Genomic DNA, 115,343 nt, shown 5'->3' with positions numbered 1-115,343 from the left:
GTTAGAGATATGCAATTGCCCTTTAAAACTCCTTGTCATTTTACGGCATCGATTTCAGCAGCTTTTATTCCTGACTCATTAGAATTGTTTAGCATTTACTCCTTAAAAATAGTATTTCTAAAAATTTATATTTCTAATGATATAGTACTCAAATCTAATTACCTTTCCCGCATCTGGCAACCGCCAAAATTCAGCTAGCATTTTTTAAGCTTTTATTAATGATTTGTGTTTAATAACCTCAGATAGGTTAGTGTTAAGCACATTTCGATCCGTTAATTTATTTCATAATTTTTATTATGCTGAATAGAATTATAGCTTTTTCTGTTAAGAACAAGCTGATTATAGGACTTTTTATGTTGGCCTTAGTTGGCTATGGCAGCTATGAGCTCAAGCGTTTGCCTATTGATGCAGTACCTGATATTACTGATAATCAGGTTCAGGTGATAACTGTTGCCCCTTCATTCGGGGCAACCGACATAGAACGATTGGTAACTTACCCCATTGAACAGGTCAATAGTAACATATCCGGATTAAAAGAGATCCGAAGTTTTTCCAGGTTTGGGCTGTCCCTGGTGACCATGGTTTTTGACGATGCTACCGACGTTTATTGGGCAAGACAACAGGTTGCTGAGCGGCTGCAAAAGGTTCAGTCACAAATCCCTCCTGGGATTGGTGTTCCGGAGCTGGGGCCTGTTAGTACTGGTTTAGGCGAGATTTATCAATATGTTCTGAAACCAAAACCAGGTTATGCCGGCAAATTTGATGAAACAGAATTACGTACAATTCAGGATTGGATCGTACGTAGACAGTTGTTAGGTGTTAAAGGAATTGCTGAAGTGAGTAGTTTTGGCGGTAAGCTAAAGCAATATTCCATTGAAGTAGAGCCCGGTAAATTATTGTCACATCATTTGACGATTAATGATGTATTTACTGCACTTGAAAAGAACAATCAAAATACCGGAGGTGCCTATATTGAAAAAGGTCCCACGGTTTTATACATACGTAGTCAGGGTTTATTTGGTAGTGTGGAAGATATAAAGAACACACTGGTAAGGACCCTTGCTGATGGCACCCCATTGTATATTAAAGATGTAGCGGAAGTCAAAACCGGATATGCTACCCGTTATGGTGCAATGTGCTACAATGATGAGGGAGAAGTGGCTGGGGCGGTGGTGATGATGCTTAAAGGAGCGAATAGCAGCGAGGTAATCAAGAATGTGAAAGAACGCATCGCCCAAATTCAAAAAACTTTACCTGAAGGGGTTATGATTGAACCCTTTTTGGACCGGACAAAAATGGTGGATCATGCGATTGGTACGGTGACACGCAACCTAATGGAAGGTGCCTTAATCGTAATCTTCGTCCTGGTTTTATTCTTAGGGAATCTCCGGGCAGGTCTTTTAGTCGCCTCTGTTATCCCTTTGGCTATGTTGTTTGCCATCATTTTGATGAATTTTTTTGGTGTCAGTGGTAATCTGATGAGTCTGGGGGCGCTTGACTTTGGTTTGATTGTAGACGGAGCTGTAATTATAGTGGAGGCGGTGATGCATCGCTTGAGTCACAGCAAGCATTTTCAGCAGGTGAATGAACTCAGCCAGCAGGAGATGGATACTGAGGTGAAGAGCTCGGCAAGTAAGATGATGAACAGTGCGGTATTCGGCCAAATCATCATTTTGGTTGTCTATCTGCCCATTTTTACTTTAGAAGGTATTGAAGGTAAGATGTTCAAACCTATGGCGCAGGTGGTCGCTTTTGCTTTGTTAGGCGCCTTTATTCTTTCTTTAACCTATATTCCAATGATGAGTGCGCTGTTTTTGAGTAAAAAGGTAAAGCACAAACCTAACTTGTCGGATCGGGTAATGGCCAGCTTGGAACGTGTTTACCAATCTGCTTTAACCGCAGTTTTAGGGTTCCCTAAAATGGTGATTGCTATGGTGGTTTGCTTGTTTATTACGGCTTTATTTGTGTTGACTACGCTAGGCGGGGAGTTTATTCCCGCACTAGAGGAAGGGGATTTTGCCGTAGATACGCGTGTACTTCCGGGAAGTAGCATTAGTACAACGATTGCACACACCCAAAAGGCCGCCCATATCCTGAAGTCTCAGTTTCCTGAAGTGGAAAAGGTAGTGACTAAAATTGGCAGCGGTGAGGTGCCTACAGATCCTATGCCGATGGAAGCTAGTGATATGATGGTAATTTTAAAGCCAAAAGAGGAGTGGACCTCAGCTAAAACTTTTAATGAGCTCTCTGAAAAGATGGGGAAAGCTCTTCAAGATGTACCCGGTATCACTGCGGGTTTTCAATTTCCTGTGCAAATGCGGTTTAATGAGTTGATGACCGGTGCCCGGCAGGATGTGGTTTGTAAAATATTTGGGGAAGATTTAGATACTTTGGCAAGCTATGCTGAAAAATTGGGAAAAATCGTAAATACAGTTGAAGGAGCAAAGAATCTTTATGTGGAAACGGTTTCAGGTATGCCACAGATCATCATTGAGTACAATCGTAGTGCCATTGCTCAATACAGCTTAACTATTGAGGATATTAATAGAACGATCAATACAGCGCTGGCAGGACAAAGTACCGGTATGCTGTTTGAAGGCGAAAAAAGATTTGAAGTAGTGGTTCGTGTGGCCGGAGCTCAAAAAAAAGACCTTAAGGACATAAAAAACCTGTTAATAGCGACCCCTAAAGGGACTCAAATTCCATTATACCAATTGGCAAATGTAGAAATAAAGGATGGCCCTAATCAGATTCAGCGTGAGGATGCCAAAAGAAGAATCGTTGTTGGTTTCAATGTTCGGGGACGGGATGTGCAGAGTATCGTTCATGAACTTCAGCAAAAGGTAAATGAAAAGTTGAAATTTCCACCCGGATATTATGTCAGTTATGGAGGGGCTTTTGAAAATTTAAATGCAGCTAAGCAACGGCTGATGATTGCTGTCCCGGTATCTCTGTTATTGATTTTCCTATTGCTTTATTTTGCTTTCAATTCTGTAAAACAAGGATTATTGATTTATTCGGCAATACCCTTATCTGCCATTGGTGGAATTTTATTCCTTGCGCTGCGGGGAATGCCTTTTAGTATCAGTGCAGGAATAGGCTTTATCGCATTGTTTGGCGTTGCGGTCTTAAATGGAATTGTACTGATCTCTGAATTTAATCAATTAAAACAGGAAGGAATAACAGACCTGAAGCGTATTGTACTGATGGGAACAAAAGTTAGGCTTAGACCGGTACTGATGACGGCATTCGTTGCTTCTTTGGGATTTCTCCCTATGGCAATTAGTAATGGGGCTGGAGCGGAGGTTCAAAGGCCGCTGGCTACGGTAGTGATAGGTGGTTTATTGATTGCTACATTTCTAACCTTATTCGTTCTGCCTGTTCTCTATATCATGTTCGAAACCGGTTTTAAAAAGACAATGAATAAATCAATAATCACAGCTGCTTCCTGTTTGCTCTTATTACTCAGTAGCCAGGTTTGTGTGGCTCAGGCACCAATTAGTCTAAAAGCGGCCTTAGATACGGCTCTGAAAAACAACCTGAAAATCAAGAACGAGGAATTAAAAGTTCAATATCAGCAAATGTTAATGAAAACGGGGGTAAATATTCCATTAACAAATGTATTTGCGGAATATGGACAAATCAATAGTAGTTATACAGACACCAAATTTGGACTAACTCAATCTTTTAGCTTTCCCAGGGTTTATGCCAGACAAAAAGCATTATTGCAACAAGATTGGAAAAGCAGTATGATGAACGTGGCATTAAAGGAGGCCATCCTAAAAAGGGAAGTAGCACAACTGTTTTACCTGATCCAGTATATGGTGCAAAAAAGAAAGCTGTTGATTCAGTCGGATAGTTTATACAGAAATTTTTATGAAAAGTCTACACTCAGACTAGCTAAAGGTGAAAGTAATATCCTGGAGAAAACAAGTGCTGAAACCTTACTGTCTCAGATAGAGCTACAAATGAACCAGTTGAAAGATGATCAGGCGGTACTTCAACTACGATTTCAGCTGTTGTTGAATTCAAAAGAGGTATTTGTTCCTGATGATGAAAAATGTTTGCTCATTACCAGTGATCATCTTGCAATATTAAATTTGGAGCATCCTGAATTAAAGTTGATGCAGCAACAGGAAAATATTGCAGCTGCAGGTCTGGCATTAGAGAAAAGCAAATTGCTACCGGAGCTGACCATCGGATATAACAATGGAAGTATCCGGGGTATGGGGGCGGATGAAAAGTTTTATAATAGTGCCCAACGCTTTCATTCTGTGCAGCTGGGTTTGGGGATTCCGATATTTGCTTCATCCATCAAGGCTAAAATTAATAGTGCTGTGATCAGCAGAAAAGTAGCCGAAAATGAGTATAAAATCGCTGTTCAGCAACTTTCTTCAAGCTATCAGTCTGCAGTATTGACCTATCAGAAGTGTCTTCAAACAGTCGCTTATTTTGAAAGTAAGTCATTGAAAAATGCAGCGCTAATTACCAGTACTGCAAATTTACAACTCGCAGCTGGGTATATCAATTATTTGGAATGGGTTCAGTTGATTAATCAGTCAACAGTAGTGAAAAATGACTATCTGGAGGCGGTTAAAAATCTAAATGAAGCAATCATTCAACTTTATTACCTCAGCAATAAATAGGACAAAATCATGAAAAACATTATATATTTTGCTACGATACTTTTGGTATTCAGTGGCTGTCAAAACAAAGAAAGTAATTCAGTAGTCACATTGCCAGCCCAGGATGGCAATGTACTCAAGCTCAATGACGCCCAAATGAAAAATGCAGAAATTGTAACCGGGGAAATTGAGCAGAAGGAAATTTCTTCGGTGCTAAAGCTCAATGGTAAAATTGATGTGCCACCTCAAAATATGATATCCGTAAGTTTACCTATGGGTGGGTACTTGAAATCGACTAAACTGCTCCCAGGGATGCATGTGGTTAAGGGTCAGGTGATCGCCACGGTAGAAGACCAGCAGTATATTCAGCTACAGCAGGATTACCTAACTGCAAAAGCAAAAATTGGTTTTTTTGAAAATGAATATAAAAGACAAAAGGACCTTAACCAAAGTAAAGCCAGCAGCGATAAGAATTATCAACAGGCAGAGGCAGATTACAGAAGCTTGCTGGTATTGATGACCGCCTTGAAAGAGAAGTTAAAATTGGTAGGGATAAACGTGCAGCACATCAATGAAAATAAAATACAAACCAACATCAATATATATGCACCCATAAACGGTTATGTTTCTAAGGTTAATGTGAATGTAGGGAAGTATGTTAACCCTACAGAAGTGCTCTTTGAGTTGGTTAATCCATCAGATATTCACCTTGCTCTGAAAGTATTTGAAAGAGATTTGCATCAGCTTTACATAGGTCAGCAACTACTTGCCTATACCAATAATGAGGTTGGAAAAAAACGGAAATGTACTATTTTACTGATTGGTAAAGACCTTTCTACTGATGGAAATGCTGACGTTCATTGTCATTTTGAAACTTATGACAAATCCTTAGTGCCAGGCACTTTTATGAATGCCGAGGTACAAGTGAAAAATGTGAGTTCAGCTGCTGTTCCTACCGAAGCTTTAGTTCAGTTTGAAGGAAAACAGTTTTTATTCCTGGTAAAAGATAAAAATACTTTTGAACTCAAGGAGGTTAAGTTAGGAGAGAATGAGGGGGGCTTTACTGCTGTTGGATTACCCGATGGTTTAGACTTTAAAACCGCTAAGATTGTGGTTAAAGGCGCTTATTCTTTGCTAATGATGATGAAAAATAAGGAGGAATAATTGAAATTTAATGAGTTTAGCCATCAACGAATTATAAAGTGGTGATGGTTAAACTTTTTTTGTAGTTTTTGTGACCAACGATCAGGGATATCAATGGTATATCTTTACTATTTCCTATGCTTTTCCTCCATTAATCATGTCGGATACAATCTCCTTACTTTCTTTTCTTTCGGTATAAACACTTTGACCATATGTAAATTTAATTAATAAGCTATCTTTTCTATGTATTTTTGAGCTATGAATAGTATACAACATTTTCAAGCAATTAAGGAACTTTTAGGTGATTCAAGAACATATTATCTTATAGCAGTAGATATGGATTCTAAATACAGTTATCTGAACATGCATTACACTGAAGTTTTTAACCCTATTCATGCTGACCTTGTAGGCAAGCACTATGCTATAACTGTGCACGAAGATGATCAACAAATTTGTCAAGTTGTTTCTGAAAAAGCGTTTATGTATAGAGAATCAGCTTTTCCTGCGACCTTACGCAAGCATGATGGTAATGGGGGATTTATTATTACCAAATGGGAATACAAGGCAATGTTCAATGACCATGATTTACCCATAGGGATCTTTTGTGTCGGTCATGATATCACGGAATTTATGCAAGTTAGTGGAAAGCTCCAGGAGATTAAGATCAGTCATTCTCACTCAATTCGCCGATATGTCGCAAATCTGTTGGGACTTGGAAAATTAATACAAGAAGCTACAGACTTAAAAGATGTGCAGGACACTGCAAAAATGATTGTTCAAAGTGCTACAGATCTTGACAAAGTTGTTAGAGAAGTTAATAGGTAATGATCATTCATATAATGAAAACTCTCAGTTAAAAAAGCTGGTTGCGGAACTAAGTTTAGATAAACATCCCGTGTGCTCCTTACAGAAAATAGACGGTTTGGAGAGGAAATTTAATAGCCTAGCGAGGTGTTTTGCTGACAAGGTAACCTTGCCAATGTTTGCCGGTTGTTGTGGAATGGTAGGAGACCGTGGTTTTCTTTTTCCTGAATTAACGCAATCAGCAACCTTTCTAGAGAAGACAGAAGTATGTTCCTCCAGTGTGTTCGATGGCTATTATTCATCTTCTAAAACTTGTGAGATGGCATTATCTGATGCGGTGAGTAAGAATTATTATTCTATTTTGAAGTTGGTTGATGAATGCACTATACCATAGTTTAGTACTGGAAGGTTGCATTAGTTAGTTTGTCAATCTGTTATTATTGAAATTAGCCAGCTCTATCAAGCCCCATGGATTAATCAGTTATTTTTTCTTCGAGTAATACAGAGCTCATTGGAGCTATTAGCAAGTTGACAAAAAATGGCCCCGAGGTAATCCTTTGAATGATTCTTTTTAGCCATTAGTACTTACATTTTTATAAATGAAAACGGTTGCAAATATAGCTGACATTTTTCCAAAGCATTTATTTTGGGATGTGGATTATAAAAAACTTGATGTAAACGCAGACAAGGATTTTATAATTCCAAGGCCTCTTTTTGCAACAACTGCACAGACATTTGATCAAGATATCGTTCGTTTGGAAAAACTGTACTCTCATAATCAAATTGTACTTGAACTTAAGCAAACTAAAGAACGAATTAACAATAAGGTACGTTTATGGGTAGCAAGAGGTTATCATATTAAGCAATTTGCACGTTTTAAATAATGACAGCCATTTCTCCTCAACTTCTTGATACAATTCATGAATTGCAAAAATTTCCAAGTTTTGAAAACTCTGCTTTAGGCGGGGGATCTAATTTGGCAATAAGATGATCCTTTACTACTTTTAAAATTTGATGAAGGTAGAAGTAGTGTTAGTGGTCCTAATTTTATTTTTACACTTATGTTCACTATATTTGAATGTTCACGTTACGTGAACATAGTATTATGGTGAACGAAACAGAAATTGCAGATCGAGCATTAGTACAATTGACAGATCATACCGGTTTGACGGGTACCTGGAATTTAAGAAGTGACCAGTTAGATAAGGGTATTGATGGATCTATTGATTTGGATTTGGGAAGTACTCAAGTTCATTTTTATGTGGAAGTAAAAACGGAACTTAGAGAGTATCATTTACCGAGATTAATTGAGCAGGCTTCAAAAAATCAACCATTAATGGTAGTTGCTGAACGAATTTTTCCAAAACTAAAGGAGAAACTTAGAGAGCATAAGATTGGATACTTAGATGGAGCTGGGAATATTTATGTACATACTCAGGGTAATTACATCTGGTTGGACGGGAGAAAAAATATAGAACCGGAGGCCCCTGTGACTAATAGAGCATTTACAAAGACAGGATTAAGGACTGTTTTTTACCTACTATGGCATAATGATGCAATCAATATGCCATATCGGGCTCTTGCCAGGGCTACAGGAGTAGCACTTGGTAATATTAAGAATATCATTTTAGGGTTGGAACAGGCTGGTTTTATATTGCAGATCAATGAGAAGGAAATGGTATTGCAGAACAAAAGAGCTTTATTAGAAAGATGGATAGCGGGTTATAAAGAGACATTGAAACCGCTGTTATTGATAGGGAAATATAGATTGAATAAACCTGAGGACTTAATGAACCTAGATACTTTTCCTGTAAGGGCTGGCGAAACGGTGTGGGGTGGTGAACCAGGGGCAGAGCTAATCACAAATTATTTAAACGCGAAAGAATTTACTGTTTATACGACAGAGGCTAAGCATGTATTGATGCAAAAATGGAGGTTATTACCTGATGCTAAAGGTAATATTCAATTTTATGAAAAGTTCTGGCAAGATGATGCAGACCAAACGCTACCTATTGCACCGACTTTGCTTATTTATGCAGATTTAATGATTACTGATGATCCCAGAAATAGAGAAACAGCTGAAAGAATTTACAATGAACATTTAAAACAAGAATATGAATAATATTAGACTTGGTGAGTTAAAGACGGTGTTTGATGATTTGGAAGAAATCTTTTATCAGATGCAGATCGATTTTTACCTGATCGGAGCTTTAGCTAAAGAGGTTTGGTATACAGGTTCCGGGCAATTACAAAGAACAACAAAGGATGTAGATTTTGCAGTTTTTATTGCTTCTAAAAAAGATTATGAGGATGTAAAAACATATTTGATTGAAACAAAGAACTATTCGGAATCAAAAAACAATGCCTTTATAATGATTTCCCCCGATGGTATGGAGATTGATATGTTACCTTTTGGCGGAATGGAAATAGATGATGATGTCAATTTTGAAGGAACAGGGCTGACAAACATTAAGGTTAACGGATTCATGGAAGTTCATCAGTCAGGTACAGCAATAGTTGATTTGGATACCGGACATAGCTTTAGAATCGCTACGCTACCAGCTATAGTTTTGCTGAAATTCATTTCCTATGATGATCGCCCAGAAAATAGGGGGAAGGACCCAAGAGATATTATCAATATTGTGCTCCACTTTTTTAATCTTCAGTCGGATTTAATATATGATCATCACTCTGATTTATTTGGTGGGGAAGAGGATGTGGAGCTGGAGCAAATTGCAGCAAAAGTGATAGGTAGAGAGATCCGAAAAATAATTGCTGGTAATGATGAGTTGCTACAACGCATAATCAGTATTTTGCAGGTGCAGCTAAAACAAAAAGAAAAAAGTGGATTGATCAGAAATATGGTCAACGAATCGGAAAGGAACGTCGACTATGTCTTACAGCTGTTAGTATATTTATTAAAAGGAGTAACCGAAGCATAGGTTATGCTAAAATACATTGACATAAAATATGATGAACTTTTATTTTTTTATCCGTTTAACAAATAGAATATCAGTATTATATTTTGGGTTGAAAAAGTGATGAAAAAATATTGTAGTTTCCCAGACCTGCAGCTACTAGACCTACCGTTTAGGTCCGGTAGTATTCCAGCGCTTCCCTGGAGCTAGTTATCTGTTTCTGGCCAGTTCCAATAACTGCAAAAAAATAGACATCTATACTTATTTGTAGAACATTACAGAATAGTCAAATATACCGAAACACTGGCCGAATTACTAGTTCGCCAGTCGTTTGATATCTTTAAGGGTATTTTCCAGATGTGTAGTCAATTTTCCGCTTGCAATCTGTGAAAAGCTAACAAAATTTAGATTTATCACGTCGACTACAATGCAACAATCTTTACAGACCTCGAAATCCTGATCCTTATTTTTCGTTAAATAGCGATATAAAGCATCATTAAACATAGCCAAATCCTCTAGGTTATATTCTTTAAGTTTACCCACAAACATTGTTGAACCAATTTTCTTTACCCCATTGTCCTCAAAAGCAAAAATCACGTCAGGGGTAACTTTGATAGGCAATCCCTGAATGATCAATGGGATTTTTTCATCCAACCCTTTCAAAATCCTAAATTTAGACTTTGGCTGTAGTCGAGAAAAATCATAATCTTCAAAGCGATGAAGCATGTCGATGTTCCTCTGCCACCGAACTTTGTTGATATGCTTCTGTTCAGTTTCCAATGTATCTTCAAGTATGCTTATTTTATCTGCAATAGGTTGATGGTTATCAAGTTTAACCGCATTTTTTATTGCGCTTAATGCACTGACCCAATAGTGTCCACCAGATTTTTCTTCGGGATTCTTTGGACGATTCAGTTGATTTATTAATGATATTTGTGAGGCGGACGATCTGTTTCTAAAGTCCACAATATTCCCAATTGTGATTTTTTCCATATCGGATTGTTTTTAACGCTTAGCTGTAATTCTTCAACGTTTTTTGTTGGATTGACTTAATACTGAGCCAGCTATTTTTTTGTCTGTTCAATGTATTTTTCACTAGAAAGCACCTTAGAAGCCAAGTCCTCCATCGAGCTTCCTGTTTGATTTCCAGTTGAATATTGCGATAAGGCCGACCCAGCAAGTTTTTTTGCCGTCGTTGAAGCATTTGGATTTCTTAAGATTTCCGAAGCCTCACTTGCAATTGGTTTCGAGGTTTTTTTGTTATTAGTAGGCATGATATTATTTTAGAGTTAAGTGATGATCTATACCTTGCATCTTTTGTTCCACACTTATTGTTTGATAATTTTATTTTATCAACAACTTCGTAGTATGTTTTTTGGATTGATGCTAAAATATTTAGTTTTTGGCTGGAAATCACTATTATTATGATGGATGTGTTTGTGCAAGTTGTTGATAAACAAACTAATTGTAATCATGCATGCCAAAAGTAAATAAATTGTGATGTAGAGATTTTTACTAGAAATTCAACAATCAGGGGTGGGATTTGCCGGTGATTTTACATGCAGTTTCAGAGATTACTAAAGTTAATTGCAAATACGAAGTCGTAGATCAATTTATCTTCCAGTCACTTCCAAAGCCAGCGCATATTCCAACCGTAAAACCTTTCTTGAACTTAATTAGACTAAATGTCATATAATCAGGGTGGTATGTATTACTAGCAAAAATGTTGCTATTTGGAGTAGTTTGTGAGCTTTATAAGTATGGTGATCACTTTTCTTAAATATTAAGCTATTTTATATAGATAACTAGTTTGATTACAGTATATTTACATTAGTTGTCAACATTATGGGGTAGATTACCACGGATGATAAATCAGTTATTCTTTTGTCGCTTTATTTTTGTAATTAACTGATTTTCATGTAGTTATGTTATGTGTATCGGGAAATAACCGATGATAATTACCACATAATTATGACAAGTAATGATAACTAAATAGCTTATTGTTAATGAGTTATGTCGATTTATTTTGTCCATATCTTTGGATTTATGCTTTTGTTTTTCTGACTTTTGTAACGCATTTGTAACTCGAATGCGTTTTTTTATGCCCTAAAAATTTGAGGGTAAATCATTGCGCTTAATGTATCTTAATTCCTCTTAAATCACCTTAATTACCCTAAATGGGGCTAAAATTGGGGGTAAATTACTACCGATGATTTAAAGGCAAAAGAGGGATTCGCAGAATAATATTTCTGTTAGTGTTTTAATAGCAGTTTGTAAAGCGCTTGAACTACAACTTACTGAATTGTTCAATTTCAAAATCGATATACCTAAATATCACGCAACAAGGAGAAATTATTGATTGCTTTCAGCAATTTTTTTTAGTTGTAGGAGCTAAAGAAGTCATCAAAAAATGCAATGACAATAGGCTTAAAAATATACGTTTTGGCTAATATTAAGACGAGAACCATTTAAGGAAATTTCATCCTCAATCTTTCCACGAACGTCTCTTTTCCAATGATACCTGTTGGTACTTGTAGTTCTAACGACTCTTTTAATGCTATGCATTTTACCAATTTGCCCAAATCAGTAATTTTTGTGCTAGATCCTACACCATCTCCGGGGTCTGAATGATTTTTAACTAGGCCATAGCTAGTTTTGACAAGTCCTAAAGCTTCCAAATCAGCAACAAAATGCAAGGAATCTATCCTCGATTTATTTTCAGCAAACGTATATATGTCGGATACATATAACCTGCTAAGAATAAAACTTATTCTCTTGTAAAGAGGGAAAGTGATTTCACCCATTGAAAGATATCTTGCAGCTTGACCCAGGAGTTTAGATTTCTCTACATCATCAAAACGTTCAATAGCAACCAGTGATACTTTGCCAAACTTCTCCTTGTAAGAATCATCATCTTGAATCTTTTTTATCATATTGCGTCTTTCCTGGGTTGGTTGTTCCCCAATTGTTCTTAAGAACTCCACTACCTTTTCCATAAATAGAAAATCTCTAATAGCTAGTGACGCTTTTAACCCTTTTGTGATGTAGGATATTATTGGAATACCATCACCGAAATCTAAAAACTTTTCTAGGGAGTAATCACTGATGCCTCCTAAAATATCAAGCAAATTATCTTTGGCTGTTGAAAATTCTAGTGCATTTTCGATTTTGGTTATTTCATTCATTTGATAATCATAATAAGTATTTCAAAGTTGAGTGTTTCGGTTCAAAACTGCTTCTTCGCCCTTGAATCTATCCCAGTCATTACTATTTTACAATCACAGCTAGTTCGTTAATACTCCTTGAAGGCTATTTCTTTTGTAGTTGCGAAGTGTGTTATTTTGATAACCTGCGATATTGATTGGCTCTGGATTCATTAAATCTTCTACTGCCGAGCGATTAATCGAATGGATGCATGAATTGTCGCTAGGTAATAATAAAACATCCAACTATACCAGATTGCTTTGTCGTATTTGACTTTCTGATTGGTATTGTGGTGTCTAATTCCAAAATTGTTGGCAAGGTTATAGATATCTTTTTCATCGTTGAGCATCAAGGACTCCTTAATACTTGGACGTAGATATTCTAGAACATCAGCTAAGTCCCTTAATGCACTACGTCGATCGTCTAATGTTGCCTTATGTCGTCGAAACTTCGCTACAGCGTTTTCAACCTTCAAGTTAATGTTTTCTTTGTCTGTTGAAGGAATAACAGCATCAAATAATGGTTGTAAGTTGTCATCTGCTAGATTCAATATTTCACCGTTGATATTCAGTTCAAAACCAGTTTGATAGTCCGCCAACAAACCGTTAATTTTGAGACGGTACTCTGCTTGACCGTTTTCATCATCAAATGTAGAATAATGCCATCCGCAATCATTCCAACTATGATAACTCCCCTCTAGTGGTTTCGAACAATAATCATGTAGATATTCGATGATATCAAATAGATCATCTTCAGTATAATTATCTATGCTATTATGAATTGGCCATAATGTATCTTTTCTAAGATCAATGAAAATTCTAGATGGGATATCACTTCCTAATTCTCCAGGGGTTTCACCTGCGTCAACACAATACATTCCGAAATACTTTTGAAAGTAACCATCATTATGCATTTGATTATAGGTAACTAGAAACAATTTTTTCAATAATTTCAGCGTAAATTCTGCTGTATCATTAAGTTTACCTGTTCTTCGTGAATAATATACTTTTTTTTCCTTCACTGTGCTATTGGATAATTTATTGTTAATTGCTAAAATTATCAAACCTAAGTTATTTAGGTGATAATTATACTATTATGATTTTTGGAGTTAAGAAAGATCATACTCTCCAAGATATTTCTTTGCTTTTATATTGCTATAGTCGTAAAAAGAAAGAATGAAGGCAACTGGCTTTTTATTGGTTTTCTCTCTGAAATTGTTATTCTCGATGAGGAAACGTAAAGAGTTCCTTAATTTGGTTTGATAAAAGTTATATAGTTTATAATAAAACACGTCATTGTAATCAGTACTTAGGCGACTCAGTTCAATTCGTTTCTCTATCATTTTGAATGATTTAATCAGCAGTATAACTTTATGTCCGTGTACAGTCTCAAAGAACTTTTCTTCTGTCTCATGAAAATTAAATTGGGTGCCTTTTAGCATTTTAAGAAAAGCATAATATCCAGTACTAAGTTGTGTTGCACCACCATCACGCTTGTTTTCGTATGAATAGCTCTCTAGTTCTAAATCCAGCTGGTTTAACAATAAGAATATCATGTCACCATCTGATTTAATTCGTTGATCCTTGTTAGATTCAATCTGTTTCATCAACGCAAAGAATATTAAAATCGAAGAGATGGCTGTGAAAAATGGCGATACAATACCACTAAGGGAAGTTCCAATGTTTGCAGTCTTTGGCATTGTAAGGTCATATCCTTTTATAAATGCAGGTTGAAGTACAATTGATACCGCGGCTAAGGAAATGGCGAAAAGAACAATTAAGATAAAGGTTAAAATGAGTAGTTGTTTTTTCATATAATTCTTGAATGATAAATTCAAGATACTAATTATAAAATAGCAGGAATAAATATTATATTTTAATAACCCCGTGGATTAAGAGAATGACTAGGCATCTTGTGATTTATAAAACAAAGATATTTTGCTAAAAAATTAGCTATTTTGATTGAATAGTTGGGTGCTGAATTCTCACATACATGTGAAAGCCCTGCGGATGGGCTTGTAATCTAGTTCCTAGTTGCTTGGGTAAGAGTCTGTTTGTTGTTCAATATTTTGTAATTCTATTGATTATACTAAAAATATTAGCATAACTTTGTGGTCAATAATATTACAATCATGGAAGAGATAAAGCTGTTCAGAAGAGGAATTGCGCATACGCTCATACCACTTTTCGCTGAAAAAATACATGCCGGCTTTGAAAGCCCTGCAGCCGATTATGAGGAAGCCCGGATAGATCTTAATGATTATGTCTCCAAATATCCGGCAGCAACATTCTTTGCGAAAGTCACAGGAGAATGTATGGTTGGCTCAGGTATTTATCCGGAAGATTTGCTTGTGGTTGATAAATCGTTGACGCCACAATCAGGAGACATCGTCGTAGGGATCATTGACAATGAGTTTATTCTTAGGTCATATTTTACCAATAATGGCAAAGAATATCTAATGCCAGACAATACCTATTTTAAACCCATAGAGAGAACTACCACTACTCATTTTGAAATATGGGGAGTAGTGCCACACAGTGTATTAGATCAAAGAAGGAGGAACAGTGCTCGCATTAATAGATTCGAACAACTTTTACGTTAGTGCCGAAAGGGTGTTCCAGCCCGAATTAAGGGGTAAAGCAGGCTGTGTATTGAGTAATAACGATGGTTGTGCCATTAGTCGAAGTAATGAAGCAAAAGAAGAGTTGGGTATTAAGATGGGTACACCATTCTTTCTGATGCGTGAAAAACAGCAGTTGGGACAGTTGTGGTGGCGTTCATCCAATTATCCCCTCTATCAGGACATGATGCGAAGGATTACAAAAATCGTTCAGGATACCTTTCCCGATCAGGAGATATATTCTATCGATGAGTGTTATTGTGATCTTGCTTCTTTCAAGCATCATAACCTTGAAGATATTGCCTTGAAACTACGAGCCCGCATTCTTAAATATACTGGGGTTCCGGTTTGTATTGGTATTGGGGCAACAAAGACCCTAGCTAAAATTGCCAATAAGATTGCAAAGAAGCATTGTAAGCAGACTGGTGTATTTTATATGGATACTCCAGGAAAAGTTGAGGAATCATTGGAAATGACTGAGGTTGGAGATGTCTGGAGGTAATGTGAAGTATGAGTATTTTATTCGTGATCATCTGAATAATGTAAGAGTCAGTTTTGAAGAAGGTGCTAATGGACAGGCAGAGGTTCGCCAGGAAAGTAGTTATTATGCATTTGGAATGCAGTATGCCCCGATATCTAAGACAGGCAATCCTAATACTTCACTATTTAACGGAGGAAGTGAATGGGTTTCTGATTTTGATAATGATCCAGATTTGTATAATACTTTCTTTCGAGATTATGACCCAGTTCTTGGTCGGTTTAATGGAATCGATCCAATGTCAGTGAAGTATAGCGATTTTTCTGTATATCAATTTGTTTTTAATAACCCTGTTTCATTTTCTGACCCGACTGGTGCAGATGCACTTGCGGATATAGAAAAATTTTTACGACAATTTTTTGGAGATTCTGGAGGTGGCGGGAAAGTTCCAAATGGTGGAAACTGGTCCGCATCGAATGGTGGGCACAACTTTTCTAGTCAAAATGAAGCTTTCGCTGCTGGAGCTGAATATAACGATATCTTCAGCTCCTGGCAGAATACGATTTATGGAGTCAGACCAAGCGAATCAAGTGTTATGAATTCGAGTGGATTCATAATGCCGGGTATTACGCTTAGACAGGTGAATATTGTAGCGGATAGAAGAAAAACTTCAAAAAGTGTCAGTAACAAGCCTTTTTATGGCAATTTTCTAGGCCCTGGACCAGACGGGCCAGATGCCAATCCATATAAATTGCTTTTGAAAGATGGAAAGTTAATGAAGCCAATTAATCTGATAGATGCAATGGCACAATTTCACGATCTAGGATATTGGAAGAAGGGAGCGTCTGGAATAAAAGGAGCTTTCACAGATCGAAGGGTCGCTATAGATGATTTAGTTTTGGGAGTGGGTGCTGCAAATGTGTTTTCTGTAGGACTAGCACTTATGAATGATCCAACTACAGGAAAACCAATTATAGCGGATCCGAACCAAATGGTTTGGTCTTTTTTAGTCGCTAATTTATTTATTCCGATTGGTATTGGTAAGACTTTGGGTAATGAGTTCTCACAATAGCTTTTATTCCCTTCCTTTTAATTGTTTTTAATAAATTACACCACTATTTAAAAGTTCTAATTGATATGAAGACTATACTGATTTATATATTTATTATTCTCTTTTTTAACTCTTGTCAATATACTAATGAACCTATTGTAGAAATAGGATTGTTTGATGTATCAAAGGATGATAGTCGAATTCTTTTCTCATTGTATGACAAAAGAGGAGGGGCAATTTATGAGATAAATATAAATGGAACTCAATTTAAAGAAGTTATAGGTGCAACTCAGGATAGTAGTTTTTTTAATCCAAAATATAGTAATGACGGAAAGAAGATGGTATTTATTGGAAGCGCCAATTCTAATCCGGCCTATCATGATATCTACATTGCTGATTCAGATGGCACACATCGAAAGAAATTAACTCGAAATCAGAAAAATATAAGTGAGGCCGTTCTTTCTAAATGTTCTAATGAGATCTATTTTATTCAATCAGCTGAATTTGGTAAGGGATCACCATTAGGGAGAAATCAGCTCCATGGTACTGATGTTTATTCTTTAAAGATAGACGATGGGTCTATAAAAAAGATTACTGATTTGTACTCCTATGGTATATTCCGGGTATCAGAAATTGATTGTGATCATTTACTGATGGATGTAGCCGACGCACCTAAGGGAGAAATGATTATAATCTCAAAATCAAATCCTAAACATCTGGTTAGTATTAATCCTGTGAATGATCCTAGAAAAAATATTTCATTTTATGTCTCTCCATTGTATTCAGAAAAATATGATATGTTAGCGTTTGAAGCTCCATATGAGATTTACATCATGCCCTTGAAAACTAAAATTGCTAAATTGATAGCTAAATCTAATGATCAAATTTCATCAGTTAATTTTTTTAATAAAAAAAAATCGGTTGTTTATACTAAAGAGAATAATAATGGCTTTTATATTGTTGACTTTGAGGGAAATAATTTGGGAAAGATTGAAATTCCACTTTAACTTTTTAAATTGCTGGTAGGATTTTTTATATTTTAAATAAGCGATATAAGAAATCTAGTTTTATATGCCTTTTGGTCTTGTTTTTTTCCTAAACCAGAAATGTTGAGTTATTAAATAATTATAAGAACCCATGAATTCTTTGGATCTGGAAAATCTGCTGGTCATGGGATTTTATTAATTAATGAAGTTATGAAAGAGATGATAAAACTGAAAATAGCAGTGAAGCATCAATTTATTCCTAGCTGAGTACGGTCTGAATAAAATATATTGAAAAAAAGCAAGCAAAAATAGAGAATCGTTAGCGGGAGTAGGTATAGTTGTATAAATTGTTAATGTTGACTTAACTTATGGTATATCAATTGCAGGATATCCCATATAGAGACAATTCATTTCTTTTAGAAGTTATAGGGGACACTTGGAGTTCCAGTGATTGTAGACTCCCTTTTCAAAAGGCAGTATCCAAGAAACTGTGTAAATGGGGGGAATGTCCAATGCTGACATTGAAGAAGAGCTACGTGAGTTGTATGACTTTCGTTTACCACCCTCTACCATTTCCACCATAACAGCAAGAGTAACTGATGATATTATAGCCTGGCAGAATCGTCCACTTGATCCGGTATATATGATTGTGTGGATGGATGGTGTTGTTTTTAAAGTAAGGGAAAGTAAGTAAGATTTCCTATCTTTCCGATCCTTCTAAATACATAGAGTTTAGTTACACCTCAGGAGGTGAAAAGATTAAAAAAATGGTTTATCAGAATGGAAATCTATTGAAACAGCAAGATTACATAGATGGATTTTTATATGAAAATAGTGTCTTAAATGCGGTTACACATGCTGAGGGACGAGTTAGGATTTCTGGAGGTAATGTGAAGTAAGAGTATTTTATTCGTGATCATCTGAATAATGTTAGAGTCAGTTTTGAAGAAGGTTTTAATGGACAGGCAGAGGTTCGCCAGGAAAGTAGTTATTATGCATTTGGAATGCAGCATGCCCCGATATCTAAGCCAGGCAATCCTAATACTTCACTATTTAATGGAGGAAGTGAATGGATTGCTGATTTTGATCCAGATTTGTATAATACTTTCTTTCGAGATTATGACCCAGTTCTTGGCCGGTTTAATGGAATCGATCCAATGTCAGTGAAGTATAGCGATTTTTCTGTATATCAATTTGTGTTTAATAACCCTGTTTCATTTTCTGACCCGACTGGTGCAGATGCACTTGCGGATATAGAAAAATTTTTACGACAATTTTTTGAAGATTCTGGAGGTGGCGGGAAAGTTCCAAATGGTGGAAGCTGGTCTGCATCGAGTGGTGGGTATAACTTTTCTAGTCAAAATGAAGCTTTCGCTGCTGGAGCTGGTTATAACGATATCTTCAGCTCCTGGCAGAATACTATTTATGGAGTCAGACCAAGTGAATCAAGTGTTATGAATTCGAGTGGATTCATAATGCCGGGTATTACGCTTAGACAGGTGAATATTGTAGCGGATAGAAAAAGGGTTATCGGTGATTTTAATAAGGGGGGAGTAGTACAAGCTGGATTTGGTAATGAACTTGGTCAAGTAATGAATTTGGGAGGCGTGGTTTGGGGAGCAGCTGAATTGGGTCTACAAGCGATTCGCCAAAACAACGGACCTCAAGCAATAGGTAGATTTTTAGGATTTGGTACTCAAAGAACAGCTAAAGCTTTAAGAAGTACTCTAGGTCATGTAACTAAATTAGGCAAGAAACTCGGTACTTTAGGATATGTATTGTCGGTTGGTTCCTACCTGGCTGATTTAGGCGATAAAGAAAAAGTATCTACTGCTACTCATGTAAATTTCGGAATTTCCACTGTATTGTATGGCGCAGCTTTTTTTACAGCAGGAACAGCAGCAGCACCTTTTGTTGCAGGAGGAGCTCTGATTTATGGTGCTGGTCAAGTAGGATCGTGGCTTTATAATGGCAAAACATTGGAGGAAAACTTTTTAAAATGATAATTCTAAATTTTTTATATTACATAGTGTATAGAGTCTTTAAGCTTGTACCAAGAAGGCAGCAAATCGACCATTTTTTAGCAAGTTCCTTTTTGGCGGGATTAATAATGACTAATATTATCACTGGATTATCTTTATTGAAGTTTTTCACATATCTAAACTCCAAGTTTGCAATACACAAATTGCATTGGATTGTAATTCTAATTTTTATAGGATGCTATTTCTTCAATAAATGGTATTTCATAAAAACAGAAAATTATAAAATAATTATTAACGTCTACGATGAGAAATTTAAAAATCAACAGTCATTAATCATAACACTGGGTATATTTTACATCATAAGTACATTCATCGGATTTTGGGCTTTGGCTTTTTATTTCGATAAAATGTAAGTCGCCAATCAGTGGAAGCGTAACAATTAGGGGTATTTAGACTCCAATGTTTCGTTCTGTGAAACAAGGAGGAATAGTATAAAATGATATAAAAATTAAGTTTTCCCACGCCTATAAACAGCAATGCGCTCTTGTCTGTAACTTATAATGATATTATCAACAATAACTGTTCAGATAATTATGGTTATGAATCTTAGTGACTAGCTGTTGAAGAAGGGATTCTGGGGAGTGCACAGGGGAAATTAGTTTATCATGAATCCCAATCATTGGATCGGCCAATTGATGATCTAATTCAGTAAAAAAGGAATGATTCTATTAATTTGGAATTGAATGATGCGTTAATCTACGTGTATAGTTGTGATTGAACGAAAAAGAAAAGTATTGAAAAAAAAATCTACATAAACTGAACTGAAGGTAATTGAGTCTATTATTTATAATAAGGCGTGAGACTGGCTAAAATTAGTACTCAGGTAAATGCGCCCCGTAGTTACATTGGTGGAGCTTACAGTTACAATGAAATGGGGGCAACTTAGATATACGAATTTACCTAAATTGGCGAATAATTCATTCCTTCATTCAGTCGCGCAGGGCCAAGCTTATATAGATATGGTTACGGAGCGTTTGTCGCTTTTATTCGTGAAAGCCTGAAAGGCTTCTCCGGGTCAGTTGCGGCTGGAAATAGTTCCGTAGAATGATGAATTGGAATAATTTACACTTTATGCCGAGTTTGATTCTATCATTCCTGTGGGTGTCATTGTTCATTATATGGTACAAAGGCTGCTGGTTACCTGTGGTGTTCAGGGTTATATGAAAGGGTACCGATGGTGATTTTAACAAAGCAGCTGAGGTTGCAAGAGAAGTTTTCTAATGATAATGGTTTTCAACCTGAGCTGATAATAAATAAAGGAGCAGGCTTATCTAAGCCGTTGAAAAATTCATCATTTGACATAAAAACTTACCAAATTGCACCGGCTGCAAAAAGCGATAATACAAAAGTAGTTAATCCGATGCTTATACCCCCAGGAGCTAAACCTGTGCAACGAACACATACAAAAGAAGATTTCTTATGAGAAAATATAGTATTGAAGACCTAATAAGTTTAATAAAAGAACAAGTGCAGACATTCTTATTAGATGGTGGAGAATTTTATCCATTTGGAACCTGCATTGATAAAAATGATCAACTTGTCCCTGTGTCTGCATATTTGGATGGCGAATTTCCTTCTTCATTAGAGTTAATCTCGATGTTAGAGAAACGCTTTAGGGAGAAAGTGGAAAAAGGAGAGTATAAAGTAGCTGCGATAATAATTGACGTAACTGTTAAAGAAGATGGTGTTGGTTATGATGCGATAGAAATACGTTTTTTTGAGCCCAATAGTCATGAGCGTAAAGAATACATAAAATATACTAAGCATAGTAATTATATCGAATTCATTTAAGTGTAAGGTATTATTGGTACTTCCATTACCTTGAAGGACAACAAGGGTAACCTGAAAACAGTGACATTGAATGTAGAAGGCCCGTTTTGTGTGAGTGGTTGCACCACCAGAGAAGCTTATATGAAGATAATGCCAACCGGTGTAAGTTAAGACTATCTTACAAATAAGTTGCATCTAATGCCCTTTATGATGGTTTACGGGTTAGTGTTTATTTTATTTTAGACCCACAAACGAGCCATGGTAATAGTTAACGATTATCCAAAAGATTATAAAGTGATAACCATAAAAAATGTTTTGTTGGTGTTACTGGTAATTATAGTGCCCTGCCTGGTAGGTGTACTATTTTTACAGCATAGACATTAAAGCAAAAGCCTTTTCTGGTGTTTTAGGTAAAATGAGGTGTTTAGCTCTCTTGATCACAGTATATTTGGACAATTTGTCAACATTACCGTATAGATAACAACGGATGATAATGAAGAATCTATTCTGTTGCTTTGTTGTTGTAATCATTAGATTTTTAATGTGTTGTGTTTTGTGTATCGGCAAATAATCGATGATAGATAAAGATTGAACCCCATGTCCGATAGCTACGCTTCCACTTCAATTTAGTGTGTTTGGGGAAAGGGTATTTAAGTCGGTATGTAATGGAGATGCTATTTCTCTGGAGAGTTTTGAATTGCCAAGAATGAAGCTTTTCAGCGGGAAGCCGGTTGTGCTGGTGCAGTCTACTAAAAATGCGGGAGCAATCGAGCTTAGTGTAAGTGGCAGTTAGTCAAAACGGAAAAGGTTAAGTTTCAGTCCAGTACAGTTGGGAAACAAGAAAGATCAAAATTTAACCATAAATACAACGCTCCATCATTTTTAATAACTCAAGGGGTCGATCTTTTAAGAGCGACCCCTTGTTGTTGATCATCAGAAGTTTATTAATGACATTGCAAAGCTCTCCTGGAATGATCCAGTGTGAATTAAAGCATAAACCAACTTAAAGACGTTTCTGCTCAGTGGTTTTTTCCTTAACAGGTTTGCTTTTTAGCGTACTGTTGCCCAGGTTATATTTAAAGCTTAAACGAATATTCTGGGTATCGCCATAATAGGTGAATGAATTGTTTTGGTCAGCATAATTAGAACTAACAGTCAAGGTCTCACCACGATAAACATCGGACAACATTAAGCTAATCTCAGCTTTGTTATTAAATAGTTTTTTACGGGCATTGAAATTCAGGCTACTCATTGAACTTATTTTGGCAGGCCCCTGCACACCACCTGTAATAAAGCTAAAATTTACACCCGCGCTAAAACCTCTTTTTTCACTAATGGTATATTGCTGGTCTATATTGGCATTTAAAGCATTAATACGGTTGTACAGGGTGGATCCGTCGCTTAATTTGAAGCTACTTTCAACATGATTAGGTCCGGCCTGTATTTCAAGTGCCAACCAGGGGGCCGGCTGGAAACTCGCACTGAAATCAATGCCGTAATACTGGTTCCCAGGGACATTTGTTACCTTTTGAATCAAGATATTCGCTGCATTATCCTGGTAAGGCAGCTGAATTGTTGGATGTTTTTCATTCATGTAATAAGCCTCCATTCGGTAATTACCTTTATACGCATAGCTGATGCTAATCTGGTCAGTGAGTGCTGGCTTTAACTTCGGATCTCCAATTAGGTATGAATTTGGGCTAAAATAAAATTTTGATGGATTAAGGTAACTGTATGGGGGACGTGTAATCCTTCTGCCATAAGATAAACCTAAGGTGTTATTGTTGTTTATCTTATTTTGGATAAAAATGGTTGGAAAGAGATTAAAATAGTTTTGCTTATTGATCTCCTTTGGATTAACCGAGTTTCCAAGTGTAGCCGTATATTCACCACGCAATCCTGCCTTCAGGCTCAAGTTCTTGATTTCTTTACTTAAACTGAGGTAACCTGCAATTACCGACTCGGTATAATCATAGGCATTACTAAGTTCAGGATCAGTGCCAAAACCATCCGGAAGGTTATGTTGAAAATCTTGTGTGTTGTTTGCTTGCACCTTACTGTATTTGAGACCGCTTTCCAGTTGAAAAAGAGGCATGTCATTACGGTAATCCAGTTGTGAGCTGAACAGTTTGATTTTCTGGTTGTTATTGTTTTTAAATTGGTTGATGTATAAATCTGGCTCGTAATAAACGGTGCTGATATTTTGGTCCGTCTGGTTATGGTCATTTGTTAAATCTGCTGCAAAATTCAGTGTTTCTTTGGCCGAGAAACGGTGTTCAAATGATAGATTATAAGCTAGATTACTACGGGGCGTGAACCTTTCGTTCTGGGTGTCAAACCTTGATAAATATTGGCCGTTCTGGTAAATTTCGGTGGGTATCAGATAAAGGGCATGATTTTTTTTAGCGATATTGCCATTTGTACCCATGGTAATTGTATTGAGACTGTCAGGAGCGTATTCCAGGTTTAAACGGTAGGTGTGTTCGGCATCACGATAATTTTTTCGACTCAATACATCATACCAGGTTTGCTGCTGGGCGGTGTAATTAGCAATTTCACTAATCTTGTTATAAAAAATCCCCTTTCCAAAAGTATAATTGCCGGAAGCGGCAAATTTTTCAGCTTTAAAATACTGGCTCGTACCTAAATCTCCTTTGGCATAAATTCCTTGAGTATAGCTGCTATTTACTGAACCTTTATAACCACTTTGAAGATTTTTCATCAATTTGATATTGATGACCGCAGTACCTGATGCTTCGTATTTGGCGGGTGGGTTGGTAATGATTTCAACAGATTTGACCACATTCCCATTAGTGCTTTCTAGAAAGGCCTTGAGCTCATCACCAGACAGATAGACTTTTTTGTCATTGATGGTTACCAATATGGATTTACTCCCGCGTAGGGAGAGTTCGCCTCCTGCAGACTGGATTCCAGGTGCGCGTTTTACGATTTCCCAGGCATTGGAGGATGACAAAGCCGTGTTTTCTACACTGAATTCTACCCGGTCGATTTTGCGGGTAATCGTTGGTTTAACCGCCACAACCTGCAGCTCCGCAAGCTGAGATACTTCATCTATTAAACTGATACTCGATAAATTTAGGTCATTTTCTATGGAAAAGGCTTGTTCAAAAGGCAGAAAACCTACCGTGTTGACCAATATTTTATAGCTTCCTTTAGTCAGTTCGGCAAACTTATAGCCTCCATCTAAAGCCGCAATAGTGAGACGCTTAAAGCTGGTGTCCCGTATGCTTTTCAGTGTGATACTGGCATAAGGAACAGCAAGACCTTTTGTGTCCTGAATTCGGCCGGACAAAGTGAATTTTTGGGTGTATCCTGCCAGTGGCAGTAATAACAGTAGAGAAAGAAATATACGCATGATATGATTGATTTGCTTGCCACAAACTTCTGGAGCGCTAGACCTGCTTTTGGTTAATGCTTGGTTAACGGAATGTTAAAACTGGATAGTTATGTGTGATTATGGTGGCAGTAGAATATATTTGAAATATGAAACGTAAGATAAAATATCTGATCTGGTGCTGCAGTGTAGCTATATTGGCCTTAACTGCCATACAGACTTATTTTATTTACAATACCTATGTGCTGAAAGAACAGCAGGCACAAATCGCAGTTCGGACAGAACTCATCCATATGGAAAGGACCATCAATATTGATTCGATCAGAAATAAGTGGTTTTTGGAAACGGAAAACCTTGTACGTTCAAAAGGTGTTGAAGCCGCTGCGGCGTTTTTAAACAATGGTTCAGCCGCGATTAGCAAACAGGTCAGTACTTATATTCAGGAGAATAAAATTTTAGAAAAATACAATACAGTTTATGCTGTAATTTTCCGACAGGTTTCCCTTCAAGGAAAAGGTGTTCAGCTTCAGATCAGGAATAAACACTGGTTTGGGAATGGCAAAATCAATGGCCAGGACCTGATTCTTCACGACTTGATTCTTCATGACCTGACCACAAGTAATGATGTTGGTGGAGCTTTGGTGCGGAACTTTAATTCACGGTCTAGCTTTACTATTAATGGTAGCAGGAATAATATTCTTTCTGAAATGCTTGGTCTGCTTATCTTTTCAGTGTTCCTACTCACTGTGGTCATCCTGCTTTTTTATTTTTCCATCAGAAGTCTGATTACTCAGAAAAAGATATCGGACATACAGACCGATTTTATCAATAACATAACGCATGAATTCAATACCCCTTTAGCGACAATAGGTGTTGCGGTGAGTACTGTTAGATCACAATTATTAGCAAAGGAAGAGAACAGTATCAGCTTAAATGGATTAAATGTTATCGATCGCCAGTACCGTCGGTTAAAGAAATTGATTGATCAGGTGATGACACATACAGAAGTCTCGGGGGACCTGATCATTCATAAAGTGAAAATACCATTAATGGATTTCCTTGAAAAATTGCTCGAGGACTTCCAGTCCGCACATCCCGAAATCAAACTTCTTCTTAAACTGGAAGAGGTGCCCAAGGAAATTCTCGCGGATCCTTTTTACCTTACCACAGCGATGACAAATCTATTGGAAAACGCTGTGAAATATGGTGGTACCCAACTTACATTTACCGTTGTAGAAAATAAGAACAACTGCAATTTTATAATATCTGACAATGGAATCGGCATTGCACAGAGAGAAATTAGTAATATCTTTCAGAAGTTCTACCGTGTAGAAAAAGGCGATCTTCATAACACGAAGGGCCTGGGTCTAGGTTTGTACTACACTCGCCAGATAGCGATCGCACATGCTGGAACGCTTAGCATACATAGCATCCCAGGTAAAGGATCTACATTTACAATGACTATACCCATCGTATGAAACATATTTTAATGACTGAAGATGATTTGGATTTTGGTGGCATCCTGAAGCAGTATCTTGAACTTGCTGGTTTTCAGGTGACCTGGAAGTTCCATGGTCAGGATGCATTGGCATATCTAAAGCAGGATACCGCTGATATTTGTGTACTGGATGTAATGATGCCGATTATGGACGGTTTTACACTAGCAGACCAGGTGCTGGCTATTTATCCCGCTATGCCCTTTGTTTTTTTGACAGCAAGAAACCAAAAAGAAGATAGACTTAAAGGTTTGAGACTAGGTGCTGATGATTATATTGTTAAACCTTTTGAAGCAGAGGAACTCGTTCTGCGGATAAAAAATATCTTAGCACGCAGTAAACAGGCTGAAGCACTTCTGCCAGATATTCTATTACTAGGCCAATATAAGTTCGATTATCAGAGCCTTTTGCTCATACACAAATCTGGTAATATCCGCCTGACTGAAAAGGAAGCCCTGCTGCTTCGTTATTTCTATCTGAACAAAAACCGGCTGATCAAACGGGAAGAGGTACTATTACAGATCTGGAAAAGTGACGATTACTTTTCTGGACGCAGCTTGGATGTATTTGTAAGTAAGTTGCGTAAATACCTCCTCGAAGATGATCGGATCGTAATTGAAACAGTACGTGGAGTCGGATTTGAGTTTAAGTTCAATGAACTTTAATACCATTGTTGCTTTTCCACATAACAAGTTAGATAACCATTGATGATACATAATAAGGAAGCTCTTAAACGGAAATTTTTACGAGATCATCGTGTTGCCACTGCTGCATTCGTGTTAAAAAACAAAAAAAATATTTGGGAGGTAATTTACTACCTGGAACAGGTTGATCATGGAAATTTACCATAAGTTTTAATGCGAATCCTGGATCTTTATAAAAACAAATAGATATGATCAAGAAAAAACAATTAGTACGTTTAATGAAGTTGAATTATAATTCGTCGTAATTGGAAAGTATTAGATTTCTCTAAGCTTTTTTTGAAAAATCAAAAAGCAAGCCTGCTAAATTAATAGCGGCTTGCTTAAAATATTTTAAACTTAATTTTTTGAAACGATATCAATGATAACAGTCCTGTTATAAAAACGTTCTTCAGGGAGGTTATTATTAAACGGTGCACTTGCACTGTCTTCTCCTGACCCCAGGGTTTCAAAGCTTACATTACTTCTTCCAGCTTTGGCTGATGCCTGCTCAAGTATCTGTTGTGCCTGTTGTGCACGTTTTTGAGAAAGCTTATTGTTATAATCTTCACTGCCGATGATATCAGTATAGCCACGAATAGTAATAGTAGAACCATTACTGATCAAAGGTGCGACCACTTCAGTTAGAAACTGTTCGTAAGCAGCTGCAGTATTGGCTTTGTTAAAATTAAACAATACACTATACCTATTCCCGGTTTGAAGTATTTCCTGCTGGCTTTGTAACTGAACTGTACTTTCCTTTTGTGTTTTGGTTCCTTCTTTTGTTTCACCCAGCATCACTACTTTGTAAACACCTTTTTCGTTGGTGCCAAGTATGCTTTTTGCAGCTATGCTTTCCTGGTTTTTAGTAAACGGTCCGAAACGCTGAACCTGTCCCTGCTGGTCCGTTAAATCTATTGTATAAGATTTGAGCAGTTCAGTTGCCCTGTTTACGTTAAATACAACATGACTGTCCATAGAGTCTGTCTGCATTGTATTGATCTGCACCGGCTTCATCATTCCACCACCCACTTCCATCATCAATTTATCAGATGTACTTTGAATGTCCACCCTGCGGTCGCCGGCTCTTAACAATTCCAGTTCCTTTGTGCCTCCGGGTTGTTCAGAAGGATCAACTGGCTTGGTACGGCCATTTATTGCAATTTTTGATGCGGGTATTTCAAATATTGTAGTCAGGTAGTTTTTTACAGCAGCCGCAAATTTCCTACCTTCCTCAGGACCAGCTTTTGAAGCCCCACTTAAAGTAATACTGATCTCAGGATTCGCTTTCATACGGGCACCGACAATGTTCAAGATATTATAATAAACAGATAACTGCCTTCCTGAACGTCCTGCCTTATCTGCTACAACTTCATTTTGAAGCTGGACTTCTTTAAAATCAACTGCCTGATTTTTTGAAAGAAGCGTATAACGGTCTGGTAAGGCCGCACTGCCTTCATCAAAAAAAACATAGTTAAGCAATGGTAACGTTTCACTAACTGCACGCTTTACCAGGATTTCTTTTGGCGCACGTACAGAGAAGCTCACTTCTTGCAAAGGAGCAACCGGGGCAGGTTGACTTGCGCGTACAGCTTTTCTGGCTTTCCCGAATTTTAATGCCACACCGGCACGTATTGTTGTTATCGACCAACTTTCAATCTCTCTTACATCTTGTCCGAAGTAAGGATGATAGGAAACAAAGGGCGAAATCACAAACCTGGTATTGCTTTCCGGAGCAGAAACGGGGATATCATATCCTATTCCTACCTGACCGGAAATTAAGGTTTTACGCACTTCCGAAAATTCGGCATCGGTATTGGGTTGTTTAAGCTGGGTGTAATTAAAATCTTTCTGTAAGTTCATGGCCACACGCGGACCGGCAAAAAGGTAGAAATTACCACCGCCAGGACTAAACTTAAGTGAAGGTTCTACCGTTAAGTAACTTACATTGGTTTTAAGGTCTGCCGGACAGTTACATGGGGCAGTTACGCCATCAAACTTACCACCGCGCCCGTCATACCCGAAATTAAGGGCAATACCCCATTTGTTGCTAGGCTGGTATTCGGCCAATATAGACCCAAAGGGACGGATTCCTTTTCCTTTATGAAACGCTGTTGGAACAATGCGGGAATTACTGAGCCTTTGGGTTGTCCCATCAAAGAAATTGCCATTGGCTGCTCCTGACACGCCGAATGACCATTTAGGTTTTTCGGTTTGTGCACTTGCATTTGCGGTAATCAAAACGATTGCCAGTGAAAAAATAAGGACTTTATTTAGGTTTTTATATATGGATAACATAACTGATTTTTTAGGTTGTTTGTATGACTAGGGTTGAATAACAGTACTGGCGTTTAAGGTAACAGCGGTCTGTGCCAGTAACCTGCCTGTAACTTTTGCGCCTGTGTTTAAAGAGATCAGCGTTTTGCTCAGAATAATCCCACTAAAATCAGTATTAGATCCAAGCGTAGCTTGTCCGGTAACCACCCAGAATATATTCTTGGCCTGTGCACCACCTAACAAAGTAATTTTAGCACCATTGTTAACGGTAAGGTCCTGCGCAATCTGGAATACCCAGGTATCATTAGGTCCGCCTGTTAATGTTACGCCTGCATTTGATATCAATACACCGGTAGACCATTTGTAAAGCCCCGCAGTTAATATCCTGCCACTGATATCTCCGGCGTATAAGCCTACAATAGGTGCTGGGGTAACTAAGCCATTAGCTGTCGTAAATGCTGTTTCCATATTGCTTACCGCTGTTGTCATATTAGCGGGAGTCGGAGCGGCATAATCAGATGCATATACTTTTCCGGTTACAATTGGCGTATGAGCTGATTGACCATTGGTATCCATGATTAACCCAAAGCCTGTAATGGCAGTTGCAGCTGCCGGGCTCACGCCTATGTCACCAGTAACAGAAGTAACACCAGTGGTTGAAATACCTGATTTTGTCAATATTGATAAATCTCCTGCACCACCCAGATTTATAGCACCTGGCCCTATTCCTACTGCCGGGATTGCGGCAAAACTAGCGGTGATATTTTTATTTGAAGTCATGCTTATCGTTAATGGATTCGTAGAGCCTGTAGCATCTACACTCCAACCCGTAAACAAATAGCCTGCATTTGGTACAGCTGTAAGCGTAACCAGTGCTCCAGGGTTATAACTTGCCAGTGCAGGTGTTTTGGTTACTGTTCCATTAATCGCGGTAACAGTTAAAGTATAATTATTTAGTGCAAAGTTTGCGACAAACGCCCTGTTGCCTGCTAAAGCAAATGTATAGCTTGGACTCGTAGACACGGGCAGCCCGGTGGTTTTATCCGTCCAATTCGTAAAGGTATAACCTGGATTTGCAGCAGATGTAATGGTAACCGAAGTGGCTGAAGGATACGAACCTTCTCCGTTAGTTGTACCGCCTGCAACAGGGCTGGAGGTTAAAGTTACTGCAAATTGAGTAGCCGGGATCGCCTTGTAATTGGCAACCAAGGTCCTATTGGCAATAATTGTGAACTGATAACTTGAACTTGCAGATACGGCGCTACCATTTTCTGTCCAGTTTACAAAAGTATATCCTGCATTGGCCGCCGCAACAACTGTAACAGAAGTACCGATGAGATAAGCACCCGAGCCAGTGGTTGTACCACCTGCAGTAGGACTGGATGATAAGTTAACCGCAAAGTTGCCTGGAGGGATCAACGTAAAGTTTGCAATTAAATTTCTGTTGTTTGTAAGGGTAAACTGGTAACTCGAACTGTTAGAAACTACGGTGCCATTTTCTGTCCAGCTGGTAAAAGTATGACCTGCATTAGGTACTGCAGTAACCGCAACGGATGAGTTCAAGGCAAATGCCCCCGCGCCTGAAAGCACACCGCCAATAGCCGGACTTGCCGTTAGACTTACTAATGGAATCGTTGTAAAGCTCCATAAATAGTCAGCCTCCATAGCGGTATGAAATACATCCCTGGCTCCTGTAGTAACGGTGCCTGAGTATAATACAAACGGATTAAGCGGTACATTGGGCGTAAAAGTGAATACTTTCAAATTCGCTGTGGGCGAAATCTTACCTACAACGGCCGTTGTGCCCTGCTTTATGGTAAGTGTTTGGTTATTTATAGTTGTTGAATCCATATCCGTATTAAAGGTTATAGAAATCACTTTATTCAAAGGTACATCAACAGCCTTGTCCATGGGGTCAGTTGAAACAACAACCGGACAAAGTCCAACGATTTCATCTTTGAAATCATCTTTTTTACAGGCACCAATAGAAGTGAGCACCGTTAAAATACCAAAAAACAGCATTTGATAGATTTTTGAGTAGCGCGGGAGTTTGCGCACGGAATTGCTCCCCTGGATTTGAGTAAAGTTGTTTTTCATCAGTATATAATTTGTTTTTCTTATTCGTTTTGTTTGTAAGAGATTAGCTTATTTAAGAATCCTTCCAACGGGGTAGTGGTGATTTGAAAATAGGAGGAGATGATTAGTCTTCAAGTACTGCGGCACTTGCAAAGGAAGTGCCTGTAATTTTATTAAAAGAGCTAATTCAGCTTACTTTCAGTAAACCCGCTAACAATAAGAAATAACGTTATGTAGCCAGCGTACTATTCCAATTAATGGTCTTACAGGAAGATTAAATTAATCAATTTAATAATTAATCAACTAAAAATAATAATGATAAATTTATAATAAAACAATTTAATGATCTGTTTATAGGACTATGGTGTGGAAAAGTGATAGACTTCTTTAAAAATGGAGCATGGAAGAAGAAATGTTTTAACTATTGAGGCTGGGAAACGGCTTACCGGTATTTTCAGGATTATGTAGGAGCTAACTTTCGCTTTCTTGATCTTACCGAAAAGTTAAGGCTCAATTAATAGATGAAAATCTTTATGTGATGGTTAAGCGGATAAAAGAACAAGAAACCAATCCTGAGTTCTTAATGATAGAGGAGTTTCATCAGTTGGTTCACCCCCCCTGTAATGATGATTTACACAGAAGGGCCTGTATTTATGCTGTGTTGATACTTAAAACTGCTTCCTTTTTGAAATGAAGGCAGTTTTTTGATATTTGCCATGCGTATGGTTTTGCTTCGGGTAGTCGTAGTTATACTCAATTATATACTACTTTTTAAACTATCATTCCATTCTTTCAGGAACGGTCTGGCATTTTTGATACGTCATAATTTTAGTCATTTAGGGTGCAGAAATTTATAATTTTGCATTATTCATGTACTTGCGTATCTTTCCATCCATAACCAAATAACATTGAATACAGGGGTAAAGACGGGGCCACTTGCCTCCAGAGAGATGAGCAATGAGCGGAAGGATATCGCTTTTAAGGAGCAGTTTAAGCTGTACGCGCCTAAAATTTATCATTTTGGGATGTCTTATTTAAAGTCTGTTCATGACTCGGAAGAACTGGTTCAGGATGTGTTCATGAAGGTTTGGAACCAGTATGAATCCCTGGATGAAAGTAGAAATATAAAAGCCTACATTTTTAAGATTGCCGTGAACCTGATCTACGACCAGTTGAGAAAACGCAAACTCGACAAGCTTGCCGCAGAGCTAAGCGCACTGCAGGCGGTGGAACTGGAGGATACCACCTGGAATACCCTCAGTTTTAATGAGCTCCAATCCCAGATTGATACGCTGATTTCGCAAATGCCGGATCAACGCCGACTAGTGTTTACCCTGAGCAGGGTAGAAGGGATGAGTTATGAAGAAATTTCAAAAAAACTAAATATTTCAATCAGAACCGTAGAGAACCAGGTATACCGGGCATTGGCCTTTTTAAAGCTCCACATCCACACCAAATACCTCCTTTATTTCATCTTCTATTATTTATATTAATTTTTTTTAATTGGAGTGAGTACCTGAGCTTTCCCATCCGTATTAGCATGGTATGCACAGAGAAGATCCCCAGGATAAAATAAGCCGTTCCTTCCTTGAACCCGAGTTAGAATTCGAGGTAAAGAAAGATTTGTATCAGTTTTTAGAACTTCAGCAGGAATCGCAGGAAGACAATCCTGACTTTGATCCTTTATACGATAGGCTCTGCCATAAAATCGCTGAAGAAGCAAAGCAAAAACAAAGGAAGAAGGTCATAAAACTCATCAGGTACGTACTGACCAGAGCCGCCATCTTTGTACTGGGCATTCTCAGTTATGCTATGATCTTACACCCTTATCTCTATCCGAAAGCCGCAACAGAATTGACTTTAATTGCCTCGGAGCATGCCCTAAGCCAAGCGATTTTACCGGATGGCTCTAAGGTTTTTCTAAATGCAAAATCCAGCATTCGCTACCATCAGGACGAAAAGAAAGAACTCCGCGAAGTATTCTTAACAGGGGAAGCCTGGTTTGATGTGAAAAAAGACAAGGAACATCCTTTCGTGGTGAATACCTCAGGCTATAAAATCAAAGTTCATGGAACCAGATTTAATGTTCGTGCCTTCCCTGGCGATCAGCAGATGACCACCACTTTACAACATGGATCCGTAGAGATTCTCCCCCGCGATGAAAAGCAACAACTGACTCCAGTGATGTTAAAACCTGGGCAGCAATTTGTCTTTTATCCCGCAACAGGAAAGGGTATCGTAGCAGGAGTAGATGCAGGCTTCGCTTCGCTTTGGAAAGAAAAGGAAATCCGTTTTGAGAATAAGCGTTTCAAAGATTTACTGGAAATGCTGGAAGGTAGGTACAACGTCCGCTTTGTGGTTAAAGATCGGGAACTGTTTAATTATCACTACGATGGTACCATCCGGGATGAGAACCTAAGTACCGTGTTGGATATCCTCAAACAAACCTTTCCATTCCATTACCATACCCTGGCAGATGGAAGCATCCAGATAGAAAAATAAAAAAACAGATCGCTGACTTAAAAACAGGCCTATGTAACAGATAAACGTATACCTCAAAAAAGTGCCGAAAGAGCTTCGACCCTTCTTTCGGCACAAAGACCAACCCAAAAGGATTTTAGAATTAATCTTTATTTAAAACTATGCAAAAAATAAATAAAAACTACTTATTAGTTTTGATGTGTTCGTTTTGCCTGATGTTTATTGCCGAGCAAACCAATGCGCAGAGCAAGAGTTCAATCAGTCTGGATTATGATCAGGTTAAAATTACAGACGTACTAAAAGCAATTGAACAAAAGACATCCTACCGCTTTTTTTACCAGCGGGAGCAATTGGATGGGAACCGTAAGGTAAACATCCATGTGAAAAACAAATCAGTACAGGAAGTAATGGGAATTTTGTTCCCAGATAAATCCATCAGTTACAACATTCAAAAAGACAACCTGATTGTCTTAAAACCGAATCAGCCTGCCGCAAAAGGAGTAGCCGAAGGACAAAGAAGAAAAGTGACCGGTCAAGTGACCGATGCTGCTGGAATTTCGCTCCCTGGAGTTTCAGTGAAAGTGAAGGACTTTAATGTGGGCGCTACTACAGATGGGAATGGTCGCTATGAGATCGTGATGCCGGAAGGCGCGGTTTCACTGACCTTCTCTTATATGGGAATGGAAAGCAAGACCTTAAGTCCGGGGACAAAGGGAACGCTCAATGTGAAATTAGAAAGCAGCGCCCTGGGGTTAAATGAAGTGGTAGTTTCTGTAGGTTATGGATCTGTAAGTAAAAAGGACCTGACCGGAGCAGTATCGACTTTAAAAACAAAAGACTTTAACAAAGGGCTGGTTGCCAATCCTGTGGAGTTGATGCAAGGCCGTGTATCTGGAGTCAACATCATCACCAATGGTGGAGAGCCTGGAGCCGGAGCATTGGTAAGGGTGAGGGGCTCAAACTCCATCCGTTCAGGACAAGATCCCTTGTACGTAGTAGATGGTGTACCATTGGACATTACTGATGTACAGCCTTCCGGGGCTACTATTTCCGGTGCAGGAAGTAATGCCACCAAAAACCCACTGAATTTCCTGAATCCGGATGATATCGCCTCTATGGATATCCTTAAAGATGCATCGGCGACCGCAATTTATGGTTCCAGAGGTGCCAACGGGGTGATCATCATTACCACCAAAAAAGGAAAATCAGGAAAAGGAGTGCTCAGTTATTCGGCAACAGGCTCTGTTTCCAGCCTGCCTAAGCAACTGGATATGATGGACGCGGAGGCTTTTAAAACTTACCGCGCTTCAAAAGGAATTACCGAAGGCGATTATGGGGCAAATACCAATTGGCAGGATGAAATTTTTAGAAATGCCTATGCTCAAAATCACAACCTTTCTTATGGTGGTGGAAACGACAATGGAAATTACCGTGGTTCAGTAAGCTATCTGGATCAGCAGGGTATTGTAAGAAAAACAGGTCTGGAGAAATTAACTTCCAGATTTAATGTTACTCAAAATCTGATCAACAACAGGTTGAAGATTGAAGCCAACCTAACCGCTGCCAGAACCAAAGACCAAAGGGTACCTATCGGAGAAACTGGTGGCTTTGAGGGAGATGTGATTCTTTCCGCACTGAAAATCAACCCAACCCTGCCGATTTACAACCCTGATGGTAGCTATTATCAGATGAGTAAAGATGTAAGAAATCCATTGGCGATGATCAACCTCACCAATGATATGAATCAGAACGACCGTATTCTGGGAAATATTACGGCTTCTCTTGACCTGATCAAAGGCTTGAAATATAAAATCAATCTGGCCACAGATCATTCCAATGCATCCAGAAAGGTAATGCAGCACCATAGCCTGATCTACCTGAGCAATAAAGGAACGGTAGACATCAGTAATGTGGAGCAAAACAGTAACCTGATGGAAAATTTCCTGACCTATGATTTTAATCTGGGTGATCAGCATAAATTCAATGCGCTTGCCGGACACTCTTACCAGCAGTTTAAGGCGCAATCCTATAAATTGAGCGAAGAAGGATTCACGATTGATGATTTTGATTACATCAATGATCTGAGCTTGGGTAACTCCAAGCAAGTATCTGCAAGTTCTTCTATCATTAAGAATGCGCTACAATCGTTTTTTGGTAGGTTAAACTATAACTTTAAGGACAAATATCTCCTTACCGCAACCATGAGGGCGGATGGTTCAACCAAGTTTGGAGCCAACAACAAGTATGGCTATTTCCCATCTGCTTCTGCAGCATGGAGAATGAATGAAGAGACTTTCTTTAAGAACCTTCAGGTATTCAGTAATTTGAAGCTGCGTGCAGGTTGGGGAATCACCGGAAATCAGGAAATTCCAAATAAAATTTCTCAGATTCTTTTAGGCTCATCAGGTGGGGCAATTCTGGATGGTTCCAGCAAAAATGTGGTTCAGGGAATCACACTTACCCGTACACCAAATCCAGATATCAAATGGGAAAAAACAAGTCAGATCAACCTGGGCTTAGACTTTGGTGTGCTGAATGGCAGGATAAACGGTACCATCGACTATTTCGACAAACAAACCAGAGATGTATTGCTGGAAGTATTTTCGATTGCACCTGCACCAACTACAAAGGTATGGACCAATGTTCCGGATATGAGCATCAGAAACAGAGGATTGGAGCTTTCTTTGAACGGTTTGCTTGTAGAGAAAGAAGGATTGAGCTGGGATTTAGGACTGAATTTTACCACCATCAAAAACCGCGTTTCTGGATTGCCAATGAGCCAGATTACTACAGGATCTCCTAGTGGACCTGGAATCACCGGATATTCTTCTCAGATCATTAAAAATGGTGCTTCTATCGGCACCTTCTGGGGCAGGAAATTCCTGGGCTTTGATGATCAAGGCAACAGCATGTTTGAAACGGATGAAAATGGCGTAGAGATTCAACAGAATCTGGGTTCGGCATTGCCACGTTTTAACTACGGAATCAGTACCAGCGTGGTGTATAAGAATTTTGACCTGAGTCTGGCGTTAAACGGGGTTTGTGGCAATAAAGTATACAACAACCTGGCAAACATCATTAATCAGAATACTTTGGTAGCTAAAGAATGGAATGCCACCAACGAGGCCATAAAAACCAATGAAAACCCTAATGGTACGCTGACCTACAGCAGTCGCTTTATCGAAAATGGTTCCTACTTGCGTTTGTCTAATGCCACTTTGGGTTATACCCTTAAACTGAAAAATGTAGACTGGATCAACAAAGTTCGTTTTAACCTGACTGGAAATAACCTTTTTGTGATCACCAAATACACTGGGTATGACCCTGAAGTAAATGCCGATCATTCTTCTGGTGGTGTTCCTTCCATTGGTATAGACTGGACCACTTATCCAAAAGCCAGAACTGTTGTTTTTGGCGTAAATGTAGAATTCTAATGAACCATAAATAAAAAATATACTGATGAAAAAATTATATATCATGATCAGTGCTGCCATTTTATCGCTTAGCGCATGTACCGTGGAGGAAGAGATTCTGGATGAGGTGAATGGTGGTAAAGTGATCCATAACCCGGAAAATGTGGAAATGATTGTGGCTCCGGCATATGCTTACCTCAGGGATTTACAGAACCGTTCTGGAGTTTGGGGAACGATTCAATCTGTGACCGACGAGCTGGCTTGGCCGGCAAGAGGATCGGATTGGGTAACACCGGATTTGCAGGCTTTATTTACCCATGATTATGCACCTACCAACTCTTATGTAAGAAATACATGGAACAGCTTTATGCTGGGCATCACCCGTTGCAATGTGGCCTTGAAATACCTATCGGAATTTCCTAAATCTCCAAAAGTAGATGGGTATATCGCTGAGGTGAAGTTTATCCGTGCCCTATGCATGTTCAGATTGACCGATAACTTTGGTAAATTCCCCTTCAGAGAGTTTACGGAAACCGATTATTCAAAAGTACCAGTGATTCTTGACCGTCAGATGGCGGTAGACCGGATGATCAAAGAATTGAATGAGGTAATTCCTCAATTGAAAAGTAAATCAGAAATCCCTTATGGCAGGGTGTCTAAAGCTGCAGCTCAGATGTTATTGGCTAATGTTTATTTAAACCATGAAGTGTTTACAGGAACAGCAAAATGGACGGAAGCGGTACAACAATGCGATGCGATCATTAACTCCGGACAGTATACGGTGGCAGATGATTACTGGGGAATGTTCCAGTACGATAATGCGAAGTACCTGCAAAATACAGAGTCTATTCTTTCTGTGATTTATGATGAAACCATCGGACTTACGGGCTCGGTATGGGTCCCAATTACCTTACACTACAACCAAAAGTTTGGCAGTTTTACCAGCCTTTGGAATGGTTGCTGTACCACACCAACATTCGTGAACACCTGGGACACTTCAGACAAAAGGTTTAGCGACAAAAGGCTGATCAGCCAGTTAGGCTTTAATCAAGGTTTTTTGATCGGTCAGCAGTATTCTCCTACCGGTGTAGCTTTGAAAACACGTACCGGTGCGCCATTGGTATTTACCAAGGAATTCAGTATCAAAAATTCTAAGGAAGAAGAGGGCGTAAGGGTCGTTAAATTTGCACCAAACCCATCTACCACCAATACCAGTAATGCAGGTAATGATTTTCCTTTATATCGCCTTTCTGATACCTACCTGATGCGCGGGGAAGCGAAATTCAGGTCAGGTAACCTTAGTGGTGCTTTAGAAGACATCAATTACATCAGAAATACCAAACGTGGCATGCCAGCCTACACAAGTCTTGATCTGGATAAAATCCTGAAAGAACGAGGTTTTGAATTGTATTGGGAAGGTAACAGACGTACGGATCTGGTACGTTTCAATAAATACCGTGATGCGAGAGAAGAGAAGAACTATGTAACTCCAGCTTACAAAGTACTCCTGCCAATTCCGCTTAGTGCGATTGAAGCGAATGCCAGCCTTACTCAAAATCCAGGTTATTAATTAACAGGTTTACACCTAATATGCTACCTGTGGTCTGCGGTATTTTTAAGCCCCGGACCACAGGTTTTTTTTCGAAATCTATATGAAAAATATGTTTTATTCGCTGTTCGCTGCATTGCTTTGCACTGCGCTGACCGGTGATGCACAAATCCATCCATGGCTGATCAAGGCTGAAAAGATTGATCCCCAAAACTATTATGGCATCAGTATCGCCAATGGGGTCATCGGTGTCACTTCTGCGCCAGAACCATTTAAAGTAAAGAGTACGGTACTTGCCGGAGCTTATGATGCCTACGGAAGAGGCCGGGTCAGTAATTTTATCAATACCATCAGCCTTTTAAATCTTTCCTTTTCCGTAAATGGGCAAAATGTTTCAGAGAAGAATATTCAGAAATTTACCCAGGAGCTGAACATGAAAAAAGGAAGCTTTAGTTCTTCCTTCGATTTTGGAAGTAAAGCCAATGTGAGCTATACTTATTATGCCCTTCGTCATCTCCCATATTGTGTGATGCTGGATGTTACAGTAACTGCTCATGAAGATCTTGAAATCAGTGCTGCGGGCATCATGGAAAGTCCGGACGCTTTGCGGGAGGTACAAAACTACTACAGTGAAATCAATCGATCGCATGTGAAGGCCGGATTGTTGAGCAGTACCGCTAAAAGTCCTACTGGAAAAATCAATATTGCGGCCTCCAGCACTTTTATTTTTGAGGAGCCTAAAGCTTCGCAGCCTGAGATGAGCCATGCAACTTACGACCATAACCGTCACAGCATGCGTTATAATAAAAAAATAAAAGCAGGAAGTACCTACCGTTTTAGTTTGGTGGGGACTGTGCTCTCCAGTTCTCATCATCCTGATCCATTGAATGAAGCAGAGCGACTAACATTGTTTGCTAAACTGGAAGGCAGGGAGCGTTTGCTGATGAAGCACCATCAGGCCTGGGATAAATTATGGGAGAGTGACATTATTCTGGAAGGAGATGATCAGGCGCAACAGGATATCCATAGTATGATGTACCATTTGTATGCTTTTTCAAGAGAAGGATCAGAATATTCTTTATCTCCGATGGGGCTTTCAGGACTCGGCTATAATGGACATGTGTTCTGGGATACCGATATCTGGATGATGCCGGCATTGTTGCTTTTGCATCCGGAACTGGCTAAACCTATGTTGAATTATCGTTTTAATCGGTTGGAAGCTGCAAAAAAGAATGCTTTTGAACATGGCTATAAAGGGGCGATGTACCCTTGGGAAAGTGCCGATTCGGGGATGGAGGAAACTCCGGTATGGGCTTTAAGTGGGCCTTTTGAACACCATATTACGGGCTGTGTTGCCTTTGCTGCATGGAACTATTATTGTGTCACCCGTGATCAGGAATGGCTGAAAGAAAAAGGCTGGCCGATGATTTCAGCTACTGCTGATTTCTGGACCAGTAGGGTTGAACGTAATGGTCCTGGAAAGTACGACATTAACAATGTAGTAGCTGCCGATGAATGGGCAGAAAATGTAGATAATAATGCATTTACCAATGCAGTAGCAAAAAGCAATCTGGAGATTGCGCTTAAGGCCGCTGCCGTGCTTAATTTAAAACCGAACCAAGATTGGGCTTTGGTGGCCGGGAATATTCCGATTCTCCAATTTCCGGACGGAGTAACCAAAGAACATGCAACTTATGCCGGAGAGCCCATAAAACAGGCAGATGTGAATCTGCTGGCCTATCCACTAAAGGTAGTTACTGCTCCTGATCATATTCGTCGCGACTTGAATTACTATCAGGGGCGTGTTCCTGTTACGAATACACCGGCAATGACGCAAGCTATTTTTGCGTTGTTACATGCCAGAACTGGCGATGCCAGGCAGGCAGCGCATTACTTTAATGATGCTTATGTACCTAACCTGAATCCTCCTTTTAGGGTGATTGCAGAAACCAAAGGTGGTACAAACCCTTATTTTGCTACAGGGGCAGGGGGCGTGTTGCAGGCTGTAATGATGGGTTTCGGTGGACTGGATATTACTGACGAGGGGATAAAGAAGCTAAAGAGTGTAATGCCAGCTCATTGGAAAAAGTTAACCTTGAAAGGTATCGGGCCTGAGAAAAAACAATACATCACCACTTTAAAAGGAAGGTAGAGCTGGGATTTTAGTGCTGTAAGGTATGCTCTCGATCGTTTGTGCAACCTACCTTACAGGTGATTACTGTTGGTCTATATTAAGAGCACTTGTTAAGTACTTGAAATTTAATTCTATATGTTTTTAGTATTAAGAATTATTGAAAAGCATTTAAAAGGATGAAAGGAAATAATGCTACGCTGATAATTAATTCTAACTAGACAAAAAAAAGGTGTAAATAAACTGTGTCAGCTAGTTAATTATGAACTTAGAGACACAGTTTATTACATTAGAAAAGATGAAGCAGCAACCTGCTGTGGTCAGATTTATACCATAGATTGCAACTGATGATTTCCCGCCTTGGAAGCGTTCTTAATTACCTGCCTTTAATGTTTCAAGCAGCAATTTGGCCGTTGCTTCAGATGAACCTGGATTTTGTCCGGTAATCAGTAAGCCGTCTTTCTTTACATGAGCACTCCAATCGGCGCCTTTACTATAAATTGCTCCTAAGTTTTTCAGTTCATCTTCTAAAAGGAAAGGAACAACTTTAGTCAGTTGTACAGCTTCTTCTTCTGTATTTGAGAAACCCGTCACTTGTTTTCCTTTAACTAGTGGCTCACCATTCGATGTTTTTACCTGTACTAGCGCCGCAGGGGCATGACACACAAAAGCAATAGGTTTGTTGTGTTGGTAAAAGCGCTCAATTAAAGAAATCGAACTTTTATCATTGGCCAAATCCCAGAGTGGACCATGACCACCCGGATAGAAAACAGCATCATAATCACCTTCATTTACTTCAGTTAACTTTAAAGTCTTAGCTAGCGCTGCTTTCAAGGCCTCATCTGAATGGAAGCGTTTGGTGGCAGAAGTCTGATTTTCCGGACTGTCACTTTTAGGGTCTATTGGTGGCTGCCCTCCTTTAGGTGAGGCGATACTGAGCTCTAATCCGGCATCAGCCATCACATAGTAAGGTGCCGCAAATTCTTCTATCCAGAAACCAGTTTTTTGTCCAGTGTCACCTAAATCACTGTGGGATGTCAATACGATTAATACTTTCATAACTATTGTTTTTAAGATTAATAACTCATTTTTACTATTTTCTATGCATCTGCCGGTATAAGTGATTATTTTAACGCTAGCTAAGCTAACTATGAAATTTTCCTTCAAACCGCCGCATCGATGATGCTTAAGGGGCTCAAGGCATATATTCTCTTATACGTTAAGTAAGGAATTATAAAATCCACCTCCGTCCTGGGTCTACTAGTCCACTCATTTTAAGAAACAATTCTGTAGGATAGCTGACAATTTTTATGCCTACATCTTCAGGTAAAATGTAAAACTGAAATCTGTGAATCTTCACTGAGTAGTTTTTAGAGGAGTTTTTGAATTTTCTCGATCAGTACATTAATTTCAAAAGGTTTGGGCAGATAATCATCTGCCCCTGTTCTTTTTGCAATTGCCGCTCCATCAGTGCTGGCTGAGTACATAATAACCGGTAGTTTTTGGAATTTTGGATCTGCTCGAAGGTTTTTTAGCACCTGATCACCTGAAAGTAAGGGCATCCAAATGTCCAGTAATAGAATGTCAGGCTTTTCCCGCTCCATGGCTTTGATCAACTTCATGCTGTTTGCTTCTGTGCAAACACGGTAACCAAAATCTTCTACAATTAGCTCCATCATTTCAAGGATGCCTTTATCGTCATCACAAATCATTACTTTCTTATCCATCTGTTTAGGGCTTTGCATGGTTTAACGGTAGGGTGAAGCTAAATAGGGCGCCTATTCCAGGTTTGCTCTCTGCCCATAGGGTTCCTTGGTGATTTTTGATGATCTGCTCGCAGATGTATAATCCTATGCCCATTCCGGGATAGTTTTTTTGTGTTTCACCTACTCGGTAAAATCGCTGGAAGATTTTCTTCAACTCTTCTTCCTTAATTCCCATTCCATGGTCTTTTACGGAAACTTTAATAAAGTTGCTGACTCTGGAAATATGGACTTCAACCATATTTGATTCTGGTGAGTATTTAATTGCATTGCTGATCAGATTGGTTAACACCTGGATGAGATGAGATTCATCGCCATGATAGCAAATACCTGTTTTACCTTTAATTGTAATTTGATGGCTTGGACTTGCGGATTGTATACCCTCTATAGTATCCAGGATCATTTTGTCAAAATCAAATGGTTCCTTATGCAATTCTATATTACCGCTCTGTATTCTGGAAACGTCCAGCAGCTCAGATAATAGTTGGTTCAGGCGATCTACATAACTGCCTGTTTTGTTGACAACCGTTCTGAATTTGTCTGAAGCATTTTCAGGCATAAGCCTTTGGATCATCTGCATATAGCCTACTACGGTAGTTAATGGTGTTTTAAGTTCGTGACTTGCAATGGACAGAAAATCATCTTTGCGCTGCTCGATGGCTTTTCGCTCGGTAATGTCCTCTATGGCAAGTAAGATCCGGTCTTTGAATTGTCCCTCAAGCTCCACCCGGTGGGCATTGAGCAGCATCAATTTCCTACCTATGTGCGGAAATTCGTATTCTACTTCATAATCTAATACCGGATTGTTGTTGGGAAGGATTTCTTCCATCATGGTTTTGAGTTCCGGTATGTTCCATTGACCATTACCCAGCTGATATAACAGTTTTCCTTTTGTGTCATTTATGGAGACTTTGAAGGTACTTAGAAAATGCTGATTGGCGCTCAGAACGTGATAATTTTTATCCATTACAATGAGGCTTTCGCGAATGGTCTCGACGATGCTGGATAGATATTCTTCACTTTGCTGGAGCATCTGGGTTCGTTCGGCTACTTTCTGTTCGATTTCTTTAAAATTCATCTCCAGCGCATGTTCTGCTTTTTTCCTTTTGCTGATGTCGTTTTGAATTCCTATGAAATGGGTGATTTGACCGGAAGCATCTTTTACTGCGGAGATATGCAACTCATTGTAGAATAGCTTTCCTTGTTTATTGTAGTTTCGAATTTCTACTACACAGTTTTCTCCTGCAGCTAAGGCCTGTTTTATCGTGATACGTGCCTGTTGATCTCTGTCTTGATCTTGGAGGAAACGACAATTATGTCCTATGATCTCTTCGCGGCTGTAACCTGAAATTTGTTCAAAAGCTGGGTTACAGAAAATGATGGGGTTATCCGGTAATAGATTATCGGTAATTACAATTCCTGTATTGGCCGCCTCTAGTACCTTGACTAGAATTAGCGACTCGGGTATCATATGATCTAAATTCAAATGGCTTCAAAATTTTACAATTAATAACTCAATAAATGCTGATTTTGTTTAGGCCTATTAAAAATTGGAGTCATATTTTTCTTAATTATACCTTGCAGGGATTGTGAATTTTGGTAATATTTGGCTTTCGTATATCGAAAATGTAAGGTTACTTAACCTGTATCTATTCCCCAATCTAATCTTAAATCTAGTTTAGTCCAAAATACTGAGATCTTACTGCTCAGAGATAAAAGGATTTTTTTTATCCTGTTTCACCCATATTAATTTGGAGGTGTCATATCCTAAGTCTTTAGCCATCTTAATGTAGTTACTCTTCACTTCATCAGGAATGCTTTTTTTTCGGGATAAGATCCATAGGTAGTCTAAACTTTTCCCAGCAATTAGTGCATATTCATAATTACTGCCAATCGCTATTACATTGTACCCTGAATAAAATGGCCCGAAAAAACTTACTTTTAAAGCAGCGATGTTTTCATCTCCTCTGAATTTAGCAATTCCAATTGCTGACTTCCATTCTTTTGTTTTATAATTATAACCACTGTTAAGCACTTTTACATTTCCGTTTTCCGCTAAACTGTATTGTGCCGTTGTATTATCCAGATTTTTTTCAAAACGAAAGTCAAACCGGGCGATCTCATACCAGGTGCCTAAATAGCGTTGTACGTGAAAATCGGCAACTGGTTTTGCGTTTTTAGGTATGGATGCACAGGAACTTAAAGTTAAAATTGCTGCAATTGTAAGTAGTGTAGGAATGGGGATTTTATTTTTCATAATTATATAGGGCTTTTGAAATATTTTAAATAAATATTGAGTAAAGACTGCGAGTAACCGTATGGGGCATCTTCTATTGGTTTAGTAAGGATCCGAATATTTAAAAAACTCTTCGGATTGTAATTTACGATGGGATTTTATACATTAATTGGTGTACAAATGTACTATTATATTAAAATATAGTATTATTTAAAACTAAATAATACTTTTGTTCACTAATTTTAAGTCTATTAAAGTTTGAATTATCAGGTTTTAATAGTGCTCAGTGTGTAAAAATTGAATTTTTAAGGCATATAGGATGATGAATTTTGAAGGTAAAAACATATTAGTTGTAGGTGGAAGTTCGGGTATTGGCCTTTCGTTGGTAAGGTCGCTGGCACTAAATGGTGCAACTGTCTACAATATATCAAGAACTGAGCATTCGGATTGGCCGGAGGGTATCAGGCATTTATGTCTGGATGTTCTTGATGATCTAAGTGCTATGGCAGACTTCCTTCCTGAACAATTACATGGTTTGGTGTATTCAGTAGGTAGCATTACGCTTAAGCCTTTTAATAGGCTTGCTGAAGAAGATTTCCTAAACGACTATAGAATTAACGTCTTGGGTGCTGCACGCACGATTCAGCAATCTGTTAAACATTTAAAAAATGCAGCTTCATCATCTATAGTTTTGATTAGTTCTGTTGCGGCTAGAACCGGAATGCCTTACCATGCCAGTGTCGCTGCAGCAAAAGCGGCTATAGAAGGTATGGGATTATCGTTGGCAGCGGAATTTGCTGCCCAGCAGATACGGGTAAATGTGGTAGCTCCATCGCTTACTGATACGCCATTGGCTAAAAATCTATTGAATTCTGCTGAAAAACGTGAAGCCGCTGCGAAAAGACATCCTTTATCCAAGGTTGGGCAACCAGAAGATATCAGTAGTTTGATTGCTTTTTTACTTTCGGATCAAAGCAACTGGATAACCGGGCAAGTCATTGGTGTGGATGGCGGATTGGGAAAATTAAAAACAAGTTAATATGGTGAATATTAAGAGTGAGCAGATCTACCAGTTAGAAAAACAGTACAGGATTAGCCTGATTAATAGTTTAGTTGGCTATAAGTCCCTGAATCTTTTAGGAACTGCCAGCCCTGAAGGGATTACTAATTTATGCGTGATTAGTTCGGCCTTTCATCTGGGCGCTAATCCACCGCTTTTAGGTATGGTGATAAGACCAGAACGTGAACAGAATAGCACGCTTTCAAATATTAAATCCACAGGGCAGTACACTTTAAATAATGTATTGCCAGAATGGTATATGCAGGCACACCAAACCAGCGCCTATTACCCATCTAATGTATCCGAATTTGATACCTGTGGATTTCAAAAATTATATGTTGATCGTTTTAAAGCACCTTTTGTTAAGCAATCCTCTATTTGTATCGGATTAGAGCTAAGGGAAATTATTGATGTAGAAATTAATGGAACCACTATTCTAATCGGAGAAATCGTTCAAATCCTAGCTGATGATGATCTGATCGCAGCGGATGGTACTGTTGATCATGTGAAAGCAAAGACGATGACTGTTGCCGGTTTGGATGCTTATTTTTTGCCGCAGGCTATTGGACGTTTGGCTTATGCTAAGCCAGGGGTTGAGCCTCATGAAATAAATAATCCTGTTAATTCTTGATATCAAATATGGAAAAAGATGTGATTATCATTGGTGCGGGGGTAGCTGGTTTAACTGCTGCTAAAGTTTTAAAGGAAGCGGGTAAATCCGTGCTCGTTATTGAATCTTCTAACGCGGTAGGTGGCAGAATACAGACTGATGAAGTAAATGGTTTTCTTCTTGATCGTGGCTTTCAGGTTTTATTGACTGCCTATCCAGAAGCAAAACGCTTTTTAAATTATGAAGCATTAGCACTTTGCAGGTTTGACCCGGGTGCTTTGATTTTGAATAAAAAAGGAATCTCCAGGATTGGCGATCCGCTGCGGCAACCGGGCGTATTGATGAGCACTCTTTTTTCTTCTGCAGGTACATTAGCTGATAAATTTAAGATGCTGAGGCTAAAACTGAAACTTAGCCGCAAGACCATACAACATATATTTTCAGAAAAGGAGATCAGCACCATTGACTATTTGAAAAAAGAGGGGTTTAGCGAAAAGATGATCAGCCAGTTCTTTAAGCCTTTTTTGACGGGTATTTTTCTTGAAGACCAGTTGAGCACTTCCAGCCGCATGTTTGAATTTGTTTTTAAAATGTTTAGTGAAGGAGATGCCGCTATTCCAGCTAAAGGAATGGGAATGATTCCTTTACAACTGGCACAGAGTCTTTCTGCTGATGAATTGGTTTTTAATGAAAAAGTAGAAACTATTGATGGCGGTAATGTAATCACGTCTTCAAAATCAGTTTACAAGGCTAAATATATCCTTATTGCCACAAATCCTATTCAAATGCCAGCTCCATTTCAGCAACACGTGGTAAAATCTTACCACTCAGTTACTAATATGTATTTTACAGCTGATAAAAAGCCGTTTAACGTGCCGCTGATTGCTTTGAACACTTTATCCGGAAAATTGGTTAATAATATTGCTGTGATGGATCAGATATCCCCAGCGTATTCCAGTAACGGCAAGGCTTTAATCTCAGTATCTCTTATTGGTAATCATTTACAGGCGAATCAAACCCAACTTCAGGATAGAGTAATATCGGAAATGAAATTTTGGTATCCTGATGCCCTCAACTGGAAGCATCTTAAAACGTATCATATAAATTATGCGCTGCCTAATGATGATCAGGTTACTAATCAGGTAGGGTTTAACCTTATGAGATTAAATGATCAGTGCTTTGTTTGTGGAGATTATTTAATGAATGGCTCAGTCAATGCAGCTATGAAAAGTGGCAGACTCGCGGCCGAAGCTATAATTAAGGCGCAAGGCACGGTTAATTGAATATTGTACCAATTTATTGAGCTTTTTTATTGTAGCAGACAAAGAGCCATCAGCTCTAATAAAATTTCTAAAAGAAATGTGATCTAATTGTTGGTTGGGCCAATAATTATTTTAGGATCTTTTAGATAAAATCAGATCTATTCAAGACAAGAACGAACACAAAGAGCTTTATTCCGGACTTATATTGTGTACACTTTAACCAATATTTATCTAACCAAAAAATTATGAAAGTTCTAACTCTATTAAACTGCTCGCTATTATTCTTATTATGCTCCTGCTCCAAACCAGTGTACAAAGTAGAAAAAATGTCACCCGAGCTGTCTATTCAGGAATCATCAATGGTCAATAGCCTTACTATTTTACCTCCCGTGTGGAGGTTGGTATTTTCAGATGAGTTTAATTCAACTGGAAATTTTGATACCAGTAAGTGGATGTATTGTCAGCGCCAAACATCGGCCTGGAACAAGTATTTAACTTCAACATCAGATTATGTTTATCAGGATGGGAGTGATCTGGTCTTGAAAATGGACAATGCGGTTATCGCAGGAGATAATGTTCCTTACCATTCAGGAGGTATCCAAACCTCTACCAAATTCAACATCCGTTATGGAAAGATTGAAGTAAGGGCAAAGTTCAAAAAAGGGCAGGGCTCCTGGCCTGCAATATGGATGATGCCAGAAACCCCAACATCTTATGGCGGCTGGCCAAATAGTGGTGAAATTGACATAATGGAACATGTTAATTACGAAAATACAATTCACCAAACCATACATAATGGCTCGGTAACCAATGCGAATGGAGTAAGTACGGCCACACATTCTGCGAGCTATAATGCCGCTGATTATAATGTATATAGTGTGGTTTGGAATCCTTCAGCTATTGAATTTTATGTAAATGATGTGCTTCAGTATACCTATTCTAAAGCGGTAAATGCGACTTCACTGCAATGGCCGTTTGACAGAGCTTTTTACCTGATTTTAAATCAGGCCGGTGGTGCTGGCTGGCCAGGTGCAATTACAAGTGCAGATCTACCATTTAATATGAATGTTGATTGGGTGAAAATTTATAAACAGGAAGAATTGGGAAATCCCGGATTAGAATTGGCAACACTTTCGCCATGGGTTGCAGGGCCTACTACAGCAGTTGTAACCACTAATGTGGCAACAGGCAGCAAAGCCATTCGTGAACAGGGTGGTGCTACTACCTTGGAACAAACTGTAACAGGGTTGCTTCCTAATACCACCTATGTTTTTGGAGGGTATGGAAAAGTAAGTACCACTGGAGAATCTGTAATTATTGGGGTAAAAAATTATGGCGGTAGCTCGATGGGCAGCCAGATAACAAGCACAAATTATCAGCATGCTAGTGTCATGTTTACCACCGGGGCCACCAATACATCAGCTACTGTATACTTTTACAAGCCAAATGCGGGTACTGTTTACGGTGATGATTTCTATTTAAACAAACAATAAGATTAAACACCGATATTGAGTAGGGGCGGAATTTCAGCCCCTTTTTAAAACTTGCTTATGATAACTTTATGTTGTGTTTTTGACGGTAAAGCGTAGGGGTGGTATGATAAAATTGTTTAAAAACAGTACTGAAATATCTTTGGTTGGCAAACCCTACTGCATCAGCAATTTCCATAACACTTTTATCTGTATGGCTAAGCAAATACACCGCTTTTTCTAAGCGGAATTTATTGATGTAATCATTAACGCCAACATCAGCAATGCTTTTAAGTTTGCTGTATAGGGTGGCACGGCTCATCGCCATTTTATCTGTCAGAAAATCTACATGCAGGTTCTCGCTATCCAGGTTGTTTGTAATCAGGTCATTTAGCTTGCGTATAAACAGCTCATCGGCACTGCTAAAAGTTTCTTCTTTATCTGCCACAAATAACGCAGAATTTTTATACTTCGACTTAATTGCTTCCCTGTTTTTTAATAAATTACCTAAGAGAGTTTGTAAAAAGTCAAGTTCAAAAGGCTTGGCAATGTAGGCATCTGCACCAAGTTTATAGCCTAGGTTTCTACTTTCGGCATCTCCCTGTGTGGTTAGTAAAACAATAGGTATATGACTGATGCTAATGTTTTCTTTAATGCGTTTACAAAGCTCAAATCCATCCAACCCAGGCATCATTACATCGCTTATGATAATGTTTGGATGGTGTTTCCCTACAATTTCCAGAGCTTGCAAGCCATCTCCTGCTTCTAGCACTTCTTTAAAGTAAGGTTTTAAATTATCCACTAAGAATAAACGCAGTTCAGGTTCATCTTCTACTATCATTAATGAATAATCTATGGTAGAGAAATCCTTGCTTAACGGAAAGACTGCGGGTTCGGAAATGGCAACCGGTACTACCTTGCCAATCCCCAATGCATTGTCTGCACTTTCATCACTCAATTCCAAGTCGGCAGGTAGTTCGAAATAGAAAGTCGCTCCACTTTTACTGTTTCTTTCTGCACCAATTTGCCCATTATGCATCTCTATCAATATTTTTGAAAAAGATAGGCCGATTCCACTTCCGTGTTGTTGATGTGCTCCCTGGTAAAATGGTTCAAACAACTGGCTGGTATCTACATGGTCAAGTCCAATGCCTTCGTCGGTTATAGCAACACGGACGTATTTTCCCTTGCGGCTGCTAGTTATAGTTAAACTGGTATCAGGGCGACTGAACTTAAGTGCATTGACCAGTAGATTGGATAAAACGAGTTCGCATTTTTTCTCATCAAAGGCAATTTCTCCAATTTCATCATCCAGCTGATAGATCATTTTTATCCCTTTGGCTTCAAATTCACTGGAAAAATTATCGGCTATTCTACTGATCCAGCTATTTAGATTTTGACGCGTCAATTTAAGTGTCTCCTGTCCCAGTTCTATCTTTCGCACGTCCAGAACCATATCAATGATCTCTTTCATCTGATTGGCCTGCTTGTAAACCCCTTTTAGTTTCTTGGTAAGATCTTCATCCAGATTCTTGTTGCTTAGCATTCTTTGAAGTGGTGAGTAAATAAGTGTAAGTGGAGTTCTTAACTCGTGGCTGATGTGTATCAGGAACCTAATCTTGGCCTCGTAGGTTTTCTGTTCATGCTCCTTCATATCCCATTGCAGCTTGCGTTCGCGTTTTGCAATGGCCATGCGGTAAAATAGTATAATGGTAGCTGCAGCAGCAATCAAAACCAATCCGATAAACCAGAAGCTCCTAAACCATGGCGGGTTTACACGGATATCCAATACTTCCGCAAATTCACTCCAGCCTCCATTTTTAAGGCTACAGGATACCATAATTTTATAACTTCCAACAGGGAATGATCCAATAGCGAGCGAATGGTCGTAAGTTTCAATCACCTGCGCATCCAGTCCGCTTATTTTATACCGGAATATTTTTTTTCGGAAAACATCTTTTTCCCTGGCCATTATTTTGATAACCAAGGAGGTGCGGTTCCATGGGATACTAACTTGATTGACTTTAGAACTCTGATCAATGGGCAAAGGAATGCCATTTAATTCTAGATCCATTAGTTCTATTACCGGGGCATCGGCTGCTATAGAAGGGATGTTTTTCTTGATGTGAAGTAGCCCTTTTACACCACCCAGGTAAATGTCTCCGGTGGCTGCAACCAAGGATGGCTTGTAAAGAAACTCGTTTGGGACTACACCGTCTGATTCACCAAAGGCTAGAAATTTGTTTTCCTCAATGAGGTATAAGAATACCATATTCTGTGCACCAATCCACAATCGGCCGGCGCTGTCTGCAACCAAGGTCGAAACTTCACTGAATAAACTGGTCTTTATCTCTTTTAGGACCCGTTGTTTAGGGTCGTAGCGCATCAATCCCTCGCGGTTTCCTACCCAAAAAATGCCATGTTTGTCGCGGCCTACAGCAGTAATAGGATTCCCATCAGGCTGAAGCTGAAAAACACTTTTGATCTGATTCTGGGCATGATTAAGTTCAAATACGCCATATGGGCTAAAAAGATAAGTCCGCTCTGCGTCAGAAAATATTTTAAGCAAAGGGCTATGGGCATTTGGAACTGAGCTGTATTTAACCAGAGTGAATTTCTGAGTTGGGATGTGGTATTGAAAAATCTGGTTTGCAAATAGGTACACGTAATCGGGAGATACTTTGTGCACATTTACCGCTATACCAGATGACTTAATGATTTCGCCCTGTGAATTAATTTTGTTGCTGTGAAAGGGGCGAATGGCCCCGGTTACCTTGTTAAAAACGTATAAGCCTTTACTAAATGCCGAAATAAGCAACTCTTGCTCGCTAAAAGCTGTAATGGAAGCAATTTTAAAACCGTAGGTCGATAAATAGTGCGTAAAAACCATTTTCTTTGGATCAAAACGATTTATTCCGCCCCCGTCGGTACCAAGCCATAAAATGCCCGTTTTTTCTTCATAAATACTGAGCACTGTCTTTTCGCTCAGCCCATATATGCTGTTTAGTGGTGCATCCTTGTAAGTATTGATAAAAGCCTTCCTGATCGCAATGAGACCGCCCCTGATACTTCCCGCCCAAAGGTTGTCCTCCTGATCATGGTATAATGTTAAAATGGAATTTTCCGGAAGGGATGCAGAATTGCCTGGAACATGTTTCAGCGCGGAAAATGTTTTGGATTGCAGGTCCAGAATATTGATTCCGCCACCATCAGTAGCAATCCAGAGCTTATTGTTACTTTCAAGGACATCCAGTACAACATCGTTATTGAGTCCCGAATTTTGACTGTTGTAATGGAAAAGCTGCATCCCATTTTTATCGTAAGCCTTGATTCCCTGTCCGTAGGAAGCAATCCAAACTTTCTGTTGCTTATCTACATATAGGGCCATTATTTCCCGTTCTTTTATAAAATGCACAGGATTTAAGGATTTATCTCTCGGATTAAATACCCAAACACCATTTCTTCGGGTATATAAAAGTACTTTATGATCTTGCCACAGCCTCATCCCTGTAAACATATCGGTGCTTTTTTCTTTACCTGTGGTAGGGATAACCTGTACACGTTTTTTCGAGAAGTTAAATTCATAAATGATTCCCTCACCGCCAAATGCTACACCTTCCGGCAGCTCAACCGCTGAACGTACCAGTAAAGGTTTATTTTGATATTTTATGACCTCAAAATTATCTTTACCTGGGTTATACAAGGCAAGGCCATTTTCTGTACCTACCCAAATATTACCAGTCTTATCTTCCAGTATAAAGTTAATCTGGTTGCCAGGAATTGATTTCAGATCGTTTTTTTTATATACATAGCTTTTAAGGCTATATCGGTCAAAACGGTTCAAGCCAGATTTTGTTCCAATCCAGATAAATCCATTATGATCATTTAGTATACAACGGACGGTGGATTGGCTTAAGCCTTCGCTTAAGGATATTTGCTTAAAATAATAGCCCTGATCTCCCCGGGTATCTTTACTGCAGATCAAAGAAAAAAGGAGAAGCAATAGGAATATTGCCTTTGAGTATCTGTATGCCAAACTGCCTGTGAATTACTTTGACCTAAATATAAGCAACAAGAACCGCAACAAGGAAGTAATAGCTGTTATTTAATGCTTTTTTATGGTGATAATGGACAATTTTGGAGTAAATCCAGACAGGAACAAACATGTTGAATAGCCTTGCACCGCTAAATTTGATGAAGCAATTAAAGTCTCGAGAGCTTTCATACTTTATTCAACCAACCAAAAAAAGTATTAACCAAATTTAATCATTATGCAAGGTAGTTTTACAACAAGGTCATCCCGGCTATTTTTTATTGGTGCATTTTTTGTCTCTTTCTTCTTACATGTAGCGGCTTTTGCACAAAACCGCAACATAACAGGAAATGTTACAGATGTATCTCAAAAGGGGATTGCTGGAGCCACCCTTCAGATAGAAGGTACAAAACGGTACACCACAACCGACGCTAAAGGAAATTTCAGTATTCAGTCGGCAGCAACCAATGAGGTTTTGCTAATTTCCTATACCGGATTTCTGACTCAAAAAATTATAGTAGGAAACAGAAGTGTCATTCATATCACACTTGTCGAGGATACCAAACTTTTAAATGATGTGGTCGTTATCGGCTATGGAACAGTAAAAAGGAGTGATGTAACGGGTGCAATTACTTCCATACAACCAGATCCTAATGATGCTTCTAAATCACTCTCCGTTGAAAATTTATTACAAGGAAAAGTTGCAGGTGTTTCTGTTTCTGGATCTGTTGCTGCTCCAGGAGCAGCAATGTCGGTAACCATCAGGGGTGCAAATTCTTTAAGAGGGGACAATCAACCTTTATACATTATCGACAATATACCACAAGCATCTACAGGAGCTTTTCCGGCAAGTGCATTGGGTGGGGGTGACTTTCAGATCCCTCAAAATCCACTTACCAATTTAAATCCTTCAGATATTGAAGACATACAGGTATTGAAGGATGCTTCGGCAACAGCTATTTACGGCTCCAGAGGTGCCAATGGAGTAATTATTGTGACCACGAAAAAAGGGAGACAAGGTAAGGCGAAGGTAAACGCAAGTGCGAATTTCACAACCGTAGAGGCCACAAACCTCAGAAATATGTTGAACCTTTCTGAATACGCTAATTATCGTAATGAAAGATTAGGTGCTGCTGGAGCTCAGTTCTACCCGGTAGGTGATGAAATGAGATATGTTTTTTCCGGACAAGTTTATGATGCAAATAATCCTGCTACATATAGGTTGGTTACCGAAAGAAACTGGCAAAAGGAAATTTATAGAAAAGCATTTTCTCAAAATTATGATCTTTCAGTAAGTGGCGGCGAGAATAGAATTAAATACTACCTATCTGCGGATTATAAAAATATCAATGGATTGGTAAAAGAAACTGACTTACAACAAGGCGGTCTAAGGTTAAATCTAGGTGGTGATATTTCGAAAAGTCTGACGTTTAATGCGTCCATGAGCGGAGCTATCAAAAAAAACAACATGATGTCGGGAGGGAATACAAAAGGCGGGGTAACGGGGTCCATCACCCGTACTGCGATCGATTCAGCTCCGTTTGCAATTCCTTCAGACGATCCGATGTTGATTAGCAATGATGAAGCAAAAACTACCACGCTGTCCTGGTTAAATGATTATGATGATATTGCTAACGAAAAATCTGTTCGGGCCTCTGCAGACCTGACCTGGAAAATTTCAAAGAACTTTTCTTATAATGTGCGGACAGGTGGGAATGTTGTAGTTCAGGACCGTTCCAGATGGTATGGCTTGCAGTTGTTCCAGGGGCAAAATAGCAATGGTCTCCTGGCATTAGGCGATTTAAATAGTAATAATTATACCTTTGAGAACCTGCTGAACTATAATGGGCACATTGGTAAAATAGTGAACATCACCGCAACTGCGGGAGTAACTTACGATGATTACAATTGGTTGAGCAAATCAACTACCGCCAGTAATTTTCAGTTCAAAGATTTAAGAACTAATGGATTACATATGGCATCTGTCATAAATTCACTTCAGCCTTTTCAAAAGGATTATCAACTCTTGTCTTATCTGAGCCGTTTAAATCTTTCTTTTTTTAATGGTAAATACCTGGCAACGGCTACTTTAAGGGCTGATGGAAGTAGTAAATTCAAAGTTGGTAACCGATGGGCCACTTTCCCTTCTTTTGCCCTGGCATGGAGAGCTGATCAGGAAAAATGGATAAAATCCTTAGCATGGATTGATCAGTTGAAGCTACGTGCTGGTTATGGTAAAACCGGAAGCCAATCTATTTCTCCGTACAACAGTTTTTATGATTATGGACAGATTGTAGATTATGCAACGGCAGCAGGCGTAAAGGCAATTGCAATAGGTGTAAGTAACCTGCAAAATAGTGACCTGAAATGGGAAACTACTTCTGCTTACAATCTCGGACTAGACTTTAATTTCTGGAAAGGAAAGCTTAGTGGAACAATCGATGCTTACTACAAAGAAACTAATGATTTGCTGATAGAAAAAAATCTGCCGGCATCTACATCTTTCGGGTCGATTACCATGAATCAGGGTTCACTAAGTAACAAAGGTATCGAACTATCATTAAGTAGTGAACTGATAAAAAATGAAAGCTTTAGCTGGAGTTTATCGGGGAATATCGGTATCAATAGGGCTAAGATTATTGATCTTGGGCTCCCTGAAACTCGTTTCGGAAATGAAATGTATAAAGCATATCTGGGGAACTCTATAGGTGATCACTTTGGAACAGCCAATATCTTTATTGTAGGTAAAGCACCTGGATTGTTTTGGGGCTACAAAACGGATGGGATCATCCAAACCGGTGAGGTAAGCCCAACATCAGTAATTTTTAATCAAACACCAGGTAACATTAAGGTCGTAGATGTAACAGGAGATGGAGTGATTGATGTAAATGATAAAACTATAATTGGTAATCCTAATCCTGACTTTAGCTATGGTTTCCAAACGGCAGTTAGCTATAAACAATTTAAGTTTTCAGCAGCATTCTACGGTGTACAAGGTGGTGATGTGGTGAATGGTAACATTCGCTATGAGCAAATGCCATCGCAACAAACGTCGAATATGATTGGTAAGGCCTATGCCGGAGCATGGCGTGCTAATGCACAATCCAATCTTTATCCAAGTGTAAACAGTGTTTTGCAAAATGTAGTTTATGATCGTTATGTAGAGGACGCAAGCTTTTTAAGGTGCAGCGACATTACTCTGGCTTATACGGTTCCTAAAACCTGGACAAATAATCAAATAGGAAATATAAACTTATTCGCTTCTGTTAAGAATGCGTTTTTAATCACGGATTATTCAGGTTATGATCCCGAGATGAGAACTTTTTCTTTTGATGGGCTAAGACCAGGAATAGATTTGAATTCCTTCTCTAATCCACGTCAGTTTATCCTTGGACTTAATGTTACATTTTAAAAAAGACGGTCATGAAAACATCAACATATATTAAATTCCTGAGTTTGCTGGTTATGGCATTGAGTACAGTATCCTGCAAAAAATTATTGGATGAAGATCCAAAATATTCTATCAACAGTAAAACCGCTTTTGAGAGTGAAACTACTGCAAATCTGGCGCTGAATGGCTGTTATGGATACATGACAAACTACAATGCTTATGGGCAGGGAGTTCCTGAGATTATGGTCGGCGCATCGGGTTTGGGCTGGGCTCAGACAAATGGCAGCGATCAGGATACTTATACCTCTATGAATATACCTACTACCAATGTACTGGTTGGAATGGTATGGAGCGGTTGGTACAAAGTAATTGGTGAGTGTAATTACTTTATCAATAGTATACAGGAAAGTGACTTAAGTGATGCTTACAAAAAGCAATCTGTAGCTGAAGCCAGATTTTTGCGGGGATTGTGTTATTATAACCTGGCAAATGTCTTTGGTGGTGTTCCCTTAAGAATTGAGCCGACAACTTCAGTAACAGTTGCTAAAGGTCGTGCATCAAGGGAAGAGGTGTACAACCAGGTCGCGGAAGACTGGCTTTTCGCAGCAGAAAACTTAGCTACAAAAGAACAGTTGGGGGCTGCTGCAAATGGTAAAGCAACCAAATATGCAGCTTATGCATATCTGGCTAAGTTGTATTGGATGTTGGGGAGTCATGATAATACCCCTTCTTCAGCCAACTGGGCGAAGGCTAAACAATACGGCGATAAAGTATTTGAACTGGGTAATTACAGTCTGATGCCTAAGTTTGCATCTTTATTTGTAAATACAGTTAACAATTCTTCAGAATCAATTTTTCAATTGAATTTTTCTACAACCTCAGCTTATGTAGGTAACAGGGCAAACTGGATATTTTCACCGGCTAACTCAACAGCTGGAATTTCGTTTGCGAGAATAAAGGTTTCTAAAGCTTTTTATGATCAGTTTAGAGGGACTTACCCCGACGACCCACGTCTAAAAGTGACCTTTGCATCGAGCTTCTCGCAAATAAAAACTAATAATTTCCGGGTATTTTCCTATCCGTACCTGGGAGGAACTGCAGGCGTAAATACTATTGCAACAGATTCAATCAGATATGCTACACTGGCAGATCCGACCAATCCTAAAGTCGAAGAGCTTTCAACGGCGTTAAAAACCTTATTTACAACCCGCGTGGGAGATCATCAAGGCTGGCCATATTTTGTAAAGCAAATGGACGTAGCTGCTACAGCACAAAACAGCAATAAAAACTTAATGATTTACAGGTATGCCGACTTTCTTTTGTTGATGGCTGATGTTGAAAATGAACTTGGTAATCCCGGTAAAGCACAAGAATATCTGAATGCCGTATTAACCAGGGCTCGTACTTCAGCAAATACTCCTTCGGTTTATCCTAAAAGCCTGCTCGCACAACTGGCCCCCGATGAGATGAGGTTAAAGATCTTTAATGAACGTTTATTTGAGTTAGGAGGTGAATATGAAATGTATGTGGATGCACGCAGACGAGGCGTAGACTTTTTTAAGTTAATTGTTGATAGAAATAACAATCACAATATCACAAAAGCATTTGTAGCTAATGCGATAGCATCCAATAACAATACTGCTTTCAGAGATCGGATATTGCCATCTACACCAGATCAGCTTAGGAAAAACCTCTTGTTGCCTATTCCACAGTCGGAAATGAATTCCAATGAAGGGATCCCTGCTAATCAACAAAATTATGGATATTAATAAACCCAGCTAAACACTTCTTATGAATACCATGCATAAAATGAAACTACTGCTGTTCATCTGTTTATCCTTTTGGATAAACAGCAGTTTTGCGACTAAAATAAATATCATACCCGAGCCGGTAAAAATGGAAGTCTACGAAGGTACATTTACCATTGGCAAGGGTACAAGGATATATTTTGATGCCAAAAATCCTCTGCTTGCCAGACATTCCAGCTATTTTACTGACGTTGTAGCTTCAGTTTCGGGTTTTAAATTAATAAACAATAAAAACAAGGCGCAAAGTCAGGTTCGTTTGCTGATAGAACCAGATAAGCTGATCGGAGATGAAGGTTACCATCTGACAATCGATGTAAAAGGAATCACCATTTCGGCCAATACCGATAAAGGGGTTTTCTACGGCTTGCAAAGCCTGCTTCAATTGCTCCCAGTTTATCGTACAAATGCCGAGCTGCAACTGCCATTTTTAAAGATCACCGATTATCCACGTTTTAAATGGCGTGGGATGATGCTCGATGTCAGCAGGCATTTCTTTTCAACTGAAGCCGTAAAGAGTTATATCGATTTGATGGCTATGTATAAAATGAATGTCTTTCATTGGCATTTAACTGATTCTGAAGGCTGGCGCCTGGAAATTAAAAAATACCCTAAGCTAACCTCAGTTGGGGCCTGGCGTAAAGAGATTCCGGGTAGTGTTTTTTATAAGAAGAACCAAGTTTTACCCCTGGATACTTTTAGTTACGGCGGATTTTATACCCAGACGGAGGCCAGGGAAATTGTCAGGTACGCAGGTGAAAAAAATATTATGGTAGTGCCAGAAATTGAAATGCCGGGGCATTCTGATGCAGCCATTACTGCTTACCCTGAACTTTCCTGTACTGGACAGGCACAAGAGGTTAGAAGTTCTTTTGGTGGTGACCCAAATGCCTTAGCCAATTATTGCGCAGGTAAAGACAATAGCTTTGAATTTCTGGAAAACGTATTGAAAGAAGTGATGGCCATTTTCCCTTCTGAATACATTCATGTAGGGGGAGATGAAGTGAATAAAACCAGCTGGAAAAAATGCCTTGCCTGTCAGCAAAGGATCAAAAATGAAGGATTAAAGGATGAACATGAACTCCAAAGCTATTTCATCAAACGCATAGGTTCATTTTTACACAAAAATAAGAAGAAACTAATTGGCTGGGATGAAATTCTGGAAGGTGGATTGGCTCCTGAAGCTACTGTAATGAGCTGGAGAGGTGAGGAAGGTGGAATTCAAGCGGCCAGAATGCACCATCCTGTGGTGATGACTCCTGTAAAGCCCCTTTATTTTAACCGCTATCAGGCTGATACCTTAAGCATTCCACAACCTCTTGCCGCCAGATACTCTATCAATACTTTGAAGAATGTGTATGATTATGAACCGATCCCTGCTGCGCTTAGTACCGTTGAGTCTTCTTTTGTTTTAGGTGCACAGGCTTGTCTCTGGACTGAGTTTATCGACTCGGTTTCGGATATGGAGGAAATGGCTTTGCCCAGGATGCTCGCTTTGTCTGAAGTACTTTGGTCTCCAAAAAAAGTAAAAGACTGGATCAGATTTAACAATAAGTTATACTTTCACTCTAAAAGGTTAAGTGGGACCGGTAGAAGTGTGTTTACTTCAGCCCCTTTTTTATACAATAATATGGAAGTCCGATGAAACTAGTTAAAATCTTAATCTCCCTTGTATTGATCGGTAGTAGCGCAGTTCTTTTCGCACAAACCAGGCAAACAGGAGTTGGTGCGAAAAGGCCAAATATTGTCATTATCATTTCGGATGATCATGCCTATCAGACGATAAGTGCTTATGGCAGTAAGATGATGCAGACTCCCAATATAGACAGGATTGCAAAAGAAGGTGTGCGCTTTGATAAGGCATACGTAACCAATTCCATTTGTGGTCCCAGTAGAGCGGTTATCCTGACTGGAAAATACAGCCATAAAAACGGATTCAAGGATAATGAAAGCTCAGTTTTTAATGGTGATCAGGACTCTTTTGTGAAGCAATTGCAGCACGGTGGCTATCAAACTGCATGGATTGGCAAATGGCATCTGGAAAGCAAGCCTCAGGGTTTTGATTTCTGGCAGGTTCTGCCAGATCAGGGACAGTATTATAATCCGGATTTTGACATGATGGACGGCAGTAAAAAGAGGATTGATGGCTATGTGACTAATGTCATTACCGATGAAACCGAAAAGTGGCTGGATAAAACGGACCCGTCTAAACCATTTTGTCTGGTGATCGGACATAAGGCCACGCATCGGGTCTGGTTGCCGGATACTGCCGACCTTGGCAGGTTTGATCAGGTCAACTTTCCGTTACCAGCTAATTTTTATGATAAGTATCAGAATCGAACTGCTGCCAGCAAACAGGACATGTCTATCGAAAAAACTATGCTGATGGGCTATGATTTAAAGATGTTTGGCTCTGACGATAAAGAAAACAAAGATGGTAACTTTAGCAGGATGAATGCGGCACAGCGCGCAAAGGTTGATGCCTATTATAAACCTATTGAAGCACAGTTCAACACCTTGAAACTGCGGGGGAAAGCACTTACAGAATGGAAATTCCAACGTTATATGCGCGATTATCTGAGTACAGCCACTTCTCTGGACCGAAATATCGGGCGGACACTGGATTATCTGGACAAACATGGCCTCAGCCAGAATACCATTGTAATTTATATGTCTGACCAAGGGTTCTATATGGGTGAGCACGGTTGGTTTGATAAGCGTTGGATTTATGAAGAGTCCTTTCGCACGCCTATGGTCATGCGATACCCCGGTCAGGTTAAAGCCGGAACCATTTCTGATCGTTTTGTGATGAACCTGGATATTGCCCCAACTTTGCTTGATGCAGCCGGGATTCCCATTCCTACAGCTATACAAGGGGTTTCTATGTTACCCGCCTTAAAAAATAAAGCAGATAAGGGAAGACAGGTTTTGTATTATCATTATTATGAAAATGGAGAACATTCTGTTTCTCCGCACTTTGGGATCCGTACTAAAAGATATAAATTGATCAGGTTTTATAAACGTGTTTCAGGTTGGGAATTGTACGATCTGAAAACCGACCCACATGAAATGGATAACAAATACGGCAAAAAAGGTTATGAAGCCGTAACGGCCAACTTATATAAAGTGCTAAATAAACAAATTGAGAAGTTTGAGGACAAGGATGCCAAGGTGATTTTGGAACAAAAATCATTTAAAAAGAAATAACATGCTGATAAAAACCTGTTTTATATTGGGCTCTCTGCTGACATTTAGTTGTCTGGTTAATGCACAAACCAATTATGCTATAATTGATCCAAATGAAAGCTCCGCCGAAATTATTAAAAAGGCTGCTGGTATTACACCTACATCCAGACAATTGCGCTGGCAACAACTGGAGCTGACCGCTTTTTTTCATTTCGGTATCAATACCTACACCAATAGAGAATGGGGAACCGGAAAAGAAAGCCCTGAAATATTTAACCCCAGAAGACTTGATGCAGAACAATGGGTAAAAACAGCTAAGGATGCTGGTTTTAAACAAGTAATATTAACCGCCAAACATCATGATGGCTTTTGCCTCTGGCCAACAAAAACGACTACCCATTCTGTAAAAAGCAGTCCATGGAAAAAAGGGAATGGTGATGTGGTAAAAGAAGTGGCAGATGCCTGTAAGAAATTTAAAATTGGTTTCGGAATTTACCTTTCTCCATGGGATATGAATGCCGCGGTTTATGGTACGGAGGCTTATAATGATTTTTTTATAAATCAGTTGACTGAACTATTAACTCAATACGGAAGAATTGATGAAGTATGGTTTGATGGCGCAAACGGGGAAGGGCCTAATGGTAAAAAACAAGCGTATGATTTTAACCGCTGGTATGCACATATCCGTGAATTACAGCCTAAAGCAACTATTGCCATTATGGGGCCGGATGTACGCTGGGTAGGCACCGAAACCGGCTATGGTAGAGAAACTGAGTGGAGTGTACTTCCGGCTAATAACCTCGATCAATCCGAGATATCAGCAACTTCGCAAAAAGAGATCAATATAAAACCCTCAGGTTTTATAAAAGGACAGGATATCGGTGGTAGAGATCAGCTGAAAAATGCAAAAGGGCTAGTGTGGTATCCAGCAGAAACGGATGTGTCTATCAGGCCGGGATGGTTTTATCATCCTGCTGAAGACAGCAAAGTTAAATCTCCGGATAAACTGCTCGACATCTATTACCATTCAGTAGGTAAAAACAGTGTATTACTACTAAACATTCCGCCAAATACTGATGGACTGATCAGCGAAAGTGATATCAATAGTCTAAAAGGATGGACTAAACTTAGAACAGAAACATTTAAGGTGAACCTTGCTAAAGGTGCTGTAATTGCATCTGCTAATGGAGTAAACCCAAAAGCTTTACTAGATGGTCGATATAAAACGAATTGGACTACAAAAGGAAAAGACAGCACTGCTATAATTGAACTGACATTCAAAACAGCACAAACCTTTGATGTACTATCCCTTCAGGAAAATATTACTATCGGTCAGCGGGTAGAGAAATTTGTACTCGAATATTGGGCGGGTACCGATTGGAAAAAGGTTACCGAGGGTACCACAATTGGATATAAACGTTTAGTTAAATTTAAGCCTGTTACGGCTTTAAAAGTCAGGTTAAGAATTGAACAATCACGTTTAAACCCTACTATTTCGGAATTGGGCTTGTTTAAACAAATTTAACCTTGTAAAGCCCCTCTGAGCGGTAATTCAGAGGGGTTTTTGCTTGATGTTGCTTTGCGATGCTAAGGGATTGTTTTGCATAGTTTCATGTTTCCTTTGTATCTTGGATAAAGTTTTGTACCTCATCATAGTTCAAAGCAATTAACTGGATGCTTTAAACATATTGAACACCCTTAATTATTAAGCTACCTTTTCTATGTACTTTTGAGCTATGAATAGTATAGAACATTTTCATGCAATTAAAGAATTGTTAGGTGAGTCAAGAACATATTATCTTATAGCAGTAGATATGGATTCTAAATACAGTTATCTTAACAGGCATTACACTGAAGCTTTTCAAACTATTCATGGTGATCTTGTAGGTAAGCATTATGGGATAACTATGCACGAAGAAGATCAACAAATTTGTCAAGCTGTTGCCGAAAAAGCATTTATGCATAGAGCATCAGTTTTTCCTGCAACTTTACGTAAGCATGATGGTAACGGTGGGTTTATTATTACAAAATGGGAATATAAGGCAATGTTCAATGACCATGATTTACCCATTGGGATCTTTTGTATTGGTCATGATATCACTGAATTTATGCAAGTTAGTGGAAAGCTCCACGAGATTAAGATCAGTCATTCTCACTCAATTCGCCGATATGTTGCAAATCTGTTGGGGCTTGGGAAATTAATACAAGAGGCTACTGACCTGGTAGATGTTAAAGATGCTGCAAAAATGATTGTTCAAAGTGTTACAGATCTCGACAAAGTTGTTAAAGAAGTTCATAGGAATGAATCTTCTGATACCTAAAGAAAACGCTTAGTTAAAATGCAACGATCTTGTTCTGGCAACTTCTATTTGCTCCTTACTCCCCTATAGGATAAATAAGTTCAATTATATTCCCTTCGAGTACCAAGGGCAGCAAAGTAAGCAGAGGCCACTCTGCCGTGTCAGTTAAAAACTTCAACATTTCTCAGCCTGCTACCATATACTGGAAAACACTTAACCCTGGTAAACATGCCGTTTTAAAGACTGTACTGTTTGTGCATTACAATTGTTTTTGTATTGCAGGAGTAGAAGAGCCTATCAGGTGGATTAATTTGTTTGTAAAATATAATCTACAGGAGATATGTTAATTACTTTTGTGTGTATTTATTAATGATTTTTCTGAAGTCTAAAAATAATTAAAAATTATTTTCTGGTATAATTTTGATGACGAAGGCATAGTAACATTAGCCTGTGGGGCTATATCCTTATCATTGGCCAGGTAAAGTCATGCGCATGACCAATCCATATCCGGTTAACATAAGTGCCCCATCTTTAACCACTTTTTCGATCAATTCTTCAAATGATTTAAAGTGTAAATGCTTGAAAATAAATAAATTATTACGTTTGAATATCTTTATCTTTAAAGAATGTTTTTCCATTCTTTAATCACTAAACTATCGTTAGCTTATGACTGAAATTGTCGATCAACAATATATTATAGCTATCGGAGCATCGGCCGGAGGCTTGGAAGCCATATCCGTGTTTTTTGATCATACCCCACTGGATTCCGTATCCTATATCCTGATACAGCATCTTTCTGCTGATTTTAAAAGTCAGATGGTGCAGATCCTGGCCCAGCATAGTAAACTGCAAGTCGTTGAAGCTACTGATAATGTAGATATTAAGTCTAATACGGTTTATATCATTCCCAGTGCGAAGTTTATGTCAATAAAAAAAGGAAGGCTGATTCTTTTGGACAAAAAACATCATGCCCGCCCGCACATGACAATTGATTACTTTTTAAGTGCTCTGGCAAAGGAGCGCGGAAACAGAGCCATTGGTGTGATTTTATCCGGTACTGGAGATGATGGTTCAAAAGGAATAGAAGCCATTAAAAACGCTGGTGGGATGACAATAGTTCAGGATCCGGTTACTGCAAGCTTCAGTGCTATGCCGCTGGCAGCCATTGCGACGGGTTTTGCGGACAGAATTATTTCACCCAAATCCATGCCACAACTCATTGAGAAATATGTCGTGGATGGCGTCCTGGATCAGTTAACTGAGGAACCTTCGGCGCAAATCGATGAAGAGGTAATCGGACAAATATTAACGCTAATTAAGGACAGCCAAGCATTGGATTTTTTCGACTATAAGCGTCCTACGATTATCAGGCGGATTAAAAGACGGATGAAGCATCATCATTTGAACGAAATAGGTCAGTATTATAAATTACTAACAGGCAATGCCTCAGAGGTCACTTTACTCGCCAATGAGTTCCTGATTAGCGTAACCTCTTTTTTTCGTGACCAGGAAGCGTTTAAAATCATTGAAGAAACCGTTATCCCCGGCATTATCAAAAATAACAATACCGAAGTATTGAAGATATGGGTGGCTGGCTGTGCCACTGGAGAGGAAGCTTATTCTATAGCGATATTGATCAAAGAATATTTAAATAAATATCCCAAAAATATCGAGGTCAAAATCTTCGCTTCGGATATTAGTAAAGCGGCGCTGGATATCGCCTCGAAAGGTATTTACCCCGAAAGTATTATTAAAACCGTATCCAAGGATAGGCTTCAGCAATTTTTCACTAAAGAAGGTACAAGTTATAAAATCAAACACGAAGTACGAAAGATGCTGATATTTGCTCAGCATAACCTGACCAATAATACGCCGTATTGTAATATGGATCTGATCAGTTGCCGTAACCTGCTGATATATTTGAATGTGACTTTACAGCAAAAGGTATTTTCCCTACTGCATTTTGGATTAAAAGAGGGTGGTTATCTCTTTTTGGGGCCAAGTGAGAGCGGTTCTCTGATCATGAATGGCTTCCAAGAGGTTAGCGGCAAATGGAACATCCTGAAAAGTTATAAAACAGGGCGAGTTATGAGCTCTGATACCTTTTTATCCCATAGGATCCGGGAATTTCAGGTGAAGACAGCAGTCACCAAAAAGCAAGTTACTCTGGTGTCAAAAAGCGAACTCGCCTACCAGGTCAATTCAGCCTTGTTAAGTGAAAGAGCTTTTAACGGTGTTTGTACGGATGAAACCCTGCATGTTGTTCAGTCATTTGGAGATACCGCATCTTACTTGAAACCTATTAATTTTAACTATAACCTGATTGATCTTTTACCGGATCATATTTGTACACTTTTCAAGGCTACTGCATGGAAATCGCTAAAGTTGAATGAAAGGTTCGTGCTTAATGGGCTTAGCATGGGCGGTACCGGCAAGGATAAAAGCAAACTGATTGATATTGTCATCAGCCCCTTTTATATTGGCGAGTCGGAAGAAAGATTGCTGTTGGTCTTGTTTACAGAAAGTCAAGTGGGTAACAAACAGGGGAATGTAATTCACATTAAGGATATCAATGAAGTGATGCGCGAGCATGTCATCAGCCTTGAACAGGAGGTGGCTCAGCTTAGACATACTATAACTATAGCACATGAGCTTATTGGCTCTTCCAACGAAAATATGCAGTCTTTTAATGAAGAACTGCAGTCTGCCAACGAGGAAATGCAATCGGCTAATGAAGAAATGCAAAGCACTAATGAAGAACTTCAATCGGTAAACGAGGAACTGAAAACGGTCAATAAGAAACATGAGCTGACCATTGATCAGTTGACGGACCTGAATGACGATCTGAATAATTATTTCAGGAGTAATGTAAATGGTCAGTTATTTGTTGACAAGGACTTGCTGCTGAAAAGATATTCGCCGGGAGCAGTGGAGCACATTAACATCCGAGAAAGTGATATTGGTAGGCCACTTAGCAATATAACCACCAATATCAAATTTGAAACTTTGATCGATGATATAAAAAAAGTCATACAGAATGAGGAACACATTACGCGTGAAGCAGAAGCGCCGAATGGAAAGGTCTATCAGGTGATGACCATGCCTTACCTGAAGAAGAACAGCAAAAAAGCCGATGGAGCTGTGATCAGTTTTTACGACATCAGCGAACTGAAGAAACTATTGCGGGAGCTGGATATGAGCAACCACAGCCTTGATGAAAGTAATCAAAGCTTACTGAGAATTAACGCTGATCTTAACAACTTTGTTTTTGGTGCTTCGCATGACCTCAATGCGCCAATTGTAAACATTGAAATGTTGCTACAGATACTGAATGAAAAGCTCAATACTCAAGACCCTGAGGTCATGGAATTATCAGGGATGATGAATAAAGCGGTTACCAATTTTAAATCCATAATTAGCGATCTGGCCAGGATTGGTCATTTGGAGTCAGAAGATGATGAGGGAGCCCTGGAAAGTTTTCCGGAATTATTTGACGAGATAAAGGAGCTCATGTCGGAACATATTAAGGTTTCTAAAGTCATTTTTCATACCGATTTTCGTGAAAATAGGGTTCGGTTTGCCAAAAAGAACTTGAGAAGCGTGATGCTGAATCTTCTCACGAATGCGATCAAGTTCAGCCATCCAGAACGTCTGCCAGAGATTAGTATCAAAACTGAAAAAAAAGGCCAGTTTATCCTATTGACGATAACCGATAATGGTATAGGTATCACCAAGGATGAGGTTGATCATATCTTCAAAAAATATAAGCGGTTAAGCTTGGTCACACATGGTACCGGTATCGGATTGTACCTTATCCGTAAGATCGTCAATGCTTCTGGCGGCAAAATCGAAGTAGAATGCGCTATAGATAAAGGCTGTGCTTTTAAGATTTTTTTTAAAATATAAAACAGCGAATTTTAGGCTTTACCTTCAAGCCTTTCGCGTGCAGGTTTTTCCTTTAGATACCTTGTTCTGATAATCCAGGCTTGTTTAAAAAAACTATAATAAAAAAATAAAATATTTGATGATTTATGAAAACCATTCTTTGATTAAAGAGTCTGTGTTGTTTTCAGAAAATTAGTGTTATGCCTCATTTTTGGATCAGTTGGATGTATACCAATAGGATGATAATGGGTGTAACTTATTAGGCAATCAATTTACAGATTTTTTTAGCACCCAAAATGTATGTCAATCCCAATAGATAATTTTGATCTTTCTACTTTTTTTAAGGAAATACCTTGTGTTGTATTTAGAATTCATGAATATGAAGGTCGTTATTCATTTTTATTTGTCAGTGCTGCAATTGAAAAGGAATTGGAATTGAATCCAAGTTTATTGATTAACGATATGGAAGTACTGCTGAATCTCTTATCAAAACAGCATAGGGAATCATTTCTAAGTTCATTAGAAGTCTCAATAAGTCTGTCAATCCCCTGGAAATGGGAAGGCTATTTTAATTTGCCTTCTGGTAAGAAAAAATGGATACAAGGTTTAGGCGAAATAAGCAGTTCAAGTAAAACTACCATTGATGGGTTTTTTAAGGATGTCACGAAAGAAAAGCACACGTTTGATATGTTTACTGAAACGGGTAAACTCACACAAACGGGATCCTGGGAGCTGGATTTACCTACGAATCACCTTTTCTGGTCTGATGAGGTATACGTAATCCATGAAGTTGAACCGGAAATAGTGCCGGATCTAGATCATGCACTTAGTTTCTATTCTGCCGAAGGCAGGGTCCTGATCATCAATTTAATCGAAAAGGCGGTAAAAAGTGGAGAGTCCTGGGATGCTGAAGTCTCCGTTGTTACAGACAGAGGTAATGAAAAGTGGATCAGGACATCAGGAAAAGCTGTTTTTGAAAATGGAATCGCAGTTAAACTCTATGGGATAATTCAGGATGTTACAGAAAAGCGTTTGTCTGAAGAAATCCTTAGCGTGATCTTTAAATATTCAGCTGATGCTCATTTTTTGTTCGGAACAAAAGGCGTAATTGACTGTAATGATATGGCCATTGTTATGTTGAACTGTAATAATAAAGCGGAGGTGCTTGCTTGCCATCCGGCAGACTTTTCGCCTAAATATCAGCCAGATGGTCGGCTTTCAAGTGAAAAGTCTCTTGAAATGGACAACTTGGCCTATAAAAATGGCTATCATCAATTTGAGTGGCTACATAAGCGGATTAATGGAGAGACTTTTACAGTATTGGTAACATTAAAACCAGTTAATATAAATAGTAAGACTGTATTGTTAGCTGTATGGAACGATATTACAGAACAGAAACATGCGACCGAATTAATCAAGATCAACCAGGCATTACTTTCAGACACTCAGGAGTTGACACATAGCGGCAGTTGGGAGGCTGATTTGGTTACGGGTAAGAACTATTGGTCCGATGAAGCGTTCCGTATTTTTGGATTAATTCCAGAAAAGGAAGGGCCAAATACCCAAAGTTTTGGAAGAATGATCCATCCTGATGATAAGGAAACTTATAAGAGGATAGTTCAACATACAATTGATGAACGAATTACATCTGAATTTAATTTGCGTATTATTTTATCTGATGGTCAAATCAGGTATATCCATGCCATAGGTAAGCCTTTTATTAATGAATATGGAAAAGTGACCAAACTTTACGGTGCCATAATGGATATAACAGCTCAAAAAAACGCTGAAAATGAGTTGATTATGGCAAAAGATTTTGCTGAACAAGCTGCTAATGCGAAATCCCAATTCTTGGCTACCATGAGCCATGAAGTCAGAACCCCTATGAATGCGGTAATTGGTTTTACAAATTTACTTTTGCTGAAAGATCCCAATCCTGAGCAATTGGAATACCTGAAATTACTAAAATTTTCAGGCGATAATTTATTGGTATTAATCAACGATATTCTTGATTTCAGCAAAATGGAAGAAGGGGTAATCACCTTCGAACTGATTGATTTCAGTATACCTGAATTGCTGAAAAATATCCGCTTCTCATTATTGGCAAAAGCGAGGGAGAAAGGACTGGAGTTAGAGCTGTCCATAGACGAGCAGTTATCAGAGGCCGTTATGGGTGACCCTGTTCGTCTGGGGCAAATCTTAACCAATCTGATCAACAATGCTATTAAATTTACATCTAAAGGCAAGGTTAGCATTTCTGCTTTTTTTGTGAGCAGAAACGAGGTTCAAACCATCATTGATTTTGAGGTGACTGATACTGGTATCGGTATACCGAAGGATAAAATGGAATTCATTTTTGAAAGGTTTACCCAGGCAAATGCAGATACCAACAGGAAGTATGGTGGAACTGGCCTTGGACTGGCTATCACAAAGAGACTTATTGAACTAATGGGAGGGAGTATAGAGGTAGAGAGTACGCCTGAGGTCGGTTCCAGTTTTAAATTCGGTTTGAGCTTTAACAATGGCAGTGATGAGCCAATTATAGAACGGAAAATAGTTCCGGTAAAAGCTTTGAAAAATTTAAAGGGAATTAAAGTACTTATGGCCGAGGACAATGAAATTAACGCAATCCTGGTAAAACAATTCATGAAGCTCTGGCAGGTAGAATGTGATGTTGTAGGAAATGGCTTGCTTGCCTTACAACAGGTACAACTAAAGGACTATGATATGGTCTTTATGGATCTACAGATGCCGGTTTTGGATGGATACCAAAGTGCAACAGCCATCAGAGCCTTGTCGGGTGATAAATTTAAGAAACTACCTATAATAGCGCTGACTGCTTCCGCTATGTTGGATGTTCAATACAAAGCATTTGATTCTGGTATGAATGATTACATCAGCAAGCCATTCAAGCCAGATGAACTTTACCACAAAATTGAAATTTACGGCCGCTTATAGAATGGCTGGTGTCTTATTCTGGTCAGCCATTTGGCGGTTGGCGACATTGGTCTCCATAATCGTGGCTATCTAAACAAGAATGGAATTAAATTGTTTTATGACTATAAACCTTAACTTATTCTAAATTTAATGTAGAATTAGCGTTTTATTAGATTTCCTGAATTTTTAGTTCCTATTTTCATTCCATCATCCCACCTAAATCTAAATAAATGCAGGGTACAATTGACCAAAACAGCCTTTATAATTTATTCGAAAAGTCACCTTTGCCAATGTGGGTTTTTGACACTCAGAGCTTGTTCTTTCTAGAGGTAAATCTTGCTGCGGAACTGAAATACGGGTACAGCAAACAGGAATTTTTAAAGCTGAAAATTACCGATATAAGACCCTCGGAAGATGTGGCCGTTGTCAATACTATTGTCAAGGAAAATATTAAAAATGGCAAATATTATAATAATTTTTTTAGGCATGTCAAAAAGAACGGCGAAATGATTTTTGTCGAAATTGAAAGTAACTTAATTGATTTCAATGGAATACGGGCAAGGCTGGTGCTGGCTCAAGACATTACCAGTAGGATTACCGCTGAGCAGCAATTGGCTTTAAGTGAGCAGCGATTCAAAGCCCTGGTTCAGGAAGGATCCGATCTGATCGCAATTGTTGATTTGGAATTGAACTACAAATATGTAAGCCCAACCTCATTAAGGGTTCTGGGAATAGAGTCTAACGCTTTTATTGGTCAAAGCGCTTTGAGTTTCATTCATCCCGATGATGTGAAGCAGGTAGTCAAAGATGCTGAAAAATTAAAAACCAATTATCAGGTGCAGTTCTCCCCATTCAGATTTAAAAACATAAATGAAGAATGGAGGTGGATTGAGACTCGTGCCACAAATCTAAGCGAAGACAGTTCCATTTTAGGAATTGTGTGTAATTCCAGGGACATTACTGAAAGAGTGGAGCAGGAAAAGCAGATTTTTGAGAGCGTTGAACGCTATAAGATTGTGGCCAGAGCCACCAGGGATGTCATCTGGGATTATAACCTTAAAACGAAGAAAATCAGCTGGAACCTTGGAATAAGTGGGGTTTTAAAATATAAGGCCCCCGGGCTGTTAACAGATGCTTCCTGGTGGGAGAATAATATCCATCCTGAAGATCGCCCGAGGGTAGTGGGAAAGATCGGGTCATACATTGAACAGGGCATAGAATTTTGGAAGGATGAATACCGTTTTTTGTGTGGTGATGGTATTTATCGCCATATCATGGACAGAGGATATATTGGATTTGACTCGAATCAAAATCCATATAGAATGATCGGGGCAATGCAGGACATCTCTGAAAGTAAAAAGCAAATGAGCGCCATTAAAGAACAAAACAATAGACTTAAGGAAATTGCTTGGTTACAGTCTCATGCAGTACGGGCACCTTTAACAAAAATCATGGCCTTGGCGGATTTATTGCAATACAATTGTATTGATGAGCATAGTAAGGAACTTATAGAATACCTCAGCCAATCCTCAGTTGAGCTGGATCAGGTGATTACCTCCATCACCAATAAAACAGATAAAACCTCAGGAGGAAATGAGAATTAGGATAGGTTACAAAAGCATTCAAAGAGCGCGCGCTTTTTTGAATGCTTTTGTATTTAGATAACCATAAACTATGGACAAGTAGCGTTTCCTTCTGCAATGCAGAAATTAGCAAAACGAACCTCTTCATCCCTCAATTGCGAAGAATTATTCAGACTGCGATAAATTCCCCATTTTGGCCGGCAAAAAGTGGTGCCTGTTCTCCACAAATCCATATTGGAATTGCTATAAGACATCAAACTTGTGCCATCACTTACTTTATTGATGGTGATGTTATAGGTTCCGGAAGAACCAAATTTAATGGTTTCTACAACTTCCACCCAATTGCCTTTGAACGGGGCCAGGTTAACTGTCTTAACTTTAGTAGTTGTACCTGAGGAGTTGATGTGAATCAGCTCCATTTTGTCTGTATTATTTGCGCCATATCGCGGTGTAATGGTGATTAGGGGAGATCCATCATCACCGTCGCCAGCTTTAATCTGGTGAAGGTGGGTAAAGCTGGAAGAAGCCTTGAAACCTGCATCCATCTTAAATTTCCAGCGATAGGTAACGGTTTCACCATTCGTAGCTTTAAGGTTTGCCGGCGAAGGACCATAAGTTTTAATTTCCGTACGCTGACGATCGCTGGCTTCGCACCTGTCATCGTCTAATGCAACATGTGCGGAAAACACAAATACATTTGTATTGAGCCCGGAATCAAATACTTCACTAATGTGGTCCTGCAGATGTCCGCAATCTGGTACTTCGTAGGCGGTTCCGCCCAGTACGCTATTGAGTAAACTGTAGGTATTTCCCGGGCCATCGGCATTTAAAGTGACACTAACTGCTAAGGTGGAAAGATCAGCGTTGGTTTTATTGGATGACAGCAGGGATTCTGGGTTTTCGGAATCTTGAATGCCATTTTTACAAGAACTAAAAATAAGTCCTGTCAGCAATAAGCTTAAATATTTAATTTTCATTGGGAATGAGTTTAAAATTTTGGTTTACAAATGGTTAGTTTGTGAATCGGCCAATTGCACACTATAAATTTTATGATTTAATTTAAACTATTGGCCGATATTGAAATTTATTTAATTAACCGTATGAGTATTTTACTAAACATAAATAGCATTATTCCTATTTAATCGCTTTCTTGTTTTACATTGATCTCGATTCTTGCGCCTTCCCTGCTGAATTTTATAGCAGCGGCATTTTGTCTTCATGTTTATGCGCTGGTCAAGTGCTAACTATGAAACATATATTTCGTGTACTTGTTATGTATCATAATTGTTCCGGGTGTTGCAGTACAAAGACACTTGGTGTTTAGAAAATCTTTTTAAGAACATTTATGAGTACAGAGAATTTAGATCGCCCTGAGGCAATAGAGAAGTTAAAAACCCTGGTTGATAAGATTGATATTGGAATGATGTGTACCAATACTGCTGATGTTGCTCAGCTTCATGCTGTGCCCATGAGTAGGCAGGAAGTAGATGAGGAAGGTAATTTATGGTTCCTGTTTTCTTCTGAAAGTGAAACTTATCAAAACCTGCAAAAAAGTAATCAGATCAGTGTTTTATACTCGGATATTAGTAATTACAATTTTCTTAGTATTAATGGAATTGCAGTAGTATCTCAGGATAAATCCAGGATAGATAAATACTGGAATAAGATGATCGAGGGCTGGTTTGAAAAAGGAAAAGAAGATCCACGCATTAGAATTTTAAAAGTTAGCCCTTCGGAAGGGCATTATTGGGATAATAAATCAAATAAATTGGTGACCTTTTTAAAAGTTGCAGCAAGTGCAGTTTCGGGCCAAAAACTTGATATAGGCCGTGAGGGAGACCTAAATATATAAGATATAGAAAGCTCCTCTTCAATATTTTAAGAGGAGCTTTTGTTTCCTCATCTACCAACCTGTCTTAACTTACAGTAAGTTGAGGATGGTTTCTATTTCTAAATTCGTTTTGGCTAATAGGACTTCCATGTCAAAAACCAGGAAAGTATCCATATTCTTTAGCTCCATTGCAAGCAATGCTAAAAGATCAAAACCCGCCGCCATTGCAGTACCATAAAGCTTATGGCCAAGGCTGTTTATTGATGGTAGATCCTGTTGTTTTACATACAGTTCAAGACTTAATAGGGAATCCAGCAATTGCTGCTTGATCATTGCTAATAGTTTAGTCAGTCTTTCCTCATCGTGATCACAATACATGTTTAATCGTTCAAGATTAAAGTGCATGGGCTGATTTGTGTTGGGTTGTTCGCTGTTTAAGGTATTCAGAAGCCATTTTTCCAGGAGGAGAAGGATAGTTTCTTCAACAATAGGCTTTAGAACAAAATCATTCATTCCCACTTCAATACACTTTTCTTTTTCACCTTTAACATTGCCGGCAGTTAAAGCAATGATAGGAACATGAGAGGAGTTATCCATCTTTCTTATTCTACTTACTGCTTGATAACCATTGATTTCTGGCATTTGCACATCCATGAAAATGAGATCTACGACTTCGTTTTCTAAATGATTCAGGCATGAAGACCCGTTACCTGCTTCAATAATAATAGATCGGGGCATGATTTTTAAAATGATAGTTTTGAGAAGAAACATGTTGATTTCATTATCTTCAACAATCATGATCTTAAAACAGCAATCTAAATATTGATTTAATGTGGGAGGTGCTGTTGCATAAGGCGATTGTTTTTTGTGAATTAAAGCAGCTTCACCCAGTTCAGTCTTTAAATTAAGGTCAAAATAAAACAAACTCCCTACTCCAATTTCACTAATCAATTCAAGCCTGCTGTCCATTATTTTTAGCAACTTATTTGAAATCGTAAGGCCTAGTCCTGTTCCCCCATATTTTTTAGTAGTAGAGGTGTCTTCCTGTGAAAAAGCCTCGAAAATTTTATCGTATTTGTCTTGTTTAATGCCTATACCAGTATCTCTCACACCGAATCGGATCGTACTTTCTCCTGCTAAATTTTTTAAAGATTCCACTTTGAGTTCGATTTCACCTTTGTCAGTGAATTTTGTCGCATTACTCAGTAAGTTAACTAAAACTTGTTTCAGCCGGACAGCATCGGCCCATATAAAGTTTGGGACATTAGCTGCAATATTTAGTATGACATTTAACTGCTTCTTGTGTGTTTGGAAATGAATGATCTCGGTGGCATGAGAACAGATTTCATAAAGGTCACATTTTTCAATTTCTAATTCCAATTTCCCGGCTTCGATTTTGGAAAAATCAAGAATATCATTAATGATTTCTAAGAGAGTTGTTGCTGATTGATTAACTATGCTGAGATGCTGATGCTGGGTTTTGTTAAGTTTTGTTTTTAAAACCAAGTCTGTAAAGCCAATTATCCCATTTAACGGGGTTCTTATTTCGTGACTCATATTAGCGAGAAACTCGGATTTTGCCATACTTGCTTTTTCAGCATGTATTTTTGCAGTTTTCAGATCTTGTTCCAGGTAATACTGTTCTGTAATGTCCACAGCATTACCTATGATATACGGTTCATCATTTAGCCCATTTTCTAAAACGTTACTAAAAAACCATATCTTTTTATTCCCGGTTTTATCTCTGGTTAGCATCCTTCCACCTGCACTTCCGGTATTTTTAATCGTTTCCAGATATTCCTTTAAGGGAGTGTGGTTGCTTTCAGGAACCACATCAAATAAACTCATAAGTTCAATCTCTTTTCTGGAATAACCTAAAATAGATGCACCGGCATCATTAACGGAAAGGAACTTTCCATTCAGATCATGGGTACACATTAAACCCTGTGAGTTTTCAAAAAAGCGCTTTAATTTTTCTTCACTAATTTTTAGCTGCTGTTGATTTTCAATAGCATCAGTAATATTTCTGCCAATGGCAAAGATCTGACCACTGGATAAGTCGGGTGCTGCGGTCCATTGCAGTGTTTTATAGTCTCCTGCCTTCGTTTTAAACCGATGCGTAAAATTTATAGTATGCTTCCCCTTTTTTAATTCTGCCATCTCTGCTATGGTAATCTGCACATCCTCAGGATGTATGAAGTCAAACAAAGAAATGCTCAACAATACAGCTGTATCCCAGCCAAGTAGGGTCTGGAAGGCAGGGTTAACTTTTTTAAAATATCCATCAGTTCCTGCAATACAAATTAGATCCTGTGATAAATTGAAAAAATGTTTCAACGTAACAGTTTCCTCCATTTCCAGGTCTACTACCTTTTCAATAGATGGTACTGCTTTGATATTGATTTTCCTGCTCATCTTAAATTATAGTTATAATTTAGAGATTACCTCTGTAATTGTGTCTTCCAAGGTCTGTATGAGCGCGTCCAGTCTTCCTGACTCTCCTTCAGCCCCAGAAGATGCTTCAATTTCCTTTACTACTTCTTTCAACCTGACAATACCCATGGTGTCTATGGAGGGTTTCATCCTATGCGCGATTTTAGCCATGAGTACATAATCATTGCTGAGATAGGCAGCTTTTAACTCATGAACTGATTCGGGAACCTGTTCTTTAAAAAGTCGCTTCATTTTATCGATAAACTCAGTATTGCCTCTTGCAATTTTATGTAATTGATTTAAATTATACAGCGGTTCGTTAATTGGGATATGCTCAGGGATTGCCTGGAGTCTTTTTACGTTTTCTCCAAGGCAAGTAGCTACCATATGCAGCAGCTGGGATTCCTCAAATGGCTTTGATAAATAGTCATTAAAACCCGCTTCCAGGCATTTTTGATGGTCTCCTTTTAGCGCTAAAGCGGTCAAGGCGATTGCAGGGATATGCTGAGGTTGTTTGATGCGTATTTCCTTAATAGCTTCCATGCCATCCATTACCGGCATCTGTATATCCATTAATATTAAATCGGGAGCAAACTTCATGACTTGCTCAATTGCTTCCGTACCATTAATCGCTTCCAATACCTCCGCACCATAAGCCTGTAATATCGTAGAGGCCAGTAAACGATTGATCTCATTATCGTCTGTCACCAAAATCACTTTTCCCCTCAAAATTTCGGTATCTGTTTCTGTAATGTCAATCTGAGGTAAGTCTTTAGGACTCCCTTTGGTGAGTTCCAGGAGAATAGAAATGGTGGTGCCTTTGTTTTTTTTACTGTCTACCTCAATTTTGCCATTCATGAGCTCAATCAATTTCTTGGTAATACTCATTCCAAGACCGGTACCTCCATGTTTTCTGGTAATTGAAGCATCTTCCTGGGAGAAATTGTCAAAAAGCTTTTCTTGAAAGGATTGATCCATGCCCAAACCGGTATCTTTCACGGTGATGCTAATCAATTGTTTAGTTGGATAGTCTTTTATCAGCTGGCAACTGAGGTCAACACTGCCTTTGGCGGTAAATTTAATACCATTACTGACTAGGTTTAGTAATATCTGGTTAATTCGGTAGGGATCGCCAATTAATACATTTTGTAAATTGGGATCATTAAAGGCATTGGTCAGTATAATTCCTTTTTCTTCGGCCTTATGACTCATCACCTGTATTGTTCTTAGTAGGAGAGACCGGGGTTCAAAACCTATGTTTTCAAGTGATAACATCCCTGCATCAATTTTACTGAGATCCAATATGTCGTTTATAATCACTAATAGGTTGTCTGCAGCCGCTTTTATAGTGTTTAAGAAAAACGACTGCCCTTCATCTAAATGAGTTTTTCTAAGTTGATTGGACATTCCCAATATTGCATTCATGGGAGTACGGATTTCATGACTCATATTTGCCAGAAACATTTCTTTGGCAAGGGTAGAGGCCTCCGCTTGTTCTTTCGCTTTGATTAATTCCAGTTCAAGTTGCTTCTGTTGGGTGATGTCCAGGTGAATACCAATAGAACCAACTAATTCCGCATTGTCATTAAACCTTGGTGCTGCACTAATTAGCCACCATCTTTTTTGTCCATTTTTATGATTTACCGAAATTTCATAAGTATCAGAAATGCCTTTTTTCCTCAATTCATTTTTTTGAGAAACAATCCTTTTCATCTCTTCATCTAAGATCAGGACTTCGGAAGCCTTTTTTTTAAGTAAATCCTGTTGAGTAAACCCACTCATGGTATAAAAACTATCATTTGCATATTGGATGACCTCCTCATTATCTACCTCGATCAAACCCAAATTCATATTAGCAATGATACCTCTATATTTCTCTTCATTGATTTTTAATGCCTGTTCTGCGAGCTTTCTTTCGGTGATGTCGGTATGAGTGCCCACAATGCGTTCAGGTAACTTATCTTTGGTGAAATCAATGACCATCCCCCTGTCCAATATCCAAAGATAGTGGCCATCTTTGTGCCTCAGCCGAAACTCCCTTTGGTGACTCAATATCTTCCCTTCTGCATAATCACGGTCGGTCTTATTGACGAGTTCCAGATCATCAGGATGTATGCGGTTGAGCCATTCCGTTGAACTATTTTTAAATTCCTCCTCAGTGTAACCTAACATTTTTTTGTATTGTTTTGAAAAGAATACCTCCTGAGTTAGAAAATTATACTCCCAAACTCCATCACCGGCACCTTCTAAAGCAAACTGCCAAAGGCCCTCACTTGATCTCAAGGCTGCTTCACTTTTCTTTCTTTTGTCAATCTCATCCAAAAGTTGTTGTGCAATAAGTAATAAATCATCAGAATCATTATCTGAGTCAGAGCCTAGAAATCCGGCAGCTGACTTCAACTTTTCAACTGATAACTTTTTCACCTGAAGCTCATGCTTTAATTTATTGTTTAGACTCAAATACTGTTCTTCACTTATTCCAAAAGCACGTTCTGCCAACTCAGTATCTCTCTCCAAGGTAGCGTAAGCATCACTGATGACGGATAAAAAACGGAGCATAGCCGGATCAGAAGCCAACTCTTCCGGTAAATGTTTCTTGATCTGACGGGATAAAAGTTTATGGTAATTCATAAAAGGAAGTAATGGTCATGGTTTGGTTATGTAATTGACAATTGCCCCCTTCGTCAAATGGCGATATCTCTCCATACGCATAGAAACCCACCATAGGAGTCTTGTTTCCAAATATTTCACTCACCGCTTCCACTTCTTCTTCAGCCCTGACGCCTAGTATCAGTTTACGGCCAACACAACTTATCAATAGGGAAAAGTTTGGCATGCCATTGTCTTTCGAGAGTGTTTTCTGAGCGGCGATGGCCGCAGCAGCAGTCAGTTTATCAAAGTTGCCTTTCATAAACCTAACCTTTGAACCGATAGGTACATCGCCAGCAAAGGTCATACTTTTGACTGCTTCGTCAATTGATAAAATCGTTCGAACAACCGGTTTTTCAATTCCTGGAATAGTTACTGAAAGCGGAAATAGAAGAGAGGCGGCGGGTAGGTTTTCCACCTCAGAGCCTAGGTATTTTTTATACAAATCAAGTGCATTTTCTTCGTCGATCTCGTAGAGTACATTCGCTTCGGATTTGGTAATCTCCTTTTCTAATCCGAACATATCCCAGCCTCCCTGTGAACCATGCGTGACTAAGAGATTTTTTCCGTAAAAACCAATGGCGATTATTTTACCTTCCGATGGGCCTTCATTCAAGCCTAGCAAAGTAGCCTTGAAATCTGGCCCATCTCCGGCAAGTCCACCCGTAATTAGTATCTTATTTCCAGTAGCATAATTAAGTCCTTTAACAAGTTCACTCCCGTTAACCAAGCTGCCATCCGAAAAAACCATGACATAGCATAAATCTTCTTTGTGGAGCTGGTCAATTAATTTAGCAGCAGCACTGTAACTGTCGGGGAAGTCCTGAATCGATACCGAGGAGCTGCGTAAAGCGGTGTGTTCAAATGTTAACGCAGCACAGATCACTGAATCATCCTGAACATTTTGCCCAAATATTTCTCCGGCTGTACTGCAGATGACAAATTCGGCATTAGGGAAATCAGATCGCAGGCTTTTGCAAAGATCGATTTCGGTAATGCTGTTCTTCCCTGCAAAGCAGAGTACCAGTTGTACCAGATCTGTATCGATACCAGAATCAGACGGGAAGCTTTGCCATTTATTAGTTGAAAACTGAAAAAGTGTTGCGTTCATGATCAGACGATTTCCATTGGTAACGCCAGTTTTGTGCCAAAACAGATTAAAGGGCATAACCACCATTGTAACTGTGTTTATTCAGGTTTTGTACCAGCAGTCTATTCCATGAACTGGAATAAAATCCATTTAATGGAATTTATTCCAGCTCTCCTGCTTTAATCATGTTGTATATCGTGCTTTTGCCTATGTCCAGTACTTTTGCCGTGGCAATCACATCATGGTTGTATTTTTTTAGGTAAAACCTGATGATGTCCTGGTTATGGTCTTTTAGCGTTTTCTCTTCTGTAATCAAAACATTGTCACGACCAATGGTATTAAAAGTGATATCTTCTGCTCTGATTTCATTTTGATCGCACATGACTACAGCCAGGTCAATAATTGCTTTGAGTTCCCTCACATTACCAGGATAAGCATACTTTAATAATTTTTCCTTTGCTGAATTTGAAATGACAACGCCATTCAATTTATTTGCTGAAGTAAACTCATCTGTAAAATGCTTAGCCAAAATAAGAATGTCCTGCCCGCGTAACCTTAAAGGAGGAAGCGCAATTGGTAAACCCATGATCCGGTAATAGAGGTCTTCCCGGAAATTGCCTTTCTTCACTTCTTCCGCTAAATTCTTATGACTGGCTACGATGAGCCTTGCATCAAACTTAATGGTTTCATTTCCTCCAACACGTGTGACTTCTCTTTCCTGAAGTACCCTTAATATTTTGCTCTGTACATTCAGGTCTAATTCTGCAATTTCATCCAAAAAAATCGTACCCCCATTGGCCTCTTCAAATTTCCCTGTTTTACGGGTCAGCGCCCCAGTAAAAGCTCCTTTCTCATAACCAAATAGTTCGCTCTCCACGAGTTCTCTTGGAATTGCCGCCATATTAACGGCAACAAACTTTTTTTTGTTCCGGATGCTATTGTAATGGATTGCTTTGGCGACGATTTCCTTTCCTGTTCCTGTTTCTCCGGTGATAGAAATGTTGATATTGGTTTTAGTCGCTTTTTCCATTAAACCAAATATGCTTTTGATGGCCGGACTCTGACCAATAATGGTCTTTTCGAATGAAAACTTTTGCTCCAGTTCTTCTCTCAGATATTGAACCTCCTTTTTCAGGGACTGATTTTCCCGAATCCGGATAATGCTGTTCCATAGCAAATCTTTAGTGGATTCATCTTTGACCAGATAATCCGAGACCCCCATTTTAAGGAGATCCACAGCTGTGGTAATATTCTCCTGGGAACTGATCACAATAACAGGGACATCCGGCATGATGCTCCGGATAGTCTTATAAAATTTATCCCCTGTAGTATCGGGTAAAGAAAAGTCAATGCTAATGAGATCCGGATTCAAATGTAAGCTGTTGATGCAGTCTGATCCGGTTAAAAACCTGGTTACCTGGTAGTCTGGGTTTAGGGAGAGATGGTAGTTTAGAATTTCACCATACCAAGGGTCATCCTCCACAATGAAAATGCGATAGTTTTCCATAAGAGCTTTTCTCTAAATTACAGAATTTATCCAGAACTAGGAGTCTAAACCACAATTTGTTTCAGTTGGCTATTTCCATTTTTTTTATAAAACGATACCAGCGGTAGAAATAAGTCATGACCTGTAGACTATAGATATAGAAGATCACCATCAGTACCTGTAAAATGATTACCCAGACAATACTGAACAGGCAGATTGCCGCCAGAGAAAATACAAGGAGCAGGATTTGAAGCCTGATAATTTTATGGGTTGCATTAGAATGCATCAGATGATGATGGATGAGCAGGTGATGAAGGTGGGTTTTGTCAGCTGAAAAGGCAGATTTTCCTTTCCATATCCTGGTTAAATACACTCTAACTGAATCTAAAACCGGAATCATACAGCAGGCAGTAATCAATACAATAAAAAAAGGAGTCAGATGAGGTGTCTTTAATTGTGCGGATTGTATAAAATAAATCCCTAAAGTTGAAACCACAAACCCAATCGTTAAAGAACCACTGTCGCCCATAAATACTTGGGCAGGCTTCCAGTTATACTTTAGGAATACCGAAATAGCGGATGCCAGGGGCACTAAAAGAAGCAACCATTCTGTATGGTGGGATAGGATACTCATCACAATGAGTACCAGTATGCTGATGAATCCCAGGCTTCCCACTAATCCGTCAATGCCATCAATAAGGTTAAACGCATTGACTACCCCCATAATGATCAGCACGGTGATGATATATTGTGGAAATGCTGATAATTCATGTATGCCCATAAATCCATAAAGAGAGGTCAGTCTTATCCCGGCAACAGCAATTGCTGTTGCACAGCCTAGCTGGACAACCAGCCGTAATTTGACAGGTAAATCCCAGCGGTCATCTAAAAGTCCAATTAACATCATTGAAACCAGTGTCAAGTAGATGGTTTTGTGAGCGATGATAAAAGTCCATAACAAGCCTGAAAATAATGCCGGAATGAGCAGGCAGAGTACAATTATAAATCCACCTATCGCCGGAATCGGATGGACATGAACCTTTCTGAGGTTCGGTTGATCAACCATTCCCAGGTAGGGACTTATTTTGATCAGAACCGGGAACAACAAGATCGCTGAAGCAAGTGAAAGCAAGGTTAGGGGGACAATGTCTAATAGGAGAGTTTTCATAAGGCTGTGGATTAATTATCTTTTTTCATAAAAGTAGGTGCTGGACTGTAAATGACCCAATTCCAGTTCCAGTAAGCTCTTTTTATTCAGGAAGTTAGAAAAGGCAGATGTGAGTCTTTTTTTCTCAGGAGATTTGATCACTTCAATGATCATAAATTCATATTTGTTGGCAATCAGTTTCCAGGTATACCTGCGGTTTGCAATTCCTTTCATGACCATTGCCGATTGCTTGAGCTCAGCTATGCTTTTATCCTTGATGAGCATTTTGAGTTCTTGTATGCTGCTGAAATACATTGCTTTCCCTTCTGTGGTTGTTTTGTTGTAAGTGACGCCATAGGCCATCACGGGTAAGCCTAGAAACATGGCCTCCACAAGTGATGGATTTGTGCCGCCAGCACTATGGCCATGTATGTAAACGTAGCAGTTACTTCTCAATACATCTAAATCCCTTTGGTTGTAAATGGGATCAAGTAAAATGATGTTGGCAAAATTGCCATATTGATTTCTCATCTCTATTCCATAGTCGCTGTTGCCCCAGTTCCCAACCATCACCAAGGTGTGCTTTGGCAGGACAGAAAATGCTTTGAGTATCATCTCAATGTTGTTTTCCGGTTCAATTCGACAGACATTAAATGCGTATGGTGCTTTTAAAAAAGGATAATTCTTTCGGTCCAGCTCTGTTGAACGGACATTCAAGGTATGGTCTGCACCATATTCAATGATGTTACTTAACGTTTTGTAACGAATGGCGGTATAATCCTGAATGGACTCATTATCTGCAATATCTGCATGGGAACATTTGACCGCCATCCATTCTGCCATCCATAGGTACAATCGACCAAGTTTACTCCATTTGTTGCGTTTCCATTCGATGCCGTCAATGGAAATCAGGATCTTTTTATTACTAAATAACCTGACAAATGGAAGTATAAATCCTCCGCTTACCCCCAAAATTAACAAGACATCAGCATACCATAAGGCATGTAAAATGCTAATGCAATCATATACAATGCTCTGAATCCCATTGGCCTTAAATGGCAGATAGATCAGCCTTGCATTCTTGTATGTTTTTTTTCGCTCAGGTTTCGGATAGGCCGTAGAGGAACAATAAACTGAGATGTCCCATTTAATGCCTAAATGTTCTACCAGATGTGAAGCGAGCGTTTCAAAGCCCCCGTATTTGGCTGGTAAACCTACAGTACCAATAATGGCAATTTTATTCTTTTTCATGACTTACTGTTTCTATACGCTTTTCATTTTCCAGGCCAAAGCTATAAATGCCCTCTGCGATACTGTTAGCGTGGTTTTCTATGGATTAGAATTCCATTTTTTGGACTAATATTCCATCTGGTGTGATTGCTGTCGTTTTTTTAACGACGTAAAAACAATGGTTAATTTGATGGCTAAAGTTTTGTTGGGAGAATTTCTTTGCTTTTGCGCTGGCTGCTAAAGACATTTTATCGTAATAGCCCGGATTGGAGGAAAGTTTTACAATTGCCCATATCACTTCATGTATATGCGTAACGTCAATTTGTAATCCCTCAACTCCATCTGCCACAACTTCGGTAATTCCACCAACGGGAGGGACAATAGAAGGTAAGCCATATACCATTCCTTCAAGAATAGTCATTCCAAAGGTTTCTACCCACTGCCCAGGCCTGGATAAGTTGACAATTAAATCTGCATTTAAATAAAAGTTACTGGTATCTTCCTGTACGGGATAAACCTGGCAGTTTTCAGGAATCGCTGCATTGCGTTTAAAAGCATCGGTCTCCGCTATAGATGCATTTAAAACCAATCGGAATTCTAAGAAAGGAAGCTTCTTAGCAATCGCTGCAAATTCATAGATGCCTTTATAAGCTTTAGCTGAACACAGCATCAGTACGGTAAATTTACGTTCCGTACGTACCCTTGTTTTTAAAGTCGCATTTCTTACAAATGAGTCTGGCAAAGCATTGTAAATCACAATGCTTTTTTCCTCGGCAAAATCAAACTGTGCTTTTACGTAATGAGAAACAAATAACAATTCGTTCGCGCATAGCTTTGCCGTTTTAACTAGCAATGCCTTGAAAAGGGCAGGATTGATGCTGACTTCATGGACATGGTAGACTACTTTTGAGCCCGCACAAAGGCCCGCTAATGCTGCTCCAAAAGGGAGCAGCGTATTAATATACACCGTGTCTTCTCTTCTTAAAAATAACAGCAGGCGACTAAATAAAACCAACTGGGCCCATAAGTAAAAGATCAGGGTGATGAGTTTATTAGGACTCCATTTGTAAAAAATGGGATGTATGTTGATGCCTTCAATAGTACTCAGTATACCTTTTCCAGATGGAGTTGCAGTATATAAATGAACTTCAGATTTTAGTTTTAAAAGTTCAAGTGCCTGTCTGAGGACCATCGGACTGCCACTGAAATCATTTAACATATGAACGGCGATAACTCTTTTTTTAGGCGTATTCATGAGGGTATGTTTTTAAGGTTAACGATCTTTTTGTTTAATACCTGGGCGTAAACTTCTTTTAGCATATCACCCCGGATGTTCCAGTTTAGCATCGCTTCATAACGATGGTCTACCAGCTTTTTTTCTACCTTGATATAATCAGGATCGATCATTAAGGCGGTTAATTTGTCGGCAAGAATTCCTACCGTCTCCTGGTAATCTCCGTATGGAACAATGAGGTCTGAGCTAGGAGGAACCAATTCGCCAGGACCACAATTTTTCAAACAAATTACAGGCAGTCCATAGCTCATGGCTTCCGGAACAACCATTCCCGCACCTTCATGCGAAGGGAACAGAAAAACAGAAGCCGAAGCATAGATTTCTTTTAAGCGAACTCTTGGTAACCAGTCTACAAATGTGACTGCCTGACCCATCTCTTCTGCAATGACCAGATTTTGTAGTTGACTTTTTAATGGACCAGAGCCAATGATAGTCAGTTTGGTGTTTTTGCGAATAGAAAGGGGTAAATGCCTGTAGAATTTTGCAAAACTCCTAATTGTGAGGTCAAAACCTTTAAGTGGGACAAACCTTCCTATAGAAATCACATGAAATGATTCCTCTTTTTTTAGAGGTTGAAATGTTTGAGCCCGTTCAGCTGCAACAGAAGGATGAATGATGAATTTTTCTTTTAGCCGAAGTTGCTTTACCGATTCAGAATTCATGCAAATAACCATATCAGCCTTAATTTTACAGAGATAAAGAAAAGGGTCAAGGTACCAGAAGATGTTTTTTAAAGCCCACAATGCGCGATCTTTATAGTAGGCAAGTCTTCCATAAACAGGAAGGATAAATGCTTTCGGTATTTTTGGATGATGGCCAACATGCCCCCAAACCATTGGCTTGCCCAATATCCAAAGAAAGGACGGAGTCCAGTCATTGTGGAAATTTAAATTGTGAACGAGGTCTACATGATAGTTTTTCCATTTTAACCAAATGGCTAAAGTAAGCTGCCATCCGTAATAATAAAACATACTTAAAAATGGGCCTTTTTTCCATTGGATAGCCCATTCCGGCCAATCAAAAAATAGAAATGATAACCTTGAAAAGGTGCTGTTAAGTTCTTCATGTTCTCCAATATATTGTTCAATAGCCGGCCTGTTGTTTTTGCGGGTCACTATAATTGCTTCCTGAAAACGTGCCACTTGCATCATCATATTCCATCCCATTGCATCTTCAGAACCTTTATAAGGATTTAAGGCATAAGCCGTGAGGAGTATCTTTTTCATGTGCGGTAGGGTTAATTTGCTTTAATGATTTCCTTCTCAGTAAAAGGCAGCCTGGTTTTGAGCAAGCGCGCAGGTACACCACCGATGATGGAGTTGGCAGGAAATGATTTATTGACTACCGCTCCTGCAGCAATTACAGATCCCTGTCCAATCTTCACGCCGTCAAGAATGGTTACCTTACTGCCAATCCAACAGTTTTTTCCTATATGAATGCCGGTCCGGATAACTCCTTGATTCCTTATCGGTGTAGCTAAATCATCAAACAGGTGGTTTTCCGGATGACAACTGAAATATTGTCCGATGATACAATCATCACCAATATGTAGTCCACCTGCTCCCCCCAAATAGGCAAATTCACCAATTCCAACATTATTTCCGATTTCAATGTATTTTCCGATGCGATCAAATGAAGTAGCCAGGATCAACCTGCTGTAAGCGCCAATTCCAACATTGTTTCCGAGTCTGATCCCTTCCGTTCCAAGGGCACTGATCATTACATGGTCTGCTATTTTAACATAATTACCCCAACGGATGTGTGAAAGGACAAAAAACTGAACTCCGGTTCCCAGCATCATCCTTTTAGGATTTCTAAAATATAAAAAGAGGCGGAGTCCTCTGACTAAGGTTATCAACTGTTTGAAGGCGAAATGAAGAATAATCCTTAGGCTTAAATGCTGATCGAATCGAAAGGAAGGGTTTCTGAATCGGATCAATTTTTCAATGATAGCTTTCATCGTGCTGAAGTTTTATATAGTTGAATACAGTGGTAAGGGTAGTGCTGAGCTGCAAATTTTCGAGTGGAATATATAGCGCTTGCGGAGAATTCACTTTTAACTTGTCAAAGAGCATCAGGTAACTTTTTGTCAGTTTTCGAATGGTTTGCCCATCCAGTTCTTGTTTCCGCTCCATAATGAGCTGCTCATCTGCGAAAAGGAAAAAATTAAGCTTGGGCTGAACAAGAAATCGATACCACCAGGCTGTAAAAGAGGAGGGAAGTACAATGTTACTTCTCTTAGCATCATTGATGAAATCAAAATAATAACGGTCGTACAGTACAATATACCCTTGGGATACATAGCGAAGTTGTATGAACCATTGACCTATTAAATAATCCAGGTAATAATAGCCAAATCGCAGGATGGAAGACCATTTGTTCTGATTGCTGCCCAGGCGGGGCAAAGAATTTGCCGCTTTATATTCTGCTTGCACTTTGCCATATTTCCAGGAACTGATAATTGGCAGCAGACCTGGCCGGTGGCGAAGAACCACCACTTTCCGCCTCAATCTCTTGTCTATTAACCGTTGAATATGTGAAATTACGGTGCTCTTCCCGGCACCATCAACACCACTAAAGGTGATGACAAAACCATGATTTGAAAAGCAGCTTCTCAGCGTATCCATCCCATATTCTGCCAGATGCAGATATTTTCTCCAACCGCTGTTTTGCCTGCTTTTTTGATATTCCTCAGTCTTATTCTGTGCTGGAAAGGAATAGGTAATCTGTAATAATGGCTGATAGCGTTCCGGAACTTCAGCATGATTTAAGAGGTAAAAAAGCCTGATGTATTCAGCGTTCTCTTCTTTACTGGGTATTTTTAGCCCCCCAGGATGTAGGGTGGTATTGTCAAGTAAAGTTGCCGCACTTAAAAACACAAACGCTTTTCTTTTGAAAGTATAGATCAAATCAATATGAATAAGACTTCCATCCAGGCAAACCAACTCCAATTGAGTCATAAAGCTTTTCCTGGAAAGGAAGATTTTAACAATCAGGGGATGTTGCTTTAATTCCTTGATTAGCATTTTTGCATCCTGATGCGTAATGCAAAGGTCAATATCCGAATCCTCAGGCAGTGTTTCAATTCCCTCATACATCCATTTCAAAGCGGCGTATTTTTTGGTGCGGAGTAACACTCCAAGATCGATCAATACCGTATTTCTGACCGCTTCAACCTGGTGCTTTTGCAATTGCATACTGAGTGCTTCATTCCAGGTTTTTAATAGCCAGTTGACCTGGGTATGCCATTGTGGCTGCTGGGCATAAACATGGAGGTAATAGGCAATAGTATAAAGTAAATACATAGTTTCGGCTTGCGCTGGGTCAATTTGATGCGCTTCGAAAAATCTGATAAAGTCTGGATTGGCAAATAGCCGATCCAGTTCTTTTCTAATGGCAGCATAGCTATTGTTGCCGATTAATATGTTTGATTGATATATAAAATGAAACAAATCAAATAAGGCCGGCATATCATTCTGACTGAGCTCAAGATCAATGATATGGAGTTTTTCAGCTTTGATCATGACGTTCCAGGGGGTAAAGTCGCCATGGGAATTACTACTAATGAATGTTTTAGGAACAGGATTGCTGTTTAGCAATACCTCCAGTTTCTTTATCATTTGATTTGGAATTCTGTGGTCATTGAGCAGGCTTAAATTTGAGATCATCTCCTCAAGTTTAATTTTAAATGAGGATGCTTCATAAGTTTGAATCCTTAAACCCCTTTCCAGCCAGGTTTTTACCGCGTTATATGGAAGTTGGTCGAATCTGTTTCTTCTGGTCGTTCCCTGACCGATGTCCTGTATTTTTAAAATATCATTGCTGAATATGGTTGATGCTGGGACGATAATGTTAGTTTGATGGATCTCCGAAAAGGATTTTAGTGTCTCGGCCTCCCTTTGGAGATTTGCTGCTGCCAATGGGCCAGTAGGGATTTTGTAAAAATAACCTGTATGGAGTTCTGGTGCAAGGTGCCATAAAATCGCTTTCCTACCTGGACCAGCAGTCCCTGAAAACCAGGCCCATCTATGGTCTTTGGTATAAGGTCTGGAAGTGTACATCTTGAACATTCCTCCTCTTAAAAAAGCCAGCATGCCTAACTTCGCTAGAATCGAAGCCGTAATAACAAACAGCATGGCCTTGAAACCACTAGGGTGATAAAATTTCAGGAAATCAGCATGTCTGACTCTGGAAGGCCAAACCCAGCGTATGCTGCCATCAGGGTTACAGATGTAATTGCAGGGAATAGCATTTGATGTCAATAAGTTGGCCTTCAACGTTACAGGTATTCCTAATTGTCTTAACGATTGGATGAAAATTTCTCTATCGGGATGCATAGCTTTAATTTTCTACTATAAATCCCACAATGATGCCAGTGTTTGTTATTGTGGTTAAACCGCCTTAATTTGTCTGGAATCAGTGTTTTTTGAGATTTAGCCCCAACTGATTAATCCAATAAAGGGAAGGTATTTCCAAATTATGGAAAACGGATAGCTGGTCTGGTTACAAAGAGAGATCTGGTCGCCTTCTTTTTAAGAACAGGCGTTCGCTCGTGGTAAATCTATCATATGTCTTCAGACTAATTGAAAAGATGAGCATCTGATAAAATAATATCCCATAATTGGTCTCGCCAAAAATCCCAAACTCTGTAAAAGAGTTGATCAGCACTGGAATAAGAATGCCCAATAGCATCAGTTTTTTTTCTTCGGGTTCCTTTAAAAAGCCGCGGATGGTAAAAGTGAGTTGAGTGATTGCAAGGAGAAATCCTACGAAACCGAGGTTCATGAGTACTTGCATAAAAGTATTGTGGGTCATATGACCTGCATAAGTATGAACGCTTTCAAAATGATCTTTATAATCAATTCGCATAAAACCAAAGCCAAACCAGGGTTCTCTAGGTAATCCTTCATTGATCAGGGCCTTCCAGAAGGGCATTCTCCCAGTCATAGAAAGGAGGTCATCGATTCCTCCTTTCCTTAGGATCAGCTTTTCCACTGCGATTGGTATCACCCCGATAATGGCAGTGTAAATCGCATATTTTAATATTTTAGACTCTGATCTGCGCAAATGAAAATAGATGATCAGGAGGAGGCCTACCAAAGAGGACCTTGATTTGGTCATGATCAGTGCATAAGCAAGGATGGCAATTTTCAGGATGGTCCACCACCGCTGGTGATTGCGGTAAAGATCAAAAATGAGACAAGAAATCCCTAGTCCGCAAAGCATTCCCAGCTCATTCGGGTTCATGATATATCCGCCCAGCCGCTGATCTTCTCCTCCCTCAACCAAACGCATAAAGTCATCTGGATTAAACCACATTCCTAGTACAAAAATGAGCATCAGCAGGAAAACGGTATTGCCCATCAGGTGATAAAATCTAATCGTGTTTTCTGGAAAGTACGCATCCAGAAGCATCAGTGATTTCATGAAATAAAAGGCAAAAACCAGGCTTTCCAAATCCATTAACCATTGTAGTGCACTGTAGGAAACATCGGTACTCCAAAGAAAAGAGGTGAAACTTAAACCAAGATATCCGAAATACAAAAAGGGAGACCATTGGTTTTTCCATTCGAAAGCGCCGATCGCACCCTTTTTAACAATCATTTGATGGATTATAAAAGCCGCTGTTGTCATGCCTATTCTACTGAACACCTTAATCGCCCTTGTAATCCCAATATTTTCGCTCCAGGTGAAAAAACCAGCAACCATAAAAAACAAGACTATTAACAATAGCCATTCGGTTCTCTTTAAGAACTTCCTATGATTGTTGGCGACTTCCTGGACTTTCATGCCTCGTATAGTTTATGAAATCTATTTAAGATCATCGTCCAGTCGAAAGCCTCTTTTACCATCCGCCTCGCATTAGCCCTTATATTACTCAGACCGGTTGCGGTTTGCATGGTTTCATACAAGCTCACTAGTCCCTGGTGTATTTCCTTAGGATCAGTGTGTTCGATAACGACCCCAGCCATATACTGATGGATATAATCACCAGTATTTGTCGCTTTTGTAACCAGGCAGGGAATGCCCATGGAGGCTGCCTCAAAGACAACTGTTGGGAGCCCTTCATTTCTGCTAGGGACTGCCAGGACATTTAATTGTTGCAGCAATAGGTTTTTTTCTTCTCCATAGCGCGAACCTAAAAAGGCTATTGAGTGTTGTAAATTCATCTTGATGGCAATTTTAATCAGCTTTTCCATGTCCTCCTTTTTTCCATCGCCTATGATCCATAATTCTGCGTTTAATCGTTCCTGTTTAAGAAGCCCAAAGCCCTCCATTAGCTCTACTATCCCTTTGGTGTGAAGGTCAAGCCTGCCACAATAGCCAACGATAAATTTCCCTGTCTTTTTCCATGGAACCATCGCTTTAAGTTCATCAAGTCCATAAGGAATGAGTACCGATTTCTTATTGGGAAATACCATTTGTAAACCATCAATTTCAGACTGTCCCAGGGAATGTATGGAGCTTGCTGCCTGCAATATTTTCTGTTCAAAAAACAGGAAATACAGATACTTAATGAACCTGTTTCTCAATAAGGCTATTGTATTGTAACTGCCATGAGGAGTGATGATAAAAGGAATTTTATTCTTTTTCATCCACATTGCAGCACTATACATTTGAGGGATGAACCCGCCGTGCAGATGAAAAATACTGCCATTTTTCTTTGCACTGATCTCCTTTTTCAGCGCATCGCTAATTGAGAATGCATTTCTTCCGGATTGAAATAACCTTGTGGTATAATTCCTAGCTGGATAATCATGAATCGGATGAGGGGTAATTCCCCAAACTTCAATATTTTCTCCTGAGGCACATTGTCTTGTTGCCATTTCATGAACCACTTTATTAACGCCATTCATCCGGTCAGGATTAGCTTTTCCAAGTATTAAATGTATGATTTCCATAATATTGAATATTTGCGCTGAAGAATAATTGACCAATAGCAAATCATGATCAGCTGCGTGAGAAAGATTCCTGCAAGTACACCCTGTATTCCCCATGTTTTGATGAGCCAGGGGGCAAGCATCAGGCCGGTGCTTACGGATAAGATATACCCTATAAAATAAGCTCTGTTTAGTTCAAGGGAGCGTATGGCGATCCTGACAGGATAGCCAATAGTAATGAGTAGGTAAACAATACTTAATCCATAAATGATAAATGTATATTGTTGATATTCAGGGCCACCAATGATACTGAAAATGTCATTTGCAAATAAACTAAGCAGGCAGAGGATAGGGACGATCATGACCAATGATTTACGCATTAACTGCCACCAGTAGACCGACATATCCGCTTTAATTGCTACAACTTTAGGTAAAACATAGTTCTCAATTGCCTGTAAAAGCAAATTTAATAGTCCAAAAATATACTGGGCAAGCCTTAAAGCCCCTAATGCTGCTGCCCCTAACCACCACCCAGCGGCGATCACAAAGAAATATCCCGAACCCCATTGCAGGAGGGAAGAACCAATCAGCCATCCTCCTTTTACAAGTTGAAGCTTCCAGGAAAACCTGATGTCGGCGAAGGTGATGGCTTCAGGTTTTAACAAGACAATACCGCAGACAACCGAGGGAAGAAAGCTCAACCCGATGATGCTCCAGGCCATCGCTTGCCCTAATAAATTGAAATGCCAGGCAAGTAATAAGGCGGTAATCTGGAGGATGTTAGTGAGGCTGTCAATTAAAAAAGCATTTCTTCCTTCTGTTTTGGTAATAAAAACACGTCTCAGGAAATCTTGTAAAAGATAAAGAACGGTGGAAAGCGTTGCCATAATGAGTATTTCGGTGGTAAAACTCATGGCTTTGAAGCCGGAAATATGCCATATGGAAAAGCCCAGTAATGCCATCATCAAGATCAGTGCTGCAACCATAAATTGAATACCCAACATTCCCCGGGTCAACTTTTTTTGATCATTGGCTGCTAAGCTGGGATAGTTCACCTGATACACTTGAGAACTAAAAGCCATACTTACAGAAAGGATAAACAATTGAACCATCACCATGATCGAAAATTTACCATATTCGGGTAACCCCATTGCTTTAGCAAGTAAAAGGTTCGTTAAAAATGCCGAACCACTGACCACCACCTGATCGGCCAGTACCCAGTATTTTTCAGTGATCTGTTTAAATAAACTCATGATTTCTTTTTGTTAAGAATATGCAATGCCATTTCTTTTATCTGGTTGAATAAACTGGGAATGTATCCCGCTCTGTTCAATACAAATTGAATGTTTGGGATCCTAAGTTCTTCATGAAGCAGGTGAGCTGAACTAACGCTTGCTTTCTTTGTAATTCGACTGTCCAGAATGAAAAGATTTAAGTCTGCTGTTGCCATCAATAGCAGGGAGCTCGGATTATCATTCAGCGGGAAGTTTTTGATCAGAATGATATCCTTCTCTTTTTTGAGGGTTTCAAGATATTGCTTCCAGGACTCAGGTCTGGTCAGTTCTGAAGCCAGCTCTTTTGAGGCATCAATGAAAAGGTAATCCTGATTCAATACGCTGAATTCATGACTTAATGCCGAGGCAATAAATTGCTTTCCTTCCAGATGATCAAATGAAGAGATCAGGAGTACAGTTCCTTTCTTTAGCAAACCTTTTAATTCCATTTGTAATACCCAGCTTTTGAAAAAATATTCCCTGTCAATGGTTTTTTTAAAATAGGGGACAGCAGCAGCAACTGGTAAATCAGTGAGGCGGTTAATGGTATCTTCATTATTTACTCTTGATTTTAAAATATGTACCGCATACACGACTCCGATTCCTGCCATCAGGCCCAGAATGATGGAAAGGATTAAAATGATGGAAACATTAGGGGAGATCGGCTTGATCGGAACTTCACCTGCTGAAATAATTCTATGAAAAGAAATGGTTGCTGCCTTTGCGATTTCTGCTTCTGTTCTTTTTCCCTGTAAAAACCGATATACCTGATCATTAAGCCCAAAGTTTCTTTCCAGAACTGTCATGTTTTTTTCTCTGCCTGGAAGTCCGGAAAATACCTTTTCGGATTCATGGATACTTTGATCCAGATCTCTGTATTTAATACGAAGGTTACTTTGGGTATTTTTAATGCTTTCCAGCATATAATTACTAATGTCTTTGAGCTTTTCATCGATTACTTTCACCTTTTCATGTTCAGGTGTATAACGCAGCAGCAGATCACTTCTGTCCTGTTGCAGTTCTTTTGCTTTTTTTACCAGTTCAGTACTCAGCAGATCTGTAAATGCCTCAAAGTTGGGCGCAAGTTGAAGAAATTTTTCCTTGCCATTCTTCATATAGTCATTTAGACTATCTACTGCATTCAGATTCATTTTTACACTCGCCAGTTGCTTTTTTAAATCAGCAATTTTTCTGAGGTCTGTTTCTGTTTCCTGAGGGATATTGATGATGTCATGTTGATCCCGATAGTGTTGTATGGCATTTTCACTCGAGGAAAGCTTTTTACTATAGGTGTGAAGTTGTTTGTTCAGGAAATCCTCAGTAGTATCTGCCGATTTGTATTTCTGCTCTATGTAGTCTGCGATGTAAGCCGCAGACAATGTATTGACTACATCCGCTGATTTTTGTGCAACAGGGCATTTGTAGCTGATCCGCAAAACCGGGATGTCTTTATCAACAGCCATCACATCCAGTCCGGCAATGAGGTCATCAGCCAGTTTATCAGCGGAGTGTACACTGAATTCATAATTATCATTTACCTGTAAACCTGGTCTGTTTTTTAAAACAGGCTCATTCCTGGAAATCATGAGGTCTGCCATCTTGTTTGTCACCAGATGATTTAGTTTTCCCTCGATGCTTTCTCCTGTGGGAGAAAGCAGTTTAAAAAGAGAATCAGCATATAAATGCAAGCTGAACCTGCCGTCGAACCATTTTTTGTTTTTTATAATTGCAGTTACCAGGAATGGGGAATTGTCGTACAACTCTGTTTTATGAATTTCACCCACTCGGTAGATGGATGTTTTTAAAGGTAGTTTTTCAATTACTTTAGAAACCAATACTTTAGATTTTAACAACTCTACTTCGGCTCCAATTTTATTACTGGTTGCAAAAACATCAAAATCTTTAAAGAGATTACTGTTGTTAACTCCTTCATGAATATCTGCTAGTTTTATTTTTGCAGTGCTTTCAAATTCAGGGGTAGTGTATTTCAGGTATTTCTTTGCTATAAAAATGGCTGAAAACATGACCAGTAAAATGACTGGCAATCCCCGGTATAAAGGGCCTAATGCAGCTAAACTATTTTTTGAATTGCTCATGATTTTATTTTAGAATTCCCCAAATCAAAACTATTGAACTGATCGCCGAGGCAATTGGCACTATGGTAGAGCCCACTCTTTTATCCCAATGTTTACCTTTACGACTAGGCACATAGATCACATCACCCGGTTGTATTTGTATGTTTGAGCTTAAGTAATGGTCCATCTTCGTAAGGTCTGCAATATGGGTTACCGGTCTATTGTTAACCATCCGTATAATTTGGATACTTTTCTTATTGGCATAAAAATCAAAGTCGCCGGCCCGGCTGATGATGTCCAATAAGGTCGTATTGCTTTTCTCCAGCAGATACTTACCTGGGGTTTTAAGCTCCCCCAATATGGATACTTCTTTGTTTAGGATCTTTATCTCAATTATTGGATTGACAATCCACTTTTTAAATCCTGCTGTCAGCTTTTCCTTCGCCTGCGGAATGGTTAAACCCAACAGGTTCACCTCACCAAGTTTAGGAACGGTTACTGTACCTTGATCATTTAACATCAGCCATTTTCCATAAACTTCATTAGAATTATAAATCCCGTAGACCGAGCCCACACTAAGGTCATCATGGTCCCAAACACTTATACTAATCTTATCATCTTTGGCAAGCGTGTATTCATAATGGGGGTTATAGGCAAAAACAGTATCTGCTAAGGTGGAATGACTTTTTGCTCCAGTTAATAAATTCTGAGTCGTACAGGAACTGAGCAATAAAATGGTTAATGATATAATGAGGCAAGGGATTGACGTTCTCATAACAGTTTGTAATTAAAATAGGGATTTAATTTTACTCAGAAAACCAGGTTTGTTGAGCAGCATGAGCTCCTTAATTTCTTTAATCTTAAGGAGTACTTTAGTGATCTGCGTGAATTCTTCAGGACCTTTTACGATGTAATCAAAAGCGCCGAATTTTAAAGCATTCACTGCGGTTCCAATACTCGCCTGACCGGATAGAAAAACAACAAAGAGATCAGGATTGAACCGCTTTATTTTTTTGAGTACTTCTATGCCGCTTAGATCACTGAGCTCATAATCGAGAAAAATAACATCAGGACTTTCTGTTAAATGATTAAGGAAAGTAGTTTCATTGTCGAAAAGTGTGATGTCACTATAGTCGAGGTTTTCAAGATGAAGTTTATATAGGTTCAGACAAAAGGCATCGTCATCTACCAGGTATATTTTAAATGTGCGACTTGTTTCCATGATTTAAAGGTTTACATAGCCTTATTCTAAACAGGTGCCAAATCAAAGAATAGCATTCTGTTGGGTTTAAATGAGGTTTTACGATTGGGATATTCCAAATCATGGATCTTGATTCCATATTATGGACAATTTCTTTTTGTTTGAAGAGATAGAATTCAGCATTCTGATTCAAATGAGAGGGTTTATTAAATATAGCGAACCGATTTTAAAAAGCAGGTATGTCCCCGCTGTTATTTTTAAAGAAAAATTGCTGTGCTTTATTTGTTCCGGTCGTTAAAGCAATATCCTGCTCCATGTCATTTATAAATATGATGTGGATCATTATTTAACTCATTGGTTTGCAATACATTTATGAGTATTGTTTTGATGTGCGCTCTTTTCAAGCCTGTCGTGGTATAAAGAAACAATAATGAAAGCGTAAATAGCTTAGGAAATTTCATTGTAGTAAAAATGTAAATATTATGGTTTATGAAAAAGATTTTAGTAGCCACCGATTGCTCAGTACCGTCTGAAAATGCTGCACATTATGCCGTAGCAATAGCGAAAAAACTCAAGATGGATATCTTATTGTATCATGCGATTAAAGTAAGAGATGAAGGTCAGTTTGGCTGGTCATTAGTGAATGATCAAGCCAGTGGCACAAAGGATCGTAGTTTAATAGGTAAATTGCTGGCCGATCCCGCATACTCCGTTATCGACGAAGAATATGATCCTCATTTAGCCTATGAAAGTGCCGAAGGGAATGTTTGTGACGTCATGTGCTCTTTCGTTCAAGAGCAAAATGTAGAAATTATAGTGATGGGAATAGCTGGAATTACAACGCCCAGTCAGCTGTTTTTTAAGGGCAAAAATAAAGAAATACTTGAAAAAGCAACAGTTCCATTGTTACTGGTACCTGATGCGGCAGCTTTTAACAACATTCGAAAAATTGCATTTGCAACTGATCTCAATTTAGAAGATGTGCGTTCCTTACAATTTATAATCAACCTGGCATTAGTATTAAATGCCCAGGTGGCGATTGTGCACATCACAAATAAAGGGGTAGAGTCACAAAGTAGCATGCGCCGGAAAATAGATGCCTTTTTTAATCAAGTAAGCCTCAGCATCAATTTTTCAATCATTAAATATGAGTATATCTGGAATATAGGCATAGACAATGGGCTGGATTGGATTGCTGAGCAAGAGAATTATGACCTGATAGCTATCACCCACCATAGACATAATTTTTTGGAAAGAATGTTTAAAGTAAATTATACTCAAAAACTTTCCATGCATACTAAAATTCCACTGTTGGTCTGCTCTTCCAAATAACCGGATAAAGCGGTCATCCGCCAATACGTCTTTGTTATTTCTCCTAAGGCTCAATTTACTTGTCTGTATGGCTCATTTCAGTTTCTTTTATCTGCTTTGATGGGCTCTTGTTTGCACCAATTGTGCCAGCTTTTTTTTTATGGATAAAAAACCGGGCATTCGATCACATATTTTCCTAATTAGGGGCCTGGGGTTCTCTAGGCGCATAAATATATTTTTCGATAAATTTTAATCCCATGCCTTCATTTGGGATGGTATGTGCTTTGTATAGAGCTATATTGTAATCGTATCATACTGGATATTAGAAAAGAAGGGGAGGTACTGCTGCTGTGGTATGTTTTATTAAAGTATGGAATAACGTTATTATTTGATTTTTTAACCAATAACCCTGGTGTTAAATGCCAGGGATGCGGATTTAATATGCCTTTTGGAGAGGCTATATAGGAATAGAGTATGCGGGATAAATTTGTTCAGAAGTTTCAAAATGCTGGCAGGATTTCAATTGCGCTTGTTTTTGAATGAAAATATCAATGATTTACAGGTTAAAAGAACATGGAAATTTTGTGGGAATCAATATGAGAAGGTTTTTAGATAAATTTAAAGCAATCCGCAACAAGGAAGTCGGGCTGCTCAATCGTGGAAGAATCGTCATTCTTGTCCAGTTACTGATTGCTTTTTCTATGCAGAGCGTCGTATTATTGGTCATTTACTGCTTTCAGGAACCCAGTATCCTTGGGTATAGAATCGGTATATTGCTGCTGCTTTTGCTGCTGGGGCTGGTCCTGATTTTTAAAGAGGTATCCTGGAAAAAGATCGGGCATTATTTTATTTTTTGCCTGACTTGTTTAGTTTGGTCGAACATGTTATTGCTGCAGGACGGGATTAACATCGTCACCGTTCAATACGTCCTGATCATCATATCAGGTGGTTATTATATCCTTGGATTTCGCTGGGGACTGATTTATTCGCTGGTCAATACCTTGTCTGTAGTGGCTTTGTTTTTCATCAAAAACTTTAGTCAGATTGACCTGTCGATTGGCAACCTGTCTACAAACTATTATGAGTATAGTTTCGCTTTAGTATTTAACTTTTTACTGCTGATATTTATTCACCATTATTTTTTCAGGGCATTTAAGAAAACCAGCCGCAAGGAGCGTATACTGACTGCTTATCTTAAGAAATCGCTGTTTTCCGCTGAAAAAGTGGCTGCAGCGAAAACTAACTTTCTGGCGACCATGTCTCATGAACTGCGTACTCCTTTAAATGCGGTGATCGGGATGACCAATGTTTTATTAGAAGACAACCCAAGAGCCGGCCAAAAGGAAAACCTGGAGATCTTAAGTTTTTCATCAGAAAACCTGATGTCGACCATCAATAATATCCTGAGCTTTAACCGTCTGGATGCTGGGATGGAACAGCTGGAGAATACAAGTTTCCGTCTGGATCTTTTACTGAGCAATATATATGGGGCGCTAAAACTGCGTGTTTTGAATGAAGATTTAGCGTTTGAGCTTGACATGGATGATCGGATTAAAGCGAAATTGGTGATGGGAGACCAGATCCGGCTGACCCAAATATTTTTTAACCTGGTCGGAAATGCCATTAAATTTACAGCTTCAGGATTTGTTAAAATTAGGGCCATTGTTGTAATGGCCGATTCCGACAGGCTAAAGATTAAATTTGAAATTGAAGATTCCGGGATCGGAATTCCTGAACTGCAGCAAGCTCGTGTTTTTGAGCCTTATTTTCGTGCGGAACACCACAGCGCCGATCAATTCCAGGGAACTGGTCTTGGTTTAAGCATTGCCCGCAGACTGGTGGATCTTCATGGCGGTGTTTTGAACTTTAAATCGGAACAGGGGATAGGAACCTTGTTTAGTTTCGAATTGACCTTTCCTGAGCTCATCAATGAGGAGGTTTCAGAAGATATAATGTCCGGGGAACTCAACACTAAAATTGGGCATCTGCGGATCCTGATTGCCGAGGATAATCCTGTAAATGTGATGGTGCTGCAGAAAACGCTGACCAGATGGGGACTGGTTGCCGATGTAGCAGAAAATGGACAGCTCGCACTGAATGCGGTAGTAGCAAAACCTTATGATTTAGTATTCATGGACATTAATATGCCTGTGATGAGTGGTTTTGAAGCCAGTAAACAGATTCGTGAGTTGAGCGATCCACAAAAAAATAAGGTCTGTATCATTGCATTGACCGCTTCCATAGGGATGTCCGTAGAGGAACATCCTGAACTTCGGTACCTGGATGATTTTTTACTGAAACCATTTTCTGTGGAACAGCTCAAAGCAAAACTGGAGCAGAGCGCCAGGATGGAGCATAGCAATTACAAAGACTAAAATGCCTCTCCAAGGTTAAAAGAGATGCTTTTATAGCCTTTACTCATCCCATAGTCAATGCCAATATTGGTATTGGATCCTTTATTAAATTTGAGGCGGAGTCCGGTTCCTGCGGCGGGTTTCCAGGACGAAAATAAGGCCTGTGTTTTGCTGACGCCAACAGAATTGACGTTGGCAAACACCACAAATCCAACCAGACCATTACTGGTGATGTCACGTCTGTATTCACTCTCCAGGTAAAAGAGACTTCTTCCTCTATAGCGGTTCTGGTCTATCCCTCTTGCCGAACGGTTATAAGGATCCCAGCCTGTACTCGGCAAATCGAGGTATGGGGTTTTGGAATCTAATGCAGTCCATAAATAAGACCATAACGCAAGGGTATTCTGCTGATTGGGTTTTTCCTTGTTCATGGAAATGTATTTCCTCACATCCAGGTACAATGACCTCCAGGTATTGTTGCTGCCCAAATAGGTAGGATTGATCCGGTATACCAGGTTTGCGTACATTCCAGGCATCGGATTTATCGCATTGCTGCGGGTATCATAAACCAGGTTTAAACTCAGACCCGAAGAAACCGAATTGCTGCCTGTACCATATTTATAACCAGTATAGCTGGCCAGGTCTATTTCCCCATCTTCAGGTTTAATGTTAAATCGATAATCCAGGTTGTAGCCCAATCCGGCATAAAAGTAAGGGCGGATCCGTTTCAATGCATTCTGATAAAAGCGGATATACTTATAGTCTAGCAAAACTTTATCTTTTTCGCTGTGGCTATTGCCCAGGCCCCAGGTAAATTGAGGGTACACTAAAAAGCGGGTATCTCCCTGGATCAACCAGGTATTATCCGGAAGCCAGATGTTATTGCGGATGGGCAGGCCAAAGCGGCTGCCAAAGTTCCAGTAAGGTGTAAAAGTTGCAGTAGATAGATTGGTAGTGGCTTTTGGGCCAAGATACATGGCAGCAGTAGTGCTGGTGATCAAAGCTCTGCCAGATCCCCCTGGCACTGTTGCGCCAACAGGCAATATGGAGAAGTAAATTTGTTTTCCCTTTTGTTCCCTTATTTTTCCGGGCTTAATGTGGAAAATAGATTTGGCCACATCAATCAAATCCTTCTGTTTTGCAGTATCAAGGACCTGGTTGTTTTCCGGAAGTACATTTCCTGCATTTTGTGCATTGACTACAAAGGGGAACAGCATCATCATTAAGCATATCTTAATGCAAGGTTTTAAATAGATCATAAGGCAATAAATAGGGATAAGGAATTTGGAGAATAGCGCTAAAAACTCTTAATTAAGATCTGTACACAAAGATAGCTCCATTTATGGTCCAAATCCATTTTTTTAAGAAAAACTAATTATTTCTGGAAGGGTGGCAAGGGTTTCATTCATTTCTACCAAATACTTCTTTTTGCCAGAAACTTTGTAAACCACCATTAAATGATCTTTTTCTTTTGATACTTCCAAACGTTCCAGAGATAGGTTTTTGGTGCTCAAGACCTTTTCAAGGTGGTCAATCTGATTGAATTCGGGCTTCCGAAACGTAACGCTTACCAGTTGTTCTTTTTGAAGCTGAGCAATCATTCGTTCTACTTTGGTCACCATTAAGAGTATCGCTAGGGTGATGACTGTAAGACATAACGCTAAGGCATGGTACCCAATACCAGTGGTCATTCCGATAGCGGCAGAAGTCCAGATGACTGCGGCAGTGGTGATCCCCCTGACGGAAACTTTGTCTTTAAATATCACACCAGCTCCGATAAAGCCTATTCCGGTGATGATATTTGCCGAAATCCGATCATCTGCTCCGGCGCCATGTCCGGAAACTATCGTGAAAATTGTAGAGCCGAGGGAAATCAAAATGATGGTGCGAAAACCTGCAGATTTATTTTTATACTCTCGCTCAAAACCTATTGCACCACCGCATATAATGGAAACCAGCATAGCCACCATATCCTCTAATTCTACTGTAAAATCCATAAATAAATTTCAATTGATGATTTGTTATCCAGTAACTGTTATTGGAGGGATTTGTTTTAAAATAGATAGAATTTAAACGAATTAAGACCGTTATGCTGGATAACGATCTTAATTTATAAGCTTCAGTTCTGAAATAAACTAGGAGGATACGCGATCTCTAAGCGCTTTTATCTCATTGTGTGAGTCGTATAAATCTGCTTTTTGTTCAGAAATAATATTTTGTAAGTGCAGAGAAAGCCCTTCTGTTTCTAAAGCTGTTTTGTATGCTTTTTGAGCAGCATCTTCACCAGCTTCGCAATTGTTTAAGACTGTTTCACGATCGTTGCCTGTAAAAATGGCTTTTACATCCATCCATGCCCTATAGATTTTTCCTGCAGTGGTAGTACTGGATGTTTCTGCATCACCGCCTAATACCTGCACTTCTTGTGTCAATGTAGCTTTATGCTGTTTGCTTTGTCTGATCATTTCTGAAAATAATGATCTCAAGTCATTGTCTTGATCTGATAATTCAGAAAGCGCCTTTTCATAGCCAGCTACACGGTCGTTATTAATTTGAATAAGGTCGTTAAGGATTTCTGAGTTAATTGCTGTGTTTTCCATGTTTATAGATTTTGTTTAAATGAATAACAGCCTCCTCCCAGGAAAGGTTTCATTTAAACGGCATCGCATTGATTAGTTTAGGCATTTATTAGCTTACATTAGCATTTTTTTAAACAGAAATGAATTTAACAGACAGTCCTTTGCTGAAAACTATAGTGGATAGTACACCTATTGGTATTTGTATCCTGAATGCAGACGGCCTTCTGGCAGAGCTGGTGAATGATAAATTTATAGAGATCACCGGGATCGGGAAAGAGGCCATCATCGGAAAGTCTTTCCTGGAGTCCTTTGCACAACTGAGCGGAAAATATAAAGCTGCAGTCAGGGACATCGCCAATACTGGAGAAAGCTATTTTACGGATGAAATCGCTCTTCAGGTGCAGCGTGATGGCAAAGAGGAAGAAATTCAGGTCAACTTTATCTATGCCCCTGTGCTGGATGAAAAGGCAGAGGTCAGTAAAGTGGGCGTCTGGATCCTGGAGAAACCAAATCCTAGTGGTCCTAAAGAAAGCAAATCAACTGCTGATAAGGCCACCGACAACCTGAATCAGATTTTGAACATGCTCCCAGCCTCGGTAGTAGTGATTCGAGGAAAGGACCTGGTGGTGGAGATGATCAATGATACCAACCTGGACTACTGGAAAAAATCCCGTGAAGAAGTAATAGGGAGACCTTTTCTGGAGATCCTGCCTGACCTGGCCAATCAACCCTTTGCCGGACAATTGCTCCAGGTTATGGAAACGGGAGAGGTGTTAGATGTGAAGGAAAGCCAGGTGCTGTTTACGATGGCAGACGGCAGCACACGTGAGACTTATGTAGACTATACCTATCAGCCGCTGCTAGACCTGGAAGGGAATAGAAATGGGGTGCTGGTGATGTCTTTTGAGATCACAGACCGGGTAATTTCCAAACGGTTACTGGAGAAATACGCAGAGGAACTCAGCTCAGCTAATGAACAGCTTTCTGTGGCAAATCAACTGCTGGCCCAAAGTGAGGCACGCTTTAAGTTTCTAATCCAGGAGGCACCGGTTGCGATCGGCGTACTCCATGGCAGGGAACTGTTGGTAGAAACTGCCAACCAACGCCTTCGACAGGTTTGGGGAAAGAAAAGTGATATCATCGGCCTTCCGCTGATGAAAGTGCTTCCTGAACTTAAGGGACAGCCTTTCCTGGGCATACTAGACGAGGTGTATACTTCAGGAGTAGCTTTTAATGCGAATGAGATCGGGGCCATTTTAGAACATGACGGGGAACTGAAAGAGCTGTTTTTTAATGTGGTCTATCAGCCGGTGGATGGGCTGGACGGAAATGTTTCAGATATCCTTGTGGTCGCCGTAGAAGTGACAGAACAAGTGAATTCGAGAAAACTGGTAGAGAAAAGCGAACAGCATTTCAGAAGGCTTGCCGATCTGGTACCCGCCAAGATTTCCAACGCAAGCCCTAATGGAGAGGTCACCTTCTTTAACAAACAATGGCTTAATTATGCTGGAATGGACTTTGAAAGCCTTAGAGACTTCGGCTATCATCAGATGCTGCATCCTGCGGAAATCGTTGGCTTTCAGGCCGGACTTGCGGAAGCCGCTCAAAAAGGGGTTCCTCATATTTCCGAAATGCGCTTTAAAAACACCGATGGTGCCTATATCTGGCACCTTAACGTAGCCTCGCCAGTTTTGGATGAGGAAGGGAATATCACCATGTGGGTGGGTTCAACAACGGATATCCAGTCACTTAAAGCAGAAGAACAGCGCAAGAGCGACTTTGTGAGTATGCTGAGTCATGAATTAAGAACTCCTGTGACCTCTATCAAGGGACATGTACAGCTGCTATTGAGGTTACTTGCCCGGGAAACTGGTTCTAAGTTCTTGGAGAAGCTGAATTCTTCTCTATCGCGCATTGATGTGCTCCTGGTACAACTCACCGGGCTCATTGGTGACATGCTGGATTTGAGCAGGATTGATGCCGGCAGGATGGACCTGAAAATGGAACGCTTTTCGGTTGATGGTTTGGTGCTGGAGGTTGTCGAAGATTTCCGCTTGAGCCATCAGGATCGTTTCTTCAATTTAGACCTTGGAACTGGCGTAGAGGTTACCGCAGACAGAGATCGGATGAGCCAGGTGCTGATCAATTTAATTTCCAATGCCATCAAATATTCCCCTTCCAGCGATGTGGTGGATATTTCAGTACTGCTAACCGGTAATGAGGTGCAGGTGGCGATCAAAGATGATGGAATCGGAATTGAAGAGAAAGACCAGAGAAAAATCTTTGAGCGCTTTTTCAGGGTAGAAGGGCAGAATGAGAAGTATTATAGTGGATTTGGCATTGGCTTATTCTTAGTCCACAATATTGTTTCCAGACATGGGGGCAGGGTTACTGTGGAAAGTGAACCTGGTAAAGGCGCTGTGTTTTCCATATTTCTTCCGGTTTAGCCTATAAATTCAGCGCTTCCGGCAGCATAAAGTCTTTAAGTGCAAGACTATAAATAAAAACTATCCTAGTAAAAATTTGTTTAAACATTGTATTTATAAAACGCGAGCTCCCTGTACAGATATGACCACTAAAAATGAACAAACCAGCGCATTAATCGACCTTAATGAAGATTTGGAGAATTATTTCAGTAATACCATAATCCCTCAGCTTTTTGTAGATGCGCAGCTGATCCTTAGAAAGTTTACTCCGCCTGCGATGAAGCATTTTAAGTTGAAAGCGGAGTTCATCGGAATGCCATTTGAAGAAATCAGGGACAACTTTAGGTTTCCAACAATTATGGAAAACATACAGACGGTGATGGATACGGGTGAAATTCTGGAAAAAGAAATTCAAACTACGGATATGTGCTGGTATCAGATGAATATCTTGCCCTATCGGATACGAAAAGAAAACAAAACCAATGGTGTGATCATTACTTTTGTAGACATCACCCCAAGGGTCAACGACCTGAAAGAACAGGAAAAGCTGATCATAGAACAAGAACTTTTATTAGATACCATTGCCCATGATATTAAAAACCCAATTTTTGCATTGGGATTAACGGTTCAGGTGCTCAAAAAATTACCAGAAAAGGGCATGGAAAATTTTCCTGCACTGCTGAAAAATATTGAAAGCAGCTTGACGGAAATGAAAAAGGTAGTTGGAGACCTTATAGATACCCGCTGGCAAAAACATAAATACCAGGCAGAGCCGGAGTTATTGGATCTGTATAATGTTGTTGCAGATGTAAAACTGGCGCTTGCTCCACAGATTTTAGAAAGAAATGTAGTGATCAAACAGCAAATTGATAGTGCTGAAATCAAATTTGTCAGACGAAAACTGCGCAGTATTATTTACAACCTCATCAATAATTCGATTAAGTATACGCCAGAAGACCGAAGACCGGAAATCTTTATTAAATGCTTTAACGAAGATGGATATCTGGTGATTAGTGTAGCTGATAATGGTATGGGTATGCAGAAAGATGCGCAGCAATCTATATTTGAAAAATTTAGTCGTGTAGACTCAAATACTGAAGGATCAGGGGTAGGACTTTATTTGGTGAATACGATCGTAGCACTTTCGGGGGGCAAAGTTACGGTGGATAGTGAGCCTGGGAAGGGATCTGTTTTCAACGTATACATGAAATTAGAGGACTAAACTACGATCAGGTTTTACTGGAAATTTCCAGGTCAAAGAAAAAGGTAGCGCCTTTACCTTCTTTGCTCTGGATATGAATCTGGCTGTTGTGGTAAGAGAGGATTTCTGAGGCCAGGTATAATCCTATGCCGAAACCAGAAGCGGTGTATTCATTTTTATCATCTACCCTGTAAAACCTTTCGAAGATTTTTTTCTGGTCTGATTTTTTAATACCTATCCCATGGTCTGTGATAGAGATTCTGACTTTTTTACCAATGGTTGCGCATTCGATGAATATGTTACCCCCTTTTGGTGAGTACTTAATTGCATTACTCAATAGGTTAGTCAACACATGTCCTAGTTTTTCTTTATCAGCGTAAACTTTTAATTCCTCGCAATTCACGATATTGATGATGTGCTGGTTGCTGATAAACTGTTCGTCGTCGGCCACTTCTTTAACCAAAGGGGCGAGCTCGAATTCCTGTTTTAAGATCTGAAATTTACCTTCTTCCAGCCTGGTGACGTTTAAGAAATCCTGGACCATAGCGGTCATCTTTTTGACTTTCAGGTCCGCTCTGGAGAGCATACTGATGAAAAAACTGTTTTGTTCTTTTTGGGCTTTTTGCAGCAATATCTGCAGGTAAGCGGTTACAGCGGTGATTGGGGTTTTGATTTCGTGACTGACCATGGCGATGAACGAATTTTTTCGCTGTTCTTCGTGTTTCTTTTCTGTGATATCGCGTACGATTTTCGAAAAACCAATGATTTTGCCTGTTGCCTCTTTAATTGGACTCAGGGTAATGGCCACCTCTATCTCAGTATGATCTTTGCTGAGCAGCCTGGTTTCCAATTGGTGCACGCGTTCACCACGGCCAACCTTTGTCAGCAGGTCGGTAAGTTCCTGGTGTTGTGTATCGGGGATAAGGGCGTATGCAGTGGATCCGATAACTTCCTCCTGCTGGAAACCGAAAATATCTTCTGCAGCATTGTTCCAGCTCGTGATCTTTCCTTCGAGGTTGAAACTGATAATGGCATCATTGCTGGAATCAATAATGGCCAGCAGGCGCGAATTTTTTTCTTCAGCAAGAACTGCTTCGGTAATGTCCAGCACGGTACCGATAAACCGGATCGTTTTCTGGTTGGATTTTAGTGTTATTTTTCCTTGTAAATGTAACCAGCGTTCTGCCTGGTCACCAGGCCTGATGATTTTAAACTTGGTGCTATGGACGTCATTTCCTGTAGCCTTGACAGAAGCAGCTAACCCATGCTCAACCCGCGTTCTTTGTTGGGGATCTACGATGCTTAAAAAGTTGTTGTAATCTACTGTCTGGTCTTCTGGAAATCCTAAAATAATGATCGCTTCCGGGGAAAGATACAGGTAGGACTGTGAAGGGCTATATTCCCAGGTTCCCATATTTGTGGAACTGATCGCCATTTTCATCCGGGTATCACTTTCTTTCAATTCCTGCAGCAGGCTTTCCTTGCGTTCCATCTCGTTGACCAGCTGGGTTACATCCCTGGTGAAACAGCGTGTGCGAATAAATTGGCCGTCTTTTCTAGCGACGTTGGAACTGATCAGCACATGTTTAATGGAGCCATCCTTGCATTTCAGCTTTGCAGGATAATTGTGCAGGGTCTCATTGTTGGATAGCCTGGTCAGAATATCGCTGATTACCTCCGGATCCTGATGGAAATTGGTAATAGAGGCGCCAATGTATTCCTCTCTTGTAAAGCCAAGGGCATCGAGTTCAGCTTGATTGGCCCAGGTGATGAACCCGTTTTTATCCACCCAATGTAAAGGGAGTGAAGCGTTTTCGATAAAGTCTGACAATTCATCAACACGTGCTTGAAGGGCTAACAGTTTTTCATCATCAGCAAATTCGGGCGGCGTGTTTGTTGGATTTTTCATGGGCTAGGAAGGAAAGTGTATCAGCAAAGATGGAAAGCGTATTAAATATTGGCCCTGTTCGCAGGGCCTTTTGTTCTAGGTAGCTCTTCTGATCACTCCCAATATAATCGCGATAATTGCGATGACAATAAGGATGTGGATGATGCCACCGGTGTAAAAGCCGCCTAAGAAGCTGATGGCCCAAATGATCACTAAGATTACTGCGACTGTATAAAGTAAATTTCCCATATTAATGTGTTTTAATTGATGATGTAAATGTGAATAGCTTAATCAACTCTAGAATTGAAATGATTCTTTCTCCTTTATCGGTGTTCTCATTCGATCTAAAATTTGATGACTCAATTTGTTTTTCATTTCTTATTGATTTAAAGCTTCTGATGTTGAAATTAGCCAGTTAGCCTTTTGCTAAGCGGCATAGTTTTTTCGATTGTTCAGTGGCAATTTGCTCGACGGATGTGTGTGTTGAGGCGAATATGTGTTTAGGCAATTCAGGAACAATAACCAGCGGGATGCGCATTTGTTTTTTTTAATGGAAAAACTTCTGCCTTATTACTGACAGTTGTTTACTTCAAAGCCACCGTAGCTGAGCATTTCAGCGTTGTGTAGGATGGTAAGTTTAAGCCCTAATCTTTCAATCAGGCTCTTGGCTTGAGTGATGGTACTGTGCATGTTGTTGATCCCTCTTACTTCAATGCCGCGAGCCAGGAGTTTAAATTTGTTGGGCTGGAAAACATTAATGAACTTTTGCAAATCTGGGCTAATGGTAGTTTCTTGATTTTTCATGATGGTATTTTTCTGCTTGATCAGCATTGTTCTACTTTAAATAAATTGGATTTTAGTGTATTAACACTTGCTGGCCCAAAGAGTTTAGGGGATTTATACTTTATTTTTCTAGGAAGGGAATAACGGGATTACTGGGGTGTTTTTATCAGTTGTTTTGGTCTCTTGGGTCGGTATTTTGCTTTTTAAATCGGGCATCATCAAAATGTTTGTGGGTATAGAAGTCTTCCGGGTGGGTCTCATATACCACCGCGTCTGCATGGGGCAACGCATCTTCTCCAAGGAAGGCATAACGCAGGGCCAGTTCTTCTGCCGGAGAAATGGTTTTACCCGGGGTGTACCTGGGTAGCGTAGCGAGGAAGCCAACGGAAACTTCCGGTAAAATGACTTCCTCCTCATCTTCGTCCAGATCTACTACCCCGATTGGAATCAGGACAAGGTGGTCATCAGGTCCTTCGTTTTCCAATTCCTCAAGATCCAGGCGGGCTACGATATAGCGCACTTTCCTCGCATTGCTGTCGAAGATCAGGTCTTCTACTTCGCCTAGTTCATTGCCCTGGGAGTCCAGGATTTCCCAGCCATTGATGTCCGGCTGCTTGTCGGCAACTTCAAAATCACTAGCACTTAATTCTTCCAGATAGGTAGTTTTATGAGGTTCGTTGGTTTCCATGTTCTCTTTTTTGGTAAGTAAATAATTAACCGAATGCAGGGGCAGTCTCGTTACCTCCTCTAAATAGGAAATACAATAGGATCAGCACTACGATGATACCGATGATCCAGAGGGTCGGACTCTTCTTTTTAGGTTGTACGTCTATTTCAGCCATAGTGTTTTTCTGTAGGTCTACCCAACATAACCTTCAAAACGGCATTTTGTTTTCATGGCTGTTTTGTGTTAATCTTGCCAAGAGCAAATGATAGCCTACAGAGCCCTTTCTGGATCATAACAAGTAAATAGATGAAATTTTGTGAAGGTTGGATGGAAGGGAATAAGCGCTTTGGATGTGGTTGGGAAAAGACCTGGGTTGCTATAGGGTTGCTATAGGGTTGCTAAGGGGTTGGGATACCTGATACTATAGCAACCCCTTAGCAACCCTATAGCAACCCCTTCCGGACCCTATATCAAGGCACTACTGTTCCCGAACAATACTCGACCAAAAACAGGCAAATTAATTGCTATTTAGTCGCTTTTCCGAAGATTGAAACAGGGGTTTTTCATCCAGCGGAATACCGAACACATCAGCTGGTCCTTATAGTTCAATCAGCACTTCATCCTATAAGACTTCCTCAGTCATTCTAAGATTGCCTGATTTTGGCAGTGCTAAAAAATATTTGCTTTTCTCACAGGAACTTATATATATTTACAAAAGTGGTACATATGTAATGCTTATGCCAGTAGTTTTGAGGAATTGTTGATGACCAGAGCCTTAATGGGGATTAGTGAAGCTTGTTATATTCCGGCGGCACTTTCCTTAATTATGGACTATCACAAAGGACCAACCCGGTCTTTAGCAACTGGAATACATATGGCGGGAATTATGGCCGGACAAAGTTTAGGCTTTTTGGGTGGCTGGCTGGCAGAAAACCATACCTGGAATTACGCTTTTACTATTTTAGGGATATTCGGGATCTGCTATGCTTCGATCATCTTCTTTTTCCTTAAAGATGCGCCAGATAAAGAAACCATAATCGAGGAAAGGCAGGAGCCTAAAGTCAATTTCTTACAGTCCTTACGCGTGCTGTTCAGCAACTTCTCTTTTATTTGTATTGTTTTATTCTTCGGGTTAATCAGCATTGTTTCCTGGCTGATTGTGGGCTGGCTGCCTACCTATTTCCAGGAGCGCTTTCAACTAAGCCAGACCCAGGCAGGGATTTACTCCACAGGCTATGTTTTTACATCGGCAATTGCAGGTGTGCTGTTGGGCGGTTTTTTAACGGATTTATGGAGCAGAAAAAATGCCAATGCAAGGATTTATGTGCCTTTTATTGGTTTATGTATTGCTGCACCGGCCATCTTCCTGGCTAATTACTCCCCATTACTTTCGATTTCTTTACTCTGCTTTATGCTGTATACCTTCTGTAAATCCTTTGTGGATACCAATACCATGCCGATTCTAAGTATGACTGTCGACAATCGCTATAGAGCCACCGGATATGGTATTTTAAACTTCTTTGGCACTTTGGTGGGTGGCTTCGGATTGTATTTTGGCGGTGCATTGAGGGATTCAAATATGGAGTTAAGTACCATTTTCAAATTTGCTTCCGTATTAATTGTGCTTGCTGCAATCGCCTTGTATTTGGTTAGGCCTGGAAAAAAACAAATTGGAAAAGAGAGCACTCCTCACATTAAACTAAACCTAAGCAAATGAAATTTAACATCAATAAATTAAGCAGACTGGGATTTTTTCTACTATCCATCAGTTTAATCGCAGTATTGTCTTCAGCAGAACAAGCTGAAAACAAACCGAAACCTCGAAAATTCAGGATCATCCATAATAATGATGGTACCGACGCGCTGGCGAATATGTGGTTTAATCGAAAACCAGATTTAACAAGAGCAGACATCAATAATTATGTTGATCTGGTGGCGGAAAGCAAGGTAGTCACCACATTTATGATGTGCACAGGGAGTGATTTTGTCTTTTATCGTTCCAAATATGAGCGCCCATTTGGGGACGACCTGAATGATTCCCTGGATTGTAGAAGTGAATCTGAGCGTAAGGCATTTAAGCAATATTTTAAAAATTTCAAGAGCTTAGAAGCAGAGGGCACTGACATCATCGATGCCTCTTTAACACGGGCCAAACAACGCGGAATGGAAGCGTTCATCACCTTTAGGGTCAATGACCTTCATTTCGCGGACACTGCCACACATTGCAGGGTATCCTATCCCGATTTTTGGTTTAATAACCCGCAATATTGGATAGGAGAGGATCACCAGGGGATGAACAGTTCGAGGGCATTGGATTTTACGCATCAAGCGGTGCGCGACCATAAGCTGGCGCTGATCCGCGAGCAGTTAGAGAAATATGAGATGATTGATGGGTTTGATTTAGATTTCATGCGTTTTATTGTGCTGTTTAAGGCTGGTGAAGGCCCTGCTAAAGCTCATTTAATGACTTCTTTTGTGAAGACCGTGAAGTCGATGGTCGATTCGGTGTCTAAGGTTCGGGGGAAAAAAATCTTGCTGTCAGTACGTGTTCCTATTACGGTGGAAGGCGCTTTGGACAAAGGATTGGATGTAAAAGCCTGGCTAAAGCAAGACCTCATAGATTTTATTTCTATTGGCGCGCATTGGCGAGGGGAGACTGCTATTCCTATCGCAAAGTTTAAACAGGATTTGTTTGGGAAATCCAATAAAAGGATCCCTGTATATGGATCAATAGATGATGGGGGTTATTTACCGAGAGAACTTTATTCAGATGGAATGTTCAAAGGAATGGCTTCAAACATCCTTGGTCAGGGGGGAGATGGTTTATACTTATTTAACTTTTATTTTGCCAACTACGGCAAAGTTGATTATCAAAAAGCCTTAAATCCCAGCGGCCTGGTTTGCCGTACAAGGTCCACACGTTTGCTGAATGAGCTTGGCACTATCGAAAAACTGAATACCGCAAATAAAGTCTTTTGTGCTTCGGATGGTGTGACGAATTCTTATGGGGTGTTACAGGTGAGCGATCTTCCAATGGCTTGTGGAGTCGGGAAAAAAAGCACAGCATCTATTTTTATTGGAGATCCTATAGATAAAATCTATCCAAAAGAAAGCATCCTTTTTCTTCGTACAGACCGTTCTGCCAAAATGGAAATTGAGGTGAATGGTTTAAAAATTACAGCAGTACAGGCTAATTATCCGGAAGATTATGATAGAAATCATGGCTTGCAGGAAGGGGAGAAAATGATCGCCTATGTACTTCCAAAAAACTGTCTGGTTAAAGGCGAAAACAAAGTGAGCATTGTGGCCAGGACACCTAATATTTTTGTGGTTAAACGGTTAGAAGTAGCCTTAAACTATGGGGATGTGGCTGTAAATGGATATTTTTAATTAAAAATGCTTAGCTAATATGTACAAAATTTTAATCGCCCCTAATAGTTTCAAAGGAAGTCTAACCGCTGATGAAGCTGCTCATGCTATTGAGCAGGGATTAAACCAAAGTAAGCTCAAGTTTCAGTCTAGCAAATTTCCGATAGGTGATGGGGGCGATCATACTTCTTTTTTACTGACAAATCATCTAAAAGGTGAATTTGGTCATCACCTGGTTTTTGGTGCTTATGGCGATTTGGTGGATGCGCGTTTTGGACTCATAAACCATGGGAAAACAGCGGTCATCGAGGTGGCGGAAACATCTGGATTTAGAACTATTCAAGGGGAGTTCAGACTGGTTTTACAAGCTGATACAAAAGGATTGGGACAGTTAATTGACCATGTTTTAAGTCTTGGTGTTTCTGAAATTATAATTTGCCTGGGCGGTTCGGCCACTATAGATGGTGGTATAGGAATGTTAACTGCATTGGGTGTTCGTTTTTTAGATGCAGCTCATCAGATTATCGATGTGTATCCCGGAAACTTCTCGCAGGTAGCTGTTATTGATGTCACTGGATTAAAGCAAAAGATCAGCCACTGCAAGTTTACCGTATTATGTGATGTTGATAATCCTTTACTGGGGGAATGTGGTGCTGCAACAGTATTTGGTCCACAAAAAGGGGCTACTGAAAAAGAGGTCCTCTTATTGGAAGCGTTTTTGTCGCGCTTTAATGAGCTCACTCTAGCTACGCTGGGGAAATCTTTAGCTCAGGTTAAATTCGGAGGGGCTGCCGGTGGTTTATCTGCAGCATTAAGTGTCTATTTCAATGCAGATTTGCTGGAAGGAGCGGAGCAGTTTTGTCAGATTACTGGTTTTAAGCAAGCTTTGTCCAATGTAGATCTATTGATTACGGGAGAAGGTAGCATCGATGAGCAATCTTTAAATGGCAAAGCTCCTTATGTGGCGGCAAAACATGCTTTGGCGGCAAATATTCCTGTAATTGGCTTAGCCGGAAATGTACCAATGGTAGTAGCTGAGGAGCTGCAGCGGTATTTTTCTATGTTATTGAGTATTGGAAATAAACCTGAACCTCTCCTGGAAGCCATTGACCACACCTATGAAAATTTAGTCCGCATTTCAAAACAGATCGGTAATATTTTGTCTGTTTACAACAATCAATAAAAATTCTGGATCGCTTCATTAGCATTAAAAAATAAACTTATGAAAATTATTAAGCGCATATTGCTCATCACCATGTTATGCATTTCGGTAAATGTTGAGGCACAGTATCAGCCTACATGGGAATCACTGGACAAGAGGCCTGTTCCTGAATGGTGGAAGGATGCGAAATTCGGCATTTTTATCCATTGGGGGTTATATGCTGTTCCCGCTTACGCGCCAACAACTGAGGTGAAGGGGCTTTATGACAAATATGCTGAACATTATGAAAATAAGCTGTTGTTAAAAAACGAGTTTTTTGTGAATCATCATCAGAAATATTATGGGAACAACTTTACTTATCAGGATTTCGCGCCTATGTTTAAGGCAGAATATTTT

Annotated in this window: 86 protein-coding genes and 1 pseudogene (2 of these 87 running past the window's edge); 46 read left to right on the top strand and 41 right to left on the bottom strand. The window is 39.4% G+C overall.

Going from position 1 to position 115,343, the window contains the following annotated elements:
* The 8 genes from K7X70_RS10320 to K7X70_RS10285 form a co-directional block, all read left to right on the top strand.
* Positions 1-198, top strand: partial view of a hypothetical protein gene (locus K7X70_RS10320; RefSeq protein WP_222536980.1) — the end only. It extends 258 nt beyond the left edge of the window; only the last 198 of its 456 coding nucleotides appear in the window; its start codon lies beyond the left edge, outside the window; it ends in the stop codon at positions 196-198.
* A gap of 98 nt (positions 199-296) precedes the next feature.
* Positions 297-4,646, top strand: coding sequence for a CusA/CzcA family heavy metal efflux RND transporter (locus K7X70_RS10315; RefSeq protein ID WP_222536979.1), 4,350 nt, complete (start codon positions 297-299; stop codon positions 4,644-4,646).
* Between the two features lie 9 nt (positions 4,647-4,655).
* Positions 4,656-5,789 carry an efflux RND transporter periplasmic adaptor subunit gene (locus tag K7X70_RS10310; protein ID WP_255607065.1) on the top strand — a complete coding sequence of 378 codons (1,134 nt, stop codon included), beginning with the start codon at positions 4,656-4,658 and terminating at the stop codon, positions 5,787-5,789.
* A gap of 237 nt (positions 5,790-6,026) precedes the next feature.
* Positions 6,027-6,593 carry a PAS domain-containing protein gene (locus tag K7X70_RS10305; RefSeq protein WP_222536978.1) on the top strand — a complete coding sequence of 189 codons (567 nt, stop codon included), beginning with the start codon at positions 6,027-6,029 and terminating at the stop codon, positions 6,591-6,593.
* On the top strand, positions 6,571-6,966 hold the full coding sequence (locus K7X70_RS10300) for a (Fe-S)-binding protein (protein WP_222536977.1): 396 nt from the start codon (positions 6,571-6,573) through the stop codon (positions 6,964-6,966). The genes K7X70_RS10305 and K7X70_RS10300 overlap by 23 nt, the downstream gene beginning before the upstream one ends.
* A 205-nt stretch (positions 6,967-7,171) precedes the next feature.
* Entirely contained in the window at positions 7,172-7,456 is a 285-nt protein-coding gene (locus K7X70_RS10295) for a DUF6922 domain-containing protein (protein WP_222536976.1), read from the top strand.
* A 221-nt stretch (positions 7,457-7,677) separates the two neighbouring features.
* The gene (locus K7X70_RS10290) at positions 7,678-8,694 is read left to right on the top strand and encodes a type IV toxin-antitoxin system AbiEi family antitoxin (protein WP_222536975.1); all 1,017 of its coding nucleotides are present in this window, start codon (positions 7,678-7,680) and stop codon (positions 8,692-8,694) included.
* Positions 8,687-9,514, top strand: coding sequence for a hypothetical protein (locus K7X70_RS10285; RefSeq protein WP_222536974.1), 828 nt, complete (start codon positions 8,687-8,689; stop codon positions 9,512-9,514). Before K7X70_RS10290 ends, K7X70_RS10285 begins: the two co-directional genes overlap by 8 nt.
* A 291-nt stretch (positions 9,515-9,805) precedes the next feature.
* Here K7X70_RS10285 and K7X70_RS10280 read toward each other — a convergent pair whose 3' ends face one another.
* The 5 genes from K7X70_RS10280 to K7X70_RS10260 all read right to left on the bottom strand — a co-directional run bounded on the left by K7X70_RS10280 (position 9,806) and on the right by K7X70_RS10260 (position 14,507).
* Positions 9,806-10,483 carry a hypothetical protein gene (locus K7X70_RS10280; RefSeq protein WP_222536973.1) on the bottom strand — a complete coding sequence of 226 codons (678 nt, stop codon included), beginning with the start codon at positions 10,481-10,483 and terminating at the stop codon, positions 9,806-9,808.
* A gap of 71 nt (positions 10,484-10,554) precedes the next feature.
* Positions 10,555-10,764 carry a hypothetical protein gene (locus K7X70_RS10275; protein WP_222536972.1) on the bottom strand — a complete coding sequence of 70 codons (210 nt, stop codon included), beginning with the start codon at positions 10,762-10,764 and terminating at the stop codon, positions 10,555-10,557.
* Positions 10,765-11,958: 1,194 nt separating this feature from the next.
* Entirely contained in the window at positions 11,959-12,675 is a 717-nt protein-coding gene (locus K7X70_RS10270; RefSeq protein ID WP_222536971.1) for a hypothetical protein, read from the bottom strand.
* A 200-nt stretch (positions 12,676-12,875) separates the two neighbouring features.
* Complete coding sequence (locus K7X70_RS10265; RefSeq protein WP_222536970.1) at positions 12,876-13,757, bottom strand: hypothetical protein; 882 nt, start codon at positions 13,755-13,757, stop codon at positions 12,876-12,878.
* Positions 13,758-13,802: 45 nt separating this feature from the next.
* A complete protein-coding gene (locus K7X70_RS10260; protein ID WP_222536969.1) occupies positions 13,803-14,507 on the bottom strand; it encodes a hypothetical protein in 705 nt (234 codons plus the stop codon).
* A 318-nt stretch (positions 14,508-14,825) separates the two neighbouring features.
* Here K7X70_RS10260 and K7X70_RS10255 point away from each other — a divergent pair, with 318 nt between their 5' ends.
* The 9 genes from K7X70_RS10255 to K7X70_RS24545 all read left to right on the top strand — a co-directional run bounded on the left by K7X70_RS10255 (position 14,826) and on the right by K7X70_RS24545 (position 22,434).
* Entirely contained in the window at positions 14,826-15,296 is a 471-nt protein-coding gene (locus K7X70_RS10255; protein ID WP_222536968.1) for a LexA family protein, read from the top strand.
* Positions 15,259-15,816 carry a Y-family DNA polymerase gene (locus K7X70_RS10250; RefSeq protein WP_222536967.1) on the top strand — a complete coding sequence of 186 codons (558 nt, stop codon included), beginning with the start codon at positions 15,259-15,261 and terminating at the stop codon, positions 15,814-15,816. Before K7X70_RS10255 ends, K7X70_RS10250 begins: the two co-directional genes overlap by 38 nt.
* The gene (locus K7X70_RS10245) at positions 15,803-16,864 is read left to right on the top strand and encodes an RHS repeat domain-containing protein (protein ID WP_222536966.1); all 1,062 of its coding nucleotides are present in this window, start codon (positions 15,803-15,805) and stop codon (positions 16,862-16,864) included. Before K7X70_RS10250 ends, K7X70_RS10245 begins: the two co-directional genes overlap by 14 nt.
* Positions 16,865-16,929: 65 nt before the next feature.
* Positions 16,930-17,850 carry a TolB family protein gene (locus K7X70_RS10240; RefSeq protein ID WP_222536965.1) on the top strand — a complete coding sequence of 307 codons (921 nt, stop codon included), beginning with the start codon at positions 16,930-16,932 and terminating at the stop codon, positions 17,848-17,850.
* 475 nt (positions 17,851-18,325) lie between these two features.
* Positions 18,326-18,523 carry a transposase gene (locus K7X70_RS10235; RefSeq protein ID WP_222536964.1) on the top strand — a complete coding sequence of 66 codons (198 nt, stop codon included), beginning with the start codon at positions 18,326-18,328 and terminating at the stop codon, positions 18,521-18,523.
* A 214-nt stretch (positions 18,524-18,737) separates the two neighbouring features.
* A complete protein-coding gene (locus K7X70_RS10230; RefSeq protein ID WP_368388685.1) occupies positions 18,738-19,832 on the top strand; it encodes an RHS repeat domain-containing protein in 1,095 nt (364 codons plus the stop codon).
* Positions 19,833-21,045: 1,213 nt separating this feature from the next.
* Entirely contained in the window at positions 21,046-21,294 is a 249-nt protein-coding gene (locus K7X70_RS10225; protein WP_222536962.1) for a hypothetical protein, read from the top strand.
* Positions 21,291-21,662, top strand: a complete 372-nt coding sequence (locus K7X70_RS10220) for a hypothetical protein (protein ID WP_222536961.1) — start codon at positions 21,291-21,293, stop codon at positions 21,660-21,662. Before K7X70_RS10225 ends, K7X70_RS10220 begins: the two co-directional genes overlap by 4 nt.
* 610 nt (positions 21,663-22,272) lie before the next feature.
* On the top strand, positions 22,273-22,434 hold the full coding sequence (locus K7X70_RS24545) for a hypothetical protein (protein ID WP_222536960.1): 162 nt from the start codon (positions 22,273-22,275) through the stop codon (positions 22,432-22,434).
* A 210-nt stretch (positions 22,435-22,644) separates the two neighbouring features.
* Here K7X70_RS24545 and K7X70_RS10210 read toward each other — a convergent pair whose 3' ends face one another.
* Positions 22,645-25,017 (bottom strand): outer membrane beta-barrel family protein, encoded by a 2,373-nt coding sequence (locus K7X70_RS10210; RefSeq protein WP_255607064.1) that lies wholly within the window; start codon positions 25,015-25,017, stop codon positions 22,645-22,647.
* A gap of 128 nt (positions 25,018-25,145) precedes the next feature.
* Between K7X70_RS10210 and K7X70_RS10205 the strand changes: the two genes are divergently transcribed.
* Together K7X70_RS10205 and K7X70_RS10200 are read left to right on the top strand one after the other, a co-directional pair.
* Positions 25,146-26,474: a sensor histidine kinase gene (locus K7X70_RS10205; protein WP_222536959.1), complete on the top strand. Its 1,329-nt coding sequence runs from the start codon at positions 25,146-25,148 to the stop codon at positions 26,472-26,474.
* Positions 26,471-27,157, top strand: a complete 687-nt coding sequence (locus tag K7X70_RS10200; RefSeq protein WP_222536958.1) for a response regulator transcription factor — start codon at positions 26,471-26,473, stop codon at positions 27,155-27,157. Before K7X70_RS10205 ends, K7X70_RS10200 begins: the two co-directional genes overlap by 4 nt.
* Positions 27,158-27,532: 375 nt before the next feature.
* On the opposite strand, the gene K7X70_RS10195 is transcribed toward K7X70_RS10200, so the two are convergent.
* Positions 27,533-29,470, bottom strand: a complete 1,938-nt coding sequence (locus K7X70_RS10195) for an OmpA family protein (protein WP_222536957.1) — start codon at positions 29,468-29,470, stop codon at positions 27,533-27,535.
* Positions 29,471-29,497: 27 nt separating this feature from the next.
* The gene (locus K7X70_RS10190; protein WP_222536956.1) at positions 29,498-31,546 is read right to left on the bottom strand and encodes an ice-binding family protein; all 2,049 of its coding nucleotides are present in this window, start codon (positions 31,544-31,546) and stop codon (positions 29,498-29,500) included.
* A gap of 887 nt (positions 31,547-32,433) precedes the next feature.
* Between K7X70_RS10190 and K7X70_RS10185 the strand changes: the two genes are divergently transcribed.
* The 5 genes from K7X70_RS10185 (at position 32,434) to K7X70_RS10165 (ending at position 41,120) form a co-directional block, all read left to right on the top strand.
* Positions 32,434-33,018, top strand: a complete 585-nt coding sequence (locus tag K7X70_RS10185; protein WP_222536955.1) for an RNA polymerase sigma-70 factor — start codon at positions 32,434-32,436, stop codon at positions 33,016-33,018.
* Positions 33,019-33,070: 52 nt separating this feature from the next.
* Positions 33,071-34,027, top strand: coding sequence for a FecR family protein (locus tag K7X70_RS10180; RefSeq protein WP_222536954.1), 957 nt, complete (start codon positions 33,071-33,073; stop codon positions 34,025-34,027).
* Between the two features lie 140 nt (positions 34,028-34,167).
* Positions 34,168-37,440, top strand: coding sequence for a TonB-dependent receptor (locus K7X70_RS10175; RefSeq protein ID WP_222536953.1), 3,273 nt, complete (start codon positions 34,168-34,170; stop codon positions 37,438-37,440).
* 25 nt (positions 37,441-37,465) lie between these two features.
* Complete coding sequence (locus tag K7X70_RS10170; protein WP_222536952.1) at positions 37,466-38,989, top strand: RagB/SusD family nutrient uptake outer membrane protein; 1,524 nt, start codon at positions 37,466-37,468, stop codon at positions 38,987-38,989.
* Between the two features lie 82 nt (positions 38,990-39,071).
* Positions 39,072-41,120 carry a kojibiose hydrolase gene (locus K7X70_RS10165; RefSeq protein WP_255607063.1) on the top strand — a complete coding sequence of 683 codons (2,049 nt, stop codon included), beginning with the start codon at positions 39,072-39,074 and terminating at the stop codon, positions 41,118-41,120.
* Between the two features lie 351 nt (positions 41,121-41,471).
* On the opposite strand, the gene K7X70_RS10160 is transcribed toward K7X70_RS10165, so the two are convergent.
* The 5 genes from K7X70_RS10160 to K7X70_RS24425 form a co-directional block, all read right to left on the bottom strand.
* On the bottom strand, positions 41,472-42,158 hold the full coding sequence (locus K7X70_RS10160; RefSeq protein ID WP_222536951.1) for a type 1 glutamine amidotransferase domain-containing protein: 687 nt from the start codon (positions 42,156-42,158) through the stop codon (positions 41,472-41,474).
* 311 nt (positions 42,159-42,469) lie between these two features.
* Positions 42,470-42,826: a response regulator gene (locus tag K7X70_RS10155; RefSeq protein WP_222536950.1), complete on the bottom strand. Its 357-nt coding sequence runs from the start codon at positions 42,824-42,826 to the stop codon at positions 42,470-42,472.
* Between the two features lie 4 nt (positions 42,827-42,830).
* On the bottom strand, positions 42,831-44,333 hold the full coding sequence (locus K7X70_RS10150) for a PAS domain-containing sensor histidine kinase (RefSeq protein WP_222536949.1): 1,503 nt from the start codon (positions 44,331-44,333) through the stop codon (positions 42,831-42,833).
* Between the two features lie 228 nt (positions 44,334-44,561).
* Positions 44,562-45,119: a lipocalin family protein gene (locus tag K7X70_RS10145; RefSeq protein ID WP_222536948.1), complete on the bottom strand. Its 558-nt coding sequence runs from the start codon at positions 45,117-45,119 to the stop codon at positions 44,562-44,564.
* A gap of 2 nt (positions 45,120-45,121) precedes the next feature.
* On the bottom strand, positions 45,122-45,250 hold the full coding sequence (locus K7X70_RS24425; protein ID WP_222537179.1) for a lycopene cyclase domain-containing protein: 129 nt from the start codon (positions 45,248-45,250) through the stop codon (positions 45,122-45,124).
* A gap of 167 nt (positions 45,251-45,417) precedes the next feature.
* Between K7X70_RS24425 and K7X70_RS10135 the strand changes: the two genes are divergently transcribed.
* From K7X70_RS10135 to K7X70_RS10120, 4 genes are all read left to right on the top strand, one after another.
* Positions 45,418-46,137, top strand: coding sequence for an SDR family NAD(P)-dependent oxidoreductase (locus K7X70_RS10135; RefSeq protein WP_255607062.1), 720 nt, complete (start codon positions 45,418-45,420; stop codon positions 46,135-46,137).
* Position 46,138: 1 nt separating this feature from the next.
* A complete protein-coding gene (locus K7X70_RS10130; RefSeq protein ID WP_222536947.1) occupies positions 46,139-46,789 on the top strand; it encodes a flavin reductase family protein in 651 nt (216 codons plus the stop codon).
* Between the two features lie 8 nt (positions 46,790-46,797).
* Positions 46,798-48,051: an NAD(P)/FAD-dependent oxidoreductase gene (locus K7X70_RS10125; RefSeq protein ID WP_222536946.1), complete on the top strand. Its 1,254-nt coding sequence runs from the start codon at positions 46,798-46,800 to the stop codon at positions 48,049-48,051.
* 224 nt (positions 48,052-48,275) lie between these two features.
* Complete coding sequence (locus K7X70_RS10120; protein WP_222536945.1) at positions 48,276-49,523, top strand: family 16 glycosylhydrolase; 1,248 nt, start codon at positions 48,276-48,278, stop codon at positions 49,521-49,523.
* 55 nt (positions 49,524-49,578) lie between these two features.
* On the opposite strand, the gene K7X70_RS10115 is transcribed toward K7X70_RS10120, so the two are convergent.
* Positions 49,579-53,343: a hybrid sensor histidine kinase/response regulator transcription factor gene (locus K7X70_RS10115; protein ID WP_255607061.1), complete on the bottom strand. Its 3,765-nt coding sequence runs from the start codon at positions 53,341-53,343 to the stop codon at positions 49,579-49,581.
* A 12-nt stretch (positions 53,344-53,355) separates the two neighbouring features.
* A pseudogene (locus K7X70_RS24540) lies at positions 53,356-53,484 on the bottom strand (two-component regulator propeller domain-containing protein); the annotation flags it as partial.
* 286 nt (positions 53,485-53,770) lie between these two features.
* Between K7X70_RS24540 and K7X70_RS10110 the strand changes: the two are divergent.
* From K7X70_RS10110 to K7X70_RS10085, 6 genes are all read left to right on the top strand, one after another.
* Positions 53,771-56,944: a SusC/RagA family TonB-linked outer membrane protein gene (locus tag K7X70_RS10110; protein WP_222536943.1), complete on the top strand. Its 3,174-nt coding sequence runs from the start codon at positions 53,771-53,773 to the stop codon at positions 56,942-56,944.
* A gap of 11 nt (positions 56,945-56,955) precedes the next feature.
* Complete coding sequence (locus K7X70_RS10105) at positions 56,956-58,692, top strand: RagB/SusD family nutrient uptake outer membrane protein (protein ID WP_222536942.1); 1,737 nt, start codon at positions 56,956-56,958, stop codon at positions 58,690-58,692.
* Between the two features lie 22 nt (positions 58,693-58,714).
* Positions 58,715-60,373: a beta-N-acetylhexosaminidase gene (locus tag K7X70_RS10100; RefSeq protein WP_222536941.1), complete on the top strand. Its 1,659-nt coding sequence runs from the start codon at positions 58,715-58,717 to the stop codon at positions 60,371-60,373.
* Entirely contained in the window at positions 60,370-61,935 is a 1,566-nt protein-coding gene (locus K7X70_RS10095) for a sulfatase family protein (RefSeq protein WP_222536940.1), read from the top strand. Before K7X70_RS10100 ends, K7X70_RS10095 begins: the two co-directional genes overlap by 4 nt.
* Before the next feature lies 1 nt (position 61,936).
* Positions 61,937-63,439, top strand: a complete 1,503-nt coding sequence (locus tag K7X70_RS10090; RefSeq protein ID WP_222536939.1) for an alpha-L-fucosidase — start codon at positions 61,937-61,939, stop codon at positions 63,437-63,439.
* 211 nt (positions 63,440-63,650) lie between these two features.
* Entirely contained in the window at positions 63,651-64,235 is a 585-nt protein-coding gene (locus tag K7X70_RS10085) for a PAS domain-containing protein (RefSeq protein ID WP_222536938.1), read from the top strand.
* Positions 64,236-64,681: 446 nt separating this feature from the next.
* On the opposite strand, the gene K7X70_RS10080 is transcribed toward K7X70_RS10085, so the two are convergent.
* Positions 64,682-64,852: a hypothetical protein gene (locus K7X70_RS10080; protein WP_222536937.1), complete on the bottom strand. Its 171-nt coding sequence runs from the start codon at positions 64,850-64,852 to the stop codon at positions 64,682-64,684.
* Between the two features lie 28 nt (positions 64,853-64,880).
* Between K7X70_RS10080 and K7X70_RS10075 the strand changes: the two genes are divergently transcribed.
* From K7X70_RS10075 to K7X70_RS10065, 3 genes are all read left to right on the top strand, one after another.
* Complete coding sequence (locus K7X70_RS10075) at positions 64,881-68,120, top strand: CheR family methyltransferase (protein WP_222536936.1); 3,240 nt, start codon at positions 64,881-64,883, stop codon at positions 68,118-68,120.
* Positions 68,121-68,399: 279 nt separating this feature from the next.
* Positions 68,400-71,057, top strand: coding sequence for an ATP-binding protein (locus tag K7X70_RS10070; protein ID WP_222536935.1), 2,658 nt, complete (start codon positions 68,400-68,402; stop codon positions 71,055-71,057).
* 209 nt (positions 71,058-71,266) lie between these two features.
* A complete protein-coding gene (locus K7X70_RS10065; protein ID WP_222536934.1) occupies positions 71,267-72,640 on the top strand; it encodes a PAS domain-containing protein in 1,374 nt (457 codons plus the stop codon).
* A 68-nt stretch (positions 72,641-72,708) separates the two neighbouring features.
* Here K7X70_RS10065 and K7X70_RS10060 read toward each other — a convergent pair whose 3' ends face one another.
* Positions 72,709-73,596 (bottom strand): heparin lyase I family protein, encoded by an 888-nt coding sequence (locus K7X70_RS10060; RefSeq protein ID WP_222536933.1) that lies wholly within the window; start codon positions 73,594-73,596, stop codon positions 72,709-72,711.
* Positions 73,597-73,964: 368 nt separating this feature from the next.
* On the opposite strand from K7X70_RS10060, the gene K7X70_RS10055 reads away from it, so the two are divergent.
* Positions 73,965-74,471: a pyridoxamine 5'-phosphate oxidase family protein gene (locus K7X70_RS10055; protein ID WP_222536932.1), complete on the top strand. Its 507-nt coding sequence runs from the start codon at positions 73,965-73,967 to the stop codon at positions 74,469-74,471.
* Positions 74,472-74,540: 69 nt separating this feature from the next.
* Here K7X70_RS10055 and K7X70_RS10050 read toward each other — a convergent pair whose 3' ends face one another.
* From K7X70_RS10050 to K7X70_RS09975, 16 genes are all read right to left on the bottom strand, one after another.
* Positions 74,541-76,865: a PAS domain S-box protein gene (locus tag K7X70_RS10050; RefSeq protein ID WP_222536931.1), complete on the bottom strand. Its 2,325-nt coding sequence runs from the start codon at positions 76,863-76,865 to the stop codon at positions 74,541-74,543.
* A gap of 12 nt (positions 76,866-76,877) precedes the next feature.
* The gene (locus K7X70_RS10045; RefSeq protein ID WP_222536930.1) at positions 76,878-79,514 is read right to left on the bottom strand and encodes a PAS domain-containing hybrid sensor histidine kinase/response regulator; all 2,637 of its coding nucleotides are present in this window, start codon (positions 79,512-79,514) and stop codon (positions 76,878-76,880) included.
* On the bottom strand, positions 79,501-80,643 hold the full coding sequence (locus K7X70_RS10040; protein WP_222536929.1) for an FIST signal transduction protein: 1,143 nt from the start codon (positions 80,641-80,643) through the stop codon (positions 79,501-79,503). The genes K7X70_RS10045 and K7X70_RS10040 overlap by 14 nt, the downstream gene beginning before the upstream one ends.
* 139 nt (positions 80,644-80,782) lie before the next feature.
* Entirely contained in the window at positions 80,783-82,129 is a 1,347-nt protein-coding gene (locus K7X70_RS10035; RefSeq protein ID WP_222536928.1) for a sigma-54-dependent transcriptional regulator, read from the bottom strand.
* A 61-nt stretch (positions 82,130-82,190) separates the two neighbouring features.
* Positions 82,191-83,276, bottom strand: a complete 1,086-nt coding sequence (locus K7X70_RS10030) for a glycosyltransferase family 4 protein (protein WP_222536927.1) — start codon at positions 83,274-83,276, stop codon at positions 82,191-82,193.
* Between the two features lie 15 nt (positions 83,277-83,291).
* Complete coding sequence (locus K7X70_RS10025; RefSeq protein ID WP_222536926.1) at positions 83,292-84,506, bottom strand: DUF1972 domain-containing protein; 1,215 nt, start codon at positions 84,504-84,506, stop codon at positions 83,292-83,294.
* 85 nt (positions 84,507-84,591) lie between these two features.
* Complete coding sequence (locus K7X70_RS10020; protein ID WP_222536925.1) at positions 84,592-85,740, bottom strand: glycosyltransferase family 4 protein; 1,149 nt, start codon at positions 85,738-85,740, stop codon at positions 84,592-84,594.
* Complete coding sequence (locus K7X70_RS10015; RefSeq protein WP_222536924.1) at positions 85,737-87,005, bottom strand: glycosyltransferase family 4 protein; 1,269 nt, start codon at positions 87,003-87,005, stop codon at positions 85,737-85,739. Before K7X70_RS10015 ends, K7X70_RS10020 begins: the two co-directional genes overlap by 4 nt.
* Positions 87,006-87,016: 11 nt before the next feature.
* Complete coding sequence (locus K7X70_RS10010; protein ID WP_222536923.1) at positions 87,017-87,739, bottom strand: acyltransferase; 723 nt, start codon at positions 87,737-87,739, stop codon at positions 87,017-87,019.
* Positions 87,723-90,116 (bottom strand): hypothetical protein, encoded by a 2,394-nt coding sequence (locus K7X70_RS10005; protein WP_222536922.1) that lies wholly within the window; start codon positions 90,114-90,116, stop codon positions 87,723-87,725. Before K7X70_RS10005 ends, K7X70_RS10010 begins: the two co-directional genes overlap by 17 nt.
* Before the next feature lie 166 nt (positions 90,117-90,282).
* A complete protein-coding gene (locus K7X70_RS10000) occupies positions 90,283-91,569 on the bottom strand; it encodes an O-antigen ligase family protein (protein ID WP_222536921.1) in 1,287 nt (428 codons plus the stop codon).
* Positions 91,566-92,681, bottom strand: coding sequence for a glycosyltransferase family 4 protein (locus K7X70_RS09995; RefSeq protein ID WP_222536920.1), 1,116 nt, complete (start codon positions 92,679-92,681; stop codon positions 91,566-91,568). Before K7X70_RS09995 ends, K7X70_RS10000 begins: the two co-directional genes overlap by 4 nt.
* A complete protein-coding gene (locus K7X70_RS09990) occupies positions 92,663-93,913 on the bottom strand; it encodes a lipopolysaccharide biosynthesis protein (protein WP_222536919.1) in 1,251 nt (416 codons plus the stop codon). The genes K7X70_RS09995 and K7X70_RS09990 overlap by 19 nt, the downstream gene beginning before the upstream one ends.
* Positions 93,910-96,030 carry an exopolysaccharide transport family protein gene (locus K7X70_RS09985; RefSeq protein WP_222536918.1) on the bottom strand — a complete coding sequence of 707 codons (2,121 nt, stop codon included), beginning with the start codon at positions 96,028-96,030 and terminating at the stop codon, positions 93,910-93,912. Before K7X70_RS09985 ends, K7X70_RS09990 begins: the two co-directional genes overlap by 4 nt.
* A gap of 4 nt (positions 96,031-96,034) precedes the next feature.
* Positions 96,035-96,784: a polysaccharide biosynthesis/export family protein gene (locus K7X70_RS09980; protein ID WP_222536917.1), complete on the bottom strand. Its 750-nt coding sequence runs from the start codon at positions 96,782-96,784 to the stop codon at positions 96,035-96,037.
* 12 nt (positions 96,785-96,796) lie between these two features.
* Positions 96,797-97,231 carry a response regulator gene (locus K7X70_RS09975; RefSeq protein WP_222536916.1) on the bottom strand — a complete coding sequence of 145 codons (435 nt, stop codon included), beginning with the start codon at positions 97,229-97,231 and terminating at the stop codon, positions 96,797-96,799.
* A 468-nt stretch (positions 97,232-97,699) separates the two neighbouring features.
* Between K7X70_RS09975 and K7X70_RS09970 the strand changes: the two genes are divergently transcribed.
* Both K7X70_RS09970 and K7X70_RS09965 read left to right on the top strand, forming a co-directional pair.
* On the top strand, positions 97,700-98,542 hold the full coding sequence (locus K7X70_RS09970) for a universal stress protein (protein ID WP_222536915.1): 843 nt from the start codon (positions 97,700-97,702) through the stop codon (positions 98,540-98,542).
* A gap of 518 nt (positions 98,543-99,060) precedes the next feature.
* Complete coding sequence (locus tag K7X70_RS09965; protein WP_222536914.1) at positions 99,061-100,896, top strand: ATP-binding protein; 1,836 nt, start codon at positions 99,061-99,063, stop codon at positions 100,894-100,896.
* Here the strand turns inward: K7X70_RS09965 and K7X70_RS09960 are convergent.
* The 3 genes from K7X70_RS09960 to K7X70_RS09950 form a co-directional block, all read right to left on the bottom strand.
* Positions 100,893-102,098 (bottom strand): BamA/TamA family outer membrane protein, encoded by a 1,206-nt coding sequence (locus K7X70_RS09960; RefSeq protein WP_255607060.1) that lies wholly within the window; start codon positions 102,096-102,098, stop codon positions 100,893-100,895. The two genes, K7X70_RS09965 and K7X70_RS09960, sit on opposite strands and share 4 nt — an antisense overlap.
* A gap of 138 nt (positions 102,099-102,236) precedes the next feature.
* Positions 102,237-102,872 (bottom strand): MgtC/SapB family protein, encoded by a 636-nt coding sequence (locus K7X70_RS09955; protein WP_255607059.1) that lies wholly within the window; start codon positions 102,870-102,872, stop codon positions 102,237-102,239.
* Positions 102,873-103,010: 138 nt separating this feature from the next.
* Entirely contained in the window at positions 103,011-103,472 is a 462-nt protein-coding gene (locus K7X70_RS09950; RefSeq protein ID WP_222536912.1) for a ferritin-like domain-containing protein, read from the bottom strand.
* Positions 103,473-103,591: 119 nt separating this feature from the next.
* Here K7X70_RS09950 and K7X70_RS09945 point away from each other — a divergent pair, with 119 nt between their 5' ends.
* Together K7X70_RS09945 and K7X70_RS09940 are read left to right on the top strand one after the other, a co-directional pair.
* On the top strand, positions 103,592-105,898 hold the full coding sequence (locus tag K7X70_RS09945) for a PAS domain-containing protein (protein ID WP_222536911.1): 2,307 nt from the start codon (positions 103,592-103,594) through the stop codon (positions 105,896-105,898).
* Positions 105,899-106,019: 121 nt separating this feature from the next.
* Positions 106,020-107,099 (top strand): sensor histidine kinase, encoded by a 1,080-nt coding sequence (locus K7X70_RS09940; protein WP_222536910.1) that lies wholly within the window; start codon positions 106,020-106,022, stop codon positions 107,097-107,099.
* A gap of 7 nt (positions 107,100-107,106) precedes the next feature.
* Here the strand turns inward: K7X70_RS09940 and K7X70_RS09935 are convergent, their stop codons facing one another.
* From K7X70_RS09935 to K7X70_RS24420, 5 genes are all read right to left on the bottom strand, one after another.
* Positions 107,107-108,987 carry a PAS domain-containing sensor histidine kinase gene (locus K7X70_RS09935; RefSeq protein ID WP_222536909.1) on the bottom strand — a complete coding sequence of 627 codons (1,881 nt, stop codon included), beginning with the start codon at positions 108,985-108,987 and terminating at the stop codon, positions 107,107-107,109.
* 75 nt (positions 108,988-109,062) lie between these two features.
* A complete protein-coding gene (locus K7X70_RS09930; RefSeq protein WP_222536908.1) occupies positions 109,063-109,215 on the bottom strand; it encodes a lmo0937 family membrane protein in 153 nt (50 codons plus the stop codon).
* A 321-nt stretch (positions 109,216-109,536) separates the two neighbouring features.
* Positions 109,537-109,770: a hypothetical protein gene (locus K7X70_RS09925; protein WP_222536907.1), complete on the bottom strand. Its 234-nt coding sequence runs from the start codon at positions 109,768-109,770 to the stop codon at positions 109,537-109,539.
* Between the two features lie 145 nt (positions 109,771-109,915).
* Complete coding sequence (locus K7X70_RS09920; RefSeq protein ID WP_222536906.1) at positions 109,916-110,437, bottom strand: PRC-barrel domain-containing protein; 522 nt, start codon at positions 110,435-110,437, stop codon at positions 109,916-109,918.
* Positions 110,438-110,462: 25 nt separating this feature from the next.
* On the bottom strand, positions 110,463-110,591 hold the full coding sequence (locus tag K7X70_RS24420) for a hypothetical protein (protein WP_255607058.1): 129 nt from the start codon (positions 110,589-110,591) through the stop codon (positions 110,463-110,465).
* A 501-nt stretch (positions 110,592-111,092) separates the two neighbouring features.
* On the opposite strand from K7X70_RS24420, the gene K7X70_RS09915 reads away from it, so the two are divergent.
* The 4 genes in view from K7X70_RS09915 to K7X70_RS09900 are tightly spaced (at most 39 nt apart) and all read left to right on the top strand, a layout consistent with a single transcriptional unit that may run on beyond the window.
* Positions 111,093-112,133 (top strand): MFS transporter, encoded by a 1,041-nt coding sequence (locus K7X70_RS09915; RefSeq protein ID WP_222537176.1) that lies wholly within the window; start codon positions 111,093-111,095, stop codon positions 112,131-112,133.
* A complete protein-coding gene (locus K7X70_RS09910; RefSeq protein WP_222536905.1) occupies positions 112,130-113,806 on the top strand; it encodes a glycoside hydrolase family protein in 1,677 nt (558 codons plus the stop codon). The genes K7X70_RS09915 and K7X70_RS09910 overlap by 4 nt, the downstream gene beginning before the upstream one ends.
* A 19-nt stretch (positions 113,807-113,825) precedes the next feature.
* Complete coding sequence (locus tag K7X70_RS09905; protein WP_222536904.1) at positions 113,826-114,968, top strand: glycerate kinase; 1,143 nt, start codon at positions 113,826-113,828, stop codon at positions 114,966-114,968.
* Between the two features lie 39 nt (positions 114,969-115,007).
* On the top strand, positions 115,008-115,343 hold the start of the coding sequence (locus K7X70_RS09900) for an alpha-L-fucosidase (RefSeq protein ID WP_222536903.1). The gene runs 1,047 nt beyond the window's last position; only the first 336 of its 1,383 coding nucleotides appear in the window; it begins with the start codon at positions 115,008-115,010; its stop codon lies off the right edge, out of view.

It is taken from the genome of Pedobacter polysacchareus (assembly GCF_019802255.1).
Lineage (GTDB): Bacteria > Bacteroidota > Bacteroidia > Sphingobacteriales > Sphingobacteriaceae > Pedobacter > Pedobacter polysacchareus.
The sequence above is the reverse complement of the archived record's forward strand: the minus strand, read 5'-3'. Positions and strand labels throughout refer to the sequence as shown.

Coding starts and splice junctions, on each gene's coding strand:
- K7X70_RS09950 (WP_222536912.1), bottom strand. CDS start 103,472: ATGGAAAACACAGCAATTAACTCAGAAATCCTTAACGACCTTATTCAA.
- K7X70_RS09960 (WP_255607060.1), bottom strand. CDS start 102,098: ATGATGATGCTGTTCCCCTTTGTAGTCAATGCACAAAATGCAGGAAAT.
- K7X70_RS10240 (WP_222536965.1), top strand. CDS start 16,930: ATGAAGACTATACTGATTTATATATTTATTATTCTCTTTTTTAACTCT.
- K7X70_RS10195 (WP_222536957.1), bottom strand. CDS start 29,470: ATGTTATCCATATATAAAAACCTAAATAAAGTCCTTATTTTTTCACTG.
- K7X70_RS09920 (WP_222536906.1), bottom strand. CDS start 110,437: ATGGAAACCAACGAACCTCATAAAACTACCTATCTGGAAGAATTAAGT.
- K7X70_RS10225 (WP_222536962.1), top strand. CDS start 21,046: ATGGTGATTTTAACAAAGCAGCTGAGGTTGCAAGAGAAGTTTTCTAAT.
- K7X70_RS10290 (WP_222536975.1), top strand. CDS start 7,678: ATGGTGAACGAAACAGAAATTGCAGATCGAGCATTAGTACAATTGACA.
- K7X70_RS10020 (WP_222536925.1), bottom strand. CDS start 85,740: ATGAATACGCCTAAAAAAAGAGTTATCGCCGTTCATATGTTAAATGAT.
- K7X70_RS10080 (WP_222536937.1), bottom strand. CDS start 64,852: ATGGAAAAACATTCTTTAAAGATAAAGATATTCAAACGTAATAATTTA.
- K7X70_RS10120 (WP_222536945.1), top strand. CDS start 48,276: ATGAAAGTTCTAACTCTATTAAACTGCTCGCTATTATTCTTATTATGC.
- K7X70_RS10220 (WP_222536961.1), top strand. CDS start 21,291: ATGAGAAAATATAGTATTGAAGACCTAATAAGTTTAATAAAAGAACAA.
- K7X70_RS10200 (WP_222536958.1), top strand. CDS start 26,471: ATGAAACATATTTTAATGACTGAAGATGATTTGGATTTTGGTGGCATC.
- K7X70_RS10045 (WP_222536930.1), bottom strand. CDS start 79,514: ATGAATTACCATAAACTTTTATCCCGTCAGATCAAGAAACATTTACCG.
- K7X70_RS10305 (WP_222536978.1), top strand. CDS start 6,027: ATGAATAGTATACAACATTTTCAAGCAATTAAGGAACTTTTAGGTGAT.
- K7X70_RS10065 (WP_222536934.1), top strand. CDS start 71,267: ATGCAGGGTACAATTGACCAAAACAGCCTTTATAATTTATTCGAAAAG.
- K7X70_RS10190 (WP_222536956.1), bottom strand. CDS start 31,546: ATGAAAAACAACTTTACTCAAATCCAGGGGAGCAATTCCGTGCGCAAA.
- K7X70_RS10260 (WP_222536969.1), bottom strand. CDS start 14,507: ATGAAAAAACAACTACTCATTTTAACCTTTATCTTAATTGTTCTTTTC.
- K7X70_RS24420 (WP_255607058.1), bottom strand. CDS start 110,591: ATGGCTGAAATAGACGTACAACCTAAAAAGAAGAGTCCGACCCTCTGG.
- K7X70_RS09940 (WP_222536910.1), top strand. CDS start 106,020: ATGACCACTAAAAATGAACAAACCAGCGCATTAATCGACCTTAATGAA.
- K7X70_RS10085 (WP_222536938.1), top strand. CDS start 63,651: ATGAATAGTATAGAACATTTTCATGCAATTAAAGAATTGTTAGGTGAG.
- K7X70_RS09910 (WP_222536905.1), top strand. CDS start 112,130: ATGAAATTTAACATCAATAAATTAAGCAGACTGGGATTTTTTCTACTA.
- K7X70_RS10170 (WP_222536952.1), top strand. CDS start 37,466: ATGAAAAAATTATATATCATGATCAGTGCTGCCATTTTATCGCTTAGC.
- K7X70_RS10025 (WP_222536926.1), bottom strand. CDS start 84,506: ATGAAAAAGAATAAAATTGCCATTATTGGTACTGTAGGTTTACCAGCC.
- K7X70_RS10095 (WP_222536940.1), top strand. CDS start 60,370: ATGAAACTAGTTAAAATCTTAATCTCCCTTGTATTGATCGGTAGTAGC.
- K7X70_RS09905 (WP_222536904.1), top strand. CDS start 113,826: ATGTACAAAATTTTAATCGCCCCTAATAGTTTCAAAGGAAGTCTAACC.
- K7X70_RS10205 (WP_222536959.1), top strand. CDS start 25,146: ATGAAACGTAAGATAAAATATCTGATCTGGTGCTGCAGTGTAGCTATA.
- K7X70_RS10000 (WP_222536921.1), bottom strand. CDS start 91,569: ATGAAAGTCCAGGAAGTCGCCAACAATCATAGGAAGTTCTTAAAGAGA.
- K7X70_RS10130 (WP_222536947.1), top strand. CDS start 46,139: ATGGTGAATATTAAGAGTGAGCAGATCTACCAGTTAGAAAAACAGTAC.
- K7X70_RS10135 (WP_255607062.1), top strand. CDS start 45,418: ATGATGAATTTTGAAGGTAAAAACATATTAGTTGTAGGTGGAAGTTCG.
- K7X70_RS09975 (WP_222536916.1), bottom strand. CDS start 97,231: ATGGAAACAAGTCGCACATTTAAAATATACCTGGTAGATGACGATGCC.
- K7X70_RS10270 (WP_222536971.1), bottom strand. CDS start 12,675: ATGAATGAAATAACCAAAATCGAAAATGCACTAGAATTTTCAACAGCC.
- K7X70_RS10075 (WP_222536936.1), top strand. CDS start 64,881: ATGACTGAAATTGTCGATCAACAATATATTATAGCTATCGGAGCATCG.
- K7X70_RS10280 (WP_222536973.1), bottom strand. CDS start 10,483: ATGGAAAAAATCACAATTGGGAATATTGTGGACTTTAGAAACAGATCG.
- K7X70_RS10310 (WP_255607065.1), top strand. CDS start 4,656: ATGAAAAACATTATATATTTTGCTACGATACTTTTGGTATTCAGTGGC.
- K7X70_RS09925 (WP_222536907.1), bottom strand. CDS start 109,770: ATGAAAAATCAAGAAACTACCATTAGCCCAGATTTGCAAAAGTTCATT.
- K7X70_RS09990 (WP_222536919.1), bottom strand. CDS start 93,913: ATGAGTTTATTTAAACAGATCACTGAAAAATACTGGGTACTGGCCGAT.
- K7X70_RS10055 (WP_222536932.1), top strand. CDS start 73,965: ATGAGTACAGAGAATTTAGATCGCCCTGAGGCAATAGAGAAGTTAAAA.
- K7X70_RS10030 (WP_222536927.1), bottom strand. CDS start 83,276: ATGAAAACTCTCCTATTAGACATTGTCCCCCTAACCTTGCTTTCACTT.
- K7X70_RS10110 (WP_222536943.1), top strand. CDS start 53,771: ATGCAAGGTAGTTTTACAACAAGGTCATCCCGGCTATTTTTTATTGGT.
- K7X70_RS09955 (WP_255607059.1), bottom strand. CDS start 102,872: ATGGATTTTACAGTAGAATTAGAGGATATGGTGGCTATGCTGGTTTCC.
- K7X70_RS10275 (WP_222536972.1), bottom strand. CDS start 10,764: ATGCCTACTAATAACAAAAAAACCTCGAAACCAATTGCAAGTGAGGCT.
- K7X70_RS09970 (WP_222536915.1), top strand. CDS start 97,700: ATGAAAAAGATTTTAGTAGCCACCGATTGCTCAGTACCGTCTGAAAAT.
- K7X70_RS09965 (WP_222536914.1), top strand. CDS start 99,061: ATGAAAATATCAATGATTTACAGGTTAAAAGAACATGGAAATTTTGTG.
- K7X70_RS10050 (WP_222536931.1), bottom strand. CDS start 76,865: ATGAGCAGGAAAATCAATATCAAAGCAGTACCATCTATTGAAAAGGTA.
- K7X70_RS10060 (WP_222536933.1), bottom strand. CDS start 73,596: ATGAAAATTAAATATTTAAGCTTATTGCTGACAGGACTTATTTTTAGT.
- K7X70_RS09985 (WP_222536918.1), bottom strand. CDS start 96,030: ATGAGCAATTCAAAAAATAGTTTAGCTGCATTAGGCCCTTTATACCGG.
- K7X70_RS10090 (WP_222536939.1), top strand. CDS start 61,937: ATGCTGATAAAAACCTGTTTTATATTGGGCTCTCTGCTGACATTTAGT.
- K7X70_RS10160 (WP_222536951.1), bottom strand. CDS start 42,158: ATGAAAGTATTAATCGTATTGACATCCCACAGTGATTTAGGTGACACT.
- K7X70_RS09995 (WP_222536920.1), bottom strand. CDS start 92,681: ATGGAAATCATACATTTAATACTTGGAAAAGCTAATCCTGACCGGATG.
- K7X70_RS10145 (WP_222536948.1), bottom strand. CDS start 45,119: ATGAAAAATAAAATCCCCATTCCTACACTACTTACAATTGCAGCAATT.
- K7X70_RS10295 (WP_222536976.1), top strand. CDS start 7,172: ATGAAAACGGTTGCAAATATAGCTGACATTTTTCCAAAGCATTTATTT.
- K7X70_RS10070 (WP_222536935.1), top strand. CDS start 68,400: ATGTCAATCCCAATAGATAATTTTGATCTTTCTACTTTTTTTAAGGAA.
- K7X70_RS10010 (WP_222536923.1), bottom strand. CDS start 87,739: ATGAAAGCTATCATTGAAAAATTGATCCGATTCAGAAACCCTTCCTTT.
- K7X70_RS10035 (WP_222536928.1), bottom strand. CDS start 82,129: ATGGAAAACTATCGCATTTTCATTGTGGAGGATGACCCTTGGTATGGT.
- K7X70_RS09945 (WP_222536911.1), top strand. CDS start 103,592: ATGAATTTAACAGACAGTCCTTTGCTGAAAACTATAGTGGATAGTACA.
- K7X70_RS10245 (WP_222536966.1), top strand. CDS start 15,803: ATGTCTGGAGGTAATGTGAAGTATGAGTATTTTATTCGTGATCATCTG.
- K7X70_RS10235 (WP_222536964.1), top strand. CDS start 18,326: ATGGGGGGAATGTCCAATGCTGACATTGAAGAAGAGCTACGTGAGTTG.
- K7X70_RS10155 (WP_222536950.1), bottom strand. CDS start 42,826: ATGGATAAGAAAGTAATGATTTGTGATGACGATAAAGGCATCCTTGAA.
- K7X70_RS10255 (WP_222536968.1), top strand. CDS start 14,826: ATGGAAGAGATAAAGCTGTTCAGAAGAGGAATTGCGCATACGCTCATA.
- K7X70_RS10210 (WP_255607064.1), bottom strand. CDS start 25,017: ATGCGTATATTTCTTTCTCTACTGTTATTACTGCCACTGGCAGGATAC.
- K7X70_RS10005 (WP_222536922.1), bottom strand. CDS start 90,116: ATGCATCCCGATAGAGAAATTTTCATCCAATCGTTAAGACAATTAGGA.
- K7X70_RS10105 (WP_222536942.1), top strand. CDS start 56,956: ATGAAAACATCAACATATATTAAATTCCTGAGTTTGCTGGTTATGGCA.
- K7X70_RS10100 (WP_222536941.1), top strand. CDS start 58,715: ATGAATACCATGCATAAAATGAAACTACTGCTGTTCATCTGTTTATCC.
- K7X70_RS09935 (WP_222536909.1), bottom strand. CDS start 108,987: ATGAAAAATCCAACAAACACGCCGCCCGAATTTGCTGATGATGAAAAA.
- K7X70_RS10285 (WP_222536974.1), top strand. CDS start 8,687: ATGAATAATATTAGACTTGGTGAGTTAAAGACGGTGTTTGATGATTTG.
- K7X70_RS09930 (WP_222536908.1), bottom strand. CDS start 109,215: ATGGGAAATTTACTTTATACAGTCGCAGTAATCTTAGTGATCATTTGG.
- K7X70_RS10315 (WP_222536979.1), top strand. CDS start 297: ATGCTGAATAGAATTATAGCTTTTTCTGTTAAGAACAAGCTGATTATA.
- K7X70_RS10165 (WP_255607063.1), top strand. CDS start 39,072: ATGAAAAATATGTTTTATTCGCTGTTCGCTGCATTGCTTTGCACTGCG.
- K7X70_RS10040 (WP_222536929.1), bottom strand. CDS start 80,643: ATGAACGCAACACTTTTTCAGTTTTCAACTAATAAATGGCAAAGCTTC.
- K7X70_RS10015 (WP_222536924.1), bottom strand. CDS start 87,005: ATGAAAAAGATACTCCTCACGGCTTATGCCTTAAATCCTTATAAAGGT.
- K7X70_RS10150 (WP_222536949.1), bottom strand. CDS start 44,333: ATGATACCCGAGTCGCTAATTCTAGTCAAGGTACTAGAGGCGGCCAAT.
- K7X70_RS09980 (WP_222536917.1), bottom strand. CDS start 96,784: ATGAGAACGTCAATCCCTTGCCTCATTATATCATTAACCATTTTATTG.
- K7X70_RS10175 (WP_222536953.1), top strand. CDS start 34,168: ATGCAAAAAATAAATAAAAACTACTTATTAGTTTTGATGTGTTCGTTT.
- K7X70_RS10125 (WP_222536946.1), top strand. CDS start 46,798: ATGGAAAAAGATGTGATTATCATTGGTGCGGGGGTAGCTGGTTTAACT.
- K7X70_RS10180 (WP_222536954.1), top strand. CDS start 33,071: ATGCACAGAGAAGATCCCCAGGATAAAATAAGCCGTTCCTTCCTTGAA.